Here is an 81,311-nt window from a genome sequence, read left to right as displayed (position 1 = left end):
CGCGGGAGCGCCGGACCGGGCCCGCAGGGGCGCCGGAGGGCGCGGGGTGTGCCCGCCGGGACGCCGCGTGCCTACCAGGCCCGGCGCGCATACCAGGCCCGGCGCGCATACCAGGCCCGGCGCGCATACCAGCCCCGGCGTGCACGGTTGTGTGGGCTCCGCTGCCGCGGAGGACGTGATCCACTCATCCGGGCGGATCACCGTGCGCTCACCGACCAGGGGCTGGAGTGGGGCGGAGGGCCGGGCACCCGGGCGTGCCCGGCCCATCCGCGCCCTCGGGGCGGCCGGTTCAGGCCGGTTGGGCGTCCGGGAGTTCGACCAGCCAGGGGAGGGCGCCCCGGTCGCTCGCGCCGAGGCGGGCGTAGGCGCTGTAGAGGTGGTTGCCGACCGTGCGGACCGAGAGGGTGAGGCGTTCGGCGATCTGGCGGTTGCTGAGTCCCGCCGCGGCCAGCGTGACGATCTGCCTTTGCCGGGCGGTGAGTTCGCCCAGGACCAGGCCGGAGAGGGCCGGGGTGCGGGCGCCCTGGCAGCGGCGGGCCAGGGACACCGCGCGGGTGCGTGAGGTGCGGGCGGCCCGCGGGTCGCGGTGGGCCCGTACCGCCTGGGCGTGCGCCTCGGCCGCGTAGAGCAGCAGCCCTCGCTCCTGGAGCGCCTCGGCGGCGCGGTCCAGCGCGGGCCCGTCGCCCCGGGCCAGCGCGTCGGCGTGCTGCGCGAACACGCCGTCGAGACGTCCGGCGGCCCGCTCGGGCGCCCCGAGCCGGACGGCGTCGTACGGCTCGACGGTCGCGAGGGCCGCGTCGATGTCGCCGCGGGCGACGGCGGGCCAGCCGGTCCCGTCGTCCGCGGCGGGGGCCGGTTCGCCCGACTGGGCTGCCGCGAGGGCGAGTTCGTCGCGGCACCGCCGGTCCTCGGGGGCGTCCAGGAGCCCCTCGCGGGCCCATGCCTCGGCCTCCTTCAGCCGCCCGCCGATCCGGGCGAAGCGCGCGCGTACGGCCGCGTACCCGGCCGGGACCCGGGCCCCTTCGTCCACCAGCCACTCCCCCACCGGCGCAGACACCGCCCGTACGTCGGCGAGCCGGACGCTCCTGGTGAGCAGGTCCCGCTCCGCTTCGAGGGCGGCCGCGCACTGCTCGGGGCCGCGGGCCAGCCGCCTCGCCCGGAGCCGGCCGGCCGCGGCCCGCAGCACCGGACCGTGCAGGGCGTGGGCGAGCCGGACGGCGCCCCGGTCGTCGATGCGGACCAGGCCGTCGGCTTCCAGTGTTTCGAGGACCCGCAGGTCGAAGGCGTCCATGTCCGGGGCGAGGGGCTCGTCGAAGGCGATCCGTTCCAGGGTCTCGCGCTCCTCGGGGCGGGCCCGGTCCAGGACGTGCGCGGCGCGCTCGCGCACGGTCGGCGTCAGGGGCAGCGGCCCGCGCCAGGCTCGGGCGCCGGAGCCCGGTACCGGGGTGAGCAGTCCGTGCTCGCGGACCGCGCCCAGCAGGTCGCGCAACAGCCGCAGATCTCCGCCGCAGAGCCGGTGCAGCCGGTTCACGGTCAGCGGTTCCAGGCCGCCGCCCGCCTCGGTGGCGAGCAGTTGGGCGGTCTCCTCCGGGGGCAGCGGGTCGAGTGTGAGCCTGGGCAGCAGTTCACCGGTCCACAGCCGGGTGATCGAGCCGGGCGCGGGCACGCCTTCGGTGGCGACGACCAGCAGCCGGGTGCGTCCCTGTACAGCGAGCTGGTGGACGAGCGCGGCCGAGGAGTCGTCGAGGAGGTGCGCGTCGTCCACGATCAGCAGGCGTACGGAGGACAGGAGTTGGACGGCGCGGTGCAGGGTGACGCCCTCGGGCAGCAGGTGCGCGAAGGCGGCGAAGGGGATGGCGCGGGCCTCGGGCGTGCCGGCCACCCTGGCGCGCTCGGCGCCCCGGGTGGCCTCGGCGACGAGCCGGGTCTTGCCGCACCCGGCGACGCCGGTCACGACGATCCCGTTCCGGCCCGAGGTCAACGCCCCGCGGATCAGCTCGACTTCGCCGTCCCGTCCGGTGAACGGCCAGGGCATTTCGAGGGTCTTCGCATCCCGTTCGAATGTCATCACACCGAATAGAGCGCGGTTACTCACCCCTGATACAGGGCGACTTGAGTAGCCCCCGACTCAGGCGCGGGGCGGCCGGGGACGGCAACCTTGGCGCATGACCGCTCGCTACTGCTCCCTCGCGCAGCAGTCGGCCCCCGTTCTGGCACCGGGGCTGACCGCCGAGCGGCAGCGCGCGCTCATCGGCGGACGCCGGATGTGGGTCAACCACACGGTCCTGCACTACTACTTCTTCGACGGCGACAGCGACGCTTCCACGATGTCCGTACCGGGGACCGGGGGGTTCCGGAAGGTGTCGTGGGTCGGCTCGAAGGAACAGCGGGACGTGGTGCGCGAGTGCTTCCGGGAGTGGCAGGACCTCGGCATCGGGGTGTCGTTCACCGAGGTCGCCGACCGCTCGGAGGCGGAGGTGCGGATCGGGTTCCAGCCGGGTGACGGTTCGTGGTCGACCGTGGGCAAGGACGCGCTCCAGGTCGGTCTGAACGAGCGGACCATGAACTTCGGCTGGGACCTGACCGCGCCGGGGGAGCGCGGGACGGCCCTGCACGAGATCGGGCACACGCTCGGCATGCTGCACGAGCACCAGAGCCCGTTCGCCGGCATCCACTGGGACGACGAGGCCGTCCTCGCCGACCTGGCGGGGCCGCCGAACTTCTGGAGCCGGGAGACGACCTTCTTCAACATCCTGCGCAAGCTGGACCCGGACGAGGTCAACGGCTCCGCCTGGGACCCTCAGTCGATCATGGAGTATCCCTTCGGCGAGGGCCTCATCCTGGAGCCGGAGCAGTTCCGGCGGGGTCTGAACCCGCCCGGCACGCTCTCGTCCGCCGACAAGGAGTTCGTCCTGCGCTGGTACCCGCCGGCCGGTGCCGTTCGGCCGCCCGCGCTGGTGCCGTTCCGCTCGGCGCCGATCGTTCTCGGCCCGGGGGAACAGGCCGACTTCACCGTCGAGCCGCCGGAGACCCGCGAGTACACGGTGGGCACCTTCGGCGACAGCGACACCGTCGTGGTGGTCTTCGAGGAGCGGGACGGGGAACCGCGTTACCTCACCGGCCAGGACGACGGAGGCACGTCGGGCAACACCAGGATCAAGGCCCATCTCGTCAAGGGCCGCCGCTACTTCGTCCGTGTGCGCCTGTACTCCGCCTGGGGGTCGGGGGAAACCGCGGTGATGTGCTGGTAATCGGCACGGGTACAGCCGCACACGGACGAACGGACCACTGTCCGGCGCCGGGGGAGCTGCCGGCGACGCCGCCTTCGGGGGAGGGTGACGTCGCCGGCAGCGTCATGATGTCCGTAGACCACCGGAAACAACGAAGAGGGTCCTCGCGGGCTGTCGCCCGCGAGGACCCTTCGTACCGTCGGGACGACAGGATTTGAACCTGCGACCCCTTGACCCCCAGTCAAGTGCGCTACCAAGCTGCGCCACGTCCCGGTGCGCCCGTCTCGCGGTGACCCACGAGAACGCGCAGGTAAACCTTACCGTACGCGGCCGGATGCTCCGGTCTGCCGGGGCAGCGGGGCGGGTCCCCGGACGGTCCTCGCGGGGCGGGCCGGGCGGGCGGTCGGGACCAGCAGGGCGGCGAGGGCGGCGGCCAGGCAGAACACGGCCAGCAGCGCGAAGGCATGCTTGTACCCGGACTCGTACGGCAGGCCGGAGGGCTGGAGGCTGCCGGTGACCAGTACGCCGGTCACCGCGGCGCCGAGGGAGCCGCCGATGGTGCGGATGTTGGCGTTCATCCCGGTCGCGGCGCCGGTCTGCTCGGGCGGGACGCTTCCGACGATCAGGTTGGCCATCGAGGCGAAGGCGAGCCCGATGCCCAGGCCGAACACGCCCGAGACGACGGCGATCTGCCACTGCTCGTCATGCCACAGGGCGAGGAAACCGCAGGCCACCGCACCGAGTGCGGCCCCGGCGGTGAGCAGCGCCTTGGCTCCGACGACGGGCTGGAGCCGGCCGCCGAGCACACCGGAGAGGAACATCGCCACCAGCATCGGCAGCATGAGCAGCCCGGACCGGGTCACGCTCGCGCCGAAGCCGTAGCCAGCCGAGCCGGGGGTCTGGACGAAGCCCGGCAGGAAGGACCAGATCGCGTACATTCCGGCGCCGAAGAGCAGGGCGGCGGTGTTGGTGGTCCACACCGCTGGCAGCCGCATCACCTTCAGGTCGATCAGCGGGGTGCGGGAGCGGGTCTCGGCGCGCAGCCACAGGGCGAACAGGACGAGCGCGGCGGCGAACAGGCCGAGCACACGGGGTGAGCCCCAGCCCCAGACGGTGGCCTGGCTGATCGGCAGCAGCAGGGCGACGAGCCAGACGGAGAGCAGGACCGCGCCGGGCCAGTTGACGCCGCCCCGGGCCCGGGTGGCGGACTCGGGGACGTAGCGCAGGGCGATCAGGGTGGTCACCGCGACGACGGCGACCGGGATCCAGAACAGCCAGCGGTAGTCGAGGGCGGTGATGACGGGCCCGGCGGCGACCATGCCGACCCCGCCGCCCGCGGCGATCACCGCGGAGAGGTTGCTGATGCTGCGGGCGACCTCGCCGGGGGCGAACTCGTCGCGGATGATGCCGAAGGACAGGGGGAACAGGGCGCCGCCCACGCCCTGCACGACCCGGGCGACGATCAGGACCCCGATGGACGGGGCGAGGGCGGCGAGCAGACAGCCGAACGCGACGACGGCCAGGACGGCGACGAGGGTGCGCTTCTTGCCGACGAGGTCGCCGACCCGGCCGAGGATCGGGGTGAACACCGAGGCGGAGAGCAGGTACGCGGTCATCACCCAGGTCGCGGTGGACTGCGAGGCGTGCAGCTCCTGCTGGACGGTCGGCAGGGCCGGCGCGATCAGCGACTGGAGCATGGAGAACACGGCGGCACCTGTCGCGAGGACGGCGAAGGTGAGCCGCGTGGAGGAGCGGGGCATGAGGAGCCTCTCCGAATCCGAGCGGAGTGCGAGCGGGGGAAGTGAGGGCGCGCGGGCGCACGGGCCCACGGCGGACAGACCCCCGCACTGGTAAAGTGGAGGTACTCCTCCACTCTAGCGGAGGCAGCCCTCCGCTTCAATCGTGCCCTCCGGGAGGCAGCCCGTGACCGCCCAGTCCTTCCCCGTCGCCGAGATCGTGGCGGCCCGGCGGCCGCACCGCAAGGACGCGGCGCGCAACTACGACGCCCTGCTGGCAGCCGCCCGGGAGGCGTTCGCGGAGAAGGGCGCGGAGGCGTCCCTGGAGGACATCGCCCGCCGGGCCGGCGTCGGCATCGGCACCCTCTACCGGAACTTCCCCACCCGTCGGGACCTCTTCGAGAGCGTGTACGCGGGCGAGGTGAACGACCTCGTCGAGGTCGCCCGCGAGGTGGCCGACCTGGAGCCGTGGCGGGCCCTGACGATGTGGCTGGAGCGGTTCACCGGCTACATGGTCACCAAGCGGGCGGTGCGTGAGGCCCTCGACGACCAGTCGGAGATCTTCGACGCCTGCCGGGAGTCGATGTACGCCGCGGGCGGTCCGCTGCTGGAGCGGGCCCAGCGGGCGGGCGCGGCCCGGCCGGACATGGACTTCGGGGACCTGCTGCGCATGGTCGCCGGCATCACCGCGACGACCTTCGTCGACGACGCCCAGCGCGACCGGGTCCTGGCCATCGCGCTGGACGGCGTGCGCACGGGCCGCTGAGAACACGCACGGGCCGCCGAGAACACAAGGAGCGCCGCCGCCACAGGACGTGGCGGCGGCGCTCCTTTCCGACGGCCGCCGGCCCTCCCCCTTCGGGGCCGGCGACCTCGCTCTCACTCGGGCGGGGTGATCCCGAACCTGCCTGCGGCCTCGGTGAGTTCACGCCAGACCTTGGGCGTGACGGGGACGCCTTCCTCGGCCCGCCGGTCCGCCACGGCGGCGCTGCGCTCACCCGGGTAGTACACGGCGTCGTCGCTGGGCAGGCGCTTGAGCGCGGACAGCGTCTCGTCGACCTGGGCCGCGAAGGCCTCCGGGTCGCCGAAGGCCGCCGGGTCCACGGCGATGAGCAGCGCGTTCTGCCGGTGCTTGCGGCCCTGCGGGTCGTCCGAGTGGAAGGAGGAGAAGATCGGCGCGCCGACCAGCACGCTGGTGAGCAGCTCGAACGCGAGCGACATCCCCGAGCCCTTGGCCCCGCCCAGCGGCAGCGGCATGACCGCCTGTTCGGGGTCGGTGGTGGGCGTGCCGTCCGCGGTGGCGGCGGCTCCCTCCGGCAGCGGGGTGCCGTTCGCCCTGGCCTGCCGGATCTTGCCGAGCGCGATGGTGGCGGTGGCCATGTCGAGCACCACCGGGGCGTGTTCCCTGGCCGGTACGGCGACGGCGAGCGGGCTGGTGGCGACGGCCGCGCCCTTGACACCGGTGTAGCCCATGTTGGGCATGCCCGCCACGAACCCGATGCCGACCAGGCCCTGTTGGGCGATCCGGGACACGTAGTAGCCGATGGCCCCGGTGTGGACGGTCTGCCGGACACCGACCGAGGCGACGCCGGTCGTCCGGGCCCGCTCGACGGCCTCGTCGGCCGCCGCGGTGAGCGCGACCGGGCCGGGGGCCCGGTCGGCGTCCAGCACGGCCGCGGCCGGGGTGGTCGACTCGATCCTGATCTCGGGCCGGGCGTTGGCCACGCCCTTGGCGAGCAGTTCCAGGTAGGCCGGGACGCGGGCGATGCCGTGCGAGTCGACACCGCGCAGCGCGGCCCAGACGAACACGTCGGCGGTGGTGCGGGCGTGCTCGGCGCTCAGGCCGCCCTGCTCCAGCAGGGCCACGGAGAGTTCCCGCAACTCCTCCGCGGGCACGAGCTTCCGGTGGGACATGGTTCTCCTTGATCAGCGGGTGACGAGGACGTCGACGACGGCCGTGGTGCCCTCGGCGACGGCCTTCAGGGCGCGCTCCAGGGCGGGCCCGAGGGCGTCGGGCGCGTCGACGGTCTCGGTGTGCATGCCGAACGGCTCGGCGAACCCGGCGAGCCGGGGCAGCCGGTGCAGATCGGTGCCGAGCCACTCCCCCGTCTCGGCGGCGGCACCCTCGGGGTAGAACCGCCGGTGGTTGAGGTTCATCGACTTGTAGACACGGTTGTTGAAGACGACGATCAGCAACGGCAGTTCGTACGCGCGCGAGGCGTCGTACGAGGGGATCACCGGGTTGTAGGTGAAGGCCCCGTCGCCGATGGTGAGGACCACCGGGCGCTCCCGGGCGGCGAGTTTGACGCCCAGCGCGACCGCCATGCCCTGGCCGAGGCCGCCCTGTACGTAGAAGTACGAGTCGGGGGCGTCGTTCTGCAGGTGCCGCTTGACGACGCGGCTGTGGGTGATCGTCTCGTCGACGACGACCGCGTCCTGTCCGTCGAGCAGCCTTCGCAGTTCCGCGGCCACGAGGACGGGGTCGATGCCCTCGGCGGCGCCGGCCCGGGCCTCGGCGGCGGCGATCGACAACTGCTCGTCCGCGTGCCGCTGCTCCTGTGCGGCGCGCCGGGCGGTGACCGTCGCCGGGTCCAGGTCCTTCGCCCGCTTGGCGAGCTGGCGCAGGGTGTTGGCGACGTTGCCCTCCATGTACCGGTCCGCGAAGAGGACCTGGTAGACCACGTGCGGGCGCTGGGGCACCTCGTCGATGACGACGACCCGCGCCTTGGACGGGCGGCGGCTCGGCGGGTAGAAGGGCGCCCGGCAGTTCACCAGGAGGATCAGGTCCGCCTCGTCCATCCACGGACCGATGTCGCTGCCGGCGTGCAGCGGATGGGTGCGCGGGAAGTTGCCGCACACCGCCGAGTCGGGCTCGACGACGGGGATGTCCCAGGCTTCGGCGAAGGCCGTCAGGGCCTCGAAGCCGTCCGCCTCCCGGCCGGCCGTCTCGGTGACGATCACCGGGTTGACGGCCTCGCGGATCATCGCCGCGACCGCGTCCGCCTCGTCGGGCGAGCTGTGCGTGGAGCCCGGCGGGACGATCGGCTTGGCCTCGCGGCCGTCCCACTCCTCCAGCAGGATCTCCAGCGGGATGTTCAGGTACGCCGGTCCCGCCGGGGCCCGCCAGGCCAGCTCGGCGGCCCGGGTGATCATCGTGGGCAGGGTGTGGACACTGGCCGCCTCGTTGGACCACTTGGCGAACGGCTGCGCGACGCCGTGCGGGCCGCCCACGACCGACAGGTTGCGGTACCACTGGCCGCCGGGGTCCTTGCCGGGTCCGTCGCCGTAGGTGGCCGACTCCGAGGAGGTGACCACCATCGGGACACCGGCGAGCAGTGCTCCGTGCACGGCCATCGAGCCCTGGAGGAGGCCGGGAGCCGCGTGCAGCAGCACGCCCTGCGGGCGGCGGGTGATCAGGCCGTATCCGGTGGCCATGCCCACGGCCACCGTCTCGTGCGTCAGATCGAGGTACCCCGGGCAGGGGGTCCCGTCGCGGTGGTGCCGGGCCAGCGACTCCCACACCGGGGCCCATTCGGACCCCGATGAGCAGAAGACGTAGTCGGCGCCCGCGGCGGTGAAGGCGGAGACGGCGGCGTCACCGCCGTCCAGGTGCTCGGTGTCGTTCATGTCAGCCCTCGATCGGCCAGTTCAGGACCTCGGAGATTCCGCGGCCCATGATCCACTCAAGCTCCTCGGGGGTGAAGTCCCAGTGCTTGGTGAACTGCTCGATGGTGTCGGTGTACGTGATGCCGTGGCCGAGCAGGCGGGTGATGTCGGTGCCGTAGAAGCAGCGCTCCGGGCCCATCTTGTCGACCATCTCGCGCACGTACTTCTGGATGTTCATGTTCGGGAACGGCTGCGTCGAGTAGCCCGGCAGCGCCGAGACCTTGACGTAGATGTTCGGGTGGGCGGCGAGGTCGGCGGTCTCCTGGACCCAGTATCCGATCGCGTCGTCGACACAGCGGGCCATGATGCCCATGTGGTCGATGATGATCTTCAGCTCGGGGTGCTTCGCGGCGATCTCCCCCAGCTCGCGCTTCCAGATCGGCGCGTGGACCATCGTGGGGATGCCGAGCTCCTCGGCGATCGGCCAGTACCAGTCGTTGGTGCCGTCGATCATCCAGTTGCGGTCCTGCGGCCGGTGGAAGGTCAGCCGCGTGCCCTTGACGTGCGGGTTCTGCGCGAAGTCCTTCAGCATGGCCTTGCCCTCTTCGGGCTTGTTCTGCGGGATGCGGGCCATGATGCCGAAGCGGTCGGGGTGCGCCTCGCAGGCTTCGAGCGCGTAGTCGATGCGGTCGCCCTCCCAGGACGGCGGCAGGATCAGCGCGCGGTTGACGCCGGCCTCGTCCATCAGCTCCAGGGCCTCCTCGTAGGAGAAGGGGTCCTCGCGGTGGCCGTTGAGGCGGATCCGCTCCCGGGCCCCGGGGACCCAGGGGCGGTCCGGGGTCTCTTCCAGCCAGATGTGGATCTGCGTGTCGACGACGAACATGGCCTCAACTCTTTCTGTCGAACAGGGCGGTGGGGGCTTGCGGAGGGAACGCTAGGCGGGGCGGGAGCGCTTGCCGAGACCTTGGGGCGCAAGCTGTTGTTGCGCGAAATACGGCTCTACGCAGGGCATTCACTGTTTGCCGGAGCCGTCGCCCGAGCCCCGGCGCGAGCCTCGGCCCGAGCCCTCGCCCGAGCCGTCGCCGAAGACGGCGTCGACGATGTGCTCGGCGATGGCCAGGGAGGCCGTCGCGGCCGGTGAGGGGGCGTTGCGGACGGCCGTGACCCGGCCCTCCCGGTGGATCCGGAAGTCGTCGGCGAGGGTGCCGTCCCGGTCCAGGGCCTGCGCGCGGACGCCGGCCCCGCCGCGCACCACGTCGTCCACGCCGACGTTCGGCATGTACAGGCCCGCGTCCCGCATGAAGGCCCGCCGGGACAGCGAGCCGCGGTACTCCTTGATGCCGGTGCGCCAGTGCTGGGCCGCCATCCGCCAGGCCCCCGGGTAGACGGCGAGCCCGGCCAGGTCCCTCAGCGAGATGTCGCCGAGCCGGTAGCCCTCCCGGGACAGGGCCAGTACGGCGTTGGGGCCGACCTCCACGGTGCCGTCCACGCGCGGGGTGAAGTGGATGCCGAGGAAGGGGTAGCGGGGGTCGGGCACCGGATAGACCAGGCCGCGCACCAGCCGGGCCTTCTCCGGCTTGAGCAGCATGTACTCGCCCCGGAAGGGGATGATCCGCGGCTCGGCCCGGTCCTGGGCGAGCCGGGCGACGGAGTCCGACTGGAGGCCGGCGCAGATGATCAGCCGGTCCACGCGGACCCGGTCCTTCGCGGACGCCACCTCGATCCCGCCGGGCACCTCGGTGAGGGAGGTGACGGGGAAGCCGAGCCGCACCTCGCCGCCGGACGCCTCGATGTCCTTGGCGTACTCCCGGGCGATCGCCCGGTAGTCGGTGATCGCCGTGCGCGGCGAGTGGAGGGCCGCGATGCCGCCGGCCTCCGGCTCGATCTCCCTGATCTCCTCCCGGGAGACCTTCCTCAGCTCGGGCACGTGGTTGCCGCGGGCCCGTTCGTAGAGGTCCTCCATCCGGCCCAGCTCGTCCTCGCGGACGGCCGTGACCAGTTTGCCGACCTCCTCGTAGGCGAGCCCGCGCTCCTGGCAGTACTCGCGCAGCAGGGAGACCCCGCGGACGGTCAGCCGGGCCTTCAGGCTGCCCGGCGCGTAGTAGAGGCCGGCGTGCACGACGCCGGAGTTGTGGCCGGTCTGATGGACGGCCACCTCGCTCTCCTTCTCCAGCACCACGACCCGGGTACCGGGTCGGCGCAGGGCGATCTCGCGGCCGGTGGCCAGGCCCACGATGCCCGCGCCGATGATCCCGATCGTCTCGTCAGCCATCGGCGTACTCCTTCACACTCGGCTCGGTCGGCAGGTCAGAAGTGGATCGCGACGGTCTTGACCCGGGTGGAGAAGCGGAGCACCTCGTCGCCCTGCTCCTTGTAGGCCGTGCCGGAGTCGCGGAATCCGCCGAAGGGGAGGTGGACGTCCCAGCCGGTGGTCGTCGTGTTGACGGCGACCTGCCCGCACTCGGCCTCGTCGGCGAACCGGTACGCCCGCGACAGGTCACGGGTGAAGAGGGCGGCGGCGAGACCGAAGTCGGAGTCGTTGACGGCGTCGACGGCCTGCTCGAAGCCGGCGACGGCACGCACGGCGAGGACCGGTCCGAAGACCTCGTCCCGCCAGATCGCCATCTCGGGGGTGATGTCGCCGAGCACGGTCGGCAGCACGTAGCAGCCGTCGGGGCGCTCGGCGTCGGCCGCTCCCCCGGTCAGGACGGTGGCGCCCTCCGCCACGGCCCGCCCGATGTCGGCGAGGACGGAGTCGCGCTGCTTGGGGCTGGACAGCGGGCAGAGCGTGGTCGCCGCGTCGGTGCCGGGGCCGACGGTCAGCGCCTCGACCTCGGCGAGCAGCAGGCGGACGAAGTCGTGGTGGACGGCGCGTTCGACGATGACCCGGCTGGTGGCGGTGCAGCGCTGTCCGGCCTGTCCGAAGGAGGCGGCGACCACGGCCTTCGCGGCGGCCGGGAGGTCGGCGTCGGCGAGCACGACGGAGGCGTTCTTGCCGCCGAGTTCGCCCTGGAAGCGGACGTTGCGGTCGGCGAGCCGGCGGCGGATGCGGTTGCCGACCGCGTTGGAGCCGGTGAAGGTGATCGCGGCGATGCGCGGGTCGTCGAGGAGGGCCTCCTCGATCTCCGCGGTACGGCCCGTGATCACGTTCAGCGCTCCGGCGGGCAGGCCCGCGTCGTGCAGGGCGCGGGCGAAGTGCAGTCCGGACAGCGGGGTCTCGGTGGCCGGCTTGAAGACGGCGGCGTTGCCGGTGGCGAGCAGCGGGGCGAGCTTGCGGGCCGGGGTGATCAGCGGGTCGTTCCAGGGGCTGACGACGAGGATGACGCCGATGGGTTCGCGCTGGGTGTGGGTCCGGGTGTCCGGGCGGACGTCGTGCAGGAGGGTGCCGTAGCCCTGGCGGGCGAGCCCTGCGTAGTACTCCAGGAAGTCGGCGGCCTTGCCGGTCTCGGCGCGGGCCTCGGCGAGCGTCTTGCCGTTCTCGGCGGTGACGTCGGCGGCGATCTCCTCCAGGCGCTCCCGGATCAGCCGGGCCGCCTCGGTCATGATCCGGGCGCGCTCGAAGGGGCTGGTGCGCTTCCAGACCGCGAAGGCGCGCTCGGCGCTGTCGTAGGCCCGGGTGACGTCCTTGGCGGGCAGGGCGGGAATGCGGGCGAGGGGGGTCCGGACGTCGGCGGGGTCGTGGACGTCGATCCACTCGCCGGAGGTCACCCACTCTCCGCCGACGAGGGTTTCCAGGGTGCGCATGGCGTTTCACTTCCTTGTTGGGCAGGCATTGGTTGCGCGGCGCGCGGGTGGCCGGGGCGTCCGTCCGTGCTGGAATCGGCGTGCCCCTCGCACCCGCTTCGATCCGGAGGACGTTCCATGTCGTACGCCGTTTTCGCCCACTACCGCTGCGAGCCCGCCGACGCGGGAGGGGTGCGGGACGCGCTGCTGAAGATGCGGGAGTTGACTCGGTCCGAGCCCGCGAACCTCGCGTACGAGGTGCACGCGGAGGCGGACCGGGAGGGCGGGTTCGTGCTGTACGAGGTGTACGCGGACCGGGCCGGGTTCGAGGCTCACGCGGCCGCGCCGTACTTCGAGGAGCTGATCGTGCGGACCGTGCGTCCGCTGCTGGTGGAGCGCACGGTCACGTTCGCGGAGGTCGTCCGGTAGTCGTCCGCGCGGTCCTGGGGGCGCGGGCGACCGCGCCCCCTTCGGCGTGCTGGTCGGACACGGCCTAGAACTCGTTGCCCCAGCAGTAGCGGGCGACCGTCTCGACCAGGATCAGCTTCTGGCGCTGCTGCTCCGCGGTCAGGAGCGGGGAGTCGGCCACGTCGGCGAAGCCCCGGGAGGGCGACACCGCCATGTCCTCCATGTCCTTCAGCTCGGCCGCCGCGTCCAGCCGGGCCATCAGCGTGTCGATGTCCTCCAGTGCCGGGTTCGTCGCGTCGACGACGCCGAGGCACAGGTCCCGGTCCTCGGGAAGGGGCCTGATCAGGTCCAGTTCGGACGGCGTGCCCTGGTCGAAGGGGAGGATCCAGCGGTCGGCCGGGACCTCGCCGTACAGCCGCTCCAGGCGGGCGGGGTCCGGCTCGGCCGGTGCGGTCCAGCCGGGGCAGACGCCGATCCGGACGCCCTCGGGGCGCTCGTCCAGGCGTACCGCGGCGGCCTCGACCGCCAGGGCGTCCTCGAAGCTGAGGGCGGTACCGGCGGGCCAGTCGAGCAGGAGGGGGTTGTTCAGCTGGATCAGGCGGACCCCCCGGGAGACCAGCAGTTCGATCTCCGCGTGGATGATCTCGGCGAGGGCCTCGCCGAGTTCGCGGGCCGAGGCGACGCCGAGTCCCGGTTCGAAGGTGGTGGCCGCCAGGTAGGCGGGGGACGGCAGGGACGCCTTAGGGGCGATGACGGTCAGCTCGGCGAGGCGGGCGGATGAGTCGGCGAGCAGCGGACCGGCCGCCTTGGGCAGGGACTCAGCGACCCAGCGGGTCAGTCCGTCGGCCGTGTCGCCGGTGGCGCGGAAGCCGGAGACCCCGTCGAGGACCGCCCCGCGGAAGTCGGCGCGGGGGAAGTCGCCGTCGGTGACCACCGTGGAGCGGAGCTTGCGCTGGTAGACCACGGCCTCCCGAACCGCCTCGGCGACGGACTCGGGGTCCTTCGGGTCGAGGCCGGCCGGGCGGACCAGGCTGCCGTGGTGATCGATGCGGTAGTTGAACGTATCGGCCATGGCCGGTCAGTCCTTTCCGGGTGCCGAGACGCCCCAGGCGGCGAACTCCAGTTCGTAGCCGAGGGATTCGAGCACCGCCTCGGCGATCTTCTGGTCCTCGGCGGCGGTGCCGCCGGCGATGCCGAGGCCGCCGATGATCTCGCCGTCCTTCTTGATGGTGACGCTGCCCTCGGTGGCCATGATCGGCATGGCCGCGCCGGGGAGCTGGGAGAGCTGGGAGAAGAAGACGGGCTGGCTCTCCTGCCACTTCTTCAGCATGGTGCCGGGGCGCTGCATGACCGCTGCGGTGTAGGCCTTGGCGCGGGCGATGTCCGGGGTCAGGGGGCGCGCTCCGTCGGGGCGGCGGATGGCTATGGGGAAGCCGCCGGCGTCGACCACGGCGACGCTCACCGCCTTGCCGATCTCCTGGGCGCGCTCCTGGGCGGCGGCGAGGATCTCCTCGGCGGCGGCCAGCGTGAGGGTGGTCATGCGGAGTCCTTCGGTGGGGTCAGGGTGCGGCGCAGCCGGGCTACGGCCGCGTTGTACGCGTGCGGGGTCTCCCAGTACATGGAGTGGGGGGCGCCTTCGACGATCTCCAGGTGGGAGCCGGGGAGCAGTTCGTGGGCGCGGGTGACGGTCTTGACGCCGAGCACGGCGTCCTTCTCGCCCGCGAGGAAAGCGACCCTGACCCCGGAGTCCTGGATGTCCTGCAGGGAGGGGCCGTTGGTGTCGAGGTTGCGCAGGTCCTGCATGCGGGCGACGTTGAAGGTGCCCATCTGCTGGAAGAGGAAGGTCAGATCGGCGCGCTCGCTCTGGAACGGCTTGGTGAGCAGGCGGTCGATCACCGGGAGTTTGACGGCCTCGGCCCGGTCGGCGGCGGCCAGTTCCCTCAGCTCGGGGTGGCTGATGCCGCCCAGGGAGTGGCCCAGGACGACGGAGGAGACCCGCTCGGGGCGGAGCAGGCCGGCCTTGAGGGCGGCGACGGAGCCGATGGACTGGCCGACCAGCATGACGTCGGTGAGATCCTCGGCGTCGAGCACGGCGGCCACGTCACTGGGGAAGTCCTGGCCGTCGAAGTCGGAGGAGTCGGACTTGCCGAAGCCGCGCAGGTCCAGGGTGACGACGGTGAACTCGTCGCGCAGGGCCGCGACCTGCTGCCACCAGGCGGCGTGGTGACCGCCGCTGCCGTGCACGAACAGGATGGCGGGACCGTTGCCGTGGCGCTCGTAGTAGATGGCTGTGCCGTCGGAGTCGGCGAGGGGCATGAGATTGAACTCCCGTTGGTGCAGGCTCAGTTGGGGCGCTTGGCGTGGTAGACCAGCTCGATCATGGTGTGGTCGGGGTCGTGGATGTAGCAGAACTTCGACTGGTTCTCGGGGCGCTGGATGGGCCGGGTGTGCCGGATGCCCAGCTCCGCGAGGTGTTCCAGGAAGTCGTCCCAGTCGTCGACCTCGACGGCGAAGTGATAGGGCGCCATGCGTTCCATCTCCTCGACCGGGGTGAAGTGCAGATCGAAGGTGCCGCGGGTCATCAGCACCACGCGGGTGTTGGACTTGGGCGTGATCCGCTTCATCCCGAAGACCTTGGCGTACCACTCGGCGGTCCGGTCGGGGTCGGTGGTGGGGAAGTTGACGTGGTGGATGTAGCGGGGTTCCTTGCTCATGCTCGATTCCCTTCGGGTTGTACGGGGTTGGTCAGCGTGCCGATGCCGCTGATCTCGACCTCGACGGTGTCCCCCGGTTCCAGCTGGCAGGTGGACTCGGCGCCCATCCACAGCACGTCACCGGGGTGCAGGGTCAGGTGGCGGGTCATCTCGACGATGTAGTCGAAGGGGTCGAAGACCATGTCGCCGGTGGGGAAGGAGGACCGTTCCTCGCCGTTGACCCGCAGGGTGGTCGTCTGGGCGAGGGCGTCGACGTCCGTCTCGATCCACGGGCCCATCGGCTTGAAGGTGTCGCTGTTCTTGCTGCGCCAGAACGTGCGGTCCTCGTGCTGCCAGGTGCGGGCGCTGACGTCGTTGCCGACGGTCCAGCCGAAGACGGACCCGCGCGCCTCCTCGTACGTGGCGTGCCGCAGGGTGCGGCCGACGACGGCGACGAGTTCGGGTTCGGCCTCGAAGCGTCCGGTCACCTCGGCCGGCTTGACGATGGGCGAAAGGTGGCCGGTGAGCGCGTTGTTGGCGCGGTAGCCGATCTCGGGGCGCCCCGGCGTCTCGGCCCCGGCGTGCTCGATGTGCCGGGGGTAGTTGTAGCCGACGGCGTAGAAGACCGGCGGTACCACGGGCGGCAGCCATACGGCGGCCGACCGCTCCAGGGTGCCGATGACGTCGGGGTCGCCGTCCAGGGGGGAGCCGGACAGCAGCTCGACGTCCTGCTCGCCCACGCGGCCCCAGACCGCGCGTCCGCCGACGCAGACCCGTGCGTACCTCATGGTGCCAGCAGGTGGGAGACGCGCTTGATGACCAGGTAGGCGTCGAGCGCCTCGGTGCCGCCCTCGCGGCCGTACCCGCTGTCCTTGACCCCGCCGGAGGGGGCCTCGTGGACGGAGCCGCCGCAGTGGTTGATCGACAGGATCCCGGCCTCCAGTTCGGCGGAGAGCCGCTCGGCGGTGGCGGCGGACCGGGTGAAGCCGTAGGCGGCCAGTCCGTAGGGCAGGGCGTTGGCGGTGGCGAGCGCCTCGTCGAGGTCGGTGAAGGGGACGAGGGGGGCGAGGGGGCCGAAGGGCTCCTCGCGCATCAGTTCCGCCTCCGCCGGTACGTCGGTCAGGACGGTCGGTGCGAAGAAGTACCCGGGGCGGTCCAGGCGGTCGCCGCCGGTCAGCACCTTGGCGCCGCGGGACACGGCGTCGGCGGTGAGACGCTCCATGGCCTCCAGGCGGCGCTCGTTGGCGAGCGGGCCCATCGTGGTGCCCTCGGCCAGGCCGTCCCCGACGGTCACCGCCTCGGCCGCCTTCACGAACTCGGCGGTGAACTCCTGAACCAGGCTCTCGTGGACGAGGAAGCGGCTGGGCGAGGTGCACACCTGGCCGGCGTTGGCGAACTTGGCCTGGGCGGCCTTGCGGGCGGCCGCCACGGGGTCGGCGTCGGCGCAGACGATCACGGGGGCGTGTCCGCCGAGTTCCATCAGCGAGGGCTTCATGACCTTCCCGGCCTCGGCGGCGAGGAGCTTGCCGACGGGGACCGAGCCGGTGAACGCGATCAGGCGGGTGACCGGGGAGGCGATGAGGTGGGCGGAGACCTCGGCGGGTTCACCGAAGACCAGGTTCAGCGCTCCGGCGGGCAGACCGGCGTCCACGAAGCAGCGGACGAGTTCCATCGCGGTGGCCGGGGTCTCCTCGGACGCCTTGATGACGATCGAGCAGCCCGAGGCGAGCGCCGAGGAGATCTTGCGCATCGGGCCGCCCGCGGGGAAGTTCCACGGGACGAACGCGGCGACCACGCCGACCGGTTCACGGCGTACGGAGAGCAGGGTGCCCGGGGCGGAGGGGATCAGGCGGCCGTAGGCACGGCGGGCGTCGTCGGCGTGCCAGCGCAGGGTGTCGGCGACCCGGCGGGCTTCCCCGGTGGCCTCGGCGAGGGGCTTGCCCTGCTCCAGGGTCATGATCCGGCCGATGTCCGCGGCGCGTTCGGTGAGCAGGGCGGCGGCGGTGTGCAGGATCTCGGTGCGCCGGGCGATGGGGGTCGAGCGCCAGCGGCGGAAGCCCTCCTGGGCGGCGGCGAGGGCGCGGTCGAGGTCGGCGGCGGTGGCCAGCGGGACCTCGCCGATCGGGGCCTCGGTGGCGGGGTTCACGATCGGGGCGGTGCGTCCGGTGCCGCCCTGGCACCACTCGCCCGCTATGTGCATACGGACGGCGGGGTAGCCGTGGTCGGTGGTCATGGGTGGGTGCCCTCTCCGGGGTTCGTCGCGGGTCTGGGTCCGGGGTGCGGCTCTCCGGTGGTCAGGAGGCCTCGTTGTCGCGGTTGGTGCGCAACGCCCAGATGTGGTGGGGCGGGGTGGTGGCGTGCACCCGGGTCTCGTAGGAGTCGTCGACGCGGTCCATGTCGGCGGCGTACTCCACGCGGCCGCCGCTCGGTGCGTGCAGGAAGCGGAAGACGTTGGAGCCGATGGTGTGCCGGCCGAGCCTGCGGGCCTCGCGCCAGCCCTTCTCGATCATGTGGTTGCCGCCCTCGATCACGTCGTCGAAGCCGGGTACCTCGTAGGCGATGTGGTTGACGCCGGCCCGGTCGGGGCGGTGGCACAGCAGCATGGTGTGCTGGTCGTCGTCGCCGGGGGCCTGCATGAAGACGCCCATCGGCTCGACGACGTCGGTGGGCCGGAAGCCGAGGCGCTCGGTGTAGAAGGCGACGGCGTCCTCCCGGCCCTCCTTGACGATGTTGAGCGCCACATGGCACATGCGCAGCGGGCGGACCCGGGTGATCGCCTCCAGGGCGGTGTTCCACCGGTGCACGCTGCCCGACGCGTTGGCCGGCCGGGGCGTGACGGGTGCCGGCTTGGGGCGGGCCAGGGTGAGTCCGACGCCGAAGCCGGTCTCGTCCACGGTGTGGTGGACGCCGTCGGCGCCCGCGCGGACCGGGCGGTCCTTGCCGGCGGCGGCCACCAGCCGGGCCAGTTCCTCCTCGGTGTCCACGCCCCACACCACCTCGCGCAGGGTGGGGCCCGACTCCACCGGCGGCGGGAGCAGCGGGCCGGGTCGGGTGTCGAGCTGGAGGGTCTGGCCGGTCAGCGTCTCGAACACGGCGTGTTCGTCGGTCCTTTCGACGAGGAACAGTCCGAAGTCGTCGTAGAAGCGGACGCATTCGTCGAGGTCGTCGATGCTGTAGGTGACCGACTCGATTCTCTGGATTCCCATGGATTCCTCGTTTCGCGGGTCGCCAATGAGCCTAGGTTTGTGGATCGCGGGGGCTCAACGGCCCGTGCGCAACAGGTTGTGCAATCGTTTCTTGCGGCCGGGGAAGCGCGGCTACGGCTGGATCGCGGGGATCGGGTTGCGGGAGAACCACGCGGTGAGGAATTCCAGGAACACGCTGATCTTGCGCGGGGCGGCCTGCCCCGGCCCGTAGATGGCGTACAACGGGCGGTCGGGGACGGCCAGTTCCGGGAGCAGGACCTTCAGCGCGCCGGAGACGAGGTCGTCGTAGGCCGGGCGCTGCGGGAGCAGGGCGATGCCGCGTCCGTGGACGGCCGCCTTCTGCAGGGCGAGGTAGGAGTTGGACGAGAAGGCCACGTTGCGGATCTTGTGCAGGGTGGAGGCGTGGCCGTGGCCGATCCGCCACACCGGGTCGTTGACGTGGACCAGGCAGTCGTGGTGGGCGATGCCGTTCGGCTCGGTCAGCGGGCCGTTGCGCTCCAGGTACTCCTCGGAGGCGCACAGCACGAACGGCAGCGAGGCGATCTTCTTGAGGCGGACGCTGGAGTCGCGCAGGTCCCGGGTGTGGAAGGCGATGTCGAATCCGCTGTCGAGGAAGTCGTAGGTACGGTCCGACATACCGCCGAGTTCGAAGCGGACCTGGATTTTGGGGTGTGCCGCGGAAAAGGCGGCGATGGCGTCCCCGAGATCCAGGCTGCCTATCCATTTCGGGCAGATGATGCTGAGGGTGCCCTCGGCCCGGTCGTGGAGATGCGCGATTCCGGCGTCCTCCGCCTCGATCTCCTCAAGGATTCTGGCGGAGAATTCCGCGTACCGCTGCCCCGGTTCGGTGAGGCTCACCGAACGGGCCGTGCGGTTGACCAGCCGGACCCCGACCTGCCGTTCCAGTTCCGCCACGTGGCGGGAGACCAGGGAGCCCGACGAGCCCAGTTTCTTGGCGGCGCCGCTGAAACTGCCGACCTGCGCGACGGTGACGAAACTGTGCATGAGAAGAAGGCGATCCATGGTTCCTCCTGGGGCCCGTGGCGGCAGACGACGCTGTCTTCGGGACCCGACGCGCTGGGGAAGGACGTACCGGAGTGGGAGCTGTGGAAGCCTGCCCCACGGGTTGCCGGCAGTTCAGACTAAGGACATTTCCCGCTGATCCAAGGGTTCTGACCTCACAGTTTCATGATGTGGACGGCGCTGTGCGGTGAGCCGCGCGGCGGGCCCGGCGGTGTTCGCGACCCTCCGGGTCGGTGGCCGGGATCGCCGCGAGCAGCCGGCGGGTGTAGCTCTCCTGAGTGGTCCGGAAGAGCCGCTCGGTGTCCGCGAACTCCACCAGCCGCCCGTGCTGAAGGACAGCGATCCGCTGCGAGATGTGGCGGACCAGGCGCAGATCGTGCGTGATGAACAAGAAGCTGACCCCGGTGGACTCCTGGAGGTCGGCGAGGAGGTTGACGATCTGGCTCTGCGTGGAGACGTCCAGCGCGCTGACCGCCTCGTCGCAGATCACCAGACGGGGCTTGAGCGCGATGGCGCGGGCGATGGCCACGCGTTGACGCTGGCCTCCGGACAGCTCCATGGGGTACCGGGTGAGCAGGGCCGGATTGAGTCCGACCATGCGGAACGCCTCGGCGGCCGCCTCCTCCCGCTCCTTGCGCGAGCCCCTGCCGTGGCGGCGCAGCGGCCCGGTGATGGCGTCGCGCGCGATGTGGCGGGGGTTGAGCGAGGAGGCGGGGTCCTGGAAGACGGCCTGGACGTCGCGCCGGTACGACAGCGGCGTGGACCGGCCGAAGCCGGTGACGTCCCGGCCGTCGAAACTGATCGTGCCGGAGGCGGGGTCGACGAGCCGCAGGACGGCCCGGCCGATCGTCGACTTGCCGGAGCCGGACTCGCCGACCAGGCCCAGTGTCTCACCGGGGCGGATGTCGAAGGTGACCTGGTCGACCACGTTCTTGGCGGTCTGCCGCCAGGAGGCGGCCCGGCCGGTGCGGTAGCTGACACAGAGGTCGCGGACCTCCAGCAGGGGGCGGTCCGCGGCCGCTGCGGGCGCGGTGGCTTCGGTGCGGGGTGCGGTCGTCACGGCTTGGACACCTCCAGGACGAGTTCCTCGGCGCGCGTGCAGCGCACCTCTTTCTCCAGCCGCACCGGCTGGTGCCGGCAGGCGTCCGCGGCGAAGGAGCATCGGTCGGCGAAGTGGCAGCCGACGGGCCAGGACCCGGCCGGCGGTACATGGCCGGGGATGGTGGCCAGCCGTCCCCCGGTGACCTCGCCGGAGGGACTGGAGGCCATCAGGGCCGCGGTGTAGGGGTGCCGGGGCCGGTGGAGCACGTCGGAGACCTCTCCGACCTCCACGATCTGCCCGGCGTACATGACGGCAACGCGGTCACAGGTCTCGGCCACCACACCCAGGTCGTGGGTGATCATGATGATCGACATGTTGAGTTCGTCGCGCAGTTCCAGAAGCAGGTCCAGGACCTGGCTCTGGGTGGTGACGTCCAGCGCGCTGGTGGCCTCGTCGGCGATCAGCACCTTGGGTTTGGCGGCGAGCGCCATGGCGATGGCCACCCGCTGGGCCATACCGCCGGAGAACTGGTGCGGGTAGTCGTCCAGCCGCCCCTCGGCGTCGCGCACTCCGACCCTGGTGAGCAGTTCGACAGCGCGGGCCCGGGCCCCTTCCTTCGACATACCGAAGTGCAGACGAAGCGGTTCGCAGAGCTGCCGGCCCACGGTGTGCACCGGGGACAGCGCGGTCATCGGGTCCTGGAGCACCACGGAGATGCCGGTGCCGCGGTGGGCGCGCATCTCCTTCTCGCCGAGTCCGGCGATCTCCTCGCCGCGCAGCCGGACCGAGCCCTCGGTCAGGTGGATGCCGCGGGGCAGCAGCCCGAGGACGGAGCGGGACAGGATCGACTTGCCGGAACCCGACTCGCCGAGCAGGCCGAGCACCTCACCGTCGCGCAGGGTGAGGGACGCGTCCGTCACCAGCGGTACGGGGCCGTCGGGGCCGTCGAGGGCTACGGTGACGTTGCGGACGGACAGGACCGCGTCGGTGTCGTCGGCCCCGTCGCCCGCCGCGGTCGCGCTCCGGTCGACGTCTCCGGCGGCGGGAGCGGTGGGCGCGGCCTTGAGCATGCCCCGGAACCGGCGGCTGACCGAGGCGCGACCGCCGCCCATGAGTGCCTCGTTGATGCCGTCGCTGATCACGTTGAACGCGAGCACGGTCACGATGATGGCGATGCCGGGCGGGAAGGCCAGGAACGGCTGCTCGGCCTGGTGCTCGGCGGCCAGGGAGAGCATCGCTCCCCAGGACGCGGTGTCGGACTCCAGGCCGAGTCCCAGGAAGCTCAGCACGGACTCGATGACGACGGCGTGTCCGAGGAAGCCGGCGGCCTGGACGGCGAGCGGTCCGGTGAGGTTCGGCAGGACGTGCCGGAACAGGATCTCCGGTGTGCGCAACCCGGCGACCTGCGCGGATTCCACGTACTGGCGCTCCCGCTCGGCGAGGGTCACGGCGCGGGTCAGCCGGGCGAAGCTCATACAGAAGATGAGGCCGACCGCGAGCATGAGGGACATCAGTCCGCGGCCGAGGATCGCGATGACGGCGAAGCCGACCATGATCCCGGGCAGCGCGTCCGAGACGTCGAGGAGCCGCGAGCCCAGCCGGTCGGTCCATCCGCCGCGGTAGCCGAGCAGCAGTCCGATGGGCACGCCGATGACCATGGCGATGCCGACCGCGCCGATGGAGACCAGCAGGGCGATGCGGGCACCGTGGAGCAGGCGGCTGAGGGTGTCGCGGCCGAGGTCGTCGGTGCCGAGCAGGTGCTCGCCGCCGGGCCCGGTGAGGACCGCGTCGTAGTTGTGCGCGGTGGGGTCGTGGGGGGCGAGCAGCGGGGCCGCCACGGCGACGAGAACCACCAGGAGCAGCACGCCGACGCCCATGACGGTGCCGGGCTGCCGCAGCAGCCGGTGCAGCAGACCGTGGCGGCTCGGCTTCCGCGGCTCCACCGGGCCGGTCGCGCCCGGTGCCGGTGTCTTTTCGGTCAGGGTCATTGCGGACGAACCTTCGGGTCGAGCAGGCCATAGCCCACGTCCAGAACGAGATTGACGCCGATGACGAGGACGGCCACCACGAGGACGGCTCCCTGGACGACGGGGAAGTCCTTGCCGATCACGCTGTGCAGCAGCAGCTCCCCCAGTCCGGGGATGGCGAAGACCGTCTCCACGACGAAGCTCGCGCCGATCAGGATGCGCAGGGTGAGCCCGGTGGAGGCGAGCACGGGGATCATGGCGTTCTTCAGGGCATAGCGCAGCACGACGCGGGTGCGCGGGACGCCCACCGCGGTGAGGCTGTCGATGTACGGGGCCCGGAGGGACTTGGCCATGGAGCCGCGGGTCTGCCGGGCGACCATCGCGGCCGCGGGGGCGCCGAGCGCGATCGACGGCAGGATCAGTCCGGTGAACCAGGCGGCGGGGTCCTCGGCGATCGGTGTGTAGGCCACGACCGGGACCCAGCCGAGCTGGACGGCGAAGACCAGCGAGAGGATCAGGCCGAACCAGAACTCGGGGACGGCCAGTCCCACCGATGTCACACCGTTGATGACCCGGTCGACGGGGCCGGGGCGCAGCGCGGCGAGCACACCCAGCAGGACGCCGAAGACCGCGGCGACGACGAGACCGCCGCCGACCAGGGAGAGGGTGGCCGGCAGTCGCTCGGCGACCAGGTCACCCACGGGCAGGCTGCTGGAGTAGGAGACGCCGAGGTCTCCGGTGAGCGCGGCACCGAACCAGTCCGCGAGGCGCTGGAGGAACGGCTGGTCGAGACCGAGCTGGGCCTCGACCTCGGCGAGGCTCTCCGGGGTGGCCCGCGCTCCGAGGATGGCGGCGGCGGGACTGCCGGGTATCAGGTAGGTCAGGAAGAACACGAGCAGGGAGACCAGTGCCAGCTGCGGCAGGGCCAGCGCGAGGCGATAGGCGATGAGTTTTCCCATCATCGCCTCCGCCCCGCGCGGGCCCCGCGCCCGCCGGCTGAACGGGCGTGGGTCATGTCAGGTCACGTTCACTTTCCGGCCGGCCGGAGGGCCTTGTAGTCGATGGCGTTGGTCTCCCAGGGCTGAGCGGACGCCTTGACGTCGGTGACGGCCTTGGTGTTCCAGGCGATGAGTTCCTCGCCCGCCAGGTGGGCGCAGGTCAGCGCCTCATCGGAAATGATCTTGGTGACGTCCTGCCAGAGGGCGTCGGCCTCGTCGGTGGCACCCGCGGCGATGGCGGCGTCCGCCGCCTTCTTCAGCTCGGCGCTCTCGGCCTTGCCGGGGTTGCCGGGGGCGTCCTCGGCGAACCACGCCTGGTACCAGTCGTACGGCGTCAGCTCGTCGTTGGAGCCGAGGCCGAGGGCGTAGCGGCCGCTGTTCCACTGGGAGAAGTACTGCGGCGGGGCCGCGGGCTGGACCGAGACGTCGATGCCGATCTTGCCGAGCTGCTCGGCGTACACCTGCATCTGCTTCTCGTTGAAGGGGGCCGCGAGCATCTCGACCTGGACCTTGGGGTTGCCGGCCTCGGCCATCAGTTCCTTGGCCTTCGCCAGGTCGTGGGTGTAGCCCGTGACCTCGGGGTTGTAGCCGGGCTCGCCCTCGCTGAAGTGCTGGCTGCGGACCTTGAAGTCCGGCTCCAGCTTGGCGATCTCCTCGGTGTTCAGGGCGTAGCAGGCGGCCTGGCGGACCTTGACGTCCTCGAAGGCGCCGCCCTTCCCGCGGTCGAAGAACATCGGGTTGTTGCGGAGCGCGGGGTAGGAGAGGTGCTTGAGTGCCGAGTTGCTCTCGATCCGGCTGAACTGGCTGGTCTCGGTGTCGGTGAGCGCGATCTCGCCGGTGGCGAGGGCGCCGGTGGCCGCGTTGTCCTCCGGGATCGCGTACAGCTCGACCGTCTGGAAGCCGACGCTGTCCTCGCCGTCCCAGTAGCCGTCGTAGTACTGGAACGACATCCGGGTGCCCTTGGTGGAGGACTTCGCGTCGTAGGCCCAGGGACCGGTGCCGACGGGCGACTGCGCGATGGTGCCGGCCTTGATCGCCTTGGGACTGCCCATCGGGGCGCCGCGGGTGGAGAGCTGGGTGAGCAGCGACGGAGTCGGCTGGGCGAGGTTGATGCGGACGGTGTGCTCGTCGACGGCGTCGATCGACTCGATCACCTTCAGCGGTCCCGCGTAGGCCGTCTTGCCGTCGCGGATGGACTCCAGGTTGACCTTGACTGCCTCGGCGTCGAACGGCGTGCCGTCATGGAAGGTGACGCCTTCGCGCAGGGTCAGCGTCAGCGCCTCGTCCGTCTGCTCCCACTTGGTGGCGAGTACGGGCCTGATCTCGCCCTGGGCGTCGAGCGAGACCAGCGTCTCGTAGGGGACGCGCAGGTAGCCGGACTCCATCTCGGCGCCGGGCGCCCAGCTCTCCGGGAAGCCTCCCCAGTTGATCGCCAGGGTGCCGGAGGCCGTCTTGTCCGTGCTCGTGGTGCTGCCGGAGCATCCCGCGAGGACCAGGACGGCCGCCACGGAGGCCATGGCTATTGCTGTGCGCCTGCTGCTGTTCTTGCTGCTTCTCATGGGCCTGGCGCCTCCTTGCGCCGAGCACTGCAAGTAGAAAGATCGCGGATGGTACACGTCGGGTCGGACGGGGCGGGGTGCCGCCCGGGTGGGGCGGCGGGGGGAGGTCAGGACGGGTCGGCGTCCTGGGCGGCATCGACGCGCCCGTATCCGCGGATGTCGGGGAACGGCGGTTCCTTGTCGGCCTGGAGGTCGACCTGGAAGGCGTTCAGGCACATGCCGAGCATGGTGAAGTTGCCGAGCGCGCCGATGGTGTCGACCAGGCCCTTGGGGCCGAAGTGGGCGAGCGCGCGGGCGAAGGTGGCGTCGGTGACGAAGTGCTCGTCGAGGATCTCGCGGCAGAACTGGTAGAAGGCCTGGTCTGCCTCGTCGTCGAAGACGGCCTCGCGGCGCTCGGCGACGGCCTTGACGGCGGCCTCGGGTATGCCGGCCTCGATCGCCTGGTGCACATGGGCGTTCCAGGAGTACTGCGCGTCCCAGTTGCGGGCGGCCATGAGCAGGCTCAGCTCGCGCAGGTGCTTGGGGAGGGAGCAGTCGAAGCGCGCGAAGGCCCCGAGGGACTCGGCCCGCTCGCACATCTCCGGGCTGTGCAGCCAGACCCGGAAGGGGCCGCGGACGGCGCCGCGGCGGCCGGCGATCCGGGCGGCGAGCTCCTGCTGCCGCGGATCCATTTCGTCTTGGCTGAGAACGGGGAGCCTCATGTGGCCGATACCTGCCTTTTCTTTCCGGCACGTTGCGGGCACGGAACGGATCGCCGTGCGACGCCAGCCGACCGTACAGCCGAGGCCAGAAAGCTCACCCCTCCCGGAGTGCAAGGTAAACCTGCACGCCGGAGGGCACCCATTCATCCGGGCGGGACCTACCGTCGGACCCCTGGGACCACGTACGAGGAGGAACAACCGGATGACCACGATCATCAAGGTCGCGTCGGTGCCGCTGCTGGACCGCGGCGGCTCCGTGGTGACGACACCGCTGATCACCACGCCCTCGGCGGGCGGCGAGAACAGGATCACCAGCGGGATGAGCGTGTATCCGGTCGGCTCCGGCGCACCGCTGCACTCGCACAACTGCGACGAGCACGTGACGATCCTGGAGGGCCGGGCGGAGGTGGTGGTGGACGGCGAGGTGACGAAGTTGGAGCAGTACGACACCACGTACGTCCCGTCGCCGATCCCCCATCTCTTCCGCAACATCGGCGACGTGCCGCTGCGCATCCTGTGGGTGTACTCGTCGGGCCATGTGACCCGTACGTTCACCGAGACGGGCCGCACGGTGGAGCACCTCTCGGCCGAGGACGCGATGGGGTGATCTCCCGCTCGACACGGAGCCGCGGCACGCCTCGTGCCGCGGCTCCGACGCGTTCCGGGCCCGTCGCCCGGCCCGGCGGCGATGTTGTGCGGGTCGGCCCGTCGGCCCGTCCGGCCACCCTGGTCCGCCCTGCCCCGGTGCGAGGAGGGCGGTCCGGGCGGCCGGCCGGGGCCTCGGCCCGGGGCACGGGCGGCTGCCGGAGAGGGCCCGCCCATCAGGACCGGGGCCCGCTGACGCGCGCTCCCGGTGATCCGTGGCGCGGCGCACCGGCCGGCGCCCGTCGATCCGTCGCTTCCCGTCCCGGCTCATGGACGGCTCCTTCCTCCCCCGGCCCTCGACGGGGTCCTGGCATGGTCCTCCGGGCCCGGACCCGGGCCCATGACCCGCCCCCGGTCCATGGGCCCGGCTTCCGAACAGGCCCGGACCAGCCCCCCTCCGGGGGTGGGTCAACGGCCGACGCCGGTCTCCGCGGGGTGCGGGGACCGGCGTTCGGTGTCCGGTGGGTCAGTGGGTCCCGACCAGCTCCTGCGGGGCGCTGTTCGACGGGGTCTTCCGTCCGCTGCGCAGCGCGGCGATGCCGATGAAGACCATGGACGACACTCCGGCGAGCGCGAAGGCGGTGAAGCCCCATTCGCCGTTGCCCGCGGCGAGCAGCTGGCCGCCGAGCCACGGGCCGAAGACCGCGCCGAAACGGCCCATGCCGGACGTCCAGCCGACGGCGGTGGCGCGGTTGCCGGCCTCCGAGCGGATCGAGACGGTCGCGTAGATCATCGTCTGGGCGCTGTTGAGGAACACGCCGGTGAGGAAGACGACCGTCATGGTCACCCCGAGCGGCATGTGGACGCTGAGCAGGAACACCCCCGCCGCGGTGAGCGCGAACCAGATCGCCGAGATGCGCGGGGCGCCGAAGCGGTCGGCGGCGCGGCCCGCCACCAGCATGCCGACGATGCCGCCGAGGTTGAAGACGACCACGAAGGTGAGCGCGGAGCCGAGCGCGTAGCCCTCGGCGCGCATCAGGGTGGGCAGCCAGGTGGCGACGCCGTAGACGAGGAGCAGGCCGCCGAAGGAGGCCAGCCAGTAGAGCAGGGTCTGGACCCACTCGCCGCCGCGGAAGAGGTTGACCAGGTTGGCCCAGCGGTCGGCCGCGCCCACCTTGTCGCCCTTGGCCGCGGGGAGTTCGACGTCGTAGCGGGCGGCCAGCGCGCGGGCTTCCTCGGTGCGGCCCTTGGCGACGAGGAAACTCAGGCTCTCGGGGAGGAACTTGGCGAGCACGGGGGCGAACAGGAGCGGGAGCACGCAGACCCAGAAGGCGGCGCGCCAGCCGACCGGGTCGATCAGCCACTTGGCGACGTAGGCGGAGAGGATGCCGCCGGCGTGGTGGGCGGTCATCAGCAGGCCGATGACGATGGCGCCGCGACCCCGCGGGGCGTAGTCGGAGACCATGCTGATCGCGGTCGGCAGGAGCCCGCCGAGGCCGATGCCGGCCACCGTGCGGCCGAGGCCGAAGACGGCGACGCTGTCGGCGAGCGCGCAGACGCCGGAGGCCAGCGAGAACAGGACCACGCAGGACACCATGAGCTTCTTGCGCCCGATCCGGTCCGCCACGGTGCCCGCGGTCAGGGCGCCTATCAGCATGCCGAAGGTGGCGTAGGAGCCGAGGTCGCCGGCCTGGTCGGGGGTCAGGCCGAAGGTCTTGGTCTCCAGCAGGTGCGGCAGCACCGAGCCGTAGATGAACATGTCGAGGCCGTCGAAGAGCACGGCCAGCCAGCACAGACCGACGACCAGGAGGGCCAGTCTGCTGCCGCGGGCGGATGGAGCGAGGGGGGACATCTTTGTTCTTCCTCTCGTGCGGGGTGCGCTAGACGCTAAGGAGCCGTTCCGGAAGAGTCAACGTTTTTGTCAACAATCTCATCGACAATCCGATAACGGCCCCTCGCGCACCCCCGTCACGCGACCGGCGGGGTCCCGTGGGTGTGGAACGACTCGATGGTCTTCAGGCCCCAGGCCTGCCCCTTCTTGCGCTCCTCCTCGGTCCAGGTGATGAGCGGCCAGTCGGGCGCCAGCACCAGCCGGGTGAGCGGATTGCACAGCTCGATCCGGTTGCCGCCGGGCTCGTAGACGTACAGGAAGAAGGTCTGCTGGATCGCGTGCTTGTGCGGCCCGGTCTCGATGAACACCCCGCTGTCGATGGCCAGATCGGCGGCGCGCAGGATGTCCTCACGGGTGTCGGCGGCGAACGCGATGTGGTGCAGCCGGCCCGCCGACCCGGTCCAGTCCGAGGTGTAGACGACGTCGTACGACTTGTTCGTGTACGTCAGCCAGCGGGCCGCGATCCGTCCGCTGTCCAGTTGGATCTGCTCCGTCGCGCGGGCGCCGAGGACGTTCTGCTGGAACTCGGCGTTGGCGAGCACGTCGGCGGCGAGGAAGTTGACGTGGTCGAGCCGCCGTACGCCCACGCCCCGGTTGGGTTTGGCCTGCGGCTGGTTCTTCAGCGCCGGCCGGAGTTCCTCGGGAGCCGTGTAGTGCTCGCTCTCCCAGTACAGGGCGTGTTCGTGCCCGTCGGGGTCGGTGGTGACGTAGAGCCTGCCGAGGCCGGGCTCGTCCTCGGCCCAGCGCCCGGTGCCGCCCGACTCCTCGACCGCCCGGACCCGGCGGTGCAGCGCCTCCTCGCTGGAGGTGCGCAGGGCCAGCCGGCCCAGGCCGGGGGTCTCGCGGGCGGTGAGCACCAGACTGTGCTGCTCGTAGTCGTCGAAGGTCCGCAAGTAGACGCTGTCGCCGAGCTGTTGATTGACCGTCAGACCCAGGTAGTCGGTGAAGAAGGCGACGCTGGCGTCCAGGTCGGGCGTGAACAGCTGAGCGTGGCCGATGTGGGCGATGTCGCCGAGCGGCGGAGTCATCGTTGACCTCCTGTGGAGTGTTCGGCGGCCCTGGGGAACACGGAACCGTCGAAGATCTTGCGGGCCGTACGGACCACGGCCGTACGGCGGGGGAACGGGGAGCCGTCGGCGTTCACGCCGAGGCTACTTTCGATGTCCAGAAATCCCGAGGGATGTTCTATGCGAATTCGGTCACTATCGGGATCGACTCGGGCGATTCCATCGGCCACACTTCCCTCGATTCGAAGGCCGGTGGCGACGCTCGCCCCTCCGAGTACGCCGATCGAGGGATGACAGCGCACCGGAATGAAGGTGCGCGTGGTGACGGAACCGCCGTCGCGGGGCGATGCGAGCAGCGTGAGCTTGGGCACGGTCGTGTCGGACACGTCACCGAGTCCCATCAGGCGGCCCGCCCGCAGCCGGATGCGGCGCAGCCGGTCGGCCAGGGCGTCGTCCTCCTCCAGGTCGGCGGGCGACTCGTACCCGGTGACCTTGAGCGCGGTGGCCTCGATCAGGACGGTCGGCATCCCGTTGTCCACACAGGTGACCTGTACGCCCTCGATCTCGTCCCGGACGCGCCCGGTGGGGAGCAGGGGCGCGGCGCCGGCCGGGAACTCGATCAGCACGGGCGCGGCGGTGCCCGGCACCCCCGAGATCTCGGCGTCCCCGGTGTAGTCGACCCGCCCTCCCGGGGTCGGGAAGGTCGCGGTCGCCAGGTCGCCGGAGTTGACCATGCGGATCCGGACGGCGGTACGCTCCCGGCCCGGCTCGACGAGCCCGCGCTCCACGGCGAACGGGCCGACGCCCGCGAGGATGTTGCCGCAGTTCTGACGGTCGCTCACCTCGGCCCGGTCGACGGCGACTTGGAGGAAGAGGTAGTCGACGTCGGCGTGCGGGTCGGCCGACGGCGACACGACGGCCACCTTGCTGGTGAGCGGGTGGCCTCCGCCGAGTCCGTCGATCTGGCGCGGGTCCGGGCTGCCCATGACACGCAGCAGCAGTTCGTCCCGGGCGGCGGGCTCGGCGGGCAGGTCGTCCGCGAGGAAGTAGGCGCCCTTGGAGGTGCCGCCGCGCATCAGCAGACAGCGCACCTCCTCGGGCCCCGACGTCACGGCCGCTCCCCCGCGTACTCCTCGTACGTCCGGTACTCGACGCCGAGCGCCTTGAGCCTCTCCCGCAACCCGTAGCGGTCCAGGCCGAGTTGGCCGTCGAGGAAGGCGGCGCGGGCGCCGGCCTCCTTCGCCTCGCGGGCGGCGGACAGCTCGGCGGTCTCCCGGGCCCGCTCGCGGGGCACGACGACCACTCCGTCGTCGTCGGCGAGGATCACGTCCCCGGGGCGGATCACCTGGCCGTCGACGGCCACCGGTACGTTGACCGAGCCGCCGGTGGCCTTGACGGTGCCCTGCGCCGAGACCGCCCGGGACCAGGCCGGGAAGCCCATCTCGCGCAGCTCCTGGGTGTCCCGGATGCCGGCGTTGATCACCAGTCCGCGAACGCCCCGCCGGTGCAGCGCGGTCGCGAAGAGTTCGCCGAACATGCCGTCCACGGACGGGGAGGTGGTGGTGACGACGAGGATGTCGCCCTCGCCGCACTGCTCCACGGCCGCGTGGATCATGAGGTTGTCGCCGGGCCAGCTGAGCACCGTGACGGCGGTGCCGGCCACCCGTACACCCTGCTGGATGGGCCGGAGCTCCGGGGCGAGCAGACCGGTGCGGCCCATCGCCTCGCTGACGGTGGCCACCCCGAAGCCGGCGAGCGCCACGACATCGGCGGACTCGGCCTTCGGCGGACCGGTGACGATGACGCCGCTCATGCCAGCTCCTTCGCGATCTGCGGGTAGGGGCGCATGTACGCCTCGGCCATGGTCTTGTGGGCGAGGCCCAGGTTGGGCCCCGCGTTGCGCTTGAGCTGGACGCCCCGGCGGACGGCGAGGTCGGTGTAGTAGTCCCACAGGTGCTGCTGGGCGGCGAGGCACTCCATCGCCTTGCGCTTGGTCTCCCAGACCTCGGTGATGTCCAGGAGCACCTCGGGCCGGAAGCCGCTCATCTCGGGCTGGTGGGGCTCGAAGTAGAACACCGGCGGGGCGCCGATGATCTCGCCCTTGCCCGGGTAGCCGATGGCCTGGGCGAGCACCCGGGCCTCCAGGGCCATGCGGTTGGCGGCGGGGTGGTCGCCGTTGTAGGGGTCCTCGGTGGGGTGGGTGAGGACCACGTCCGGCTGCGTCTCGCGGTAGACCTCGACGAGCCGGTCGGTCAGCTCGGGGGTGGCGGTCAGCGGGTAGTCGCCGGCGTCGAAGAAGCGGACCCCGGCGCCGAGGGTGGCGGCGGCGCGCTCGGCCTCGTCGCGCCGGACGGCCTTGATCTCCTCCAGCTTCTTGCCCTCGCGCCACGCCTTGGCGGACTCGCCGCGCTCACCGAAGGTCAGACAGGCGATGGTCACCTTCTCCCCGCGGGCCGCGGCCAGGGCGATGGCGCCGCCCGCCCGCCACACGAAGTCCCCCGCGTGGGCGGTCACCACGAGCGTGGAGCGTGGCGGGGCGGGCACGTTGGCCTGAGTCATGGTTGCGAGCTCTCTCTTCTCGGGCGGTTCGCCTCCGGGCAGCCCTCACCGGCCGGCGGCGCCGTGCCCGGCCCGATGGGCCGGCGCAGGCTCGCGCCGTCGTCCGTGCTCGCTCCTTCGGCTCACTCGCCGTGTCGACAGGTGAGCGCCCGCCTCGTGCGAGGTTCAGTCGCGCAGCGCCTCGATCACGCTGCTGAGGTGGGCGCGGACGGCCGCCTCGGCGGCCTCGGGGTCCCTGGACCTGATCGTCTCGATCATCGCCAGGTGCTCGTTCAGGGACTGCTGCGGACGCCCCGGCCTCAGTGCCAACTGGAAGCGGTGACGCACCAGTTGGGCGTTGAGTCGCTCCAGCAGCTCCAGTGCGGTCTGCTGGCCGGAGAACTCCCGGATCCGGGTGTGCAGTTCGTGGTTGAGGTCGGAGTAGACGACCGGTTCACCGGCTGCCACGGCCTTGGTCATCGCCGTGCCCAGTTCGGTGAGTTCGGCCAGCTGGTCGTCGCTCGCCGCGACGGCCGCCTTCGCCGCGCACAGTCCTTCGAGGACCATGCGGCATTCGGTGATGGCGACGGCCTCGTCCACCGTGACCACGCGCACCCGCGAGCCGCGGTTGCGGATCCGTTCGACGAGGCCCTGGGCCTCCAGATCGATGAGCGCCGCACGGATGCTCGCCCGTGTCACACCGAACTGCTCGGCGAGTTCGTTCTCCACCAGCCGCTGGGCCGGTGCCATCTCGCCGTGCAGGATGGCCTGCCGCAGCCGCGCGAGCGCGTGCTGTTTGGCCTGCTCCCCGGTGCCCGGACGGGCTTCTTTCGGCATCGTTGCCCTCCCTGAGTGAGTGCCTGTCGAACCTAAATCTAGCCAAACAAGATTGTCAACAATTTTGTCCGATGTCGTGGGGTCACGACGATGTGTCATCCCGCCCGCCCCGACACCCCACACTCTGTCCGCGGCCCTGCCCCGCTCCCCGTGGTTAGGGTCCTGCCCATGACCCACAGTTTCGTCGTACACGTCCCCGACGCCGAGCTCGAAGCCGAGCCGCTCGACCCGGAGCAGATCGTCTCCGGCACCCCCGAGGTCACCGGGAAGGTCCTCTGGGAGTCGGCGGACGGGAAGCAGGTGCGCGGAATCTGGCAGATCACCCCCGGCGTGGTCACCGACACCGAGGCGGACGAGCTGTTCGTGGTGGTCAGCGGTTCGGCCACCATCGAGTTCGAGGGCGGACCGACGCTGACAGTAAATCCCGGCGACATGGCGGTGCTGCGCGAGGGCGACCGGACGACGTGGACCGTGCACGAGACCCTGCGCAAGGTCTACTCGATCAATCTCTGAGCGGCGGGGCCGTGCCCTCGGCGAGCGGCGAGGCCGACGCGCCCTCGACAAGCGGCGGGGCCGACATGCCCTCAACGAACGGCGGGGCCGTCGTGCCCCGCACCTCCAGCGCGGGAGCCGCCAGCCGCACCAGGCCCGGCGCGCCGGGCCGCTCGAACCGGTCGAGCAGACAGCGCGCCGCCCGCCGGCCCACGTCGTACCCGGCGCCGTCCACGGTGGTCAGCCACAGGTGCCGCAGCCGGGAGATCCCGGTGTTGTCGTAGCCGACGACCGACAGGTCGCCCGGCACCCGCAGGCCCAGTTCCTCGGCCGCCGAGAGCGCGCCCACCCCGGAGATGTCGTTGACGGCGAAGAGCGCGGTCGGCCGGTCCGGGCGGCCGAGGAGCCGCACCGCCGCGCGGTGGCCGCCCTCCTCGGTCATGTCCCCGGTCTCGACCCGGGCGAGGTCACCGAGGCCGTGCGCCCGCATCGTCCCCTCGAAACTGCGCCGGCGCAGTTCACCGACCGCGCCGAAGCCCGCGAGGTGGGCGATCCGGCGGTGCCCGAGGCCGATCAGGTGCTCCGTGGCCAGCCGGGCGCCGTGCTCGTCGTCGCCCGCCACCACGTCCACGTGCTCCGGCACCGCCTCCCGGGCACCCGCCACCACCACCGGCATCCGCTCGGCGACCGGACCGAGCGCGGCCGGATCGGGCAGCGTGCCGACCACGACGAGACCGTCCACCCCCAGGCCGAGGAGGGGTTCGGCCGGATCCTGGCCGGTGCGGCGGTTGAGCCGGGCGTCGGCGAGCAGCATGTGCAGGCCGTTGTCGTGGAGCAGGGGGTTCAGCCCGTCGAGGAGGTCCACGAACCAGGGGTTGCGCAGGTCGTTCAGGAGCACGCCGACGGTGCGGGTGCGGCGCTCGCTGAGGCTGCGGGCCGCGGTGTTGGGGCGGTAGCCGAGTTCGGCCACGGCCCGCAGCACGGCGTCCCGCTTCTCGGGCCGTACCTGGGCGGAGCCGCGCAGCACCAGGGAGACCAGGGACTTGGAGACACCGGCCCGTTCGGCCACGTCACGGATGGTCGGCGGTCTCATGGCATGGACCGTTCCACGGCCCGTGCGGCCTTGTCAAAGGCTTGACACCGGTGCGGAATGCCGCCCAGGGTGGTCGGACAGGTTGTGGACCGGTCCAAAGAAGGGCTGTCATGGTGGATGCGCTCGGGGTCGCCGTCGTCGGATTCGGCTGGATGGGACGGGTGCACACCCAGGCGTACGCCCGCGTGCGGCACCACTATCCCCAGCTCCCCCTGCGCCCGGAGCTGGTCGCCGTCGCGGAGGAGGTGCCGGGGCGGGCCGAGGAGGCGGCCGAACGGTTCGGCTTCGCCACGGCCACCCGTGACTGGCGCGAGGTGGCCGCCGATCCCCGGGTGCGGGCGGTGAGCGTCACCGCGCCCAACTTCCTGCACCGCGAGATCGGGGTGGCGATGGCCGAGGCGGGCAAGCACCTGTGGATCGAGAAGCCGGTGGGACTGACCGCGCAGGACGCGCGGGCGGTCGCGGACGCGGTCGCGCGGGCCGGGGTGCGCGGCGCGGTCGGCTTCAACTACCGCAACGCGCCCGCCGTGGAGGCGGCCCGGGAGCTGATCGCCGCCGGGGACATCGGCACCGTCACCCACGCGCGCTTCCGGCTGTTCAGCGACTACGCCGCCCATCCCGAGGCCGCGCTGACCTGGCGCTACCAGCGGGAGCGCGGCGGCAGCGGGGTGCTCGGCGACCTCGCCTCGCACGGGGTGGACCTGGCCCGGTACCTGCTCGGCGACCTCGTCTCCCTCGCCGCCGACACGGCGGTGTTCGTCCCCGAGCGGGCCCGCCCGGCCGGCGCGACGGCGGGCCACACCCGCGCGGCCGGCGGCGAGCCGGGCCCGGTCGAGAACGAGGACTACGTCAACTGTCTGCTGCGCTTCGCCTCCGGCGCCCGCGGGGTGCTGGAGGCGTGCCGAGTCTCGGTCGGCGAGCAGAACAACTACGGCTTCGAGGTGCACGGCACCCGGGGCGCGGTGTTCTGGGACTTCCGCAGGATGAACGAACTCGGCGTCAGCCGCGGCACCTCCTACCAGGACCAGCCCGTCAGCACGGTGTACGTCGGTCCGGGCGACGGCGAGTTCGGCGCCTTCCAGCCGGGCGCGGCGAACGCGATGGGCTACGACGACCTGAAGGTCGTGGAGGCGTACCGCTTCCTGCGCTCGATCGCCGAGGGCCGCTCCCACGGTGCCACGCTCGCGGACGCCGTGCGCGGCGCCGTCGCCCTGGACGCGATGAGCCGCTCGGCGCGGACCGGGAGCTGGGTGGAACTCGGCTAGCCGGTGGGCATGTTGTAGGGCGTCACGACTTGGATCGCGGAGGGCAGCGAGGGTCCGGCGGGCGGGAGCGCGCCGTGGGCGCGCATGACGTGGTGGCAGGCCTCACGCAGGTCCTGGCGGAGATCGTGGTGGAGGACGGCGGACAGCCGGTGCTCCCGCAGCAGCCGGGTGTTGTCGTGGTCCAGGTCGTGGGCGACGAACACCGCGCACTCGCGGCCGAGGTCGGCGAAGGCCCGCAGGGTGGCGTTGTTGCCGCCGCCGATGGAGTACACGGCGCGGATCTCGGGGTCCCGCAGGAGCGCGGCGCGGACCAGGTCGTACTGGGTGGCGTCCAGGCCCTGCCCCTCCGTCAGTTCGACCAGGTGGCGCCCGGGTTGGCGGGCGCGCACGGCGCTGCGGAAGCCCATCTCGCGCTCCTCCTCGTTGCGGAAGAAGCCGCTGGACAGGCTGGTGAGCACATGGCCCGGCCGGTCGCCGAGCCACTGGCCCACGAGGTACGCGGCGGTGGCGCCGGCGGCCCGGTTGTCGATGCCGACATAGGCGAGGCGGGAGGTGGAGGGAAGGTCGGTCACCAGGGTCACCACCGGGATCCCGGCCTCCGCAAGACGGCCGACGGCGGCGGTGACCTCGGGCACGTCCGGTGCCTTGAGGATGACGCCCTGGGAGCCGCGCCGGGCGATCCGGTCGAGGACGCGGGTCAGTTCCCCGGCCGGTCCGGTCTCCCGGAAGTGGAAGCGCGAACGCACCACCGCCGGGTGCAGCGCGGGCAGTTCGGCCTCCAGGGCGGCCCGCACGGCGGTGCTGAACCGTTCCGGGGCCTGCATCACGATGTCGACCATGAAGGTGCGGCCGACCAGCCGGACCTGGGTGCGCTGCCGGTCCAGGTCGGCGATGGCCCGGCGCACCTCGCGCGCGGTGCTGTCCCGCACCCCTCCCCGGGCGTTGAGCACCCGGTCCACGGTGGCCTCGCTGAGCCCTGCCTGGCGCGCGATCTCCCGGATCGGGAACGGGTGGCCCATACCCAAGGCTCCTTGAAGGGTTTTTGATGGCTTCCTGCTGGTTGTTCGACGTCTTTGTCCTGACAAGAATGACAGCACTGAGCCGCCCCTGTCACCGAGAGGACACCGATGTCCTTCACCTCCGCACACCCCCGTGCCCGGCTGTCCCAGCGGGACTGCGACCTCGGCTCCTTCCGCGCGCTGGTCGAGCGCGCCACCGACCCGGCGGACTATCCGCACGCCGTGGCCGTCGAGCGGAACGTGCTCGTCTACGAGGGCACCGCGCCCGACGACGAGCTGATCCGCGCCCTCACCGACGGGCCCGGCGTCGTGGTCTTCCGGGGTGCCTTTCCCGACCCGGCGGTCGTCGACCGGCTCACCGCGGTGTTCGACGCGCTGATCGCCGAACAGCGTGCCTCCGGCCGGGACGCGGGCGACCACTTCGCCCGGCCCGGCACCAACGACCGGGTGTGGAACGCGCTGGAGAAGGCCGCCCTGCGCGATCCCGAGGGGTTCGCCGACTACTACGCCAACGAGGTGCTGGCCCTGGTGTCCCGGGCCTGGCTCGGCCCCGGCTACCAGGTGACCTCGCAGGTCAACGTGGTCCACCCGGGCGGCGTCGCGCAGAGCCCGCACCGCGACTACCACCTGGGGTTCCTGTCCGACGAGGCCGCGGCCGCGCATCCGGCGCACGTGCACCGCCTCTCCCCCGTGCTGACCCTCCAGGGCGCCGTCGCGCACGCCGACATGCCGGTGGAGTCGGGCCCAACGACGTACCTGCCGTACTCGCAGACCTACGAGCCGGGGTATCTGGCCTGGCGGCGGCCGGAGTTCCGGGCGTACTTCGACGCCCACCACGTACAGCCGCCCCTGGCCAAGGGCGACGCGGCCTTCTTCAACCCGGCGGTGTTCCACGCCGCCGGCACCAACCGCTCCGCGGACGTGCGGCGCACCGCCAACCTGCTCCAGGTGTCGTCGGCGTTCGGGCGGGCCATGGAGACGGTGGACCGCGAGGCGGTGGTGAACGCCGTCTACCCGGCGCTGCTGCGCCGCCGCGCCGAGGGCGTGGACCCGGCTCTGCTGGACAACGTGATCGCGGCCGCCGCCGAGGGCTACCCCTTCCCCACCAACCTCGACCGCGACCCTCCCGTGGACGGACTCGCCCCGCCCGCGCAGGCGGACCTCGTCCGGCGCGCGCTGGCCGCGTCCAGGACGCCCGAGGCGCTGCGCGCCGAGCTGAGGGCCGCCGCCGAGCGGCGCGTGAGCTGAAGGGAACCGCACCTCATGGGACTTCTCGACGACAAGGTCGTCCTCGTCAACGGCGGCACCCAGGGCGTCGGTGCCGCCGTGGCCCGCGCCGCCGTACGGGAGGGCGCCGTGGTGACGGTGACCGGCCGGCGCGCCGGGCCCGGCGAGGCACTGGTCCGGGAGCTGACCGCGGCGGGCGGCAAGGCCCGCTTCGTACGGGCCGATCTCGCCGAGGCCGAGGAGGCGAGACGCTCCGTCACCGCGACGGTGGCCGCGTACGGCCGGATCGACTGCCTGGTGAACTCCGCCGGGCTGACCGCGCGCGGCACCCTGCTGGACACCACGCCCGAGCTGTTCGACCGGCACATCGCCGTCAATCTCCGGGCGCCGTTCTTCGCCATGCAGGCGGCGGTGGCGGACATGGTGGCCCGCGAGGCGCCCGGCACGGTCGTCAACGTCATCACGTCCTCGGCCCACGGCGGCCAGCCCTTCCTCGCGCCGTACGTCTCCGCCAAGGCGGGGCTGATCGGGCTGACCCGCAACGCCGCCCACGCGCACCGCTTCGACCGGGTCCGGATCAACGGCCTCAACATCGGCTGGACCGGCACCGAGGGCGAGGACGCGACCCAGCGGACGTACCACGGCGCCGGGGACGACTGGCGCGAACGGGCCGCCGCCCGGCTGCCGATGGGCAGACTCGGCCACCCGGACGAGATCGCCGACTTCGTGGCCCTGCTTCTCTCGGACCGTTCCGGAGTGGTCACCGGGTCGGTGATCGACTGGGACCAGAACGTCCTCGGTGGACTGGACTGACACCCCCCTCACTCTTCAAGGAGCCGCACCCTCATGCGCATCGGAATCCTCGGCCTCGGCCGCATCGGCGCCTTCCACGCCGAGACCCTCTCCGGACTCGACGCCGTCGACTCCCTCGTCCTCACCGACCCCTTCGCGGACGCGGCCAAGTCCGCCGCCGAGCGGTTCGGCGGCGAGGTCGTGGACTCCCCCGAGGCCCTGTTCTCCGCCGGGGTGGACGGCATTGTCGTCGCCGCGGCCACCGACGCGCACCCCGCGCTGATCCGGGCCGGCGTCGAGGCGGGGGTGCCCGTCTTCTGCGAGAAGCCCGTCGCCGGGAGCATCGCCGAGGCGGTCCGGGTCCTGCGGGCCGTCGAGGGCTCGGGCGTACCGGTCCAGATCGGCTTCAACCGCCGCTTCGACGCCGGTTTCGCCGCCGCCCGCGCCGCCGTGCGCGCCGGTGAACTGGGCGACCTGCACACCGTGCGGTCCACGACGCTGGACCCGGCGCCGCCGCCCGCGGCGTACATCGCCGCGTCCGGGGGCATCTTCCGGGACTGCTCGGTGCACGACTTCGACATCATCCGCTGGGTGACCGGCCGCGAGGTGACCGAGGTGTACGCCGTCGGAGGCAACCGGGGCGCCGACTTCATCGCGCGGGCCGGCGACGCCGACACCACCGGCGCGATCCTCACCCTCGACGACGGCACCATCGCGGTGGTCTCCAACTCCCGTCATAACGCCCGGGGTTACGACGTCCGCATGGAGATCCACGGCTTCGCCGACTCGATCGCGGTGGGGCTGGAGGACAAGCTGCCGCTGCGCTCGGTGGAGCCCGGGGCGACGTTCCCGGCGGGCGTCCCGCACGACTTCTTCATGGACCGGTTCACCGCGGCCTACCGGGCCGAACTCGCCGCGTTCACCGAGGTGGTGGGCGGTACCCGCACCTCCCCGTGCACGGTCGCGGACGCGCTGGAGGCCGGCTGGATCGCCGAGGCGTGCACGCTGTCCCTGCGCGAGCACCGGCCCGTCACGATCGAGGAGGTCCGCAGGCGCTGACCGCGGTGCGCGCGGCGGTCAGCCCTCCGCGCCGCTGATGTTGACCATCCAGAGAATGCCGAAGCGGTCGGTGCACATGCCGAAGACGTCGCCCCACATCTGCTTCTCCAGCGGCACCGAGACCTCGCCGCTCCCGGAGAGCCTGTCCCAGTAGCCGCGCAGTTCGGCGTCGTCGTCCCCGCTGAGGCTGACGGAGATGTTCCTGCCCGGCTGGTGCTCGGCGCCGGGCGGGTTGTCGGCGCCCATCAGGGTGAAGCCGCTCGGGGTCTCCAGCATGCCGTGCATGATCTTGTCGGCCATCGGCGTGTCCTGCTGTCCGAAGTCGCCGTAGGAGTTCAGGACCAGGGTGCCGCCGAAGACCTCCTGGTAGAACTCCATGGCCTGCCGGGCGTCTCCGGCGAAGCTGATGTAGGGGTTGAGTCGCGAAGCCATCGGATGCCTCCGGGAGCGGGTGCGGTCACTGCTGTGCACGCTAACCCGCCCGGTCGGCGTCGGCCCGTCGAGCGCGCTCAGCGGGAGAACGGGGGCCGTTCGGCCCGCTCCACCAGGACCCGGCCGCCCTCCCGCAGGGACCGCACACCGGCCTCGCAGACGGCGGCGGCCGCGTACCCGTCCCAGACACCGGGCCCGGTGACCTCGCCTCTGCGGGTGGCGTCGACCCACGCCTGGACCTCCCGGTCGTAGGCGTCCGCGAACCGCTCGGTCCAGTCCTGGTCGATGCTGCCGCCCCAGCGGCCCTCCGCGGCGGTGACCAGGGCGTGGCCCTCGCCGATCCGGGCGGTGCCCCGTTCGCAGACGGCCTCGGCGCGGACCTGGTAGCCGAATCCGCAGTTGACGAAGATCTCGACGTCCGCGAGGGCGCCGCCTGCCGTCTCCAGCACCACGAACTGCGGGTCGATCAGCCCCTCCGGCGCCCCGGAGGAGGAGGCCGGACGGAGCACCGTGACCGCGGTGATCTCCTGGCCGAGGAGCCAGCGGGTCACGTCCACCTCGTGCGCCACGGAGTCGGTGACGAGCATCTCGGAGGTGAAGAAGTCCGCGCTGGCGACGTTGCGGTGCTGGTGGTGCAGCATCAGCGGGCGGCCCAGCCGGCCGGTGTCCAGCAGAGCCTTCAGGCTGCGGTACTCGGCGTCGTAGCGGCGCATGAAGCCGACCTGGACCAGGCGCCGGCCGACCGCCCGCTCGGCCTCGACCAGGCGCAGCGCGGAGGCCGCGTCGGGGGTGAGGGGCTTCTCGCAGAGCACCGGCAGGCCGCGGGCGAAGGCGGCGAGCAGGGCTTCCTCGTGCGCCGGGCCCGGGGACGCGACGAGGACGGCGTCGACGTCGTCGGAGGCCATCGCGGCGGCCGGGTCGGTGTGCACGGCGCAGCCGTCGACGCGGGCGGCCACGGCCGCGGCGCGCTCGGCGTCGACGTCCACCACGGCGGTGACCCGCGCCCCGCTGACGGTCTGCTGGATCCGGCGGACGTGGTCGGCGCCCATCCGTCCGGTGCCGATGACGGCCACGCGCAGCGTCGGGGTCATGACCGTCCTCTCAGGCGCCGCAGGAGCGCAGGAACGCGCGGGTGCGCTCGGCGATCGGCAGCGGCCGGTCCGGCTCGCAGGGGTACATGTCCTGCTCGACGATGGCGAAAAGTTCCACCCCGAGCCGCTGGGCCGCTGCCAGCACCGGCTCCAGTTCCGGTACGCCGGAGGGCGGTTCGCACATCACACCGCGCTGCACGGCCGGGCCGAAGGGGACTCCGTCGCGTACGACGTCGGCGAGGATCTCCGGGTCGACCTGCTTGAGGTGCAGGTAGCCGATGCGCTCGCCGTACGTCTCGATCAGCTTGACGCTGTCGCCGCCGCAGTAGGCGTAGTGCCCGGTGTCGAGGCAGAGGTTGACGAGGTCGGAGTCGGTGGAGTCGAGGAACCGCTCCACGTGTGCCTCGGTGTCGATGTGGGTGTCGGCGTGCGGGTGGACGACGATGTCGAGGCCGTAGGTCTCCTTGACCTCGTGGCCGAGCCGTTCCATGCCCTTGGTGAGGTGGGCCCACTGTTCGCCGGTCAGCTCCGGCGGCTCCAGGATCTCGGCGGTCTTGTCGTCGCGCCAGAAGGAGGGGATGACGACGAGGTGCCCGGCACCGGTCGCCCGGGTCAGTTCGGCGACCTGGCTGACGTGCTCCCAGGTGGACTCCCACACCGAGGGGCCGCGGTGCAGTCCGGTGAAGACGGTGCCGGCGGACACCTTGAGGTCGCGCGCGGCGACCTCCGCGCGCAGGCGGGCGGGGTCGGTGGGCAGGTAGCCGTAGGGGCCCAGTTCGATCCACTCGTAGCCGGCCGCGGCGACCTCGTCGAGGAAGCGGGCCCAGGGCACCTGCCGGTCGTCGTCGGGGAACCAGACACCCCAGGAGTCCGGGGCGGAGCCGACCCGGATGCGGTCCAGTGCCGCCATGTTCACGCCTTTCCTTCGTCGGTGCCGGGGTCCTGCGCGGTGAGGTCCCCGGCTTCGGGGAGCTCCTCCACGTCGACGCCCCGCACCTGTGACAGTTCGTGCTTGAGGGCGGCCAGTTCGGTGCCGCCCGCCATGTGGTGGGTGAGTTCTTCGAGGCTGACCCGGTCGCGGGGCGCGGACAACTCCAGGGTGCCCAGGCGCAGCACGCTGAAGTGGTCGCCGACCATGTACGCGTGGTGGGGGTTGTGGGTGATGAAGATGACGCCGAGGCCCCGGTCGCGGGCGGCGGCGATGTACTTGAGCACCACCCCGGACTGCTTCACGCCGAGGGCCGCGGTGGGCTCGTCGAGGATGAGGACGCGGGCTCCGAAGTGGACGGCGCGGGCGATGGCGACGCACTGGCGCTGGCCGCCGGAGAGGGTGCCGATGGGCTGTTCCAGGTCGTCCAGGACGATGCCCATGTTGCGCAGTTCCCGGTCCGCGGTGCTCTTCATCCGTTCGATGTCGAGGCGGCGGACCGGCCAGGGGCCCCGGGTCAGCTCGGAGCCGAGGAAGAAGTTGCGCCACACCGGCATCAGGGGGACCGTCGCCAGGTCCTGGTAGACGGTGGCGATGCCGCGGTCGAGGGCCTCGCGCGGGGTGCCGAAGCGTACCGGCTCGCCGTCGACGAGGAACTCGCCCTCGGTGTGCTGGTGCAGCCCGGAGACGATCTTGATGAGGGTGGACTTGCCGGCGCCGTTGTCACCGAGGACGCAGGTCACCGAGGAGGGGTGGACGGCGAGGTCGACTCCGTGCAGGGCGCGGATGTTGCCGTAGGACTTGCCGGCGCCGCGCAGTTCGACGATCGGCCGGTCATCGGCCGGGGCCCGGTCCTTGGCCGGGGCTGCGTGCGGGGTGGTCATCGCGGTCACCTCCGGGTCGCCGTGCGGCGGACCCACAGATTGATGAGCGTGGCGCCGAGGAGCATCACGCCGAGGAAGGTCTTGAACCAGTCGGGGTTCCAGCCCGCGTACACGATGCCCTGCTGGACCATGCCGAACATGAAGGCGCCGAAGACCGGGCCGATCGCCGAGCCGTAGCCGCCGGTGAGGAGGCAGCCGCCGATGACGGCGGCGGCGATGTAGATCAGCTCCTGGCCGACGCCCTCGCCGGACTGCACGGTGTTGAAGGAGAACAGCTGGTGCATGCCGACGAACCAGGCGCCGAAGCCGACGAGCATGAACAGCGAGATCTTGGTGAAGGTGACGGGCACGCCGACCGCGCGGGCGGACTCCTGGTTGCCGCCGACGGCGAAGACCCAGTTGCCGTACTTGGTGCGCAGCAGCACCCAGGTGGCGAGGGCGGCGAAGACCAGCCACCAGAGGATGGTGATCTTGACCTGGACGCCGCCGATCCCGAAGGAGGAGGCGAACAGGGCCTCGGCCTGGCCGAAGCCGTCCATGTCGCTGATGTCGTCGGTGGCGACGTTCCCGGTCACCCACTTGGTGACGGCCAGGTTGGCGCCCTGGAGGATCAGGAAGGTGCCGAGGGTGACCAGGAAGCTGGGCAGGCCGGTCCGGACCAGCATCCAGCCGTTGAGGAACCCGACCGCCAGCGAGACGATCAGGGCCACGACCACGCCGCCCCAGACGTTCATGGTCAGCTGGTAGCTGATCATGCTGGCGGTGAGGGCCGAGGCGACCACGGCGACGCCCGCCGACAGGTCGAACTCGCCGCCGATCATCAGCAGGGCCACGGGCAGCGCCATGATCCCGATCGTCGACGACTGGTACAGGATGTTGGCCATCGAGCCGCCGTCGCGCACGGGCGGGGCGGTGATCAGGAAGAAGACCAGCACCGCGACCGCTCCGAGGAGGACGCCCACCTCGGGCCGGGCGAGGAGCCTGAGCACGAGCGGGCGCCCGGCGGTCCGCCCGTCGGTGGGCCGCGGGCCGGGGTCCGGCGGCGGCGTGGCCACCGCCGGACCGGCCTGTCCGGTCGTGCTCATCACCGGGTGCCCTTCGCGGCGAAGCCCTCGACGGCCTCGACGTTGGACTTGTCGACGAAGGCCGGGCCGGTCAGCACGGGCTGCTCGCCGCCGCCCAGGTAGTTGCCGTTGTTCTTGTAGAGCCACAGCGAGTCGATCGCCAGATAGCCCTGGAGGTAGGGCTGCTGGTCGACGGCGAACTCGATCGAGCCCTCGCTGATGGCCCCGGTGAGTTCCTTGTTGAGGTCGAAGGTGGCGACCTCGGCCTCGCTGCCCGACTCCGAGACGGACTGCGCGGCGGTCAGCGCGAAGGGGGCGCCGAGGGTGACGACGTAGTCGATCGCCTTGTCCTCGGCGAGCTTGGCGGTGATCGTCGATTTCACCGAGGGCATGTCGGTGCCGTTGACGTTCAGTGTCTCGACCGAGCCGGAGAAGGTCTTCTCCACGCCGTCGCAGCGCTGGGTGAGCCCGATGTTGCCCTGTTCCTGGATGACGCAGACGGCCCTCTTGGCGCCCGCCTCGTTCAGCCGCTTGCCGAGCGCCTCGCCGGCGACCGTCTCGTCCTGGCCGAAGAACTCCATCAGACCGAGCTTCTGCCACTCGCTGACACCGGAGTTGAGGCCGACGACGGGTATGCCCGCCGCCTTCGCCTGGGCTATGACGTCCTTGAGGGCGTCGGGCTTGGCGAGGGTGACGGCGATGCCGTCGACCTTCTGGTCGATGGCGTTCTGCACCAGGTTGGCCTGGACACCGGCGCTGGGGTCGGCCGAGTAGACGAGCTTGACGTTGTCCTTGGCGGCGGCGGCCTCGGCGCCCTTGCGGACGATGTCCCAGAAGGTGTCGCCCTGCGACTGGTGGGTGACCAGGGCGACCGTCATCCGCGGGGTGTCCGCCTTGCCCGCGGAGGCGCCGTCCGCGCCCTCCTCGGCCTTCTTGCCGCCGGAGCCGCTGGAGCAGCCGGCGAGGGTCAGGGCCGCCGCGGCGGCCACGGCCGCCAGGGTCGTCATCCTGCGGGAGCGGGAGCGGGCGTGCGAAGAGCGGTCCATCTTTCCTGCACCTCACTGTGCGACGGGGGAACGCCGGGAAAGAAACGCGGCTGCGTTGGTCCCGGATCCAATCCCTTGAGGCGCCCGCTGTCAATACTTTGTTAAGACATCATTTCACTCAAAGGTCAGAATGTAAGTACAAACTATTGACAGGGCGGTCCCGGGGGACCTACACCTGGGAGGCGGCGAAGACGATCTCTACCCGCTGCGCCCGGGGGTATCCCCGACGCGCCGGAAAGGCAGGTACGTCCATGGCCAGGACCCGAGGCCGCGTCCCCCTCCCCTCGGCGCTCGACGCCCTGCACCTCACCCTGGACCGCAACAGCCCGGTGCCCCTCTACCATCAGCTCGCCCGGCAACTGGAGGCGGCGATCGGCGGCGGCGAGCTGACCCCCGGCCACCTCCTGGGCAACGAGATCGACCTGTCGACCCGGCTCGGCCTGTCCCGGCCGACCGTCCGTCAGGCCATCCAGTCCCTGGTCGACAAGGGGCTGCTGATCAGACGGCGCGGGGTCGGCACCCAGGTGGTGCACAGCCAGGTCCGGCGCCCCCTGGAACTGAGCAGCCTCTACGACGACCTGGAGGCGGCCGGGCAGGGACCCACCACCCGGGTCGTGCGCAACGAGACCGTCCAGGCCGACGCCCGGGTGGCCGCGGCCCTCGGCCTGGCCGAGGGCACCGAGGTGGTCCTCCTGGAGCGGCTGCGCCACACCCACGACCGGCCGGTGGCCCTGCTGTGCAACCACCTTCCGGCCGGACTCCTGGATTCCGACACGGCCCGCCTGGAGGAGACCGGCCTGTACCGGATGATGCGCTCGGCCGGGATCACCCTGCACAGCGCCCACCAGCGGGTCGGGGCCCGCTCGGCCACCGCCGGGGAGGCCGCCCGGCTCGACGAGCCACCGGGCGCGGCCCTGCTCACCATGGAGCGCACCGCCTACGACGACACCGGCCGCGCGGTGGAGTACGGCACCCACGTCTACCGGGCCTCGCGCTACTCCTTCGACTTCCAGCTGCTCGTCAGGGGCTGAGCGCTTGACTGTGGCTGCCGGGGGGAGCAGAGTCGTACATATACGTCGTAAACATACGGTGTTCCCCGTTCTTCATCAGCATGAGGGAGCGGAGCCGGGCCCATGAGCGCACCGTCCACTGTCCTCGTGACCGGCGGGGGCGGATTCATCGGCAGTCACACCTGCGTCGAGCTGCTGGACCACGGCTACGAGGTGATCGTGGTCGACAACTACAGCAACAGCTCCTCGCAGGTCTTCGCGCGCGTCGAACGCGTCGCGGGCCGGTTCGTCGGCGCCGTCTACGACCTGGACATCCGCGACCGGCACGCCCTGTCGGCCGTCTTCGACCGGCACACGGTGGACGCCGTGCTGCACTTCGCGGGCCTGAAGTCGGCGTCGGAATCGCTGCGCAGACCGGTCGAGTACTACGACGTCAACGTCGGCGGCACCATGGCCCTGCTGGGCGCCATGCACGCGCACGGGGTGCACCAGCTGGTGTACTCCTCGTCCTGCTCGGTCTACGGCGCCGCGGGCCCCGGCCCGATCCGCGAGGACGCGCCCGCCCGGCCCGGCCACCCCTACGCGGAGACCAAGTGGACCTGTGAGCAGATCCTCGCCGACGTGTGCCGCCGCCACCCCGAGTACTCCGTGCTGTGCATGCGCTACTTCAACCCGGTCGGCGCCCACCCGAGCGGACTGCTCGGCGAGGACCCCCGGGGCACGCCCGACAACCTGATGCCGTACCTGGCCCAGGTGGCCGTCGGCCGGCATCCGCGGCTGAACGTGCGCGGCGGCGACTACCCCACCCGGGACGGCACGGCGGTCCGGGACTACCTGCACGTCATGGACTGCGTCGAGGCGTACCGCATGGCGCTGGACCACCTCGCCGACCGGAGGGGCCTGCAGGTGTTCAACCTCGCCCGCGGCAAGGGGAGTTCGGTACTGGACGTGGTCGACACCTTCTCCCGGACGTGCGGCCTCCAGGTGCCCTACGAGGTGGCGCAGCGGCGGCCCGGCGACGTCGCGGAACTGATCGCCGACGTGAGCGCGGCGGACCGCGCCTGGGGCTGGCGGCCCACCCGCGACCTCGCCGACATGTGCCGGGACAGCTGGCGCTTCCAGCAGCTGAACCCGCTCGGCTACGCCGGGTCCGCGCGGCGCCGGAAGCCGTCGGACTGAGCCGTCGGACTGCGCCGTCGGACTGAGCCGTCGGGCCAAGCCGTCGGACTGGCGGTCCCGGCCAGGGCGAACGCGCTCTCGGCGAGGGCGATGTGGCTGGACGCCTGCGGGGCGTTGCCCAGTTGACGGCCGAGGGCGGGGTCCCACTGCTCGGCGAGCAGCCCCACGTCGTTGCGGACGTCGAGGACCCGTTCGAAGGTCTCCCGGGCCTCGGCGGTGCGGCCGGTGGCGGCGAGGGCGTCGGCGTACCACAGCGAGCAGGACACGAACGCGCCCTCGCGGCCCGGCATGCCGTCCACCTCGTGCACGCCGCGGCCGGCCCGCGCGTACCGCCGCAGGAATCCGCCCTCGTCGAGGCCGCTCATGGCGCACACGGTGGCGCGCACCCGCGGGTCGGCGGCGGGCAGGAAGCGCACCTTGGGCAGCAGCAGGGCGGAGGCGTCCAGGGCCGGCGAGCCGTACGCCTGCACGAAGGAGCGCCGGGCGGGGTCCCAGCCGCGACGGCAGATCTGGTCGTGGACCTGGTCGCGCATGGTCCGCCAGCGGTCCGAGGAGCCGTTGCGGCCGAGGAGTTCGCCCATGCGCAGCGCGCGGTCGGCGGCCACCCAGGTCATGACCTTGGAGTGCACGAACTGGCGGCGCGGTCCGCGCACCTGCCACAGGCCGCGGTCCGGTTCACGCCAGTGCCGCAGCAGGAAGCCCATCAGGGCCTCGACCAGGTTCCACAGGTGCGCGGGCATGGGGATGCCCGCCAGCAGCGACTGCCAGAGCGTGTCCAGGACCTCGCCGTAGACGTCCAGTTGGAACTGTCCGACGGCCGAGTTGCCGAACCGCACCGGGCGGGACCCCTCGTAGCCGGGCAGCCAGGGCGCCTCGGTCTCCGGCAGCAGGCGCTGCCCGCCGACGCCGTAGACGGTCTGGAGGTCGGCCGGGTCGCCCGCGATGGCCCGCACCAGCCAGGCCAGCCAGGCCGTGGCCTCCTCCTGGTAGCCGCAGCGCAGGAGGCAGGAGAGCGTGAGGGTGGAGTCGCGCAGCCAGCAGTAGCGGTGGTCCCAGTTGCGTTCGCCGCCGACACAGCCGGGCAGCGAGGTGGTGGGCGCGGCGACGATCCCGCCGGTGGGGGCGTAGGTGAGCGCCTTGAGGGTGATCAGGGAGCGGACCACGGCATCCCGCCAGGGCCCGTCGTAGCGGCAGCGGCCGGTCCAGCGGCGCCAGTAGTCGACGGTCTCCTTCAGCACCGTCTCCGCGGGCACGGCGAGGGGCTCGGGCGGGCCCGGCCGGTGCGAGGGGGCCCAGACCAGGGTCAGCGCCAGCCGGCGTCCGGCCGTGACGGTGAACTCCGCGACGGTGGACGACTCCCCGCCAAGCGTCCGGACGGGTCCGTCGGCGCTCACCCACACCGCGTCGGGACCGGCGACCGCGACGACGCAGTCCCCGTCGGGCCGCGCCCAGGGCACCACCCGGCCCTGGTGGAAGCGCAGCCGCAGCTCGCTGCGGAGGGTCACCGCACCGGAGAGCCCCTCGACGACCCTTACCAGACAGGGCAGTTGGGCGCGCGGCGGCATGAAGTCGGTGACCCGTACGGCGCCGGTCGCGGTCTCCCAGTACGAGTCCAGGACGAGGGTGTCGTGGCGGTAGGCCCTGCGGGTGCAGGGGCCCCGGCCGGGGGGCGCGAGGCGCCAGAAGCCGTGGTCCGGGGTGCCCAGCAGGGCGGCGAGACAGGCGGGCGAGTCGAAGCGGGGCAGACACAGCCAGTCGACGGAGCCGTCCCGGCCGACCATGGCCGCGGTCTCCAGGTCACTGAGGAGTGCGTAGTCCTCGATGGGCGCGCTCATGATCGTCGGCCACCCGCGCTCGGTCGTTGCCGCGCGGCACGGGTCCCGCGCCACCGGGGGCGGCAGCTCCGCCGACGGCGCGGACGCGGACCCGTCCGGCTCCGCGGTACCCGTGGTCCCTCACCGCGCGCATCGTATGTATACGATGTATACGTACATCCTCCACTCAGCAACCGGCCCGGTCAACCCGGCAGCGTACGGATCACCCCGTACGCTTCGATCGGGCCCGGGCGCCGCCGGTCCTGACGGACGGAACCGAGGTGTGCGCATGGCGAACCCGAAGAAGCCCACGCCCGCCAGACGCGCGAGCGACCGCGGCCGCTACGGCCGGCTGAGCCGGGAGCGGGTGCTGGCCAGCGCCCTGGAACTGGTGGACCGGGAGGGCCTGTCGGCGCTGAGCATGCGGCGCCTCGGCGGCGAACTCGGCGTGGAGGCGATGGCGCTGTACCGGTACGCGGCCGGCAAGGAGGCCCTGCTGGACGGTCTGGTCGAGGCCCTCTACCTCGAACTGGCCGAGCGGCTCGCCGCCCTGCCGGACGACGCCGCCGACTGGCGGGCCGGTCTGCACCGCGTGGCCCGCGCCTCGTACGAGGTCTGCCTGGCGCATCCGCACGCGGTGCCCCTGCTCGCCACCCGCATGCTGGCCGTGCCGCTGGCCCGCCGCCCGCTGGCCGTGCTGAAGGACCACGAGCGGGTGCTGGGGCTGCTGCGGGAGGCCGGGCTGGACGAGGCGCGCTCCACGGCGGCGCTCCGCGCCTACACCGCCTGGCTGCTGGGCTATGTGTCGGTGGAGCTGCGGGCGATGGTGGACAACCCCGAGGAGACGGATCCCGCGTTCCGGCTGGGCCTGCACCGGATGCCGTCGCAGGAACTGCCCCGGCTGCGGGAGGCGGCCCCGGCGCTCGCCGAACGGGGCGGCCCCGAGGGCCTCGCGGCGGGCCTGGACGCCCTCCTCGACCGCTTCACCGCCTGAGCGGGGCGCGGCCCGCTCCTTGAGGGAGGCGAGGCTCACTCCTTGGACGGGGGGCGGCCCGCTCCTTGAGCTGGGCGCGGCTCACTTCCGGAGTGAGGCGCTGAACAGGGTGTCCGGGCGCGGCAGGCGTTCGCCGTCCACCACGAGATCGACCGCCTCGTTGTAGAAGGCGAGCCGTCCCTCGATGGCGCCGACCGCGGGCAGCGGCTCCGGGTAGCTCCAGACGACGTTGCGCGGCACGTCCGCCGCGCCGCCGAAGCTCCAGTACCGGGCGTTGCCCTTGTAGGGGCAGAGCGAGGTGTGCCGGGTGGCCTCGAACAGGTCCAGGCGGACGTCCTCGGGCGGCAGGTAGTACCGGGTGGGCAGTCCGGTCTCGAACAGCAGTACCGGCCGACGGGTGTCGGCCACCAGGACGCCGCCGATCTCCACCTGGACGTGACGGCTGCTGCGCAGCGCGTCCACCCGGTGGTGCGGGTCGCGGGGGTGCCCGAAGATCTCCTCGTCCTCGTCGTACCAGTGGTCCAGGCCGTCGTGGCGGCGCAGGAACCACTCGAAGGCGATGTGCCCGGCGAGGTCGTCCGCGGGGAAGGTCCAGGCCGCGTTGGCCATCCGCTCGCCGTCGACCTCCAGGTCGTAGAAGACGCGCGAGCCGGTGTGGGTGCCCGTCGGTGGATGCTCCGCCGGGCGCAGGAGGTCGGTGCGGACCTCGGCGCGGGGGAAGGCGTAGCACGGGACGGGGATCCCCTCGGGTTCCCAGACCAGCACGGGGTGCCGGCTGTCCACCACGGTGGTCCCCCCCTTGACGCCGCGCACCCGGCGCTCGCAGGGCTCCCACAGCAGACCCTCGGGGGTGGTACGGACGGACCGGCCGCCGGGAATGGGCATGAGGCACGCTCCTTCGGCTTCCCTTCGGAGCCTACTGCGGCCGGCCGTCCGCCACCCGGTCCTCAGTGGGCGGCGTCCAGCCGGGCGCGCTGCTCGGCCGTCAGCTCCAGGTCCACCGCGGCCAGGTTCTCCTCCAGCTGCGCGACCGAGGACGCCCCGGCCAGGGGTATCACCGGCAGCGGCGCGCCGATCTGCCAGGCCAGCACGACCTGGTTGACGGTCGCGTCCGCCTCCCGCGCCACCTCGCGCAGCACCTTCAGGCGGGCGGGGCTGCCCGGGTGGTCGTAGTCGGGCGCCAGCGGCTTGTCCGGGCGGGTGTAGGCGCCGGCCAGCAGCGGGGAGTACGCGACGAGGGTGAGGTCGGACTCGGCGCGCAGGTACGACATCAGTTCCGCTCCGGCGTGGCCGAGGCTGCCGTCGGGGAACAGGTCGCTGGGCACGTCGAAGCGCGGCCGCAGATGGCTGTGCTGGTACTGGAGCACCTGGTAGCCGGGCAGGGAGCGGGCGGCGGCGAGGGCGCGGGCCCGCTCCACCCGCCACACGGCGTGGTTGCTGGCCCCGAGCAGGCCCACGGTGCCCTCCGCCACCAGCTCGGCGAACCCCTCGACGGTCTCCTCCAGGGGGACCCGGTGGTCCTCGACGTGCGCGTACAGCAGGTCGATCTTCTCGACGCCGAGGAGTTCGCGGCTGCGTTCGGCGGACTCGCGGATCACCTTCGCCGACAGGCCCTCGGGGTTGTCGACGAAGCCGGTGCCGGGGGCCAGGGGGCGGGCGCCGAGCTTGGTGGCGATGACGATCTCCTCGCCGATGCCCCGGCTGCGCCGCCACCGGCCGAGCAGTGCCTCGCTCTGGCCGCCCTGGCCGCCGTCCTCCCAGTAGGCGTAGTTGTCGGACGTGTCGATGAAGTTGCCGCCGGCCTCGGCATAGCGGTCGAGGACGGCGAAGGACGTCTCCTCGTCGGTGCGCGAGCCGAACAGCATGGCGCCGAGTGCGAGGACGCTGACCTCGCGGCGGTTGCGGGGATCGGTGCCGATGGTGCGGTACTTCATGCGGATGCCTCCCGTTCGTGGTGTGCGACAGGGAGTCTTCAGCTTGAAGCGCACTTCAAGTCAAGCGCCGGTTGCGCTACTTGGCGAACGGGCCGTCCAGGGCGGCCCATTGGAGCAGCATGATGGTCTTGGCGTCGGCGATCTCCCCGGTGCGGATCATCTCCAGGGCCTGACGGAAGGGCAGTTCGAGGATCTCGATGTCCTCGCCCTCCTCGTCCAGGCCGCCGCCCTCGTGGGTGCGGGTGGACGGGCCGTACTCGGCGGCGTAGAAGCTCACGCGTTCGGTGACCGAGCCGGGGCTCATGTAGACGTCGAAGACGTGCTCCACCGCGCCGATGGTGTGCCCGGTCTCCTCGACCACCTCGCGCCGCACGGCGACCTCGGGGTGTTCGTCCTCGTCGTCGAGGAGTCCGCCCGGGGTCTCCACCAGCATGCCGTCGGGGTGGCCGTTGACGTAGACGGGGAAGCGGAACTGCCGTGTCAGCAGGACGGTTTCGCGGGCCGCGTCGTACAGCAGCATGGTCGCGCCGTTGCCGCGGTCGTGGGTCTCGCGCTCCTGGGTGTGCCAGGTGCCGTCGGCGTGCCGGAGGTCGAAGGTGGTGGACCGCTCGACGTACCAGTGGCTGGAGAGCAGCTTCACGTCCCGGACCCGCACCCGGGGGTTGCCGGTGAGGTCCAGGCCGGTCCGGTCGAGTCCGGTGCGGCCGCGGTGGTCGGGCGTGCCGGCGCCGGGCAGGGCGGAACCGGCCGGGGCGGACGTGGAGTCAGGTGCTGAATGGTTCATGGTCCGCTTCTACCACCGGCGCCCGGAGTCGATCCCTCGGCTCCCGTTCTCAGCGCCCCCAGCACATCGGCGTCGGTGAGCTGCGCGAAGTCCTCGTACCAGAGGCCCACGGCCATGAAGTCGGCCGGCCGGTGCGGGCAGATCACCTCGTCGGCCTCCCGGCCCACCAGGGCCAGGCCCTCGGGCGAGCCGACCGGCACGGCCAGCAGGACGCGTTCCGGGGCCCGGCCGCGGATCCAGCGCAGGGCGGCGCGGGCGGTGACCCCCGTGGCGAGGCCGTCGTCGACCACGATCACGGTGCGTCCCCGCAGGTCGAGGGCGGGGCGGCCGTGCCGGTAGAGCTCCTCGCGCCGGCGCAGCTCGGCGCGTTCCCGGGCCACGTCGGCGGCCAGGGACTGCTCGGTGAGACCGAGCCGTGCGAGGGTCCACTCGTCGAAGACCGGAGGGTCGTCCCCGCACAGCGCGCCGATGCCGAACTCCTCGTGGAAGGGCGCGCCGATCTTCCGGGCGACCAGGACGTCGAGGGGGGCGTCCAGCGCCCGGGCCACCTCCAGGGCCACGGTCGCCCCGCCGCGGGGCAGGGCCAGCACCACCGGGTCCCGGAACTCCGCCGAGGCCCGCCGGTCCAGCAGCTCCCGGGCCAGCTCCCGGCCCGCGTGCACCCGATCACGGAACAGGGTCATGACCGTCACCCCCATACGGCGGCGCGGGCTCCGCACCCCCGTGCCGCCCGGTCCGCGTACCCGGAACGCGGCAGGCCATAACCACGCATACCGGATACAACGGGGTAAACGAAAAGGGCCTCCGTGAGCTCTCGCCCGCGAAGACCCTTCGCACCGTCGGGACGACAGGATTTGAACCTGCGACCCCTTGACCCCCAGTCAAGTGCGCTACCAAGCTGCGCCACGTCCCGGTGCGCTCACACACGGTGAGGTGCGTGATCGCGCGGACAGCACTTTACCGCACACCGGGGGGCGCCTCGAAAGCGGCACCGGGCGCGGCACAATCGGCGTATGGACGGACAATCGCCGAACCGGACGGCCGGGGCACGGGACCGCGACGACGAGGGGCGGGCGCGCAACGCCCGGCCCCGGGACGGGCTCGGGCGCCCGCTGCCCTACGGCGCGGACGGGGTCGCCCGGCAGCCCGAGGGGGTCGTACGCACCCCGGAGCGGACGGTCGCCGAGGCGCAGGAGCTGCTGGACGCGGGCCGGCCGTTCCACGCCCACGAGGTCTTCGAGGACGCCTGGAAGTCGGGGCCCGAGCGGGAGCGCGGGCTGTGGCGGGGACTGGCCCAGCTCGCCGTGGGCCTCACCCACGCGGCGCGCGGGAACGTCACGGGCGGGGCCCGGCTGCTGCGGCGCGGCGCCGGGGCGGTCGAGGAGTGGGCGGCGGCAGCGGGCGGGGCACGGCCGTACGGGGTGGACCCGGCCGCGGTGGCGGAGTGGGGGCGGGCGCTGGCGGAGCGCGTGGAGAACGGCGCGGAGCCGGTGGACGCGGCACAGTGCGCGCCGCGGCTGCGGACGGAGCCGTAGGGAGGGCCCTGCGGGACACCCGTGTGGTCCCTCCCACGTGCGAGGACGATCCGCCCGGGTGAACGTGTCCTCGTGACAGTCGCCGAGGAAGCCGCACGGCCGCCGGCCGCCGATCCCCCCGTGCTGGACGCACGCCGCCGCAACGTCGTCTTCGTGACGATCATGCTCGGCATGCTGCTGGCCGCCCTGGACCAGACGATCGTGGGCACCGCGCTGCCGACCATCGTGTCGGACCTCGGCGGCGCCGAGCACATGTCGTGGGTGGTGACCTCGTACCTGCTCGCGGAGACCGTCGCGACGGTGCTCGTCGGCAAGTTCGGCGACATGTTCGGCCGCAAACTGGTCTTCCAGGTCTCCGCGATCGTGTTCATCACGGGCTCGTTCCTGTGCGGCCTCGCCGGGAACATGACGCTGCTGATCCTGTGGCGGGCGATGCAGGGCATCGGCGCCGGTGGCCTCATGGTCACGTCGATGGCGCTGATCGCCGATGTGATCCCGCTGCGCGAACGCGGCAAGTACCAGGGCGCGATCGGCGCCGTGTTCGGCGTCGCCACGGTCATCGGCCCGCTGCTGGGCGGGCTGTTCACCGACCATCTGACGTGGCGCTGGGCGTTCTACGTCAACGTGCCCATCGCGATCGTGGTGGTCATCGCCGCCGCCCGTACGATCCCCGTGGTCAAGTCGGCGTCCCGGCCGGTGATCGACTACCTGGGCATCGCCTGCGTCGCGGTCGGCGCGAGTGCGCTGATCCTCGCGACGAGCTGGGGCGGCAACGAGTACGCGTGGGGCTCCGGGGTCATCATCGGCCTGTTCGTCGGCGGTGTGATCGCCCTCGGTCTGTTCTGCTGGGTGGAGACCCGGGCGCCCGAACCGATGCTGCCGATGCGGCTGTTCGGCAATCCGGTGTTCACGGTCTGCTCGGTGCTGAGCTTCATCGTCGGTTTCGCCATGCTCGGCGCGATGACCTATCTGCCGAGCTATCTCCAGTACGTGGACGGCGACTCGGCGACGGTCTCCGGTGTGCGGACGCTGCCGATGGTGATCGGCCTGCTCATCGCGTCGGTGTTCAGCGGCAACGTGGTCAGCAAGACGGGCAAGTACCGGCTGTTCCCGATCGTCGGCTCGCTGGTGATGGGGCTCGGCCTGTATCTGATGTCCCTGATGGGGCCGTCGACCGGGACCTGGCTGGAGTCGCTGTACATGTTCGTGCTCGGCACCGGGATCGGCCTGTGCATGCAGGTCCTGACGATCGCCGTGCAGAACACCGTCGACTACGCCGACCTGGGCACCGCGACCTCGGGCGTCACCTTCTTCCGGACCCTGGGCAGTTCCTTCGGCACGGCCGTCTTCGGCACCATCTACACCAACAGCCTCGGCCCCAACCTGCGGCAGGGCGTCGCCGAGGCGTCCGCGGTGCCCGGCGCCGACCCGGCCGTCGTCGCGCGGGCGGCGACCAGCCCGGAGGGCGTGCACGACCTGCCCGACGCGGTGGCCGCGCCGATCGTCGACGCCTACGCGGACACCTTGCAGACGGTGTTCCTGTGGACGGTGCCGGTCGCGGCGATCGGGTTCGTCGTCGCCCTCTTCCTCAAACAGGTCGAGCTGCGCGACAGCGCCCGGATGGGGTCGACGGACATGGGCGAGGGGTTCGGGCAGCCGCGCGGCGCCGACTCCCAGCCGGTCCTCGAAGCCTCCGTCATGAAGATCATCGGCAGTACCGACCTGGACACCGCGCGCCGCCTGGTCCAGGACTCCGACACCCGGCTCGACGTGGCCGGGGCCTGGGCGGTGATGCAGGTGGAGCTGCTCGACCGGGTGGTCGGCCACGCGAGTCTGGGACTGATCGCCGCCCGCCGCCACGTGCCGCCGGAGGTGCTGCTCCCGGTCTTCGACCGGATGGTCGACGAGGGCTACCTGACCCGCGCCGGCTCCCTGCTCTCGCACACCCCGGCGGGCGCCCGGGAGGCGGAGGTCATCACCGCGGCCTGGGGCTCCTGGCTGATGGGCCGGGTCGAGCAGGACATCGGCCGCCCGTCCGGCGCGGCGCTGCGCGCGGCCGTCGACACCATCGCCAAGCGCCTGCTGACGGAGGACCTCTCCAGCGGCCTGCCGAGCGGCAGACCGGCGCCCGAGGCGGCCGACGCCCGCTGAATCCCGATGGCACCGGGGCGCCCGCCGCTGTCACGATCGAGCCATGTCCCAGGACCCGACGCGCTTCCACGACCCCGGCAGGACTGACTACTCCTTCCGCGGCTCGGTGCTGGTGCGCTGTCCCCGCTGCGACCGGATCGCGCGTTTCGCGCGGGCCGAGGTGATCTGCCGCTCCTGCGGGATGTGCGGTCCCGTCGGCGCGGGCACCTGGCCTGCGCTGTGGCTGCGCTCGGACACCCGGCACGGTGAGTTGTGGGCGTACAACCTCGAACACCTCGACCTGATCCGGCGGTTCGTCGCCGCTCGGCTGCGGGAGCGGGACCCCTGGTACGAGCACGGCCGGAAGATGACCGCCGTCGCCAGGCTCCCCGCCTGGGTCAAGAGCGCCAAGAACCGCGCCGAGGTGCTGCGCGCCGTCGACCGGATGCGCGCCTCGGTCGTCCAAGGCTGAACCGGCGCCCGCGGGCCCTCCCGGACGCGCCCCCGCGTGCCCTCCCGGACGCGCCCGGCGAACTCTATGAACACAAACGATCAGACGGTGTACCTCGCTTCCGGCGGTCCCTAGCATCACGGCCCGACGTCGACGAAGACGAGGAGAAGCGCCTTGAACGGGACCACCGCACGCCTGCTGCGACGCGGCCTCACCGCCTGCCTCGCGGCTCTGACCGTGGGCACCCTGACCGCCGCCGCACCGGCGGACCCGACCGCGCCGGGCCCGGCCCCCGCGGACTGCCCGCCGGCACTGGCCGGGAAGGCGACCTGCTGGACCGGGCAGGACGCGAACGGCGCCCACTACGCCATCGCCGTGCCCGAGGACTGGAACGGCTCGCTCGTGGTGCACGCGCACGGAGGCCCCGACCTGGGCGCGGAGTCCGACCCCGCGCGCAGCCTAGACGACCTGGGCCGCTGGTCGGTGATGGTGGACCAGGGGTACGCGTGGGCCGGTTCGTCGTACCGGCGGGGCGGCTACGGCACCCGGATGGCGGCCGCGGACACGGAGAGCGTGCGGCGGGTGTTCGTCGGGAGGTTCGGCGCACCGGAGCTGACCCTGGTGCACGGGCAGTCCTGGGGCGGGAACGTCGCGGCGAAGACGGTCGAGACCTACCCGGGCCGGTACGACGGGGCGCTGCTGACCAACGGGGTGCTGGCGGGCGGTTCACGGGGGTACGACTACCGGGTCGATCTCCGCGTGGTCTACCAGTACTACTGCGGCAACCATCCCCGCCCGAGCGAGCCGGAGTACCCGCTGTGGCAGGGGCTGCGGGCCGACTCCACGATGACCTCGGCGGGCCTGCGCGCCCGGCTCCAGGAGTGCACCGGGTTCTCCTCGGCGCCGGGGGAGCGGACGGCGGCGCAGCAGCGCAACCTCGACGACATCCTCGCCGTCACCGGGATTCCGGAGCGCACCCTGGAGTCGCACCTGCGGTTCGCGACGTTCACGTTCCGTGATCTCGTGCACGGACGTCTCGGGGGCCGGAACCCCTTCTCCAACCAGGGCGTGCGCTACTCGGGTTCGCACGACGACCGGGCGCTGAACGCCGGTGTCGAGCGGTTCGCCGCCGACCCCACGGCCGTCCGGGACCTGTCGTACGACAGCGACCTCACCGGCGACGTCCGGATCCCCGTACTGACCCTGCACGCGATCGACGACCCGACCGCGTTCGTCGAGCACGAGTCCGCCTACCGGGCCGCGCTGCGCGGGGCGGGCCGGGAGCGGTACCTGGTGCAGACGTTCACCCGCGAGAGCGAGCACAGCGAGCTGAGCGCCGCCGAGTACGCCGTCTCCGTCGGCGCGCTGGACCGGTGGGTGCGGACCGGGGTGCGGCCCACGGCCCGCTCGATCGCTCGGGCGTGCGCGAGCGGCTGCTTCTACGATCCGGGCTTCCGGCCCGGCGGCTACGCCTCGCGGGTGGAGCCCCGGCCGGGCGGGCTGCGGTGGCCGGCGATGACGGCCGCTCAGGAGCGGGCCTGGAGCCGGGTCCCGGGTGTCGGGATCGCGCCCTGAGCGAACCTCCCGCCCGCCGCGGGGTTCAGGTCAGCAGGAGCTGAACCCCGCCCACCACGGTCGCCGCGATGACGAGCTGCTCGAAGAGCCGCTGGTTGATCCGGTTCACAGCCCACTTGCCGAGGAACGCCCCGGGCACGACGAACAGGACGAGCGCGGCGTCGAGGAGCAGCGAGCGGCCGTCGATCAGGCCGAGTCCGACGCTGAAGGGCACCTTCGACACGTTGACGATCAGGAAGAAGAAGGCGGAGGTGCCGAGGAAGCCGAGCTTGCGGAACCCGGCGGACAGCAGGTACATCGACATCACCGGCCCGCCGGCGTTGGCGACCATGGTGGTGAAGCCGCCGAGGACACCGTAGGAGCGGGCCTTGACGCGCCCGGCGCGGGTGACCACCTCGTCGGGGCCGCGCTCGGCCTCGGCGACCCGGCGGCGCCACACGGTCACGCCGGCCATCAGCAGCAGGATCGCGCCGATCGAGGTCCTGACGACCGCGTCGTCCGCCCACATCAGGAAGACCGTGCCGGCCACCACTCCGGCCGCGACCGCGGGGAACAGGCGCCACAGGGTGGGCCAGTGGGCGTGCCGCCGGTAGGTGAGGACGGCGAGCACGTCCCCGGCGATCAGCACCGGGAGCAGGACGCCCGTGGATGCACGGGCGGGCAGCACTGCGGCGAAGACCGCGAGGCTGATGGTGTTGGCACCGCTCACGGCGGTCTTCGAGAAGCCGACGAGCAGCGCCGCGAGGGCGAGCGCCGCGAACTGCCAGCCGTTGAGGTTCCACAGAGTCATCGTGTCCATGCGAAGACCGATGGTATGCACACCGATCAACCCGCAGCGACGAAGGGGGAGCCCCCGCAGGGGCCGCCCCTCAGGGGCGCGGGGAACTGCGCGCCCAGCCCCAACGGCGCCGCACTCGCGCATACCCCCCAGGACCCCGCACCCCGGCGGAGCCCCTAGTGGCGCTCCACCAGCACCGCACTCCCCTGCCCCACCCCCACACACATCGTGGCGAGCCCCCGCTCCGCCCCCGTGCGCCGCATCCGGTGCAGCAGGGTCGTCAGGATCCGCGCCCCCGAGCACCCCAGCGGATGCCCGAGCGCGATCGCCCCGCCGCTCGGGTTGACCAGCTCCGGATCGATGCCGAGCCGGTCGACGCAGGCCAGCGCCTGCGCCGCGAACGCCTCGTTGAACTCGGTCTCCTGGACGTCCCCCACGGCCCAGCGCGCCCGCGCGAGCGCCTTCTGCGTGGCCGGGACCGGCCCGATGCCCATCACGTCCGGGTGCACTCCGGCCGACGCCCCGGCGACGTAGCGCCCGAGCGATTCGAGACCGAGTTCGTTGAGCGCCTCCTCGCTGACCAGGAGGAGACCCGCGGCCCCGTCGTTCATGGGTGAGGCGTTCCCCGCGGTGACCGTGCCGCCGTCGCGGAACACCGGCTTCAGCCGCGCGAGCCGCTCCAGGGAGGTGTCCTCGCGGACGCACTCGTCGCTGTCGACGACGATCCCGTCCGGGCGCCGGACCGGCAGGAGTTCGTCGTCGAAGTGGCCGTCCTTGCGGGCGCTCGCGGCCAGCCGGTGGCTGCGCAGCGCGAACTCGTCCTGGCGCTCGCGGCTGACGCCGTGCCGGGCGGCGACCTCCTCGGCGGTCTCCCCCATCGACAGCAGTCCGTGCAGTTCCCGCATGGCCGGGTTGACCAGCCGCCAGCCGAGCCGGGTGTCCACGGTCTCGATGCGGTGCGGGAGTGCCTCGTCGGGGCGGGGCAGGACGAAGGGCGCGCGGCTCATGGACTCGGAGCCGCCCGCGAGCACGATGTCCGCCTCGCCCGCGGCGATCGTGCGGGCCGCGGTGGTGACCGCCTCCAGACCAGAGGCGCAGAGCCGGTTGACGGTGGCGCCGGGCACCGACTCGGGCAGCCCGGCCAGCAGCGCGGCCATGCGCGCGACATTGCGGTTGTCCTCGCCGGCCTGGTTGGCCGCGCCCCAGTAGACGTCGTCGACGCGCGCCGGGTCGAGCGCCGGCACCTCGGCGATCAGGCCCCGGATCACGGTCGCGGCGAGGTCGTCGGGCCGTACGGCGGACAGGGCTCCGCGCAGTTTGCCGATGGGGGTGCGGCGGGCGGCGGCGAAGTGGACGGGACGCACGAGAGGGACTCCTGACCGACGGCGTCGGCGGCCCGAGGACCGGCCATGACCAGCGGCATCCTTAATTAGCACCGCTAGTTTTCGACTATAGACCGTCGCCCGCACCCTGGGAAGATCCGGCCCCGACCACCCGGCCGTGGCCTGAAGTCTCCGCGCACCCCCGCTCCCGGCCCTCGCCGAACGCACCCCGCGCGGCACCCGCCGCCCGCCCCCGGACCAGCCCGGGGCCCCTCCCGAAGCGCTCAACGTCAGCGTCCGGCAGCCGTGTTGACGTACCGAACGGCCGTTCCGGAGGTGGCCGAAGACAGTCTCCGCGACGCCCGATGATCGTGAAAGACTGCCCGCGACGCCCACCTTGCCCAGCGAGCAGAGGAGCACCTCGTGACCGGGACCGAGCCGGCTGTGCACATCGACACGACCCGGCCCCATCCGGCCCGGGTGTACGACTGGTACCTCGGCGGCAAGGACAACTACCCCGTGGACGAGGCGCTCGGCCGGCAGATCATGGCGATCGACACCGGCGCCCCGCGCGCCGCGCGCAGCAACCGCCGGTTCATGCAGCGGGCCACCCGCCACCTCGCCGGAGCGCAGGGAATCCGCCAGTTCCTGGACATCGGCACCGGCATACCCACCGAGCCGAACCTGCACCAGATCGCCCAGTCCTTCGCACCGGACGCCCGCGTGGTCTACGTCGACAACGACCCCATCGTCCTGGCGCACGCCGAGGCCCTGCTGCGCGGCACCCGCGAGGGCGTGACCGAGTACGTCCAGGCCGACGCGCGCGACCCGCGCGCCATCCTCGAACAGGCCGCCCGGGTACTGGACTTCGACCGCCCGGTCGCCCTGTCGCTGATCGCGCTGCTGCACTTCGTCGCCGACGAGGACGGCGCCCACGACCTGGTCGACACCCTCCTGGAGCCGCTGGCGCCGGGCAGTCATCTGGTCCTGTCGTGCATGACCGCCGATTTCGAGCCGGAGAACGTCCGGGAGGGCATCGAGCGCTACGCGGCGGGCGGGGTGACCCTGGTGGCCCGCTCGCACGCCGAGGTGGGCCGCTTCTTCTCGGGGCTCGAACTGGCCGCCCCCGGCATCGTCTCGGTCCGGGACTGGCGCCCCGACCTCGCCCAGGACGAGGAACCGCTCGGCGACGGACCGGTCTCGCTGTACGGCGGCGTGGCCCGCAAGGGCTGAGGTCCCCGCGCGGGGTGACGCCGGCACCGCTCACCCGAACGGGCCGGTGCCGGTGGTGGGCTCGGGGAGCCGGTGGTGCGCTGGGGGGACGTGTCACGTTCCCAGGAGGCATTCCGCCATGACCCGCACCCGCCCGGCCCACCTCCTCGCCTCGGTCCTCACGGCAGCCGCCCTGCTGACCTGCGCCGGCTGCTCGGACGACACCGACAACACCGGCGCCAAGGAGGCCGTGGGCTCCCCGCTCGCCGCGCGGACCACCGCCTCCCCCGACCGGCTCACCGCGGAGGGCGCCCAGGCCGCGCTGATCACGGAGTCGGACATCGAGGACGACTGGACGCAGGTGGACGACGCGGCAGGCTGGCACAACTCGCTGCTCGTCGGCGAGGTCGACGTCGCGGACTTCCTCTCCGCCAAGTCGGACGCCGCCGACTGCCAGCAGCTCCTGGACGGGCTGTACAGCGACGACCTGCTCGGCAAGCCCTCCGGGGCGTCGGCGCTGCGCGGCTTCGAGGAGGGCGACTCCCGGCTGCTCTACCAGGTCGCCGCCTACGACCGGGACGACCTCGACTCCTCCCTGGCCTGGCTGAAGACGCTGCCGACGGAGTGCGACCGGTTCACCGCGACGGACGGCGAGGGCCAGCAGCGGACGGTCGAGGTGATCGAAACCTCCGTGCCGGACGAGGGCGACGCCCGCCAGGGCCTCAGGGTCACGGTCCAGGGCGATGTCGACGGCTCCCCCGCGACGCTCACCCTCGACGTGGCCGCCGTCCGCGTGGGCAGCGACGGGATCACGGTCACCTCGGGCGGCCTGGACGGCGACGAGGACGACTCGGTGGAGGACGCGGTCGAGGCAGGCGTCGACCGGCTGAAGGACGTCCAGGCGGGCAAGACCCCGCAGTCCTGAGGCGACGCGGTCCTGAGGCGACGCGGTCCTGAGGCGACGCGGTCCTGAGGCGATCCCGAGTCCTCCCCGAGCGCGATCGAACTCCGCCGAATTCGCTTTCGGTTCGCCCTCCCGCAGGCCAACCGCCGTCGTACCTGTGCCGATTCCGGAGACAAGGTGATCAAGGGACGGCACAATGGCCCGTGCGACCGGTTTCGGCCGCACGGGCGAGGAGAGGACGAGTCGTGACCGATGGCGACACCCCGGCGGGCGAGTCGGCGAGGCTGAACACCGGTGTGGCGCACAACGCGCGCGTGTGGAACTACTGGATCGGCGGCAAGGACAACTACGCCGTCGACCAGCAGGTCGGCGAGCACGTCGCCGGGATGTTCCCGATCATCCGGGACATCGCGCGCGCGGACCGGGAGTTCCTCGGGCGGGCGGTGCGGTTCCTCGCCGAGGAGCGGGGTGTGCGGCAGTTCCTGGACATCGGCACCGGTCTGCCCACGGCGGACAACACCCACGAGATCGCCCAGCGCGTCGCCCCGGACGCGCGGATCGTCTACGTGGACAACGACCCGATCGTCCTGATGCACGCCCGCACCCTGCTCACCGGCACCGCCGAGGGCGTCACCGACTACGTCGACGCCGATGTGCACGACCCGAAGGCGATCCTCGAACGCGCCGCGGGCACCCTGGACTTCGGCCGCCCGGTCGCGGTGATGATGCTCGGCATCCTCAACTTCGTGCTGGACCTCGACAAGGCGCGGGACATCGCCCACCGGGTGATGGCGGCGGTCCCCTCCGGCAGCTACCTGGTGCTGACCCACCCCACCTACGACGACGCGGTGGGCGGCGCAGGCCAGATCCCGGCGATGGAGTTCTGGAACGAGAACGCCACTCCCCCGATCACCGCGCGCGACGGCGCGGACATCGCCGGCTTCTTCGAGGGACTGGAACTGCTCGAACCGGGCCTGGTGTCGTGCTCGGCGTGGCGCTCCGGGACCGACTCTCCGGTGGTGGTGCCGCAGTACGGCGCGGTGGCCGTGAAACCCTGACGGCGACAGCGAGTTACGCGGTCCCGCTCGACGAGGAGAACGCATGACCACCCTTGCCGATCCCGTGCCCGGAGGGCGTCCCGGAGACGTCGAGCGGGCCACCGCGCTGAGCGGGGAACTGTCCGGCCGGGGTGTGCACGGCGTGGTGCTGTCCTACGTGGACACCGCCGGGATCGGCAGGGTGAAGGCGGTCCCCACGGCGAAGCTGCCCTCCGCGGCGGCCTGGGGCGTCGGCATGTCCCCGGTGTTCGACACCTTCCTGTCCGACGACTCCGTCGTCACCACCGACGTCCTCGGCTCCCCCGACGGCGACCTGCGCCTGTACCCCGATCTGAGCAGGCTGGTGGTGCTGGCCGGACAGCCCGGCTGGGCCTGGGCGCCGGTCGACCGGATCACCCAGGAGGGAGAGCGGCACCCCGGCTGTTCGCGTACCTTCCTCCGGCACATCGTGGCCCGCGCCGCCAGCCGCTACGGCCTCACCTTCCGGGCGTCGGTCGAGATCGAGTGGGTGGTCGGCCGGGGTCCGGCGGCGGAGGGCGACTTCGTGCCCGCGGTGACGGGCCCGGCGTACGGTGCCACCCGGCAGGTGGAGTTGAGCGACTGCACGGCCGACCTGCTGTCCGCCCTCGCCGAGCAGGGCGTGGAGGTCGACCAGATCCACCCCGAGTACGCGGCCGGGCAGTTCGAGCTGTCGGTGGGCGCGCTGGACCCGGTGGCCGCGGCCGACATCAGCGTCCTGGTGCGCCAGACCATCCGGGCGGTCAGCGGGCGCCACGGCCTCGCGGTCTCCTTCGCCCCCGCCGTGTTCGACCGGGGCGTCGGCAACGGCGGCCATCTGCATCTGTCCGCCTGGCGCGACGGCGTCAACCTGCACGCGGGCGGCGACCACCGGCACGGCATGACCGCCGACGCCGAGTACTTCACGGCCGGCGTGCTCGCCCGGCTGCCCGCGCTGACCGCGGTGACCGCGCCCAGCCCCGCCAGCTATCTGCGGCTGAGGCCCTCCCAGTGGGCCGGGGTGTTCACCGCGTGGGGCCGGGAGACCCGGGAGGCCGGGGTGCGGGTGATCACCGGCACGGCCGGGCGGCGGCACCGGGCGGCGAACATCGAGATCAAGCCGGTCGACCTGGCCGCCAACCCGTATCTCGCGTTCGGATGTGTGATCGCCGCCGGTCTGGACGGCCTGGCGAACTCCGCGATGCTGCCCGAGGAGATCACCGGCGACCCCGCCGGGCTGGGCGCCGAGGAAGCCCGCGCCCGCGGGGTGCGCCGGCTGCCCTGCTCCCTGGAGGAGGCCGTGGCGGAGTTCGCCGCCGACGAGGTGCTGCGCGCCGCGATGGGCCCCGTCCTCGCCGACGCGGTGATCGCCGTGCGCCGCGGTGAGATCGCCGCCGTCGAGGGATACGACGACGCGGCCGTCGCGGCGGCCCACCGCTGGCGGTACTGAGGTGACGGCCACCCCCGCGGGCCCGGTCCACGACGCCCTCGCCGCGCAGCCGCTGGTGGACCACCACTGCCACGGCGTGGTCACCGGCGACCTGGACCGGGCGGGACTGGAGTCACTGCTGACCGAGGGAGCGGCCTGGCCGGGGATCTCCCCGTTCGACACCCCGGTCGGCGTGGCCGTGCGCCGCCACTGCGCGCCCGTGCTCGGCCTGCCCCGGCACGCGTCGCCGCGGGACTACGTCGCCCGGCGCTCCGCACTCGGCGCCGACGAGGTGAACCGGCGCTTCCTGCGGGCCGCCGGCACCGCCGTGTTCTGCGTCGACACCGGCTACGCCCCGCTGCCCCTGACCTCGCCGCGGGAGCTGGCCGAGGCGGCCGGCGGGACCGCCCACGAGGTCGTACGGCTGGAGAGCGTCGCCGAGGCGGTGGCGCGGGCCGGCGTGGAACCCGACGCGTACGCGGCCGGCTTCCGGCGGGCTGCGGAGGAGGCGGTGCGGCGGCCCGGGGTGGTCGCGGTGAAGTCCGTCGCCGCCTACCGCACGGGTTTCGGCCTCGACCCGGCGCGCCCCGCGGAGGCGGAGGTCACCGAGGCGGCCCGGCGGTGGCTCGCGGCGGGCGGGCGGCTGGCCGATCCGGTACTGGTCCGGCACCTGCTGTGGACGGCCGTGGACCTGGGGCTGCCGCTGCAACTGCACACCGGGTTCGGTGACAACGACCTGCGGCTGCACCGCGCCGACCCGGCCCTGCTGACCGACTGGCTGCGTCTGACCGCGGGCACGGTCCCCGTCCTGCTCCTGCACTGCTGGCCGTTCCAGCGTCAAGCCGCCTATCTGGCGGCCGTGTTCGAGCACGTGTACCTCGATGTGGGACTCGCCCTGCACCACGTCGGCCCGGCACGGGCCCGCGCGGTCCTGGAGGAGGCACTGGAGATCACCCCGTTCCGCAAACTGCTGTACAGCTCGGACGCCTTCGGCCCGGCCGAGTTCCATCTGCTCGGCGCGGTGTCCTTCCGGCAGGGGCTGGCGGCGCTGCTCCAGGACCGGGTCGACGCCGACGAGCTGAGCCTGACCGACGCGTTACGCGTCGTGCGGTGGACCGCGTCCGCCAACGCCCGCCGCCTGTACGGACTTCCCGCCGAGACCGAGCCCGATTCCGAGCCCGTTCCCGATCCAGAGACCGAGCCCGATCCCGATCCCCGTCGCGTCTGAGCACGCGCGCACCCGGAAAGTATGATCAAGAAATGTCTGACATGACCGAAATCACGCCCGGTTGGCTCACCTCCGACGAGCTGGACTCGGCGCGCGCCCGCATGCCGATCCTCTACGTCGAGGCCGTGCCCGTACGCGTCGACGACAGCGGCGAGGTCACCAGCATCGGCCTGCTGCTGCGCATCGGACCCGACGGGACCGTCAGCCGGACGCTGGTCTCCGGCCGGGTGCTGCACCACGAGCGGGTCCGCGACGCCCTGCTGCGGCACCTGGAGAAGGACCTCGGCCCGGTCGCGCTGCCCCGGGTCCCGTCCTCCCTCCAGCCCTTCACGGTCGCCGAGTACTTCCCGACGCAGGGCATCACGCCCTACCACGACCCCCGCCAGCACGCGGTCTCGCTCGCCTACGTGGTGCCGGTGGCCGGCGACTGCCGGCCCCGGCAGGACGCCCTCGACCTGGTGTGGTTCAGCCCGCAGGAGGCGTTGTCCCCGGCGGTGCAGAGCGAGATGCCGGGCGGCCACGGCGTGCTGCTGAAGCAGGCCCTGGCCCATGTCGGATGCGTGGTCTGACGGTCACCCGATGTTTCTCGTGCGCGCCGAGAGGCGGAGTGGAGCGGAGTGCGGGAGGGTGCTGCGGTACGGCTGACCGGGCCGCGCGGACCCGCCCTCCCCGCGACGCCCGCACGCCATAAAAATTGAATCTGTCGTTTTCTTGAACCGTTCGTGTTTTTGAGGGTAGGTTCGCCGTATGAGCTCAACCGGAACCCCGTCCACCGCCGAGGAGCTGCGCGGTGCCGGCCTGCGGGTGACGGCCGCCCGGGTCGCGCTGCTCGAAACCGTCCGGGCCGGTGACCACCTGGGCGTCGAGGCCATCGCGTCGGGCGTGCGGGACCGGGTGGGCCATGTGTCGCTGCAAGCCGTGTACGAGGGCCTGCACGCCCTGACCGCGGCCAAGCTCATACGCCGTATCGAACCGGCCGGCAGCCCGGCCAGGTTCGAGGGTCGTGTCGGGGACAACCACCACCATCTGCTGTGCCGGTCGTGCGGCGTCGTCGCCGACGTGGACTGCGCGGTCGGTGACGCCCCCTGCCTGACCGCCTCCGATGCCCAGGGCTTCACGATCGACGAGGCCGAGGTCATCTACTGGGGCGTGTGCCCCGCCTGCTCGACCCCCCAGAACCCCCCAAAACTCTGAGCACGAAGATCCACCAAGTCCGGAAGGATTCGCCATGGCTGAGAACCCCGACGCAATCGTCACCGACCCCAAGACGGAGGAGGGCACGGGGGGCTGCCCCGTCGCGCACGGGCGGGCCGCGCACCCGACCCAGGGCGGCGGCAACCGCCAGTGGTGGCCGGAGCGCCTCAACCTGAAGATCCTCGCCACGAACCCGCCGGTCACGAACCCGCTCGGCGAGGAGTTCGACTACGCCGAGGCGTTCAAGAACCTCGACCTCGCGGCCGTGAAAGCGGACATCGCCGAGGTCCTGACCACCTCGCAGGACTGGTGGCCGGCCGACTTCGGCAACTACGGCCCGCTGATGATCCGGATGGCCTGGCACAGCGCGGGCACCTACCGCATCAGTGACGGCCGCGGCGGCGCCGGCGCCGGTCAGCAGCGCTTCGCGCCGCTGAACAGCTGGCCGGACAACGGCAACCTGGACAAGGCCCGCCGTCTGCTGTGGCCGGTGAAGAAGAAGTACGGCCAGAGCATCTCCTGGGCCGACCTGATGATCCTCACCGGCAATGTCGCCCTGGAGCAGATGGGCTTCGAGACCTTCGGCTTCGGCGGCGGCCGGGCCGACGTCTGGGAGGCCGACGAGGACGTCTACTGGGGTCCCGAGACCACCTGGCTCGACGACGAGCGCTACTCCGGCGACCGTGAGCTGGAGAACCCGCTCGCCGCCGTCCAGATGGGCCTGATCTACGTCAACCCCGAGGGCCCCAACGGCAACCCGGACCCGCTCGCCGCGGCCCGCGACATCCGTGAGACGTTCCGCCGGATGGCGATGAACGACGAGGAGACCGTCGCCCTCATCGCCGGTGGCCACACCTTCGGCAAGACCCACGGCGCCGGCCCGGCCGAGCACGTCGGCAACGACCCCGAGGCCGCCTCCATGGAGGAGCAGGGCCTGGGCTGGCGGAACACCTACGGCACGGGTGTGGGCAAGGACGCGATCACCAGCGGCCTGGAGGTCATCTGGACCTCCACGCCGACCCAGTGGAGCAACGGCTTCTTCAAGAACCTCTTCGAGTACGAGTACGAGCTCCAGCAGAGCCCGGCCGGCGCCAACCAGTGGATCGCCAAGGACGCCCCGGAGACCGTGCCGGACGCCTTCGACGCGGAGAAGAAGCACCGCCCGCGGATGCTCACCACCGACCTGTCGCTGCGCTTCGACCCGATCTACGAGCCGATCTCCCGCCGGTTCTACGAGAACCCGCAGGACTTCGCGGACGCCTTCGCCCGCGCCTGGTTCAAGCTGACCCACCGTGACATGGGCCCGAAGTCGCTGTACCTCGGCCCGGAGGTCCCGGCGGAGACGCTGATCTGGCAGGACCCGCTGCCCGCCGCCGAGGGCGAGGCGATCGACGCCGCCGACGTCACGGCGCTCAAGGCGAAGATCCTCGGCTCCGGTCTGACCGTCGCGCAGCTGGTCTCCACCGCGTGGGCGTCGGCCTCGACGTTCCGCGGCAGCGACAAGCGCGGCGGCGCCAACGGTGCCCGGATCCGTCTGGAGCCGCAGCGCGGCTGGGAGGTGAACAACCCCGACGAGCTCGCCCAGGTGCTGCGCACCCTGGAGGGCGTCCGGAGCGAGTTCAACTCCGGCGCCAAGAAGGTCTCCCTGGCCGACCTGATCGTCCTCGGTGGTACCGCCGCCGTGGAGAAGGCCGCCAAGGACGCCGGTGTCGAGATCGAGGTCGGCTTCACCGCGGGCCGGGTCGACGCGGGCGAGGAGCACACCGACGCCGAGTCGTTCGCGGCGCTGGAGCCGTCCTCCGACGGGTTCCGCAACTACCTCGGCAAGGGCAACCGCCTGCCGGCCGAGTTCCTGCTGCTGGACCGGGCGAACCTGCTCACGCTGAGCGCCCCCGAGCTGACCGTCCTCGTCGGCGGCCTGCGGGTGCTGGGTGCCAACCACAACGGCTCCCAGCACGGTGTCCTCACCACGACGCCGGGCACGCTCACCAACGACTTCTTCGTCAACCTGCTCGACCTGGGCACGGAGTGGAAGTCGACCTCCTCGGACCAGACCCTCTTCGAGGGCCGCGACCTGGCCTCGGGCGAGGTCAAGTGGACCGGTACCCGTGCCGACCTGGTGTTCGGCTCGAACTCCGAGCTGCGGGCGCTCGCCGAGGTGTACGCGAGCGACGACGCGAAGGAGAAGTTCGTGCGTGACTTCGCCGCCGCGTGGACCAAGGTCATGGAGCTGGACCGCTACGACCTGGTCTGACCGATCCGAGCCTGACCTCCGGGCCGGCCGACACCCGTCGGCCGGCCCGGCCGTCTGTCCCCGTCGTCGCTCCGGAACGAGGATGCCTCTTGGAACTCGCCTTCACCGGCCAGGTCATCGAATGGCGCGGTCCGTCGCCCTACTACTTCGTCCCGGTGCCGGCCGAGGAGTCGGCGGACATCCACGAGGTGGCCTCCATGGCCACGTACGGCTGGGGCGTGATTCCGGTGGACGTCAGGATCGGCGCGGTCTCCTTCACGACGTCCCTGTTCCCCAAGGACGGCCGCTATCTGCTCCCGCTGAAGGCCGCGGTCCGTAAGCCGCAGGGGCTGGCGGAGGGCGACGCGGTGGCGGTGGAGCTGACGGTCCACCTCTGAGGGGGGACGGGCTCCACGGGGGTCCGGAAACGGTCCGGAAACAACGAGGGCCGTCTTCCCAGTTCTGAGAAGACGGCCTCCGACCTGCTGTGAAGCTGGTCGGGACGACAGGATTTGAACCTGCGACCCCTTGACCCCCAGTCAAGTGCGCTACCAAGCTGCGCCACGTCCCGAGCCTCGCTGACCTGGGCTTTCCCCGGGCCGAACGAACACGGAAACAATACCGCACTCGACTCCGTGGTCGCGCACCGGTTTCTCGCCGCGCGACCGCGGGCCACGGTCGCGCGGTCAGTCCGGCCGGGGATCGGCACCGGCCGGGCAGGCCCGGTCCGGTTCCCGGGCGGGCCTCGAACCCGCCGTGGGGGCGTCAGCCCGCTCCAGGTCGCGTATCGGGCGGACGCAGAGCAGGACGGCGGCGACGACCAGGCTCATCGCACCGGCGACCACCAGGACGTGCCCGGCGCCGAGGGCGGCGGCGGACGGCCCGGCCAGGGCCTGGCCCACCGGCATCATCGCCAGGGAGCCGGCCACGTCGTAGGCGTGGATGCGGTTGAGGACGTCGGGCGGGACCTGGGTCTGGACGGTGGTCGCCCACATCACGCTCCAGAAGGACATCCCGGCGCCCGCCACCGCCGCTCCGGCCGCCATCGCGGGCACGTCCAGACCGAGCCCGACCGTGGCCGGGAAGCCGACGAAGGCGAACAGGGCGATCGCGCCCGCCCGCAGCATCCGCCGGGGCCGCAAGCGCAGGGCGAGGAGTCCGCCGACCACCGTGCCGGCGCCCAGGGCGGAGTTGACCAGGCCGTAGGCGCCGGGACCGTGCCGCTGGACCACCTCGGTCGCCACCAGGGGCAGGGTCGGGCCCCAGACGGTGAGCATGTACAGGCACCAGACCGCGATGACGCCCCACAGCCAGGTGCGCGCCCGGAACTCCCGCCAGCCCTCGACCAGGTCCGCCCGGAAGGTGCTCGGCACCGGCGCGCTCCCCGCGGTGAGCGGGGGCAGCCGCAGGAGGAGCAGGCACAGCGCGCTGACCGCGTACGTCGCGGCGTGGGCGGCGAAGACACCGCCCGGTGAGGCGAGGCCCACGAGGAGACCGGCGAACGCGGGCCCGGCGAGCTGGGCCGCGGACTCCGCGATGCGTATCGCGCCGTTCGCGCCCTGGACGTCGGTGGCGAGCCGGGGGGTGGTACTGGCGACGCCCGGCTGGAAGACCGCGCCCGCGACACCGTTGACGAAGCCGATCGCGCAGATCTCCCACAGCACCACATGGCCGGAGAAGAAGAGCGCCGCGGCGAGCGCCTGGGTGCCGAGGCGCACCAGGTCCGCGCCGATCATCAGCCGGCGGGTGCTGAACCGGTCGGCGATCACCCCGCCGAAGACGACGAACCCGGCGAAGGCGGCGGCGGTGGCCGCCATGGCGAGGCCGACCGCGCCCGCGCCGTGGCCGTGCTGGAGCAGTCCGGCGGCGAGCGCCACCGGCAGCATGGTGTCGCCGAGGCGCGCGACGGCGCGGGCGACGAAGAACAGGGCGAAGTCCCTTGACCACACCGGGTGGACGCCGGTGCCACCGTCCGTCCGCTTCCGCACCACCCCCGTCAGCCCCCTGGCCATGCCTCCTGCTCCCCTCCCCGCGCGCCCGTCACCGCGGGAGCCGGGGCCCCCTCCGCCCCGGCTCCCGCGCTCGTCCCCGGATCATGCCACGCACCGCTGACCGTGCCGGAGGCAATTTCAGCCCTCGGTCGGCAGCCCCAACTCCGGGTGGGCGTCGAGCAGTCGGGTGGGGGCGGCCTGGCGCCAGGAGTCGGCGAGGATGTCGCGCAGTTCGTCCCCGTCCTCCAGGGCCGCCAGACGCACCCGCACCCACGCGAACTGCGCCTCGTGGTCGGCGATCCAGAACTTCTCCGGCTCGGCCAGCACCAGTTCGTCGCGCTCCTCCTTGGGGCAGCGCACGGCGATGGAGGTCTCCTCCTCGGGGAGCGTCGCGAACATCTTCCCGGCGACCCGGAACGTGGGCATGTTCCAGGCGATCTTCTCCGTGGTGTCCGGCAGGGACAGGGCGGTGCGGCGTACGTCTTCGGCATCCTGCATGGCACGCACCGTAGTCGCTCGCACTGACAGTCACCCGGCGGGAACGGGCGCCCGAGGACGCTTGTAGTACAGGGTCGTCCCGCGCAGGACACCGCCCGGGTCGGCGGCGTAGTCGGGGATCATGCCGGCGCGCGTCCAGCCGGCCGAGCGGTAGAGGCGTTCGGCCGGGCTGCCGGTCTCGGTGTCCAGGTGCAGGAGGGTGATGTGGGCTGCGGCCGCGGCCTCCTCGGCGGTGTCCAGCAGCAGGCGACCCAGGCCCCGGCCCCGCGCGTCCCGGTGCACGATCAGCTTGACCAGCTCCGCCCGGTGACGGCTGTTGGGCTTGTCGGGGAAGGCCAGGGTGACGGTGCCGACGACCCGGGCGCCGTCGAGCGCCACCCAGACCGCGTACGGCCCAGCGGCGCGCTCCTGCCACCAGGCGCGTGCGGCGGACGGGTCCAGCGGCGCGAGGAAGCCGACCGAGGCGCCGCCGTCCACCGCGTCCACCAGCAGCCCGGCCAGTGCCTCCGCGCGGGCGAGCAGTTGCTCCTCGTCGAGCCGGACGACGACCGTCATGGCGCGACCACCGCCAGGGCGTAGCGGGTCGCCTCCGGTCCGGCGCACCGGAACCGGGTGGCCCCCCACACCCGCAGTCGCAGGCAGTCGCCCGGCTCCAGGTGGTGCTCGTCCTGCTCGACGGTGACGGCGAGGGATCCCTCCAGCACCCAGATGTGCTGTTCGAGGCCGGGGACGGGCGGGCGGTCGTAGGCGATGTCGGCGCCCGGGGCGAGCCGGCCCTCGACCAGTTCGCCGCGGAGTCCGGGGTGCGGCGGGGAGACCGAGCGCCGGACGAACCCGGAGGACCGGTCCTCCCAGCGGGGCTGTTCGGCGGCGCGGACCAGCAGGGCGGGGGCCGACTCCACCTCGCCGAGCAGGTGGGACATGGTCCGCCCGTACGCCGCGCACAGCCGGTTCAGCTGGGCTGCGGTGGGACTGATCTCGGCGCGCTCGGCCCGGGACAGAGTGGACTTGCTGATCCCGCTGCGTTCGGCGACCTCGCCCAGCGACCAGCCGCGCTCGGCCCGCAGCGCGGCGAGCCGGGCCCCCAGCCGGACGTCGACGGGATCCGGGCCGACCTCGGATGCCTGTTTCATATCCGGGACAATATCCCAAATACGAAACAGGGGGCAGCCCTACTCCTCGGCCGCCGCCCTCAGCGCGTCCAGCACCGGACTGATCAGCGGATGCTCCTCGGCTCCCCGGCGTACGGCGGCGAAGACCCGGCGGGTGGGCGCCACTCCGTCGACGGGACGGACCACGACACCGGTCAGGTCCATACCGCGCAGCGCCGAGCGCGGGACCAGGGCGACGCCCGCGTCGGCCGAGGCCAGCGCCACCACCGCGCGGAAGTCGTCCGAGGAGTGTTCGAGCCGCGGCTGGAACCCGGCGCTCTCACAGGCGAGGACGACCACGTCGTGACAGGGGTTGCCCGGGTAGGGGCCGATCCAGGGGTCCTTGGCCAGCTCGCCGAGCGGCACCTCCGCCAGGTCGGCCAGCCGGTGCGTCATCGGCACCACCGCGTCGAAGGGCTCGGCGTACAGCGGGACGTGGCTGAGCCGGGGATCGTCGGCGGAGGGGGCCCCGCGGTACTCCACGGCGACCGCCACATCGGTCTGCCGGTCCAGCACCATCGGCAGGCTGGCGTCGCCCTCGGCGTCCTGCACCCGGATGCGGATGCCGGGCGCGGCGGCGGCGAGGCGGGCCACGGCCGGGGCGACCACCTGGGCGATCCCCGTCGCGAAGGCGGCGACGGTGACCGTGCCGGCGGCGCCCGAGCCGTAGGCGGCCAGTTCCGCCTCGGCCCGCTCCAGCTGGGCGAGGACGGCGTGGGTGTGGCTGAGCAGGATCTCACCGGCCGGGGTGAGCCGTACGCCCTTGGCTCCGCGCTCGACCAGGCGGTGGCCTGTCTCCTGCTCCAGGGCGGTGAGCTGCTGGGAGACGGCCGAGGGCGTGAGGTACAGCGCGGCGGCAGCCGCCGTCACGGTGCGGTGGTCGGCCACCGCTCGGAGGATGTGGAGCCGCCGCGCTTCGATCACGCCTCGATTCTCTCAGCTCAGGCGTCGAGCTCCGCACGCGCGGCGACGAAGGCGTCCACGGCCCGGTCCACGTCGGCGGTGGAGTGCGCGGCCGACAGCTGGACGCGGATCCGGGCCTGGCCCTGCGGCACCACCGGGTAGGAGAAGCCGATGACGTAGACCCCGCGCTCCAGCAGCAGCTCCGCCATCCGGCCGGCGACGGCCGCGTCCCCGATCATGACGGGGGCGATGGCGTGGTCGCCGGGGAGGACGTCGAAGCCCTCCTCGGTCATCCGGCGGCGGAACAGCGCGGTGTTCTCGGCGAGCCGCACCCGCAGGTCGTCCGCGGACTCCAGCAGGTCCAGGACCTTCAGGGAGGCGGCGGCGATCACCGGGGCGAGGGTGTTGGAGAACAGGTACGGACGGGAGCGCTGCCGGAGCAGGGCGACGATCTCGGCGCGGGCGGCGACATAGCCGCCGGAGGCTCCGCCGAGGGCCTTGCCGAGGGTGCCGGTGATGATGTCGACGCGGTCCATCACGCCGTGCAGCTCGGGGGTGCCGCGCCCGCCGGGGCCGACGAAGCCGACGGCGTGCGAGTCGTCGACCATGACCATGGCGTCGTAGCGGTCGGCGAGGTCGCAGATCTCGGCGAGCGGCGCGACGTAGCCGTCCATGGAGAAGACGCCGTCGGTGACGATCAGCTTGCGCCGGGCGCCGCCCTCGCCCGCTTCCTTCAACTGCCGCTCCAGGTCCGCCATGTCGCGGTTGGCGTAGCGGAAGCGGCGGGCCTTGGAGAGCCGGATGCCGTCGATGATCGAGGCGTGGTTGAGGGCGTCGGAGATCACCGCGTCCTCGGGGCCGAGCAGGGTCTCGAAGACACCGCCGTTGGCGTCGAAGCAGGAGGAGTAGAGGATCGTGTCCTCCTGGCCCAGGAAGGCCGACAGGCGCGCCTCCAGCTCCTTGTGCACCTCCTGGGTGCCGCAGATGAAGCGGACCGAGGCCATGCCGTAGCCCCAGCGGTCCAGCGCCTCGTGGGCGGCGGCGACCACCTCGGGGTGGTCGGCGAGGCCCAGGTAGTTGTTGGCGCAGAAGTTGAGGACCGCACCGGGACGGCCGCCCGCGGTGACGGCGACGGTCGCGGACTGCGGGGTGCCGATCACCCGCTCGGGCTTGTGCAGACCCGCGGCCCGGATCTCGTCGAGAGTGGCACGCAGGTCGTCGCGCACGGAGTCGAACATCGCAGAAGCTCCTAGGGGTTACGCGTTCCAGTCGAGGATGATCTTGCCGCCGCGGCCGCTGGCCGCGTCGGTGAAGGCCGCCTCGAAGTCGCGGTAGTCGTAGCGTCCGGTGATCACGGGGCTGAGGTCGAGGCCGCCCTCCAGCAGGACCGACATCGCGTACCAGGTCTCGAACATCTCCCGGCCGTAGATGCCCTTGACGGTGATCATCGAGGTGACGATCCGCGCCCAGTCGACCGGGAACTCCTCGGCGGGCAGGCCGAGCATGGCGATCCGGCCGCCGTGCGTCATGTTGGCGATCATGTCCCGCATGGCCTCGGGCCGGCCGGACATCTCCAGGCCGATGTCGAAGCCCTCGCGCAGCCCCAGCTCGCGCTGGCCGTCGGCGATGCCGGTCTCGGCCACGTTCAGCGCCAGGCTCACGCCGATCTTGCGGGCCAGTTCCAGGCGCTCCTCGCTGACGTCGGTGATGACGACGTTGCGGGCGCCCGCGTGCCGGGCGACGGCGGCGGCCATCAGGCCGATCGGACCCGCGCCGGTGATCAGCACGTCCTCGCCGACCAGCGGGAACGACAGCGCCGTGTGCACGGCGTTGCCGAACGGGTCGAAGATCGCGGCGACGTCGAGGTCCACGGGGACCCGGTGCACCCAGACATTGCCGGCGGGCAGCGCGACGTACTCCGCGAAGGCGCCGTCGCGGCCGACGCCGAGGCCGACGGTGGCCCGGCACAGGTGCCGGCGTCCGGCCAGACAGTTGCGGCACTTGCCGCAGACCAGGTGGCCCTCGCCGCTGACCCGGTCGCCGGGCTTGATGTCGGTGACGTCCCGGCCGGTCTCCACGACCTCGCCGACGAACTCGTGGCCGAGCACCAGCGGAGTGCGGATCGCCTGCTGCGCCCAGCCGTCCCAGGCCCGGATGTGCAGATCGGTGCCGCAGATTCCGGTGCGCAGCACCTTGATGAGCACATCGCCGGGTCCCACCGTGGGCTCGGGGACGTCCATGAGCCGCAGTCCGGGCTCCGCCTTCTCCTTGACCAGCGCCTTCACGCGTGCGGCTCCTGTGAGTGAGATCCCGGACGCGGGCATGCCGAAGAAGCCCGGACCCGGGGAGGAAGGTGGTGTCGACTGCCATCCTCCGTGCCGTCGGGCCCCCGGTCCATCGAGGATTTCTTAACCGCGGCCCAAGCTCCGCTTCACACCGCCCTCAGGCCCTCACGGCCCGAGCCCGTCGCCCTGCCGGTCCTGCCGCCGTTCGAGCCGTACGACGAGGTCGGCGGCGGCGGATTTGATGGTCTCCAGGCCGGTTCTGCCCCACGGCCGGGGCGCCACGTCGGCGACGCACACGGTGCCCAGCGCCATGCCGGTGCTGTCGACGAGGGGCGCGCCGAGGTAGGAGCGGATGCCGAACTCGTCCACCACGGGGTTGCCGGCGAAGCGCGGGTAGTCCAGGACGTCCTCCAGGACCAGCGCCTTGCGCCGGACCACCACATGGGGGCAGAACCCGTGGTCCCGGGGCAGACTGCGGCCGACCTCGGGCGCGGTGCCGTCGCCCTTGCGGTACGGCCCGCTCTCCGGACGGCACAGGCCGGCGAAGAACTGGCGGTGCTCGTCGGGGAAGTTGACCATGGCGTACGGCGCCCCGGTCGCCTCGGCGAGCCGGCCGGCGTAGGCGTCGAGGGCCGGATCGGCCCGTTCCCCGAGGCCCAGCCCGCGCAGTCGGCGCGTTCGGGCGGGCGCTTCGCCGTCCTGCGGGGTGAGCAGCAGACGACCGGCCGGGCGGGGCGGGTCGTAGCTCATGGGCGCGCTCCGGGGCGGTGGGCGTAGGGCATGGGCGGGCTCCAGGGGGTGGGCGCGGATCACCTGTGGGCGCCGTGGCGGCCGGCCGCGGGGGCCGGGGCGTGCGCGATGAGGTGTTTGACCAGGGTGAGCAGGGTCTGGACGCCCGAACTGGAGATCCGGGCGTCGCAGCGCACGACGGGGATCCCAGGTTCGAGGTCGAGGGCGGCGCGGACCTCCTCGGGGTCGTAGCGGTAGGAGCCGTCGAACTCGTTGATCGCGAGGATGAAGCCGAGGCCGCGCTGTTCGAAGAAGTCGACGGCGGCGAAGCAGTCCTCCAGGCGCCGGGTGTCGGCGAGGACGACGGCGCCGAGGGCGCCCTCGCACAGCTCGTCCCACATGAACCAGAACCGCTCCTGCCCGGGGGTGCCGAACAGGTACAGCACATGCTGCGGGTCGAGGGTGATGCGGCCGAAGTCCATCGCGACCGTCGTCTCGACCTTGTTCTCCACGCCGTCGAGGTTGTCGGTCGCGGCGCTGACCGTGGTGAGCAGCTCCTCGGTGCTGAGCGGCGCGATCTCGCTGACCGCGCCGACGAAGGTCGTCTTGCCGACCCCGAACCCGCCGGCCACGAGGATCTTCAGCGCGGTGGGGAAGGGGTCGGTGCCGCCTGCGTGGTCAGAGCTGTCGTCGTAGTCCATCGAGCACTGCCTCCAGAAGGTCCCGGTCAGTGGGGTTGTGGTGGAACTCGGGGGGCTTGGTGGTGAGCGCCCCGCAGTCGACCAGGTCCGACAGCAGCACCTTGGTGACCGCCGCCGGGAGCTTCAGGTGCGCCGCGGCCTCGGCGACCGAGACGGGGGCGCGGCACAGGTCGAGCGCCTCGGTGTGTTCGGGGCCCAGATAGCCGAGGGGGGTCGCCCCGGTGGCCATCACCTGCGAGATCAGGTCGAGCGCGACGGTCGGCCGGGTCCGGCCGTTGCTGACCGTGAAGGGGCGCACCAGCCGTCCGGCCGCGTCGTCGAGCCAGGGCCCGTCGCCGGCCGCCGCCACGCTCAAGGCCTCGACGCCGACGGTTCGACGGCGTGCTGCCGGGGCGCGGTCACCAGGTAGGGGCGGACGCTCTTGACGAGCATCGCCATCTCGTAGCCGAGGACGGCGGCGTCGGCCTCCCGGCCGGCCAGCACCGCGAGACAGGTGCCGGATCCCGCGGTGGTCACGAAGAGCAGGGTCGAGTCGAGTTCGACGACGACCTGGCGGACGTCGCCGCCGTCGCCGAAGCGGACCCCGGCGCTGCGGCCGAGGGAGTACAGGCCGGAGGCGAGGGCCGCCATGTGGTCGGCGCTGTCCGCGTCGAGGCCGTGGACGGACTTCACCAGTCCGTCGCAGGAGAGGAGTACCGCGCTGGTGGTGTGCGGTACGCGCTGGACGAGGCCGCTCATCAGCCAGTCGAGATCGGATGAGTGGCCGGTCGGCGCTTCGCTCGCCATGGTCGATCGACTCCTTGAGGTACGAAGGTCTGCGGGAGCGGTGGGGGTGGGGGTGTCCGTGGTCATCCGGCTGGTGCGCTCCCGTCGTGCCGGTGGGTGGGGTCGGGGCCGGACAGGTGCGAGGGGCGCGCCCGCGGTATGCGCGCGGGGGGCACGTCCGGCACCGGGAGGTCCGCGGTCGGGAAGTCCGCTGCCGGGAAGTCCGCTGTGGGAAAGTCCGCGGTCAGGGGGTCGGTACCGGTACCCAGGTCGCCGTGGGCGCCCCGTTCGGCGTCGAGCTGGTGCTCGGCCTCCAGGTGCTGCTGGGCCTCGGCAAGGCCTACGCCGCGCTGGAAGGCGGCCATCAGCTGGGGGTCGTGCCCGGCGAGCTGCTCGGGTTCCTGGCGCGGGGCGGGGCCCTCGCGCAGTTGCGGCACGAGGTGCTCCTGGGCGCGGCGCCGGGGCAGGTGGGGCTTGCCCATGGTGCCGCGTACGGCACCGGTGCGCGGGGTGGGGGCCGCGCCGGCGTGCTCGGCGAGGTGCGGCCGGTCCTCGGGCTTGATGCCGGGTACGGCCTCCGCGATGGTGGGCCGCGAGGCGTGGGCGCCGCGCACCGGCAGGGGCACGTGCCCGGCGCCGTTCACGGCGGGCGCCGCCGGTCCGGGCGCCGAGGGGCGCCGGGGCGCGGGGGCGGGCGGCCTCGCGGGGGGCTGCTGAGGGTGCGGCGCGGGGGCGCCGGTGGTGCCCGCGTCGGCGCCGGCGCTGCCGGGCTCCGCGCCGAGCAGGCCCTGCGGTACGACGAGGACGGCCTGCACTCCGCCGTAGATGTTGGTCTGGAGGCGGACGTGGATGCCGTGCCGGCGGGCCAGCTGGGAGACCACGAACAGGCCGATGCGGCCGTCGGCCAGCAGGCGGGCGACGTTGACCTGGTCGGGGTCGGCGAGCAGGGCGTTCATCCGTTCCTGTTCGCCGACGGGCATGCCGAGGCCGCGGTCCTCCACCTCCACGGCCAGCCCCGAGGTGACGAGGTTGGCGCGCAGGAGCACCTGGGTGTGCGGGGCGGAGAACACGGTGGCGTTCTCGACGAGTTCGGCGAGCAGGTGGATGACGTCGGCGACGGCGTGACCGCGCAGGGTGCCGTCGATCGGCGGCACGAGTTTGACGCGGGAGTACTGCTCGACCTCGGCGATGGCCGAGCGGAGCACCTCGGTCATGGAGACCGGGTTGCTCCACTGCCGGCGGGAGACGGCGCCGCCGAGGACGGCGAGGTTCTCGGCGTGCCGGCGGATCCGGGTGGCGAGGTGGTCGACGTGGAAGAGGCCCTTGAGCAGGTCGGGGTCCTCGATCTCGTTCTCCAGCTCGTCGAGGATCGAGATCTCACGGTGCACCAGCGACTGGAGGCGCCGGGCGAGGTTGACGAAGACCTCCAGCTTCTGTTCGCTCCCGGCCTGGCTGGAGAGCTGGGCGGCCTGGACGACGGCGGTGACGGCCCCGTCGTGGGCGCGGGCCAGGTCGGTGGCGAGCAGCTCGAAGTCGTCGGCTTCCTCGGGCGGTCCGCCGTGCGGCCTGCGTCGGGGCGGGGCGTCGCCCCGGCGCAGGGTCTCGACGAGGGCGCGCAGCTCGGCCTCGCCGCGGGCGCTGGTGCGGCGCAGGGCGCCGATGCGTTCGCTGACGGAGCGGGCGGTGCGGTCGGCGACCACGACGGCGACGACGATGCCGGTGAGCGCGACGGCGACCGCGCCGCCGAGCATCCCCCACAGGGTGGGGCCGGGGCGGGCGCCGGTGGTGCGGACGGTGAACAGCACGGCGGCGCAGGCGGCGAGGGCGACCGCGACGGGGGGAAGGACGGCCAGGCGGAGGAGCTGTGACCGTATGTGCGTCTCGGGCGGCGCGGGGGCGGGGCGGGCGACCGGCCGACCGTGCCGTCCGCCCTCACGGCGGTCTGCGCGTGCGGCCGGTGCGCGGAGGTGAGACATCGGTGTCCTCGTACTGTCCGTCGGGCGTGCCGCCGGGCCGGAGCGCCGGGTGGGGCGGCCTGATCCACACGACGCCCGGCTCGTTGTGCGCGCCGGGCGTGCGCCATCGCGATGTCGGTCGAGAGAGCCGGAATCCGGCCCTGTGTCGCCCGACGGACACTGACAGTAGTCGGCAACGCGTCAGGTGCGGTGGGCAGTTGACAAACTCGCACGCGACTTGTCCGGCTCTGGTATGAGCGTTCGCACGACCGAACGGACGCGCGCGCCGGACCGCGTACACGAAGCACGGAACAACGATCAGACCTGCCCAGAAGCGGTCTCGGACAGACAGTGGGGGCCGGGGAGCATCGCGCTACGGCCGGCTCCGGCATGGTGTGCGTTCCCTCCACTCCGTGGGGCCTGGGTGGAT

78 protein-coding genes and 3 tRNA genes are annotated in these 81,311 nt (G+C 72.3%); 25 read left to right on the top strand and 56 right to left on the bottom strand.

Annotated elements, in window-relative coordinates; genetic code table 11:
• Window positions 1-289: 289 nt before the first annotated feature.
• Window positions 290-2,068, bottom strand: coding sequence for a LuxR C-terminal-related transcriptional regulator (locus AB0E07_RS16350; RefSeq protein WP_362251380.1), 1,779 nt, complete (start codon window positions 2,066-2,068; stop codon window positions 290-292).
• A 97-nt stretch (window positions 2,069-2,165) separates the two neighbouring features.
• On the opposite strand from AB0E07_RS16350, the gene AB0E07_RS16345 reads away from it, so the two are divergent.
• On the top strand, window positions 2,166-3,251 hold the full coding sequence (locus tag AB0E07_RS16345) for a M12 family metallopeptidase (protein WP_362251377.1): 1,086 nt from the start codon (window positions 2,166-2,168) through the stop codon (window positions 3,249-3,251).
• Between the two features lie 178 nt (window positions 3,252-3,429).
• Here AB0E07_RS16345 and AB0E07_RS16340 read toward each other — a convergent pair.
• Window positions 3,430-3,503, bottom strand: a tRNA-Pro gene (locus AB0E07_RS16340).
• A 44-nt stretch (window positions 3,504-3,547) separates the two neighbouring features.
• The gene (locus AB0E07_RS16335; RefSeq protein ID WP_362251374.1) at window positions 3,548-4,990 is read right to left on the bottom strand and encodes an MFS transporter; all 1,443 of its coding nucleotides are present in this window, start codon (window positions 4,988-4,990) and stop codon (window positions 3,548-3,550) included.
• A gap of 163 nt (window positions 4,991-5,153) precedes the next feature.
• Between AB0E07_RS16335 and AB0E07_RS16330 the strand changes: the two genes are divergently transcribed.
• Window positions 5,154-5,732 (top strand): helix-turn-helix domain-containing protein, encoded by a 579-nt coding sequence (locus AB0E07_RS16330; protein WP_362251371.1) that lies wholly within the window; start codon window positions 5,154-5,156, stop codon window positions 5,730-5,732.
• 113 nt (window positions 5,733-5,845) lie between these two features.
• Here the strand turns inward: AB0E07_RS16330 and AB0E07_RS16325 are convergent, their stop codons facing one another.
• The 5 genes from AB0E07_RS16325 to AB0E07_RS16305 form a co-directional block, all read right to left on the bottom strand.
• On the bottom strand, window positions 5,846-6,880 hold the full coding sequence (locus AB0E07_RS16325) for an Ldh family oxidoreductase (RefSeq protein WP_362251368.1): 1,035 nt from the start codon (window positions 6,878-6,880) through the stop codon (window positions 5,846-5,848).
• Between the two features lie 12 nt (window positions 6,881-6,892).
• Window positions 6,893-8,593 (bottom strand): thiamine pyrophosphate-dependent enzyme, encoded by a 1,701-nt coding sequence (locus tag AB0E07_RS16320; RefSeq protein WP_362251366.1) that lies wholly within the window; start codon window positions 8,591-8,593, stop codon window positions 6,893-6,895.
• Between the two features lies 1 nt (window position 8,594).
• A complete protein-coding gene (locus AB0E07_RS16315) occupies window positions 8,595-9,455 on the bottom strand; it encodes an amidohydrolase family protein (RefSeq protein ID WP_362251363.1) in 861 nt (286 codons plus the stop codon).
• Window positions 9,456-9,584: 129 nt separating this feature from the next.
• Window positions 9,585-10,844, bottom strand: coding sequence for an L-2-hydroxyglutarate oxidase (lhgO, locus tag AB0E07_RS16310; protein ID WP_362251360.1), 1,260 nt, complete (start codon window positions 10,842-10,844; stop codon window positions 9,585-9,587).
• Between the two features lie 35 nt (window positions 10,845-10,879).
• On the bottom strand, window positions 10,880-12,316 hold the full coding sequence (locus tag AB0E07_RS16305) for an aldehyde dehydrogenase family protein (RefSeq protein WP_362251357.1): 1,437 nt from the start codon (window positions 12,314-12,316) through the stop codon (window positions 10,880-10,882).
• A 117-nt stretch (window positions 12,317-12,433) separates the two neighbouring features.
• Here AB0E07_RS16305 and AB0E07_RS16300 point away from each other — a divergent pair, with 117 nt between their 5' ends.
• Complete coding sequence (locus AB0E07_RS16300; protein ID WP_362251354.1) at window positions 12,434-12,724, top strand: antibiotic biosynthesis monooxygenase; 291 nt, start codon at window positions 12,434-12,436, stop codon at window positions 12,722-12,724.
• A gap of 64 nt (window positions 12,725-12,788) precedes the next feature.
• Here AB0E07_RS16300 and AB0E07_RS16295 read toward each other — a convergent pair whose 3' ends face one another.
• The 13 genes from AB0E07_RS16295 to AB0E07_RS16235 all read right to left on the bottom strand — a co-directional run bounded on the left by AB0E07_RS16295 (window position 12,789) and on the right by AB0E07_RS16235 (window position 25,862).
• Window positions 12,789-13,775, bottom strand: coding sequence for a methionine synthase II (cobalamin-independent)-like protein (locus AB0E07_RS16295; RefSeq protein WP_362251351.1), 987 nt, complete (start codon window positions 13,773-13,775; stop codon window positions 12,789-12,791).
• A 6-nt stretch (window positions 13,776-13,781) separates the two neighbouring features.
• Window positions 13,782-14,243 (bottom strand): heme-binding protein, encoded by a 462-nt coding sequence (locus AB0E07_RS16290; RefSeq protein ID WP_362251349.1) that lies wholly within the window; start codon window positions 14,241-14,243, stop codon window positions 13,782-13,784.
• Window positions 14,240-15,019: an alpha/beta hydrolase gene (locus AB0E07_RS16285; RefSeq protein WP_362251346.1), complete on the bottom strand. Its 780-nt coding sequence runs from the start codon at window positions 15,017-15,019 to the stop codon at window positions 14,240-14,242. The genes AB0E07_RS16290 and AB0E07_RS16285 overlap by 4 nt, the downstream gene beginning before the upstream one ends.
• Before the next feature lie 26 nt (window positions 15,020-15,045).
• Complete coding sequence (locus AB0E07_RS16280) at window positions 15,046-15,417, bottom strand: VOC family protein (protein ID WP_362251343.1); 372 nt, start codon at window positions 15,415-15,417, stop codon at window positions 15,046-15,048.
• Complete coding sequence (locus tag AB0E07_RS16275) at window positions 15,414-16,184, bottom strand: fumarylacetoacetate hydrolase family protein (RefSeq protein ID WP_362251340.1); 771 nt, start codon at window positions 16,182-16,184, stop codon at window positions 15,414-15,416. The genes AB0E07_RS16280 and AB0E07_RS16275 overlap by 4 nt, the downstream gene beginning before the upstream one ends.
• Window positions 16,181-17,629 carry an NAD-dependent succinate-semialdehyde dehydrogenase gene (locus tag AB0E07_RS16270; RefSeq protein WP_362251338.1) on the bottom strand — a complete coding sequence of 483 codons (1,449 nt, stop codon included), beginning with the start codon at window positions 17,627-17,629 and terminating at the stop codon, window positions 16,181-16,183. Before AB0E07_RS16270 ends, AB0E07_RS16275 begins: the two co-directional genes overlap by 4 nt.
• Window positions 17,630-17,690: 61 nt before the next feature.
• On the bottom strand, window positions 17,691-18,602 hold the full coding sequence (locus AB0E07_RS16265) for a VOC family protein (protein WP_362251336.1): 912 nt from the start codon (window positions 18,600-18,602) through the stop codon (window positions 17,691-17,693).
• A 111-nt stretch (window positions 18,603-18,713) separates the two neighbouring features.
• Entirely contained in the window at window positions 18,714-19,625 is a 912-nt protein-coding gene (locus tag AB0E07_RS16260) for a LysR family transcriptional regulator (protein ID WP_362251333.1), read from the bottom strand.
• A gap of 163 nt (window positions 19,626-19,788) precedes the next feature.
• Entirely contained in the window at window positions 19,789-20,685 is an 897-nt protein-coding gene (locus tag AB0E07_RS16255) for an ATP-binding cassette domain-containing protein (RefSeq protein ID WP_362251330.1), read from the bottom strand.
• On the bottom strand, window positions 20,682-22,655 hold the full coding sequence (locus tag AB0E07_RS16250) for a dipeptide/oligopeptide/nickel ABC transporter permease/ATP-binding protein (RefSeq protein WP_362251327.1): 1,974 nt from the start codon (window positions 22,653-22,655) through the stop codon (window positions 20,682-20,684). Before AB0E07_RS16250 ends, AB0E07_RS16255 begins: the two co-directional genes overlap by 4 nt.
• Window positions 22,652-23,593: an ABC transporter permease gene (locus tag AB0E07_RS16245; RefSeq protein WP_362251325.1), complete on the bottom strand. Its 942-nt coding sequence runs from the start codon at window positions 23,591-23,593 to the stop codon at window positions 22,652-22,654. The genes AB0E07_RS16250 and AB0E07_RS16245 overlap by 4 nt, the downstream gene beginning before the upstream one ends.
• Before the next feature lie 68 nt (window positions 23,594-23,661).
• Window positions 23,662-25,191, bottom strand: a complete 1,530-nt coding sequence (locus AB0E07_RS16240; protein ID WP_362251323.1) for an ABC transporter substrate-binding protein — start codon at window positions 25,189-25,191, stop codon at window positions 23,662-23,664.
• A gap of 107 nt (window positions 25,192-25,298) precedes the next feature.
• The gene (locus tag AB0E07_RS16235; RefSeq protein ID WP_362251320.1) at window positions 25,299-25,862 is read right to left on the bottom strand and encodes a carboxymuconolactone decarboxylase family protein; all 564 of its coding nucleotides are present in this window, start codon (window positions 25,860-25,862) and stop codon (window positions 25,299-25,301) included.
• Window positions 25,863-26,094: 232 nt separating this feature from the next.
• Between AB0E07_RS16235 and AB0E07_RS16230 the strand changes: the two genes are divergently transcribed.
• Window positions 26,095-26,499, top strand: coding sequence for a cupin domain-containing protein (locus AB0E07_RS16230; RefSeq protein ID WP_362251317.1), 405 nt, complete (start codon window positions 26,095-26,097; stop codon window positions 26,497-26,499).
• 504 nt (window positions 26,500-27,003) lie between these two features.
• Here AB0E07_RS16230 and AB0E07_RS16225 read toward each other — a convergent pair.
• The 6 genes from AB0E07_RS16225 to AB0E07_RS16200 form a co-directional block, all read right to left on the bottom strand.
• The gene (locus AB0E07_RS16225) at window positions 27,004-28,329 is read right to left on the bottom strand and encodes an aromatic acid/H+ symport family MFS transporter (RefSeq protein WP_362251314.1); all 1,326 of its coding nucleotides are present in this window, start codon (window positions 28,327-28,329) and stop codon (window positions 27,004-27,006) included.
• 116 nt (window positions 28,330-28,445) lie between these two features.
• Window positions 28,446-29,396 (bottom strand): catechol 2,3-dioxygenase, encoded by a 951-nt coding sequence (locus AB0E07_RS16220; RefSeq protein WP_362251312.1) that lies wholly within the window; start codon window positions 29,394-29,396, stop codon window positions 28,446-28,448.
• Window positions 29,393-30,487 (bottom strand): 4-oxalomesaconate tautomerase, encoded by a 1,095-nt coding sequence (locus AB0E07_RS16215; protein ID WP_362251309.1) that lies wholly within the window; start codon window positions 30,485-30,487, stop codon window positions 29,393-29,395. The genes AB0E07_RS16220 and AB0E07_RS16215 overlap by 4 nt, the downstream gene beginning before the upstream one ends.
• Window positions 30,484-31,188, bottom strand: coding sequence for a 4-carboxy-4-hydroxy-2-oxoadipate aldolase/oxaloacetate decarboxylase (locus AB0E07_RS16210; RefSeq protein WP_362251306.1), 705 nt, complete (start codon window positions 31,186-31,188; stop codon window positions 30,484-30,486). Before AB0E07_RS16210 ends, AB0E07_RS16215 begins: the two co-directional genes overlap by 4 nt.
• Entirely contained in the window at window positions 31,185-31,934 is a 750-nt protein-coding gene (locus AB0E07_RS16205) for a PIG-L deacetylase family protein (RefSeq protein ID WP_362251302.1), read from the bottom strand. Before AB0E07_RS16205 ends, AB0E07_RS16210 begins: the two co-directional genes overlap by 4 nt.
• 165 nt (window positions 31,935-32,099) lie before the next feature.
• Window positions 32,100-32,750 (bottom strand): GntR family transcriptional regulator, encoded by a 651-nt coding sequence (locus tag AB0E07_RS16200; protein WP_362251299.1) that lies wholly within the window; start codon window positions 32,748-32,750, stop codon window positions 32,100-32,102.
• Window positions 32,751-32,918: 168 nt separating this feature from the next.
• Here AB0E07_RS16200 and AB0E07_RS16195 point away from each other — a divergent pair, with 168 nt between their 5' ends.
• The gene (locus AB0E07_RS16195; protein ID WP_362251296.1) at window positions 32,919-33,263 is read left to right on the top strand and encodes a cupin domain-containing protein; all 345 of its coding nucleotides are present in this window, start codon (window positions 32,919-32,921) and stop codon (window positions 33,261-33,263) included.
• On the opposite strand, the gene AB0E07_RS16190 is transcribed toward AB0E07_RS16195, so the two are convergent.
• On the bottom strand, window positions 33,253-34,335 hold the full coding sequence (locus tag AB0E07_RS16190; RefSeq protein WP_362251293.1) for a LacI family DNA-binding transcriptional regulator: 1,083 nt from the start codon (window positions 34,333-34,335) through the stop codon (window positions 33,253-33,255). The two genes, AB0E07_RS16195 and AB0E07_RS16190, sit on opposite strands and share 11 nt — an antisense overlap.
• Window positions 34,336-34,445: 110 nt before the next feature.
• On the opposite strand from AB0E07_RS16190, the gene AB0E07_RS16185 reads away from it, so the two are divergent.
• Window positions 34,446-35,600: a Gfo/Idh/MocA family oxidoreductase gene (locus tag AB0E07_RS16185; protein ID WP_362251290.1), complete on the top strand. Its 1,155-nt coding sequence runs from the start codon at window positions 34,446-34,448 to the stop codon at window positions 35,598-35,600.
• On the opposite strand, the gene AB0E07_RS16180 is transcribed toward AB0E07_RS16185, so the two are convergent.
• Window positions 35,597-36,619, bottom strand: a complete 1,023-nt coding sequence (locus tag AB0E07_RS16180; RefSeq protein WP_362251287.1) for a LacI family DNA-binding transcriptional regulator — start codon at window positions 36,617-36,619, stop codon at window positions 35,597-35,599. The two genes, AB0E07_RS16185 and AB0E07_RS16180, sit on opposite strands and share 4 nt — an antisense overlap.
• Before the next feature lie 108 nt (window positions 36,620-36,727).
• Between AB0E07_RS16180 and AB0E07_RS16175 the strand changes: the two genes are divergently transcribed.
• From AB0E07_RS16175 to AB0E07_RS16165, 3 genes are read left to right on the top strand one after another with little or no spacing between them, the layout of a single operon-like run.
• A complete protein-coding gene (locus AB0E07_RS16175) occupies window positions 36,728-37,867 on the top strand; it encodes a phytanoyl-CoA dioxygenase family protein (protein ID WP_362251284.1) in 1,140 nt (379 codons plus the stop codon).
• A 15-nt stretch (window positions 37,868-37,882) separates the two neighbouring features.
• Window positions 37,883-38,659 carry an SDR family oxidoreductase gene (locus AB0E07_RS16170; protein ID WP_362251281.1) on the top strand — a complete coding sequence of 259 codons (777 nt, stop codon included), beginning with the start codon at window positions 37,883-37,885 and terminating at the stop codon, window positions 38,657-38,659.
• Between the two features lie 33 nt (window positions 38,660-38,692).
• A complete protein-coding gene (locus AB0E07_RS16165; protein WP_362251277.1) occupies window positions 38,693-39,697 on the top strand; it encodes a Gfo/Idh/MocA family oxidoreductase in 1,005 nt (334 codons plus the stop codon).
• 18 nt (window positions 39,698-39,715) lie between these two features.
• Here the strand turns inward: AB0E07_RS16165 and AB0E07_RS16160 are convergent, their stop codons facing one another.
• The 6 genes from AB0E07_RS16160 to AB0E07_RS16135 form a co-directional block, all read right to left on the bottom strand.
• Complete coding sequence (locus AB0E07_RS16160; RefSeq protein WP_362251274.1) at window positions 39,716-40,129, bottom strand: VOC family protein; 414 nt, start codon at window positions 40,127-40,129, stop codon at window positions 39,716-39,718.
• Window positions 40,130-40,206: 77 nt separating this feature from the next.
• Window positions 40,207-41,220 (bottom strand): Gfo/Idh/MocA family oxidoreductase, encoded by a 1,014-nt coding sequence (locus AB0E07_RS16155; protein WP_362251271.1) that lies wholly within the window; start codon window positions 41,218-41,220, stop codon window positions 40,207-40,209.
• A gap of 10 nt (window positions 41,221-41,230) precedes the next feature.
• Complete coding sequence (locus AB0E07_RS16150) at window positions 41,231-42,130, bottom strand: sugar phosphate isomerase/epimerase (protein WP_362251267.1); 900 nt, start codon at window positions 42,128-42,130, stop codon at window positions 41,231-41,233.
• 2 nt (window positions 42,131-42,132) lie between these two features.
• Window positions 42,133-43,032 carry an ATP-binding cassette domain-containing protein gene (locus AB0E07_RS16145; protein WP_362251264.1) on the bottom strand — a complete coding sequence of 300 codons (900 nt, stop codon included), beginning with the start codon at window positions 43,030-43,032 and terminating at the stop codon, window positions 42,133-42,135.
• Window positions 43,033-43,037: 5 nt separating this feature from the next.
• Window positions 43,038-44,117, bottom strand: a complete 1,080-nt coding sequence (locus AB0E07_RS16140) for an ABC transporter permease (protein WP_362251261.1) — start codon at window positions 44,115-44,117, stop codon at window positions 43,038-43,040.
• Window positions 44,117-45,142: a sugar ABC transporter substrate-binding protein gene (locus tag AB0E07_RS16135; protein ID WP_362251258.1), complete on the bottom strand. Its 1,026-nt coding sequence runs from the start codon at window positions 45,140-45,142 to the stop codon at window positions 44,117-44,119. The genes AB0E07_RS16140 and AB0E07_RS16135 overlap by 1 nt, the downstream gene beginning before the upstream one ends.
• 251 nt (window positions 45,143-45,393) lie before the next feature.
• Here AB0E07_RS16135 and AB0E07_RS16130 point away from each other — a divergent pair, with 251 nt between their 5' ends.
• Window positions 45,394-46,173 (top strand): GntR family transcriptional regulator, encoded by a 780-nt coding sequence (locus tag AB0E07_RS16130; RefSeq protein ID WP_362251255.1) that lies wholly within the window; start codon window positions 45,394-45,396, stop codon window positions 46,171-46,173.
• A 102-nt stretch (window positions 46,174-46,275) separates the two neighbouring features.
• The gene (gene galE, locus AB0E07_RS16125) at window positions 46,276-47,331 is read left to right on the top strand and encodes a UDP-glucose 4-epimerase GalE (RefSeq protein ID WP_362251252.1); all 1,056 of its coding nucleotides are present in this window, start codon (window positions 46,276-46,278) and stop codon (window positions 47,329-47,331) included.
• Here galE and AB0E07_RS16120 read toward each other — a convergent pair.
• Entirely contained in the window at window positions 47,292-49,166 is a 1,875-nt protein-coding gene (locus AB0E07_RS16120; RefSeq protein WP_362251249.1) for a glycoside hydrolase family 15 protein, read from the bottom strand. The genes galE and AB0E07_RS16120 overlap by 40 nt on opposite strands.
• 268 nt (window positions 49,167-49,434) lie before the next feature.
• On the opposite strand from AB0E07_RS16120, the gene AB0E07_RS16115 reads away from it, so the two are divergent.
• Window positions 49,435-50,139 carry a TetR/AcrR family transcriptional regulator C-terminal domain-containing protein gene (locus AB0E07_RS16115; RefSeq protein ID WP_362251247.1) on the top strand — a complete coding sequence of 235 codons (705 nt, stop codon included), beginning with the start codon at window positions 49,435-49,437 and terminating at the stop codon, window positions 50,137-50,139.
• A gap of 81 nt (window positions 50,140-50,220) precedes the next feature.
• On the opposite strand, the gene AB0E07_RS16110 is transcribed toward AB0E07_RS16115, so the two are convergent.
• From AB0E07_RS16110 to AB0E07_RS16090, 5 genes are all read right to left on the bottom strand, one after another.
• Window positions 50,221-51,024 carry a DUF427 domain-containing protein gene (locus AB0E07_RS16110; RefSeq protein WP_362251244.1) on the bottom strand — a complete coding sequence of 268 codons (804 nt, stop codon included), beginning with the start codon at window positions 51,022-51,024 and terminating at the stop codon, window positions 50,221-50,223.
• A gap of 62 nt (window positions 51,025-51,086) precedes the next feature.
• Window positions 51,087-52,073, bottom strand: a complete 987-nt coding sequence (locus AB0E07_RS16105; RefSeq protein WP_362251241.1) for an aldo/keto reductase — start codon at window positions 52,071-52,073, stop codon at window positions 51,087-51,089.
• A gap of 76 nt (window positions 52,074-52,149) precedes the next feature.
• A complete protein-coding gene (locus tag AB0E07_RS16100) occupies window positions 52,150-52,857 on the bottom strand; it encodes an NUDIX domain-containing protein (protein WP_362251238.1) in 708 nt (235 codons plus the stop codon).
• Window positions 52,854-53,540, bottom strand: a complete 687-nt coding sequence (locus AB0E07_RS16095; RefSeq protein ID WP_362251235.1) for a phosphoribosyltransferase family protein — start codon at window positions 53,538-53,540, stop codon at window positions 52,854-52,856. The genes AB0E07_RS16100 and AB0E07_RS16095 overlap by 4 nt, the downstream gene beginning before the upstream one ends.
• Before the next feature lie 156 nt (window positions 53,541-53,696).
• Window positions 53,697-53,770: transfer RNA gene (locus AB0E07_RS16090), tRNA-Pro, on the bottom strand.
• 100 nt (window positions 53,771-53,870) lie between these two features.
• On the opposite strand from AB0E07_RS16090, the gene AB0E07_RS16085 reads away from it, so the two are divergent.
• From AB0E07_RS16085 to AB0E07_RS16070, 4 genes are all read left to right on the top strand, one after another.
• The gene (locus AB0E07_RS16085; protein ID WP_362251232.1) at window positions 53,871-54,392 is read left to right on the top strand and encodes a DUF309 domain-containing protein; all 522 of its coding nucleotides are present in this window, start codon (window positions 53,871-53,873) and stop codon (window positions 54,390-54,392) included.
• A 72-nt stretch (window positions 54,393-54,464) separates the two neighbouring features.
• Window positions 54,465-56,543, top strand: a complete 2,079-nt coding sequence (locus AB0E07_RS16080) for an MDR family MFS transporter (RefSeq protein ID WP_362251229.1) — start codon at window positions 54,465-54,467, stop codon at window positions 56,541-56,543.
• A gap of 43 nt (window positions 56,544-56,586) precedes the next feature.
• A complete protein-coding gene (locus AB0E07_RS16075) occupies window positions 56,587-56,994 on the top strand; it encodes a hypothetical protein (RefSeq protein WP_362251225.1) in 408 nt (135 codons plus the stop codon).
• Window positions 56,995-57,168: 174 nt separating this feature from the next.
• Complete coding sequence (locus tag AB0E07_RS16070; protein ID WP_362251406.1) at window positions 57,169-58,548, top strand: DUF6351 family protein; 1,380 nt, start codon at window positions 57,169-57,171, stop codon at window positions 58,546-58,548.
• A gap of 25 nt (window positions 58,549-58,573) precedes the next feature.
• Here AB0E07_RS16070 and AB0E07_RS16065 read toward each other — a convergent pair whose 3' ends face one another.
• Both AB0E07_RS16065 and AB0E07_RS16060 read right to left on the bottom strand, forming a co-directional pair.
• Window positions 58,574-59,347 carry a sulfite exporter TauE/SafE family protein gene (locus tag AB0E07_RS16065; RefSeq protein ID WP_362251222.1) on the bottom strand — a complete coding sequence of 258 codons (774 nt, stop codon included), beginning with the start codon at window positions 59,345-59,347 and terminating at the stop codon, window positions 58,574-58,576.
• Between the two features lie 155 nt (window positions 59,348-59,502).
• Window positions 59,503-60,690 carry a thiolase family protein gene (locus AB0E07_RS16060; protein WP_362251219.1) on the bottom strand — a complete coding sequence of 396 codons (1,188 nt, stop codon included), beginning with the start codon at window positions 60,688-60,690 and terminating at the stop codon, window positions 59,503-59,505.
• A 381-nt stretch (window positions 60,691-61,071) separates the two neighbouring features.
• On the opposite strand from AB0E07_RS16060, the gene AB0E07_RS16055 reads away from it, so the two are divergent.
• The 9 genes from AB0E07_RS16055 to AB0E07_RS16015 all read left to right on the top strand — a co-directional run bounded on the left by AB0E07_RS16055 (window position 61,072) and on the right by AB0E07_RS16015 (window position 70,301).
• A complete protein-coding gene (locus tag AB0E07_RS16055; protein ID WP_362251216.1) occupies window positions 61,072-61,881 on the top strand; it encodes an SAM-dependent methyltransferase in 810 nt (269 codons plus the stop codon).
• 118 nt (window positions 61,882-61,999) lie between these two features.
• Window positions 62,000-62,785, top strand: coding sequence for a hypothetical protein (locus tag AB0E07_RS16050; protein ID WP_362251213.1), 786 nt, complete (start codon window positions 62,000-62,002; stop codon window positions 62,783-62,785).
• A gap of 224 nt (window positions 62,786-63,009) precedes the next feature.
• The gene (locus tag AB0E07_RS16045; protein WP_362251210.1) at window positions 63,010-63,822 is read left to right on the top strand and encodes an SAM-dependent methyltransferase; all 813 of its coding nucleotides are present in this window, start codon (window positions 63,010-63,012) and stop codon (window positions 63,820-63,822) included.
• A gap of 43 nt (window positions 63,823-63,865) precedes the next feature.
• Window positions 63,866-65,269, top strand: coding sequence for a glutamine synthetase family protein (locus AB0E07_RS16040; RefSeq protein WP_362251207.1), 1,404 nt, complete (start codon window positions 63,866-63,868; stop codon window positions 65,267-65,269).
• A 1-nt stretch (window position 65,270) separates the two neighbouring features.
• Window positions 65,271-66,476 carry an amidohydrolase family protein gene (locus AB0E07_RS16035; protein ID WP_362251205.1) on the top strand — a complete coding sequence of 402 codons (1,206 nt, stop codon included), beginning with the start codon at window positions 65,271-65,273 and terminating at the stop codon, window positions 66,474-66,476.
• A 41-nt stretch (window positions 66,477-66,517) separates the two neighbouring features.
• Window positions 66,518-67,045: an NUDIX hydrolase family protein gene (locus AB0E07_RS16030; RefSeq protein WP_362251203.1), complete on the top strand. Its 528-nt coding sequence runs from the start codon at window positions 66,518-66,520 to the stop codon at window positions 67,043-67,045.
• A 178-nt stretch (window positions 67,046-67,223) separates the two neighbouring features.
• Window positions 67,224-67,670 carry a Fur family transcriptional regulator gene (locus AB0E07_RS16025; RefSeq protein WP_362251200.1) on the top strand — a complete coding sequence of 149 codons (447 nt, stop codon included), beginning with the start codon at window positions 67,224-67,226 and terminating at the stop codon, window positions 67,668-67,670.
• Window positions 67,671-67,704: 34 nt separating this feature from the next.
• On the top strand, window positions 67,705-69,924 hold the full coding sequence (gene katG, locus AB0E07_RS16020) for a catalase/peroxidase HPI (protein WP_362251197.1): 2,220 nt from the start codon (window positions 67,705-67,707) through the stop codon (window positions 69,922-69,924).
• Window positions 69,925-70,013: 89 nt separating this feature from the next.
• Entirely contained in the window at window positions 70,014-70,301 is a 288-nt protein-coding gene (locus AB0E07_RS16015; RefSeq protein WP_362251195.1) for a DUF1905 domain-containing protein, read from the top strand.
• Window positions 70,302-70,397: 96 nt separating this feature from the next.
• Here the strand turns inward: AB0E07_RS16015 and AB0E07_RS16010 are convergent.
• The 13 genes from AB0E07_RS16010 to AB0E07_RS15950 form a co-directional block, all read right to left on the bottom strand.
• Window positions 70,398-70,474: transfer RNA gene (locus tag AB0E07_RS16010), tRNA-Pro, on the bottom strand.
• A gap of 115 nt (window positions 70,475-70,589) precedes the next feature.
• On the bottom strand, window positions 70,590-71,915 hold the full coding sequence (locus tag AB0E07_RS16005; protein WP_362251191.1) for an MFS transporter: 1,326 nt from the start codon (window positions 71,913-71,915) through the stop codon (window positions 70,590-70,592).
• Between the two features lie 117 nt (window positions 71,916-72,032).
• Window positions 72,033-72,392, bottom strand: coding sequence for an MmcQ/YjbR family DNA-binding protein (locus AB0E07_RS16000; RefSeq protein ID WP_362251189.1), 360 nt, complete (start codon window positions 72,390-72,392; stop codon window positions 72,033-72,035).
• Window positions 72,393-72,422: 30 nt separating this feature from the next.
• Window positions 72,423-72,947, bottom strand: a complete 525-nt coding sequence (locus AB0E07_RS15995) for a GNAT family N-acetyltransferase (RefSeq protein ID WP_362251186.1) — start codon at window positions 72,945-72,947, stop codon at window positions 72,423-72,425.
• Window positions 72,944-73,525: an XRE family transcriptional regulator gene (locus tag AB0E07_RS15990; RefSeq protein WP_362251183.1), complete on the bottom strand. Its 582-nt coding sequence runs from the start codon at window positions 73,523-73,525 to the stop codon at window positions 72,944-72,946. Before AB0E07_RS15990 ends, AB0E07_RS15995 begins: the two co-directional genes overlap by 4 nt.
• Before the next feature lie 39 nt (window positions 73,526-73,564).
• On the bottom strand, window positions 73,565-74,467 hold the full coding sequence (locus AB0E07_RS15985) for a LysR family transcriptional regulator (RefSeq protein ID WP_362251180.1): 903 nt from the start codon (window positions 74,465-74,467) through the stop codon (window positions 73,565-73,567).
• Between the two features lie 17 nt (window positions 74,468-74,484).
• Window positions 74,485-75,684: a glycine C-acetyltransferase gene (locus AB0E07_RS15980; RefSeq protein WP_362251177.1), complete on the bottom strand. Its 1,200-nt coding sequence runs from the start codon at window positions 75,682-75,684 to the stop codon at window positions 74,485-74,487.
• Window positions 75,685-75,702: 18 nt separating this feature from the next.
• Window positions 75,703-76,731: an L-threonine 3-dehydrogenase gene (gene tdh, locus AB0E07_RS15975; protein WP_362251174.1), complete on the bottom strand. Its 1,029-nt coding sequence runs from the start codon at window positions 76,729-76,731 to the stop codon at window positions 75,703-75,705.
• Between the two features lie 165 nt (window positions 76,732-76,896).
• Window positions 76,897-77,481, bottom strand: coding sequence for a GAF domain-containing protein (locus AB0E07_RS15970; protein WP_362251171.1), 585 nt, complete (start codon window positions 77,479-77,481; stop codon window positions 76,897-76,899).
• Between the two features lie 59 nt (window positions 77,482-77,540).
• Entirely contained in the window at window positions 77,541-78,161 is a 621-nt protein-coding gene (locus AB0E07_RS15965; RefSeq protein WP_362251168.1) for an ATP/GTP-binding protein, read from the bottom strand.
• Entirely contained in the window at window positions 78,139-78,510 is a 372-nt protein-coding gene (locus AB0E07_RS15960; RefSeq protein WP_362251404.1) for a DUF742 domain-containing protein, read from the bottom strand. Before AB0E07_RS15960 ends, AB0E07_RS15965 begins: the two co-directional genes overlap by 23 nt.
• A 2-nt stretch (window positions 78,511-78,512) precedes the next feature.
• A complete protein-coding gene (locus AB0E07_RS15955) occupies window positions 78,513-78,947 on the bottom strand; it encodes a roadblock/LC7 domain-containing protein (protein ID WP_362251165.1) in 435 nt (144 codons plus the stop codon).
• A 62-nt stretch (window positions 78,948-79,009) separates the two neighbouring features.
• Window positions 79,010-80,902, bottom strand: coding sequence for an ATP-binding protein (locus AB0E07_RS15950; protein ID WP_362251162.1), 1,893 nt, complete (start codon window positions 80,900-80,902; stop codon window positions 79,010-79,012).
• Window positions 80,903-81,311: the final 409 nt, after the last annotated feature.

The organism is Streptomyces sp. NPDC048002 (genome assembly GCF_040653275.1).
Taxonomy (GTDB): domain Bacteria; phylum Actinomycetota; class Actinomycetes; order Streptomycetales; family Streptomycetaceae; genus Streptomyces.
This window is presented reverse-complemented; position numbering and strand designations above follow the sequence as displayed.

Bases quoted from the DNA above. Each gene is read 5' to 3' on its own strand.
- AB0E07_RS16350 (WP_362251380.1), bottom strand. From the start codon at position 2,068: ATGACATTCGAACGGGATGCGAAGACCCTCGAAATGCCCTGGCCGTTC.
- AB0E07_RS16345 (WP_362251377.1), top strand. From the start codon at position 2,166: ATGACCGCTCGCTACTGCTCCCTCGCGCAGCAGTCGGCCCCCGTTCTG.
- AB0E07_RS16335 (WP_362251374.1), bottom strand. From the start codon at position 4,990: ATGCCCCGCTCCTCCACGCGGCTCACCTTCGCCGTCCTCGCGACAGGT.
- AB0E07_RS16325 (WP_362251368.1), bottom strand. From the start codon at position 6,880: ATGTCCCACCGGAAGCTCGTGCCCGCGGAGGAGTTGCGGGAACTCTCC.
- AB0E07_RS16320 (WP_362251366.1), bottom strand. From the start codon at position 8,593: ATGAACGACACCGAGCACCTGGACGGCGGTGACGCCGCCGTCTCCGCC.
- AB0E07_RS16315 (WP_362251363.1), bottom strand. From the start codon at position 9,455: ATGTTCGTCGTCGACACGCAGATCCACATCTGGCTGGAAGAGACCCCG.
- lhgO (WP_362251360.1), bottom strand. From the start codon at position 10,844: ATGGCTGACGAGACGATCGGGATCATCGGCGCGGGCATCGTGGGCCTG.
- AB0E07_RS16305 (WP_362251357.1), bottom strand. From the start codon at position 12,316: ATGCGCACCCTGGAAACCCTCGTCGGCGGAGAGTGGGTGACCTCCGGC.
- AB0E07_RS16300 (WP_362251354.1), top strand. From the start codon at position 12,434: ATGTCGTACGCCGTTTTCGCCCACTACCGCTGCGAGCCCGCCGACGCG.
- AB0E07_RS16295 (WP_362251351.1), bottom strand. From the start codon at position 13,775: ATGGCCGATACGTTCAACTACCGCATCGATCACCACGGCAGCCTGGTC.
- AB0E07_RS16290 (WP_362251349.1), bottom strand. From the start codon at position 14,243: ATGACCACCCTCACGCTGGCCGCCGCCGAGGAGATCCTCGCCGCCGCC.
- AB0E07_RS16285 (WP_362251346.1), bottom strand. From the start codon at position 15,019: ATGCCCCTCGCCGACTCCGACGGCACAGCCATCTACTACGAGCGCCAC.
- AB0E07_RS16280 (WP_362251343.1), bottom strand. From the start codon at position 15,417: ATGAGCAAGGAACCCCGCTACATCCACCACGTCAACTTCCCCACCACC.
- AB0E07_RS16275 (WP_362251340.1), bottom strand. From the start codon at position 16,184: ATGAGGTACGCACGGGTCTGCGTCGGCGGACGCGCGGTCTGGGGCCGC.
- AB0E07_RS16270 (WP_362251338.1), bottom strand. From the start codon at position 17,629: ATGACCACCGACCACGGCTACCCCGCCGTCCGTATGCACATAGCGGGC.
- AB0E07_RS16265 (WP_362251336.1), bottom strand. From the start codon at position 18,602: ATGGGAATCCAGAGAATCGAGTCGGTCACCTACAGCATCGACGACCTC.
- AB0E07_RS16260 (WP_362251333.1), bottom strand. From the start codon at position 19,625: ATGGATCGCCTTCTTCTCATGCACAGTTTCGTCACCGTCGCGCAGGTC.
- AB0E07_RS16250 (WP_362251327.1), bottom strand. From the start codon at position 22,655: ATGACCCTGACCGAAAAGACACCGGCACCGGGCGCGACCGGCCCGGTG.
- AB0E07_RS16245 (WP_362251325.1), bottom strand. From the start codon at position 23,593: ATGGGAAAACTCATCGCCTATCGCCTCGCGCTGGCCCTGCCGCAGCTG.
- AB0E07_RS16240 (WP_362251323.1), bottom strand. From the start codon at position 25,191: ATGAGAAGCAGCAAGAACAGCAGCAGGCGCACAGCAATAGCCATGGCC.
- AB0E07_RS16235 (WP_362251320.1), bottom strand. From the start codon at position 25,862: ATGGATCCGCGGCAGCAGGAGCTCGCCGCCCGGATCGCCGGCCGCCGC.
- AB0E07_RS16230 (WP_362251317.1), top strand. From the start codon at position 26,095: ATGACCACGATCATCAAGGTCGCGTCGGTGCCGCTGCTGGACCGCGGC.
- AB0E07_RS16225 (WP_362251314.1), bottom strand. From the start codon at position 28,329: ATGTCCCCCCTCGCTCCATCCGCCCGCGGCAGCAGACTGGCCCTCCTG.
- AB0E07_RS16220 (WP_362251312.1), bottom strand. From the start codon at position 29,396: ATGACTCCGCCGCTCGGCGACATCGCCCACATCGGCCACGCTCAGCTG.
- AB0E07_RS16210 (WP_362251306.1), bottom strand. From the start codon at position 31,188: ATGAGCGGCGTCATCGTCACCGGTCCGCCGAAGGCCGAGTCCGCCGAT.
- AB0E07_RS16205 (WP_362251302.1), bottom strand. From the start codon at position 31,934: ATGACTCAGGCCAACGTGCCCGCCCCGCCACGCTCCACGCTCGTGGTG.
- AB0E07_RS16200 (WP_362251299.1), bottom strand. From the start codon at position 32,750: ATGCCGAAAGAAGCCCGTCCGGGCACCGGGGAGCAGGCCAAACAGCAC.
- AB0E07_RS16195 (WP_362251296.1), top strand. From the start codon at position 32,919: ATGACCCACAGTTTCGTCGTACACGTCCCCGACGCCGAGCTCGAAGCC.
- AB0E07_RS16190 (WP_362251293.1), bottom strand. From the start codon at position 34,335: ATGAGACCGCCGACCATCCGTGACGTGGCCGAACGGGCCGGTGTCTCC.
- AB0E07_RS16185 (WP_362251290.1), top strand. From the start codon at position 34,446: ATGGTGGATGCGCTCGGGGTCGCCGTCGTCGGATTCGGCTGGATGGGA.
- AB0E07_RS16180 (WP_362251287.1), bottom strand. From the start codon at position 36,619: ATGGGCCACCCGTTCCCGATCCGGGAGATCGCGCGCCAGGCAGGGCTC.
- AB0E07_RS16175 (WP_362251284.1), top strand. From the start codon at position 36,728: ATGTCCTTCACCTCCGCACACCCCCGTGCCCGGCTGTCCCAGCGGGAC.
- AB0E07_RS16170 (WP_362251281.1), top strand. From the start codon at position 37,883: ATGGGACTTCTCGACGACAAGGTCGTCCTCGTCAACGGCGGCACCCAG.
- AB0E07_RS16165 (WP_362251277.1), top strand. From the start codon at position 38,693: ATGCGCATCGGAATCCTCGGCCTCGGCCGCATCGGCGCCTTCCACGCC.
- AB0E07_RS16160 (WP_362251274.1), bottom strand. From the start codon at position 40,129: ATGGCTTCGCGACTCAACCCCTACATCAGCTTCGCCGGAGACGCCCGG.
- AB0E07_RS16155 (WP_362251271.1), bottom strand. From the start codon at position 41,220: ATGACCCCGACGCTGCGCGTGGCCGTCATCGGCACCGGACGGATGGGC.
- AB0E07_RS16150 (WP_362251267.1), bottom strand. From the start codon at position 42,130: ATGGCGGCACTGGACCGCATCCGGGTCGGCTCCGCCCCGGACTCCTGG.
- AB0E07_RS16145 (WP_362251264.1), bottom strand. From the start codon at position 43,032: ATGACCACCCCGCACGCAGCCCCGGCCAAGGACCGGGCCCCGGCCGAT.
- AB0E07_RS16140 (WP_362251261.1), bottom strand. From the start codon at position 44,117: ATGAGCACGACCGGACAGGCCGGTCCGGCGGTGGCCACGCCGCCGCCG.
- AB0E07_RS16135 (WP_362251258.1), bottom strand. From the start codon at position 45,142: ATGGACCGCTCTTCGCACGCCCGCTCCCGCTCCCGCAGGATGACGACC.
- AB0E07_RS16130 (WP_362251255.1), top strand. From the start codon at position 45,394: ATGGCCAGGACCCGAGGCCGCGTCCCCCTCCCCTCGGCGCTCGACGCC.
- galE (WP_362251252.1), top strand. From the start codon at position 46,276: ATGAGCGCACCGTCCACTGTCCTCGTGACCGGCGGGGGCGGATTCATC.
- AB0E07_RS16120 (WP_362251249.1), bottom strand. From the start codon at position 49,166: ATGAGCGCGCCCATCGAGGACTACGCACTCCTCAGTGACCTGGAGACC.
- AB0E07_RS16115 (WP_362251247.1), top strand. From the start codon at position 49,435: ATGGCGAACCCGAAGAAGCCCACGCCCGCCAGACGCGCGAGCGACCGC.
- AB0E07_RS16110 (WP_362251244.1), bottom strand. From the start codon at position 51,024: ATGCCCATTCCCGGCGGCCGGTCCGTCCGTACCACCCCCGAGGGTCTG.
- AB0E07_RS16105 (WP_362251241.1), bottom strand. From the start codon at position 52,073: ATGAAGTACCGCACCATCGGCACCGATCCCCGCAACCGCCGCGAGGTC.
- AB0E07_RS16100 (WP_362251238.1), bottom strand. From the start codon at position 52,857: ATGAACCATTCAGCACCTGACTCCACGTCCGCCCCGGCCGGTTCCGCC.
- AB0E07_RS16095 (WP_362251235.1), bottom strand. From the start codon at position 53,540: ATGACCCTGTTCCGTGATCGGGTGCACGCGGGCCGGGAGCTGGCCCGG.
- AB0E07_RS16085 (WP_362251232.1), top strand. From the start codon at position 53,871: ATGGACGGACAATCGCCGAACCGGACGGCCGGGGCACGGGACCGCGAC.
- AB0E07_RS16075 (WP_362251225.1), top strand. From the start codon at position 56,587: ATGTCCCAGGACCCGACGCGCTTCCACGACCCCGGCAGGACTGACTAC.
- AB0E07_RS16065 (WP_362251222.1), bottom strand. From the start codon at position 59,347: ATGGACACGATGACTCTGTGGAACCTCAACGGCTGGCAGTTCGCGGCG.
- AB0E07_RS16050 (WP_362251213.1), top strand. From the start codon at position 62,000: ATGACCCGCACCCGCCCGGCCCACCTCCTCGCCTCGGTCCTCACGGCA.
- AB0E07_RS16040 (WP_362251207.1), top strand. From the start codon at position 63,866: ATGACCACCCTTGCCGATCCCGTGCCCGGAGGGCGTCCCGGAGACGTC.
- AB0E07_RS16030 (WP_362251203.1), top strand. From the start codon at position 66,518: ATGACCGAAATCACGCCCGGTTGGCTCACCTCCGACGAGCTGGACTCG.
- AB0E07_RS16025 (WP_362251200.1), top strand. From the start codon at position 67,224: ATGAGCTCAACCGGAACCCCGTCCACCGCCGAGGAGCTGCGCGGTGCC.
- katG (WP_362251197.1), top strand. From the start codon at position 67,705: ATGGCTGAGAACCCCGACGCAATCGTCACCGACCCCAAGACGGAGGAG.
- AB0E07_RS16005 (WP_362251191.1), bottom strand. From the start codon at position 71,915: ATGGCCAGGGGGCTGACGGGGGTGGTGCGGAAGCGGACGGACGGTGGC.
- AB0E07_RS16000 (WP_362251189.1), bottom strand. From the start codon at position 72,392: ATGCAGGATGCCGAAGACGTACGCCGCACCGCCCTGTCCCTGCCGGAC.
- AB0E07_RS15995 (WP_362251186.1), bottom strand. From the start codon at position 72,947: ATGACGGTCGTCGTCCGGCTCGACGAGGAGCAACTGCTCGCCCGCGCG.
- AB0E07_RS15990 (WP_362251183.1), bottom strand. From the start codon at position 73,525: ATGAAACAGGCATCCGAGGTCGGCCCGGATCCCGTCGACGTCCGGCTG.
- AB0E07_RS15980 (WP_362251177.1), bottom strand. From the start codon at position 75,684: ATGTTCGACTCCGTGCGCGACGACCTGCGTGCCACTCTCGACGAGATC.
- AB0E07_RS15970 (WP_362251171.1), bottom strand. From the start codon at position 77,481: ATGAGCTACGACCCGCCCCGCCCGGCCGGTCGTCTGCTGCTCACCCCG.
- AB0E07_RS15965 (WP_362251168.1), bottom strand. From the start codon at position 78,161: ATGGACTACGACGACAGCTCTGACCACGCAGGCGGCACCGACCCCTTC.
- AB0E07_RS15955 (WP_362251165.1), bottom strand. From the start codon at position 78,947: ATGGCGAGCGAAGCGCCGACCGGCCACTCATCCGATCTCGACTGGCTG.
- AB0E07_RS15950 (WP_362251162.1), bottom strand. From the start codon at position 80,902: ATGTCTCACCTCCGCGCACCGGCCGCACGCGCAGACCGCCGTGAGGGC.